104 protein-coding genes and 1 pseudogene (2 of these 105 cut by a window edge) are annotated in these 115,343 nt (G+C 51.9%); 87 read left to right on the top strand and 18 right to left on the bottom strand.

Annotated elements, in window-relative coordinates; translation table 11 throughout:
- The 19 genes from I2H39_RS09215 to I2H39_RS09125 all read left to right on the top strand — a co-directional run.
- On the top strand, window positions 1-1,048 hold the 3' portion of the coding sequence (locus I2H39_RS09215) for a Xaa-Pro peptidase family protein (protein WP_138306659.1). Its footprint begins 29 nt before the window's first position; 1,048 of the gene's 1,077 nt are visible here — the last part of the coding sequence; its start codon lies off the left edge, out of view; the stop codon is at window positions 1,046-1,048.
- Between the two features lie 99 nt (window positions 1,049-1,147).
- Entirely contained in the window at window positions 1,148-1,732 is a 585-nt protein-coding gene (locus I2H39_RS09210; RefSeq protein ID WP_195626298.1) for a peptidylprolyl isomerase, read from the top strand.
- 253 nt (window positions 1,733-1,985) lie between these two features.
- On the top strand, window positions 1,986-2,192 hold the full coding sequence (gene rpmE / locus I2H39_RS09205) for a 50S ribosomal protein L31 (RefSeq protein ID WP_002568352.1): 207 nt from the start codon (window positions 1,986-1,988) through the stop codon (window positions 2,190-2,192).
- Window positions 2,193-2,300: 108 nt separating this feature from the next.
- The gene (locus I2H39_RS09200) at window positions 2,301-3,347 is read left to right on the top strand and encodes a DUF1385 domain-containing protein (protein ID WP_330640720.1); all 1,047 of its coding nucleotides are present in this window, start codon (window positions 2,301-2,303) and stop codon (window positions 3,345-3,347) included.
- Window positions 3,301-4,164, top strand: a complete 864-nt coding sequence (prmC, locus tag I2H39_RS09195) for a peptide chain release factor N(5)-glutamine methyltransferase (RefSeq protein WP_138306662.1) — start codon at window positions 3,301-3,303, stop codon at window positions 4,162-4,164. The genes I2H39_RS09200 and prmC overlap by 47 nt, the downstream gene beginning before the upstream one ends.
- Before the next feature lie 136 nt (window positions 4,165-4,300).
- A complete protein-coding gene (gene prfA / locus I2H39_RS09190) occupies window positions 4,301-5,377 on the top strand; it encodes a peptide chain release factor 1 (protein ID WP_138306663.1) in 1,077 nt (358 codons plus the stop codon).
- Window positions 5,378-5,669: 292 nt separating this feature from the next.
- On the top strand, window positions 5,670-6,149 hold the full coding sequence (locus I2H39_RS09185) for a sigma-70 family RNA polymerase sigma factor (RefSeq protein ID WP_138306664.1): 480 nt from the start codon (window positions 5,670-5,672) through the stop codon (window positions 6,147-6,149).
- Window positions 6,146-7,141 carry a DUF4825 domain-containing protein gene (locus I2H39_RS09180; protein WP_195626297.1) on the top strand — a complete coding sequence of 332 codons (996 nt, stop codon included), beginning with the start codon at window positions 6,146-6,148 and terminating at the stop codon, window positions 7,139-7,141. The genes I2H39_RS09185 and I2H39_RS09180 overlap by 4 nt, the downstream gene beginning before the upstream one ends.
- 178 nt (window positions 7,142-7,319) lie before the next feature.
- The gene (locus I2H39_RS09175) at window positions 7,320-8,177 is read left to right on the top strand and encodes an AraC family transcriptional regulator (RefSeq protein ID WP_240305272.1); all 858 of its coding nucleotides are present in this window, start codon (window positions 7,320-7,322) and stop codon (window positions 8,175-8,177) included.
- Window positions 8,178-8,295: 118 nt separating this feature from the next.
- Entirely contained in the window at window positions 8,296-8,853 is a 558-nt protein-coding gene (locus I2H39_RS09170; protein ID WP_195626296.1) for a DUF3841 domain-containing protein, read from the top strand.
- Window positions 8,829-9,419, top strand: coding sequence for a DUF3841 domain-containing protein (locus I2H39_RS09165; protein WP_195626295.1), 591 nt, complete (start codon window positions 8,829-8,831; stop codon window positions 9,417-9,419). Before I2H39_RS09170 ends, I2H39_RS09165 begins: the two co-directional genes overlap by 25 nt.
- A gap of 360 nt (window positions 9,420-9,779) precedes the next feature.
- On the top strand, window positions 9,780-11,177 hold the full coding sequence (locus I2H39_RS09160) for a sugar ABC transporter substrate-binding protein (RefSeq protein ID WP_195626294.1): 1,398 nt from the start codon (window positions 9,780-9,782) through the stop codon (window positions 11,175-11,177).
- Window positions 11,178-11,252: 75 nt separating this feature from the next.
- Complete coding sequence (locus I2H39_RS09155) at window positions 11,253-12,134, top strand: sugar ABC transporter permease (protein ID WP_138306670.1); 882 nt, start codon at window positions 11,253-11,255, stop codon at window positions 12,132-12,134.
- The gene (locus tag I2H39_RS09150; RefSeq protein ID WP_138306671.1) at window positions 12,131-12,961 is read left to right on the top strand and encodes a carbohydrate ABC transporter permease; all 831 of its coding nucleotides are present in this window, start codon (window positions 12,131-12,133) and stop codon (window positions 12,959-12,961) included. Before I2H39_RS09155 ends, I2H39_RS09150 begins: the two co-directional genes overlap by 4 nt.
- 35 nt (window positions 12,962-12,996) lie before the next feature.
- Window positions 12,997-14,118 carry a Gfo/Idh/MocA family oxidoreductase gene (locus tag I2H39_RS09145; RefSeq protein WP_195626293.1) on the top strand — a complete coding sequence of 374 codons (1,122 nt, stop codon included), beginning with the start codon at window positions 12,997-12,999 and terminating at the stop codon, window positions 14,116-14,118.
- A gap of 28 nt (window positions 14,119-14,146) precedes the next feature.
- Window positions 14,147-15,262: a Gfo/Idh/MocA family oxidoreductase gene (locus I2H39_RS09140; protein ID WP_138306673.1), complete on the top strand. Its 1,116-nt coding sequence runs from the start codon at window positions 14,147-14,149 to the stop codon at window positions 15,260-15,262.
- Window positions 15,263-15,264: 2 nt separating this feature from the next.
- Window positions 15,265-16,188 carry a dihydrodipicolinate synthase family protein gene (locus I2H39_RS09135; RefSeq protein WP_138306674.1) on the top strand — a complete coding sequence of 308 codons (924 nt, stop codon included), beginning with the start codon at window positions 15,265-15,267 and terminating at the stop codon, window positions 16,186-16,188.
- 1 nt (window position 16,189) lies between these two features.
- Entirely contained in the window at window positions 16,190-16,654 is a 465-nt protein-coding gene (locus I2H39_RS09130; RefSeq protein WP_138306675.1) for a YhcH/YjgK/YiaL family protein, read from the top strand.
- Window positions 16,655-16,681: 27 nt separating this feature from the next.
- Window positions 16,682-17,386: an N-acetylmannosamine-6-phosphate 2-epimerase gene (locus I2H39_RS09125; protein ID WP_138306676.1), complete on the top strand. Its 705-nt coding sequence runs from the start codon at window positions 16,682-16,684 to the stop codon at window positions 17,384-17,386.
- A gap of 118 nt (window positions 17,387-17,504) precedes the next feature.
- Here the strand turns inward: I2H39_RS09125 and I2H39_RS09120 are convergent, their stop codons facing one another.
- Window positions 17,505-18,092 (bottom strand): HDIG domain-containing metalloprotein, encoded by a 588-nt coding sequence (locus I2H39_RS09120; RefSeq protein WP_138306677.1) that lies wholly within the window; start codon window positions 18,090-18,092, stop codon window positions 17,505-17,507.
- A gap of 166 nt (window positions 18,093-18,258) precedes the next feature.
- Here I2H39_RS09120 and I2H39_RS09115 point away from each other — a divergent pair, with 166 nt between their 5' ends.
- From I2H39_RS09115 to I2H39_RS09060, 12 genes are all read left to right on the top strand, one after another.
- Entirely contained in the window at window positions 18,259-18,810 is a 552-nt protein-coding gene (locus tag I2H39_RS09115; RefSeq protein ID WP_138306678.1) for an XRE family transcriptional regulator, read from the top strand.
- A gap of 189 nt (window positions 18,811-18,999) precedes the next feature.
- Window positions 19,000-20,970, top strand: coding sequence for a leucine-rich repeat domain-containing protein (locus tag I2H39_RS09110; protein WP_195626292.1), 1,971 nt, complete (start codon window positions 19,000-19,002; stop codon window positions 20,968-20,970).
- Between the two features lie 152 nt (window positions 20,971-21,122).
- Window positions 21,123-22,022: a glucose-1-phosphate thymidylyltransferase RfbA gene (rfbA, locus tag I2H39_RS09105; protein ID WP_195626291.1), complete on the top strand. Its 900-nt coding sequence runs from the start codon at window positions 21,123-21,125 to the stop codon at window positions 22,020-22,022.
- Between the two features lie 15 nt (window positions 22,023-22,037).
- Window positions 22,038-23,060 (top strand): dTDP-glucose 4,6-dehydratase, encoded by a 1,023-nt coding sequence (gene rfbB / locus I2H39_RS09100; RefSeq protein ID WP_195626290.1) that lies wholly within the window; start codon window positions 22,038-22,040, stop codon window positions 23,058-23,060.
- A 114-nt stretch (window positions 23,061-23,174) separates the two neighbouring features.
- Window positions 23,175-24,035: a dTDP-4-dehydrorhamnose reductase gene (gene rfbD, locus I2H39_RS09095; RefSeq protein WP_138306680.1), complete on the top strand. Its 861-nt coding sequence runs from the start codon at window positions 23,175-23,177 to the stop codon at window positions 24,033-24,035.
- A gap of 63 nt (window positions 24,036-24,098) precedes the next feature.
- A complete protein-coding gene (gene glmM, locus I2H39_RS09090) occupies window positions 24,099-25,451 on the top strand; it encodes a phosphoglucosamine mutase (protein ID WP_138306940.1) in 1,353 nt (450 codons plus the stop codon).
- A 494-nt stretch (window positions 25,452-25,945) separates the two neighbouring features.
- On the top strand, window positions 25,946-27,613 hold the full coding sequence (gene leuA, locus I2H39_RS09085; protein WP_138306681.1) for a 2-isopropylmalate synthase: 1,668 nt from the start codon (window positions 25,946-25,948) through the stop codon (window positions 27,611-27,613).
- A gap of 414 nt (window positions 27,614-28,027) precedes the next feature.
- Window positions 28,028-29,173 carry a Xaa-Pro peptidase family protein gene (locus I2H39_RS09080; RefSeq protein ID WP_138306682.1) on the top strand — a complete coding sequence of 382 codons (1,146 nt, stop codon included), beginning with the start codon at window positions 28,028-28,030 and terminating at the stop codon, window positions 29,171-29,173.
- A gap of 17 nt (window positions 29,174-29,190) precedes the next feature.
- Window positions 29,191-30,309 (top strand): TRAP transporter substrate-binding protein, encoded by a 1,119-nt coding sequence (locus tag I2H39_RS09075; RefSeq protein ID WP_138306683.1) that lies wholly within the window; start codon window positions 29,191-29,193, stop codon window positions 30,307-30,309.
- Between the two features lie 16 nt (window positions 30,310-30,325).
- Entirely contained in the window at window positions 30,326-30,799 is a 474-nt protein-coding gene (locus I2H39_RS09070) for a TRAP transporter small permease (protein WP_138306684.1), read from the top strand.
- Between the two features lie 28 nt (window positions 30,800-30,827).
- A complete protein-coding gene (locus I2H39_RS09065; RefSeq protein ID WP_138306685.1) occupies window positions 30,828-32,102 on the top strand; it encodes a TRAP transporter large permease in 1,275 nt (424 codons plus the stop codon).
- Between the two features lie 28 nt (window positions 32,103-32,130).
- Entirely contained in the window at window positions 32,131-32,817 is a 687-nt protein-coding gene (locus I2H39_RS09060) for a helix-turn-helix domain-containing protein (RefSeq protein WP_138306686.1), read from the top strand.
- Window positions 32,818-32,929: 112 nt separating this feature from the next.
- On the opposite strand, the gene I2H39_RS09055 is transcribed toward I2H39_RS09060, so the two are convergent.
- The gene (locus tag I2H39_RS09055; RefSeq protein WP_138306687.1) at window positions 32,930-34,594 is read right to left on the bottom strand and encodes a hypothetical protein; all 1,665 of its coding nucleotides are present in this window, start codon (window positions 34,592-34,594) and stop codon (window positions 32,930-32,932) included.
- Window positions 34,595-34,777: 183 nt separating this feature from the next.
- Here I2H39_RS09055 and I2H39_RS09050 point away from each other — a divergent pair, with 183 nt between their 5' ends.
- The 11 genes from I2H39_RS09050 to I2H39_RS09000 all read left to right on the top strand — a co-directional run bounded on the left by I2H39_RS09050 (window position 34,778) and on the right by I2H39_RS09000 (window position 50,273).
- Window positions 34,778-35,566, top strand: a complete 789-nt coding sequence (locus I2H39_RS09050; protein ID WP_195626289.1) for a TraX family protein — start codon at window positions 34,778-34,780, stop codon at window positions 35,564-35,566.
- A 60-nt stretch (window positions 35,567-35,626) separates the two neighbouring features.
- Window positions 35,627-36,352, top strand: coding sequence for a trehalose operon repressor (gene treR / locus I2H39_RS09045; RefSeq protein ID WP_138306689.1), 726 nt, complete (start codon window positions 35,627-35,629; stop codon window positions 36,350-36,352).
- Window positions 36,353-36,572: 220 nt separating this feature from the next.
- Window positions 36,573-38,537, top strand: coding sequence for a PTS system trehalose-specific EIIBC component (gene treP, locus I2H39_RS09040; protein WP_195626288.1), 1,965 nt, complete (start codon window positions 36,573-36,575; stop codon window positions 38,535-38,537).
- A 28-nt stretch (window positions 38,538-38,565) separates the two neighbouring features.
- Window positions 38,566-40,212 carry an alpha,alpha-phosphotrehalase gene (treC, locus tag I2H39_RS09035; protein ID WP_195626287.1) on the top strand — a complete coding sequence of 549 codons (1,647 nt, stop codon included), beginning with the start codon at window positions 38,566-38,568 and terminating at the stop codon, window positions 40,210-40,212.
- A gap of 129 nt (window positions 40,213-40,341) precedes the next feature.
- The gene (locus I2H39_RS09030; protein ID WP_195626286.1) at window positions 40,342-43,122 is read left to right on the top strand and encodes an ATP-binding protein; all 2,781 of its coding nucleotides are present in this window, start codon (window positions 40,342-40,344) and stop codon (window positions 43,120-43,122) included.
- A gap of 255 nt (window positions 43,123-43,377) precedes the next feature.
- Window positions 43,378-44,478: a UDP-galactopyranose mutase gene (gene glf / locus I2H39_RS09025; RefSeq protein ID WP_138306693.1), complete on the top strand. Its 1,101-nt coding sequence runs from the start codon at window positions 43,378-43,380 to the stop codon at window positions 44,476-44,478.
- Window positions 44,479-44,511: 33 nt separating this feature from the next.
- Window positions 44,512-45,609, top strand: coding sequence for an acyltransferase (locus I2H39_RS09020; protein WP_138306694.1), 1,098 nt, complete (start codon window positions 44,512-44,514; stop codon window positions 45,607-45,609).
- Window positions 45,576-46,670 carry a glycosyltransferase family 2 protein gene (locus I2H39_RS09015; RefSeq protein WP_330640724.1) on the top strand — a complete coding sequence of 365 codons (1,095 nt, stop codon included), beginning with the start codon at window positions 45,576-45,578 and terminating at the stop codon, window positions 46,668-46,670. The genes I2H39_RS09020 and I2H39_RS09015 overlap by 34 nt, the downstream gene beginning before the upstream one ends.
- A gap of 76 nt (window positions 46,671-46,746) precedes the next feature.
- Entirely contained in the window at window positions 46,747-48,198 is a 1,452-nt protein-coding gene (locus tag I2H39_RS09010) for a lipopolysaccharide biosynthesis protein (RefSeq protein ID WP_195626284.1), read from the top strand.
- A gap of 100 nt (window positions 48,199-48,298) precedes the next feature.
- Window positions 48,299-49,267, top strand: coding sequence for an ATP-grasp domain-containing protein (locus tag I2H39_RS09005; protein ID WP_138306697.1), 969 nt, complete (start codon window positions 48,299-48,301; stop codon window positions 49,265-49,267).
- 16 nt (window positions 49,268-49,283) lie between these two features.
- Window positions 49,284-50,273, top strand: coding sequence for a glycosyltransferase (locus I2H39_RS09000; protein ID WP_195626283.1), 990 nt, complete (start codon window positions 49,284-49,286; stop codon window positions 50,271-50,273).
- Window positions 50,274-50,328: 55 nt separating this feature from the next.
- Here I2H39_RS09000 and I2H39_RS08995 read toward each other — a convergent pair whose 3' ends face one another.
- A complete protein-coding gene (locus tag I2H39_RS08995; RefSeq protein WP_138306699.1) occupies window positions 50,329-51,882 on the bottom strand; it encodes a L,D-transpeptidase in 1,554 nt (517 codons plus the stop codon).
- Window positions 51,883-52,048: 166 nt separating this feature from the next.
- Here I2H39_RS08995 and I2H39_RS08990 point away from each other — a divergent pair, with 166 nt between their 5' ends.
- The 11 genes from I2H39_RS08990 (at window position 52,049) to I2H39_RS08940 (ending at window position 62,591) form a co-directional block, all read left to right on the top strand.
- Entirely contained in the window at window positions 52,049-53,068 is a 1,020-nt protein-coding gene (locus I2H39_RS08990; RefSeq protein ID WP_195626282.1) for a glycosyltransferase family 8 protein, read from the top strand.
- Between the two features lie 2 nt (window positions 53,069-53,070).
- The gene (locus I2H39_RS08985; protein WP_138306942.1) at window positions 53,071-53,967 is read left to right on the top strand and encodes a glycosyltransferase family 2 protein; all 897 of its coding nucleotides are present in this window, start codon (window positions 53,071-53,073) and stop codon (window positions 53,965-53,967) included.
- Between the two features lie 74 nt (window positions 53,968-54,041).
- The gene (locus I2H39_RS08980) at window positions 54,042-55,157 is read left to right on the top strand and encodes a DegT/DnrJ/EryC1/StrS family aminotransferase (RefSeq protein ID WP_138306944.1); all 1,116 of its coding nucleotides are present in this window, start codon (window positions 54,042-54,044) and stop codon (window positions 55,155-55,157) included.
- A 9-nt stretch (window positions 55,158-55,166) separates the two neighbouring features.
- Complete coding sequence (locus tag I2H39_RS08975) at window positions 55,167-55,853, top strand: glycosyltransferase family 2 protein (protein ID WP_138306701.1); 687 nt, start codon at window positions 55,167-55,169, stop codon at window positions 55,851-55,853.
- Between the two features lie 40 nt (window positions 55,854-55,893).
- Window positions 55,894-57,216, top strand: coding sequence for a lipopolysaccharide biosynthesis protein (locus tag I2H39_RS08970; protein ID WP_138306702.1), 1,323 nt, complete (start codon window positions 55,894-55,896; stop codon window positions 57,214-57,216).
- Window positions 57,197-58,180 (top strand): glycosyltransferase family 2 protein, encoded by a 984-nt coding sequence (locus I2H39_RS08965; protein ID WP_138306703.1) that lies wholly within the window; start codon window positions 57,197-57,199, stop codon window positions 58,178-58,180. Before I2H39_RS08970 ends, I2H39_RS08965 begins: the two co-directional genes overlap by 20 nt.
- A gap of 58 nt (window positions 58,181-58,238) precedes the next feature.
- On the top strand, window positions 58,239-58,718 hold the full coding sequence (locus I2H39_RS08960) for a DUF2304 domain-containing protein (RefSeq protein WP_138306704.1): 480 nt from the start codon (window positions 58,239-58,241) through the stop codon (window positions 58,716-58,718).
- Window positions 58,708-60,348, top strand: coding sequence for a DUF2142 domain-containing protein (locus I2H39_RS08955; RefSeq protein ID WP_138306705.1), 1,641 nt, complete (start codon window positions 58,708-58,710; stop codon window positions 60,346-60,348). The genes I2H39_RS08960 and I2H39_RS08955 overlap by 11 nt, the downstream gene beginning before the upstream one ends.
- A gap of 217 nt (window positions 60,349-60,565) precedes the next feature.
- Window positions 60,566-61,120: a dTDP-4-dehydrorhamnose 3,5-epimerase gene (rfbC, locus tag I2H39_RS08950; protein ID WP_138306706.1), complete on the top strand. Its 555-nt coding sequence runs from the start codon at window positions 60,566-60,568 to the stop codon at window positions 61,118-61,120.
- Window positions 61,121-61,139: 19 nt separating this feature from the next.
- On the top strand, window positions 61,140-61,952 hold the full coding sequence (locus tag I2H39_RS08945) for an ABC transporter permease (RefSeq protein ID WP_195626281.1): 813 nt from the start codon (window positions 61,140-61,142) through the stop codon (window positions 61,950-61,952).
- A 39-nt stretch (window positions 61,953-61,991) separates the two neighbouring features.
- Window positions 61,992-62,591, top strand: a complete 600-nt coding sequence (locus I2H39_RS08940; RefSeq protein WP_195626280.1) for a SprT family zinc-dependent metalloprotease — start codon at window positions 61,992-61,994, stop codon at window positions 62,589-62,591.
- A gap of 39 nt (window positions 62,592-62,630) precedes the next feature.
- On the opposite strand, the gene I2H39_RS08935 is transcribed toward I2H39_RS08940, so the two are convergent.
- Window positions 62,631-63,080: a GNAT family N-acetyltransferase gene (locus tag I2H39_RS08935; RefSeq protein ID WP_195626279.1), complete on the bottom strand. Its 450-nt coding sequence runs from the start codon at window positions 63,078-63,080 to the stop codon at window positions 62,631-62,633.
- Between the two features lie 187 nt (window positions 63,081-63,267).
- On the opposite strand from I2H39_RS08935, the gene I2H39_RS08930 reads away from it, so the two are divergent.
- A complete protein-coding gene (locus I2H39_RS08930; protein WP_138306710.1) occupies window positions 63,268-63,654 on the top strand; it encodes a cupin domain-containing protein in 387 nt (128 codons plus the stop codon).
- 49 nt (window positions 63,655-63,703) lie between these two features.
- Here the strand turns inward: I2H39_RS08930 and I2H39_RS08925 are convergent, their stop codons facing one another.
- The 3 genes from I2H39_RS08925 to I2H39_RS08915 form a co-directional block, all read right to left on the bottom strand.
- The gene (locus tag I2H39_RS08925) at window positions 63,704-65,038 is read right to left on the bottom strand and encodes a Na+/H+ antiporter NhaC family protein (protein ID WP_195626278.1); all 1,335 of its coding nucleotides are present in this window, start codon (window positions 65,036-65,038) and stop codon (window positions 63,704-63,706) included.
- A gap of 72 nt (window positions 65,039-65,110) precedes the next feature.
- A complete protein-coding gene (locus I2H39_RS08920; protein WP_138306712.1) occupies window positions 65,111-65,689 on the bottom strand; it encodes a chromate transporter in 579 nt (192 codons plus the stop codon).
- On the bottom strand, window positions 65,686-66,324 hold the full coding sequence (locus tag I2H39_RS08915) for a chromate transporter (protein ID WP_138306713.1): 639 nt from the start codon (window positions 66,322-66,324) through the stop codon (window positions 65,686-65,688). The genes I2H39_RS08920 and I2H39_RS08915 overlap by 4 nt, the downstream gene beginning before the upstream one ends.
- Before the next feature lie 185 nt (window positions 66,325-66,509).
- Here I2H39_RS08915 and I2H39_RS08910 point away from each other — a divergent pair, with 185 nt between their 5' ends.
- Window positions 66,510-67,391, top strand: coding sequence for a LysR family transcriptional regulator (locus I2H39_RS08910; RefSeq protein WP_138306714.1), 882 nt, complete (start codon window positions 66,510-66,512; stop codon window positions 67,389-67,391).
- A 25-nt stretch (window positions 67,392-67,416) separates the two neighbouring features.
- On the opposite strand, the gene I2H39_RS08905 is transcribed toward I2H39_RS08910, so the two are convergent.
- The 5 genes and pseudogenes from I2H39_RS08905 to I2H39_RS08885 all read right to left on the bottom strand — a co-directional run bounded on the left by I2H39_RS08905 (window position 67,417) and on the right by I2H39_RS08885 (window position 70,356).
- Window positions 67,417-68,100, bottom strand: coding sequence for a Crp/Fnr family transcriptional regulator (locus I2H39_RS08905; protein WP_138306715.1), 684 nt, complete (start codon window positions 68,098-68,100; stop codon window positions 67,417-67,419).
- A gap of 134 nt (window positions 68,101-68,234) precedes the next feature.
- The gene (locus tag I2H39_RS08900; protein WP_347708580.1) at window positions 68,235-68,906 is read right to left on the bottom strand and encodes a 4Fe-4S binding protein; all 672 of its coding nucleotides are present in this window, start codon (window positions 68,904-68,906) and stop codon (window positions 68,235-68,237) included.
- Between the two features lie 13 nt (window positions 68,907-68,919).
- Window positions 68,920-69,168 (bottom strand): 4Fe-4S binding protein, encoded by a 249-nt coding sequence (locus I2H39_RS08895; RefSeq protein WP_138306717.1) that lies wholly within the window; start codon window positions 69,166-69,168, stop codon window positions 68,920-68,922.
- A 211-nt stretch (window positions 69,169-69,379) separates the two neighbouring features.
- Window positions 69,380-69,718 (bottom strand): annotated as a pseudogene (trxA, locus tag I2H39_RS08890) (thioredoxin); the annotation flags it as partial.
- A gap of 131 nt (window positions 69,719-69,849) precedes the next feature.
- Window positions 69,850-70,356, bottom strand: a complete 507-nt coding sequence (locus I2H39_RS08885; RefSeq protein ID WP_195626276.1) for a rhodanese-like domain-containing protein — start codon at window positions 70,354-70,356, stop codon at window positions 69,850-69,852.
- A gap of 185 nt (window positions 70,357-70,541) precedes the next feature.
- On the opposite strand from I2H39_RS08885, the gene I2H39_RS08880 reads away from it, so the two are divergent.
- From I2H39_RS08880 to I2H39_RS08790, 19 genes are all read left to right on the top strand, one after another.
- On the top strand, window positions 70,542-72,047 hold the full coding sequence (locus I2H39_RS08880) for an ABC transporter ATP-binding protein (RefSeq protein WP_195626275.1): 1,506 nt from the start codon (window positions 70,542-70,544) through the stop codon (window positions 72,045-72,047).
- Window positions 72,048-72,075: 28 nt separating this feature from the next.
- Window positions 72,076-76,113, top strand: a complete 4,038-nt coding sequence (locus tag I2H39_RS08875; RefSeq protein ID WP_330640726.1) for a glycosyltransferase — start codon at window positions 72,076-72,078, stop codon at window positions 76,111-76,113.
- Window positions 76,114-76,244: 131 nt separating this feature from the next.
- On the top strand, window positions 76,245-76,952 hold the full coding sequence (locus I2H39_RS08870; protein ID WP_178332155.1) for a nucleotidyltransferase family protein: 708 nt from the start codon (window positions 76,245-76,247) through the stop codon (window positions 76,950-76,952).
- Between the two features lie 78 nt (window positions 76,953-77,030).
- Entirely contained in the window at window positions 77,031-78,101 is a 1,071-nt protein-coding gene (locus tag I2H39_RS08865; RefSeq protein WP_138306723.1) for a GHMP kinase, read from the top strand.
- A gap of 50 nt (window positions 78,102-78,151) precedes the next feature.
- Window positions 78,152-78,733, top strand: coding sequence for an HAD family hydrolase (locus tag I2H39_RS08860; RefSeq protein ID WP_138306724.1), 582 nt, complete (start codon window positions 78,152-78,154; stop codon window positions 78,731-78,733).
- 2 nt (window positions 78,734-78,735) lie between these two features.
- Complete coding sequence (locus tag I2H39_RS08855; RefSeq protein WP_138306725.1) at window positions 78,736-79,377, top strand: SIS domain-containing protein; 642 nt, start codon at window positions 78,736-78,738, stop codon at window positions 79,375-79,377.
- Entirely contained in the window at window positions 79,367-80,152 is a 786-nt protein-coding gene (locus tag I2H39_RS08850) for a glycosyltransferase (protein WP_138306726.1), read from the top strand. The genes I2H39_RS08855 and I2H39_RS08850 overlap by 11 nt, the downstream gene beginning before the upstream one ends.
- Window positions 80,153-80,178: 26 nt before the next feature.
- Window positions 80,179-82,596, top strand: coding sequence for a hypothetical protein (locus tag I2H39_RS08845; RefSeq protein WP_195626274.1), 2,418 nt, complete (start codon window positions 80,179-80,181; stop codon window positions 82,594-82,596).
- On the top strand, window positions 82,589-84,481 hold the full coding sequence (locus I2H39_RS08840) for a hypothetical protein (protein ID WP_347708576.1): 1,893 nt from the start codon (window positions 82,589-82,591) through the stop codon (window positions 84,479-84,481). The genes I2H39_RS08845 and I2H39_RS08840 overlap by 8 nt, the downstream gene beginning before the upstream one ends.
- Window positions 84,482-84,530: 49 nt before the next feature.
- Window positions 84,531-85,955 carry a hypothetical protein gene (locus I2H39_RS08835; RefSeq protein WP_195626272.1) on the top strand — a complete coding sequence of 475 codons (1,425 nt, stop codon included), beginning with the start codon at window positions 84,531-84,533 and terminating at the stop codon, window positions 85,953-85,955.
- A 78-nt stretch (window positions 85,956-86,033) separates the two neighbouring features.
- Window positions 86,034-86,804, top strand: a complete 771-nt coding sequence (gene rfbF / locus I2H39_RS08830) for a glucose-1-phosphate cytidylyltransferase (RefSeq protein ID WP_138306730.1) — start codon at window positions 86,034-86,036, stop codon at window positions 86,802-86,804.
- A gap of 14 nt (window positions 86,805-86,818) precedes the next feature.
- Window positions 86,819-87,874, top strand: coding sequence for a CDP-glucose 4,6-dehydratase (gene rfbG / locus I2H39_RS08825; protein ID WP_138306731.1), 1,056 nt, complete (start codon window positions 86,819-86,821; stop codon window positions 87,872-87,874).
- A gap of 82 nt (window positions 87,875-87,956) precedes the next feature.
- Window positions 87,957-89,315, top strand: a complete 1,359-nt coding sequence (gene rfbH / locus I2H39_RS08820) for a lipopolysaccharide biosynthesis protein RfbH (RefSeq protein ID WP_195626271.1) — start codon at window positions 87,957-87,959, stop codon at window positions 89,313-89,315.
- A 43-nt stretch (window positions 89,316-89,358) separates the two neighbouring features.
- On the top strand, window positions 89,359-90,201 hold the full coding sequence (locus I2H39_RS08815) for a LicD family protein (RefSeq protein WP_195626270.1): 843 nt from the start codon (window positions 89,359-89,361) through the stop codon (window positions 90,199-90,201).
- 53 nt (window positions 90,202-90,254) lie between these two features.
- Window positions 90,255-91,190 carry a glycosyltransferase family 2 protein gene (locus I2H39_RS08810; RefSeq protein ID WP_195626269.1) on the top strand — a complete coding sequence of 312 codons (936 nt, stop codon included), beginning with the start codon at window positions 90,255-90,257 and terminating at the stop codon, window positions 91,188-91,190.
- Between the two features lie 232 nt (window positions 91,191-91,422).
- The gene (locus I2H39_RS08805; RefSeq protein ID WP_138306749.1) at window positions 91,423-92,055 is read left to right on the top strand and encodes a TetR/AcrR family transcriptional regulator; all 633 of its coding nucleotides are present in this window, start codon (window positions 91,423-91,425) and stop codon (window positions 92,053-92,055) included.
- A 35-nt stretch (window positions 92,056-92,090) separates the two neighbouring features.
- Entirely contained in the window at window positions 92,091-93,326 is a 1,236-nt protein-coding gene (locus tag I2H39_RS08800; RefSeq protein WP_138306750.1) for a TolC family protein, read from the top strand.
- Between the two features lie 32 nt (window positions 93,327-93,358).
- On the top strand, window positions 93,359-94,558 hold the full coding sequence (locus I2H39_RS08795; RefSeq protein WP_138306751.1) for a TolC family protein: 1,200 nt from the start codon (window positions 93,359-93,361) through the stop codon (window positions 94,556-94,558).
- Window positions 94,559-94,859: 301 nt separating this feature from the next.
- Complete coding sequence (locus tag I2H39_RS08790; RefSeq protein ID WP_243129868.1) at window positions 94,860-95,054, top strand: HPr family phosphocarrier protein; 195 nt, start codon at window positions 94,860-94,862, stop codon at window positions 95,052-95,054.
- Between the two features lie 85 nt (window positions 95,055-95,139).
- On the opposite strand, the gene I2H39_RS08785 is transcribed toward I2H39_RS08790, so the two are convergent.
- On the bottom strand, window positions 95,140-96,705 hold the full coding sequence (locus I2H39_RS08785) for a BCCT family transporter (RefSeq protein ID WP_138306753.1): 1,566 nt from the start codon (window positions 96,703-96,705) through the stop codon (window positions 95,140-95,142).
- 187 nt (window positions 96,706-96,892) lie between these two features.
- On the opposite strand from I2H39_RS08785, the gene I2H39_RS08780 reads away from it, so the two are divergent.
- Complete coding sequence (locus tag I2H39_RS08780; RefSeq protein WP_138306754.1) at window positions 96,893-97,441, top strand: hypothetical protein; 549 nt, start codon at window positions 96,893-96,895, stop codon at window positions 97,439-97,441.
- A gap of 23 nt (window positions 97,442-97,464) precedes the next feature.
- Entirely contained in the window at window positions 97,465-98,565 is a 1,101-nt protein-coding gene (locus tag I2H39_RS08775) for an MBL fold metallo-hydrolase (protein ID WP_138306755.1), read from the top strand.
- Between the two features lie 89 nt (window positions 98,566-98,654).
- On the opposite strand, the gene I2H39_RS08770 is transcribed toward I2H39_RS08775, so the two are convergent.
- A complete protein-coding gene (locus I2H39_RS08770; protein ID WP_330640727.1) occupies window positions 98,655-99,611 on the bottom strand; it encodes a zinc dependent phospholipase C family protein in 957 nt (318 codons plus the stop codon).
- A 197-nt stretch (window positions 99,612-99,808) separates the two neighbouring features.
- Between I2H39_RS08770 and I2H39_RS08765 the strand changes: the two genes are divergently transcribed.
- Window positions 99,809-101,209 carry an amino acid carrier protein gene (locus I2H39_RS08765; protein WP_138306757.1) on the top strand — a complete coding sequence of 467 codons (1,401 nt, stop codon included), beginning with the start codon at window positions 99,809-99,811 and terminating at the stop codon, window positions 101,207-101,209.
- Window positions 101,210-101,505: 296 nt separating this feature from the next.
- Here I2H39_RS08765 and I2H39_RS08760 read toward each other — a convergent pair whose 3' ends face one another.
- Window positions 101,506-103,809, bottom strand: a complete 2,304-nt coding sequence (locus tag I2H39_RS08760; RefSeq protein WP_195626268.1) for a GGDEF domain-containing protein — start codon at window positions 103,807-103,809, stop codon at window positions 101,506-101,508.
- Window positions 103,810-104,005: 196 nt separating this feature from the next.
- Between I2H39_RS08760 and I2H39_RS08755 the strand changes: the two genes are divergently transcribed.
- From I2H39_RS08755 to I2H39_RS08745, 3 genes are all read left to right on the top strand, one after another.
- Window positions 104,006-105,508 carry a winged helix-turn-helix domain-containing protein gene (locus tag I2H39_RS08755; RefSeq protein ID WP_195626267.1) on the top strand — a complete coding sequence of 501 codons (1,503 nt, stop codon included), beginning with the start codon at window positions 104,006-104,008 and terminating at the stop codon, window positions 105,506-105,508.
- 92 nt (window positions 105,509-105,600) lie between these two features.
- Window positions 105,601-106,119 (top strand): peptidylprolyl isomerase, encoded by a 519-nt coding sequence (locus I2H39_RS08750; protein WP_138306760.1) that lies wholly within the window; start codon window positions 105,601-105,603, stop codon window positions 106,117-106,119.
- 87 nt (window positions 106,120-106,206) lie between these two features.
- Window positions 106,207-106,956 carry a GNAT family N-acetyltransferase gene (locus I2H39_RS08745; RefSeq protein ID WP_138306761.1) on the top strand — a complete coding sequence of 250 codons (750 nt, stop codon included), beginning with the start codon at window positions 106,207-106,209 and terminating at the stop codon, window positions 106,954-106,956.
- Here the strand turns inward: I2H39_RS08745 and I2H39_RS08740 are convergent.
- The gene (locus I2H39_RS08740) at window positions 106,895-107,566 is read right to left on the bottom strand and encodes a hypothetical protein (RefSeq protein WP_138306762.1); all 672 of its coding nucleotides are present in this window, start codon (window positions 107,564-107,566) and stop codon (window positions 106,895-106,897) included. The genes I2H39_RS08745 and I2H39_RS08740 overlap by 62 nt on opposite strands.
- A gap of 184 nt (window positions 107,567-107,750) precedes the next feature.
- On the opposite strand from I2H39_RS08740, the gene I2H39_RS08735 reads away from it, so the two are divergent.
- The 4 genes from I2H39_RS08735 to I2H39_RS08720 all read left to right on the top strand — a co-directional run bounded on the left by I2H39_RS08735 (window position 107,751) and on the right by I2H39_RS08720 (window position 110,473).
- Window positions 107,751-108,482, top strand: coding sequence for a YesL family protein (locus I2H39_RS08735; RefSeq protein ID WP_138306763.1), 732 nt, complete (start codon window positions 107,751-107,753; stop codon window positions 108,480-108,482).
- Window positions 108,483-108,630: 148 nt separating this feature from the next.
- Window positions 108,631-109,527, top strand: a complete 897-nt coding sequence (ispE, locus tag I2H39_RS08730) for a 4-(cytidine 5'-diphospho)-2-C-methyl-D-erythritol kinase (RefSeq protein ID WP_138306764.1) — start codon at window positions 108,631-108,633, stop codon at window positions 109,525-109,527.
- A gap of 35 nt (window positions 109,528-109,562) precedes the next feature.
- Window positions 109,563-110,270, top strand: a complete 708-nt coding sequence (locus I2H39_RS08725) for a GntR family transcriptional regulator (RefSeq protein WP_138306765.1) — start codon at window positions 109,563-109,565, stop codon at window positions 110,268-110,270.
- Window positions 110,270-110,473: a hypothetical protein gene (locus I2H39_RS08720; RefSeq protein WP_138306766.1), complete on the top strand. Its 204-nt coding sequence runs from the start codon at window positions 110,270-110,272 to the stop codon at window positions 110,471-110,473. Before I2H39_RS08725 ends, I2H39_RS08720 begins: the two co-directional genes overlap by 1 nt.
- Window positions 110,474-110,496: 23 nt before the next feature.
- On the opposite strand, the gene spoIIR is transcribed toward I2H39_RS08720, so the two are convergent.
- A complete protein-coding gene (gene spoIIR, locus I2H39_RS08715; RefSeq protein ID WP_138306767.1) occupies window positions 110,497-111,141 on the bottom strand; it encodes a stage II sporulation protein R in 645 nt (214 codons plus the stop codon).
- 120 nt (window positions 111,142-111,261) lie between these two features.
- On the opposite strand from spoIIR, the gene I2H39_RS08710 reads away from it, so the two are divergent.
- Window positions 111,262-112,323 (top strand): D-alanine--D-alanine ligase family protein, encoded by a 1,062-nt coding sequence (locus tag I2H39_RS08710; protein WP_138306768.1) that lies wholly within the window; start codon window positions 111,262-111,264, stop codon window positions 112,321-112,323.
- 17 nt (window positions 112,324-112,340) lie between these two features.
- Window positions 112,341-112,766 carry a DUF1934 domain-containing protein gene (locus I2H39_RS08705; protein ID WP_138306769.1) on the top strand — a complete coding sequence of 142 codons (426 nt, stop codon included), beginning with the start codon at window positions 112,341-112,343 and terminating at the stop codon, window positions 112,764-112,766.
- 83 nt (window positions 112,767-112,849) lie between these two features.
- On the opposite strand, the gene I2H39_RS08700 is transcribed toward I2H39_RS08705, so the two are convergent.
- Complete coding sequence (locus I2H39_RS08700) at window positions 112,850-113,311, bottom strand: hypothetical protein (protein WP_138306770.1); 462 nt, start codon at window positions 113,309-113,311, stop codon at window positions 112,850-112,852.
- A 325-nt stretch (window positions 113,312-113,636) separates the two neighbouring features.
- Between I2H39_RS08700 and I2H39_RS08695 the strand changes: the two genes are divergently transcribed.
- On the top strand, window positions 113,637-115,343 hold the 5' portion of the coding sequence (locus I2H39_RS08695) for a DNA-directed RNA polymerase subunit beta (protein ID WP_138306771.1). It continues 2,178 nt past the right edge of the window; 1,707 of the gene's 3,885 nt are visible here — the first part of the coding sequence; its start codon is at window positions 113,637-113,639; the stop codon falls past the right edge of the window.

Genomic DNA, 115,343 nt, shown 5'->3' with positions numbered 1-115,343 from the left:
GGAAGCCCTGAAGGAGATGGGGCTGACGCAGATGCTGATTGTGGACCCCATGTCCATTTACTATCTCACAGGCGTGTATGTGGAGCCCTTTGAACGGTTTTACGCCCTTTATCTGAGGGAAGACGGAAAGCATGTGTATTTCCTGAACAACCTGTTTACTGTGCCTGAGGATGTGGGCGTGGAGAAGGTGTGGTATTCAGATACGGACCCGGCGGCGGAAATCGTGGCCGGTTATCTGGATAAAGAAAGTCCCCTGGGAGTTGATAAGGATTTAAAGGCCAGGTTCCTGCTTCCTCTCATGGAGATGGGAGCTGCTGCGGGCTTTGTCAATTCCTCCATTGCCGTGGACAGGACAAGGGGCGTGAAGGACCAGGAGGAGCAGGAAAGGATGCGTACTGCCTCCGATATCAATGATAAGGCCATGGCACGGTTCAGGCAGCTGATTCACGAAGGGGTCACGGAGCGTCAGGTTGCGGACCAGATGCTTAAGATATATACGGACCTGGGGGCGGACGGATTTTCCTTTGAGCCGCTGGTGGCCTTTGGCGCCAATGCGGCTGACCCCCATCATGGACCGGACAACACGGTCATAAAGCCGGGGGACGCAGTACTCTTTGATGTGGGCTGCATCAAGGACGGGTACTGTTCCGACATGACCCGCACCTTCTACTTTCAGCGGGCCAGTGAGGAACACCGCCGTATCTATGATATTGTCCGCAGCGCCAATGAGACAGCCATCTCCAAAATACGTCCGGGCATCCCTCTGTGCGAGCTGGACAAAACGGCCAGGGACCTGATTACGGAGCAGGGATACGGACCCTTCTTTACCCACAGGCTGGGACATTTCATCGGGCTGGGAGAGCATGAGTTCGGAGACGTGTCCTCTGTGAATACCCAGAAGGCAGAGCCGGGAATGATATTTTCCATTGAACCGGGCATCTATCTGGCCGGGGATACAGGGGTCCGTGTGGAGGACCTGGTGCTGGTGACAGAGGATGGATGCGAGGTGCTCAACCACGATTCCAAAGAATTTGAGATAATCGGTTAATCTGTGGTGTACCGGGAGGAGATATGAATATAATTGCGGCTATGGGATGGGAGGCAGTGCCATGAATCCGGTGGCTGCTGTGAGATGGGAGGCGGTATTATGAATCCGATTGCAACATTACATATGGCCAACGGCAGAAAGATTGTCATAGAGCTTTTGCCGGAGTCAGCGCCAAACACAGTGAACAGCTTTATCTATACAGCTTTAAGGGGTTACCTGGACCACCATGCCATTGAGCGGATAGTGCCGGGAAACTGGGTGGATGTCAGCTACACGGCTTTTGGGAAAAAGGAATGCCGGTATCTGATTCCCAATGAATTTGAACTGAACCCGGATGTGGTTCCGCTGGATTCCCATCCGGGAGCCGTGTGCATGGGCGGTTACGGCGAGGCAGGACTGGCAGGCTGTGAGTTTTTCTTTCCTCTAAGGGACTGTCCGGAGCACAAGGGCGTTTATCCTGTGTTCGGCCGTGTTCTGGAGGGCATGGACGAGATATACCGTCTGGAAAAGGTGGAGACTGTCCCTGTGGATGATTTCCCCATAGAGGGCGTGGAGGTCAACCGTCCGGTGAGACCGGAAATCATTGAACGGGTGGAGCTGGAGCTTTACGGAAGGGTTTATCCGGAACCGGTAAGGGTCAGGGAGCCGGAGCTGCCGGAATGCTGGATTTCCGCTCAAAAATAACCAGGAATTGGCCATAAAAAATATTGCAAATCCTGTTTTTTTATGATATACTATGTAAGCTGTCTAATTTGACGGCAGTTTTAGCGTCTGCGTGAGTCAGAACCTTACGGTGAGGGCGTGTTTAACTTAGTTATTGCTGATATCTGTGCGTTCTGGTGACGGTATGGGACCGGCTGCCTGTAATGTACAGAGACAGATTGGCATACACAGGCCGCGGTCGGAAACCGCAAATAATATCAGAGAGGTGAAAATCATGAAAGAAGGAATCCATCCAAGTTATTACCAGGCAAAGGTTGTCTGCAACTGTGGTAATGAGTTCGTAACAGGTTCAACAAAGCAGGACATCCACGTTGAGGTTTGTTCTAAGTGCCATTCATTCTACACCGGACAGCAGAAGGCTGCCCAGGCTCGTGGACGTATTGATAAGTTCAATCGTAAATATGGCATGAATGCTAACTAATAAGCAAAGAGATGAGGGTTGAGCTTGGGAGCAGGCTCAGCCCTTTCTGAATTCATGGGAAATCATGGAAAGAGGGTTTCTTTTTCGTACAACAGAAAGGTTAATGGGATGAAATATTCAGGAATTGGTGGTCAGGCCGTAATCGAGGGTATTATGATGCAGAACGGCAATGACTACGCCATTGCAGTCCGCAAGCCGGACGGGGATATTGAGGTGAAAAAGGATACCTATTTGAGTATGACCAAGAAGCATAAAATCTTAGGTCTTCCCTTTGTCAGAGGTATTTTCAGTTTTATAGATTCCATGGTAGTGGGCATGAGGGCCCTGACCTGGTCCTGCAGTTTTTTTGAGGACGATGAGGAGGCAAAGCCCGGTAAATTTGAGGCGTGGCTGGATAAGGTATTTGGCGAAAAGCTGGAGAGCGCCCTCATGACATTGGTAATGATAATTTCCTTTGTTATGGCAATCGGTATTTTTATGGTGCTGCCCCTGTTTATTGCCAATATATGCAGGGGGTTCATCCGCTCCGATACAGTGATGGCCGTACTGGAGGGCGTTATCAGGATTGTGATTTTTATCGCTTATATCAAGCTGGTATCCCGCATGGAGGATATCAAGAGGACCTTTATGTACCACGGCTCAGAGCATAAGTGCATCAACTGCATTGAGCACGGGCTGGAGCTTACGGTTGACAATGTAAGGGCAAGCTCCAAGGAACATAAACGGTGCGGCACCAGCTTTATCATGATTGTCATGGTTATCAGCATCCTGTTCTTTATGGTCATCCGGGTGGATACGGTCTGGCTGCGCGTTGTGAGCCGGATTGTGCTGATTCCTGTGATAGCAGGGGTGTCCTATGAGTTCCTGCGTTTTGCGGGACGCCATGATTCCAGGCTGGTCAATGTGCTCAGCCGTCCCGGCATGTGGATGCAGGGACTGACTACCACGGAGCCGGATGACAGTATGATAGAGGTGGCCATTGCGGCAGTGGAGACCGTGTTTGACTGGCGGGCTTACCTGGATGAGAATTTTCCGGGCTGGCAGGAAGGCGGGCACCATGGCGGCAATCACAAAGACAAAGGCAATGACAGTGAAGGAGCAGTAAAACATGACCATGCAGCAGCTGCTGTGGCAGGGTGTTCAGGAACTGAATAAGGCCCAGGTGCCGGATCCGGAGCTGGATGCCAGGTACCTGCTTCTGGAGGTGTTCCATCTGAGCCTGGCATCGTTCCTGGCCATGAAGGGCAGGGAAATGCCGCCGGATGAGGGAACCGTGGAACGCTGCCGGGAGTTTATGAAGCTCATAGAAATAAGGGCCGGACGGACACCGCTCCAGCACCTGACCGGGACCCAGGAGTTTATGGGATTTGAGTTCCTTGTAAACCAGCATGTGCTGATTCCAAGGCAGGACACGGAGACACTGGTGGAGCTGGTCCTGGAAGAACAAACGGACAGGGAAAAAAGCATACTGGATATGTGTACCGGTTCCGGGTGCATTGCCCTCAGCCTGGCTCTTATGGGCGGATACCGTCATGTGGCTGCCCTGGACGTGTCGGCAAAGGCCCTTAAGGTGGCAGAGCAGAACCGTGACAGGCTGCTGGGCGGTTACCAGGGCGTGTTTGAACTAATCAGGAGCGATATGTTCTGTGCTCTGGAGCCGGACAGGACCTTTGATATCATTGTATCCAATCCGCCTTATATCCCCAGCCGGGTTATTGAGGACCTGGAGCCGGAGGTAAGGGACCATGAGCCCAGGATTGCCCTGGACGGAAGTGCGGACGGGCTGACATTTTACCGCATACTGGCAGAAGAAGGGCAAAACCATCTGACCAAGGGCGGAAGCATCTACATGGAGATTGGGTATGACCAGTCGGAGGCAGTGGAAGGGTTGTTTGTGTCCCGGGGATACAGGGACGTCAGAACCTTTAAGGATTTGGCCGGACAGGACCGTGTGGTACGGGCCGTCCGGTGAGAGCAGGCTGGTGAGAGCGTCCGGCAGGAGCCGCCCGGCGAGGACCGGATGGTAAGGGGCGGATTGGGAGATAACACAGGGTAACAGGTTAATGTAGTGGTTGTAATTGGAATAATCGCAGGAGCAGGAGATAGATATGTTTGATAAGCTGGATGATATGTTGATTCACTATGAAGAATTGATGCTTATGCTGGGTGACCCGGATGTGACCCAGGACACAAAGCGTTTTACCAGACTCATGAAGGAGCAGGCTGACCTGGCTCCTATTGTGGAAGCCTATAAGCAGTACAAGCAGGCAAAGCAGGATGTGGAGGACAGCCTGGCCCTGTTGGAGGAAGAGAACGACGAGGAGATGCGTGAGATGGCCAAGGAAGAGCTGTCCGACGCCAGGAAACGGATTGATGAACTGGAGCATGAGCTTAAGATTCTTCTGCTTCCAAAGGACCCTAACGATGACAAGAATATCATCCTGGAAATCCGGGCAGGCGCAGGCGGCGATGAGGCAGCCCTGTTTGCAGCTGAACTTTACCGCATGTATACCAACTATGCGGACAGCCAGCGATGGAAGGTGGAGATTGTCAGTCTCAATGAAAACGGCATCGGCGGTTTCAAGGAAGTGGTTGCCATGGTTACCGGAAAGGGCGCATATTCCAAGCTTAAATATGAGAGCGGGGTGCACCGTGTCCAGCGTGTGCCTGAGACGGAATCCGGCGGCCGCATCCATACATCCACTGCAACGGTGGCCGTTATGCCTGAGGCCGAGGAAGTGGATGTCCAGATTGACATGAACGACTGCCGTATCGACGTCATGCGTGCATCAGGCAACGGCGGGCAGTGCGTTAACACAACGGACTCCGCAGTGCGTCTGACCCATATTCCTACGGGAATCGTTATTTACAGCCAGACAGAGAAATCCCAGCTTCAAAACAAGGAAAAGGCATTCCGTCTGCTGCGTTCCAAGCTCTATGACATTGAGCTGGAAAAGCGCCAGAGTTCAGAGGCAGAGGAGCGCCGCAGCCAGATTGGCACCGGCGACCGCTCTGAGAAGATACGTACCTACAACTTCCCCCAGGGCCGTGTGACAGACCACAGAATCAAGCTGACGCTGTATAAGATTGATTCCATTATGAACGGTGACATTCAGGAACTGCTGGACAACCTGATTGCGGCCGACCAGGCGGCAAAGCTGGCAAAGATGAACGAGGCGATTTAATGTGTGACGGGGACAGGCTGGAGATTCCAAATGCCTGAGAGGAAAAACCTCACAGAAGATGTATAACATGAAATCGACACAATAGGACCCGGCCGGGTAACTGAGACATGCTCAGGTATTGGCCGGGTCTGTTTTGTTGCCGGTTACGGCCGGATGTGCGCCTGAAATAAAACAGCCGTATATTGTATCCGGCCATGGTTTTAGTATAATGATATCAACGTAACTTTTTATATATTTTTTGTAACGATTCCGGGCCACGGGACACTAATTAACAGAAGGAGGAAATACGTATATGGATTCCATGGAAGAGATTTATAAAAAGCACGGAAAAATGATATATGGTTTTCTCTTGACCAGAACCCAGGACCCCGGCCTGGCGGAGGAGCTGACCCAGGAAACCTTTTACCAGGCAGTGAAACATATAGGCAGGTATAAGGGAGAGAGCAGCATATCCACCTGGCTCTGCGGAATCGCAAAAAATCTGTGGCGGGATTATCTGCGCAGGCAGAAACACCATGTTCCCCTGGAAGAGGCAGACCAGGTACCTGTGGAATCCGCAGAGTCCCAGGCCATATCCCTGTGGGATAATGTGCAGATACTGAGGCTGATTCATGGTCTGGAGGACCCTATGCGGGAGGTTATGTACCTCAGGCTGGTGGGAAACCTGACCTTTGGCCAGATTGGCGAAATCATGGGGCGCAGCGAGAATTGGGCAAGAGTAACCTATTACCGCGGGAAAGAGAGAATCGTGAAGGAGGCAGGAGAACAATGAAACACAGGATACCATGTGAAATCATTCAGGATTTAATGCCCATGTATGTGGACGGCCTGACGTCCCAGAAAACGGACCGCGAAATCAGGGTCCATCTGGAGGAATGCGGCAGCTGCAGGGAAATGTATGAGCGGATGAAAACCGAGATGGAAGGAAATGCATCCCGGACATCAGATAAAACACCGGAAATTGATTATCTGAAAAAGGTGAGAAGGAGAAATGTAAGAAATGTGGTTCTGGGCGCTGCCGGGGTGTTCCTGATTATGGCGGCTGCATTTTTTATGAAGCTGTTTGTGATAGGCTATCCCACGGAGTCATATGTGGTCACCTATACGGATGTCAATGGGGGACAGGTGGATGTGGGAGGAATCATGATTGATTCAGCCTCTGTTTACAGGGGATATAAGCTGGTGCAGCAGGATGACGGAACGCAGAAGCTGGTCATTTACTCCTGCCTGCCCTCATTCTGGAACAGGAACGGTGTATTTAACCTGGAACTTAAGCTTCCGGGCGGGGGACAGGATTTGGATATAAAGGGCGCTACCGTCAAGAGCAATGGAACCGTGGTCAGCAGTCTTGCAAATGAGCTGTACAGGGCCAGGAATCCATATATAGGAGATGCCTCGGCAGACGGAACGCTTTCAGGCACCCTGGGGATTTCCAGAGAGCTGGGAAGCTTTAAGAATGAGCTCCAGACCTCCGGCCAACCCTATGGGTGGACCCTTAACTTTGAGGAGAGTACGTCCAACTCAGCCGTGTTTGAGGAACGCATGAAGGCATATGCCTGTGTGCTGATAGCCCTGACTGACAACCTGGGCCAGGTCAGCTGGAATTATACCGTGGAGCTGGAACAGGGTCCGGCAGGGCGGCATGGCACCATTACGGAGGAGGAGTGCGGGGAAATGGCCGGCGCTCCTGTGAAGTCATTTGCAGACAGCCCGGAGGGAATTCAGAGGCTGATTGAGCGCCTGGGTATTGCGGATAAAATGTAACAGTTCAGGCGGATAAAATTTCCGGCTCCGGGGCTGGATATTGGAAGCATGATTTGGTACAATCAGAATAGGAAACGGACAGGGGGACAAATCCCCGGACGCAGGGCACCGTTGTGCCGGAAGTGATAAAAGATATGGCAAAAAGGGGGTGTACAGCATGCAGTCGCTTTCCTCATTCATGAATACCATCCGCTTTAATTTTCTATATATAGATAAATACTCGTTCGGAAGGACCTGGACCTATCCTGAGAGCGCCATACCGTACAATATGCTGCGCTATATCATTGACGGAAGCGCTGAGTTTGTGGTGGATGGGGAGACGGTTATTGTAAAGAAGGGACAGGTGTCTTATATACCGGAGGGCTGCTGGCTGTCGTGCAGGGCGCTGGAGGATACATTTGCATTTTACAGCATCCGCTTCACCACATCTGTGTTTTATGAGGGCGCTAATTTCCTCAGGGAGTACTATAACTTCCCTCTGGTGATGGATGTGGGGGAGGGAATCGGGTCTTATTTCAGCGATATCTACAAGTGGGTGCGAACGGACAAGAAGTCGAAGGCGTTTCACGTAAGAGGCGCCCTTGATACGCTGATTGCCAGCCTGATTGATATTTTGAATTCCGATGAGCCCGATGATGTGAAGGCGGAAATCAACGGACTGGAGTACAACCTGGAGCAGATACGCAAGCGGGTGAAGAAATCCACGGTCCAGACCGACCCCAGAATACAGACCGTTATTGACTATATCATGCTGAATCCGACAGAGGAGTATACCTCAGATAAATTAAGCGGTATGGCAGAGGTGGCAGAGACAACCTTCCGGCGCCTGTTTAAGGAGGCCACAGGGAAAACCGCCACGGAGTTCATACGCCAGGTGCGCCTGACCACGGCGGCCAGACTGCTGCTGGTGTCCAATAATCCTGTGAACTGCATTGCCCACGATGTGGGGTTTGAGGACGCCAATCATTTTACACGGGTATTTAAGCAGGCGTTTGGAATGACGCCGGGCCGGTATAGGAAGATGTCTCAGGAGTAGGGGAAGGAACACAACGGAACCAGGCCGGGACAGCGGTACCAGGCCAGCGGGGCCGGATAAGGACAGCGGGGCCGGACAAGGACAGCGGTACCAAAAAAGAGAGAGGAAGGGTGGCTGGATGGAACAAATCAAGGTATGGACAAAGCAGCATGAAAATGTGCTGAAGGAGCTCAATGAAACCGGCAGATACATTGCCAGGCGGGAGTATATCCGCAGCGACCTGCAGGAACATGCAGGACTGGTGCTGGAGGCATATGACTGGCTGGTGAGGCACAGTCCGGATGCAGCCCGAAGGCCGGAGGATGTGCAGTATCCGGTATGGGTTTCTTTTACCAGCGAAGCGGTTATGCTTCCCAGCCCGGGAACCGTCATACTGGAGCTGACCCTGGATCCGGCCTGCATTACCTCTGTCAATATAGAAAAATGGGGAAGCATACTCAATTATTCCTATATTCCAAAGGATGAGGCGGATGCCAGGCGTCATCAGGATAGGATGGAGCAGTATGGCGTAAGCGATGCCAAGGCTTACATGTCCCAGTTTTATCCCCACCTTAAGCGGGAAATCATTGCCAGCTGGGACCGGCTTTTTGATGACAGCGTGATTCTGGGGAACGATTCGAAATATGGAAATATATGGGAGATAAGAAAAGAATGGGTGACACAGGTGATAGAGTAATTTTATACGCGGCACAGGCGGAGGCGGTATTAAAGGCCATAGAGAGAGACGGCCGCTGTTTCTCGCGTGAGGAATACGTGCGCAGAAAGTATGGGGAAAGCGGTCCCATTTTCCTGACTGCCTACAAATGGTTTGTAAAGGAGGCAGTTAAGCTGGTTCCAATGCCCCAGGGGGCTGAGTTCCCCTATTGGTCCTTCATGAACCTGTACAGTCTGGACCAGTCTGCGGGAACCAGTACACTGACGCTTTCCGTTCCCAGGGATGAGGCTGTGTTTTTTGATATGTATGACTGGAATAAGATTCTGTGCCTTAAATATCTGGGAGAAGATGAGGCGGATGAAAAGGCGTTCCAGGCATATTTAAAGCAGTGCGGGGTCAGGGAGATGGATGCAGTGCTCACTGGTTTTTACCCGGATTTGAAACAGAAAATCATGGGCAGCTGGCCCAGGCTGTTCCGTCATCATGAGAAGATACGGGCAGGAGAGGAATCCGGGGCAAAAAGCGTCCAGGCAGCCCTGTGGCAGATTAAGAAAGAATGGATTGTGCCGGAGGGGCAGAGACAGTAGGACAGGATGCAGGGATAAGAAGCAGGATATGAAACAAGGTTAAAAATAAGATAAGAAACAGGACAAGAAACAGGAGGACAGGTATCCGGAATTAGCTTCCGGCCCTGTCTTTTTTATGTTTTAATATGGGATATGGCCAGCCCCAGGCTATTCCCCGGCCAGCTCCCGGCCTTCCCCCGGCTAATTTCCGGCTGTACCCCAACCCATCTGATTCAAAACAAGACAAAAAAATAATTTAATAGTCGTCTTGTGCTATTTTAAGTTGTCCAGAATGTTGAAATGCATAAAGAAAACCAATATAATACCAATAGAAACAGCAAAATGACGAACGGAAATAATTCAGAAAAAAGGAGAAATGATATGAAAAAGAGTCATGTAAGTTTAATTCTAGCAGCAGCACTTGCAGCAGCCCTGCTGGCCGGATGCAGCGGTTCCGGGTCATCCTCGGATGGTTCTGCTTCCAAAGAAGCAGCAGGCCAGACCCAGGCGCAGGCGGCGGCCCAGGATGGAAATGACAGCGGGACAGAGGGCCCCCTTTCCGGAGAGATTACCTTCTGGCATTCATTTACCCAGGGACCAAGACTGGAAACCATACAGAAAGCAGCTGACAAGTTCATGGAAGAGAACCCGGACGTGAAAATCAATATTGAGACATTTTCCTGGAATGACTTTTACACCAAGTGGACCACCGGACTTGCATCCGGCAATGTACCTGATATGAGTACAGCCCTTCCGGCCCAGGTGGCGGAGATGATTAACGCAGACGCCCTGACGCCCATCAATGACCTGATTGACAACATTGGCCGTGACAAATTTGCAGAAGCAGCCATTTCCGAGGGCACGGTGGACGGCAATAATTACTCGGTACCCCTTTACAGACACGCACATGTGATGTGGATTCGCAAGGACCTGCTGGAGAAGAACGGGCTGGAGGTTCCAAAGACCTGGGATGAGCTTTACGACACAGCCAAGGCCCTCACAAAGGACGGCGTCTACGGATTGTCCTTCCCATGCGGCACCAATGACTTCCAGGCAACCTTTTTCCTGGATTTCTATGTGAGAAGCGGGGGCGGCAGCCTTCTGACCGATGACCTGAAGGCTAACCTGACCAGCGACCTGGCCATTGACGGCATCAACTACTGGCTGAAGGTGTACAATGACTGCTCGCCTAAGGATTCCATTAACTTTGATGTACTGGATCAGGCAACCCTGTATTACCAGGGCAAGACCGCATTTGACTTTAACTCCGGCTTCCAGATTTCAGGCGTTGCGGCCAACTCGCCGGACCTGCTCCAGTATGTGGACTGCTACCCGGTTCCAAAGATTCATGAGGATGACCCGGATGAGGGAATCATGACCACCAACACACCTATGGTGGTATGGAAGGCTTCCAAGCATCCGGAAATCTGCAAGGCATTTATGAAAACCCTTTATGACGAGGATACATACGTGGAATTCCTGCACGCGACACCGGTGGGCATGCTTCCTGCCATCAAGGGGATTGCCGACACAGATGCATACAGGGATGACGACACCATCAGGCAGTTCACCCATGCTGAGGAAGTACTGACTGCGGCAGCTGATATCGGCACTGCATTCGGCTATGAGCACGGCCCCAATGTCCAGGCCGGAATCATGCAGAACAATCATGTGATAGAGGATATGTTCCAGGATATCATTACCAACGGAACGGATGTAAGGACTGCTGCGAAAACAGCAGAAGATAAACTGAACGCACTGTTTGAGACAGCTGAATAAGCCGTCCGGGAGCGTGTCTGAAAAGGCGGATGCATTTTTGAGACACGCTCTAATACTGAGAAGGAGGAGGAAATCTTGGGGAAGAAAAGTTATACAAGATGGTTGTTCGTACTTCCTGCAATCGTCATTGTAATCGCATTATTCATATATCCCATCTGTTCCAGCATCGTATACAGCTTTACAAACAAGAACCTGATTAAACCCGCCTATAAATTCATCGGCCTTAAGAATTATGCCGAGGTGCTGAAGGACAGCGGCTTCTGGCTTTCATTTTTCAATTCCCTGAAATGGACGGTCCTGTCCCTGGTGGGACAGATAGGAGTGGGGTTTACCGCTGCCCTGGCCCTGAAGCGGATTAAGGTGTGCAAGGGCGTTTACAAGACCCTTCTCATCATCCCCTGGGCCTTTCCCTCCATTGTCATTGCATTTTCCTGGAAATGGATTCTCAACGGAGTGTACGGCTTTCTGCCCAATATCCTGGTGAAGCTGGGTATCTGCCAGGTGGCGCCCCAGTTTCTGACCAGCGGCACACTGGCCTTTGTCAGCCTGGTGCTGATAAATATATGGTTCGGAGCGCCCATGATAATGGTCAACGTGCTCTCGGCCCTGGAAACAGTCCCAAAGGACCAGTATGAGGCTGCCCAGATTGACGGGGCCAGGCCCTGGCAGTCCTTCTACTATGTCACGGTGCCCCATATCAAGATGGTGGTGGGACTGCTGGTGGTCTTAAGGACTGTGTGGATTTTCAATAACTTTGACCTGATTTATCTGATTACAGGCGGCGGGCCCGCGGGCACCACCCAGACCATACCGCTCTATGCCTACAATATGGGATGGAGCACCAAACTCATCGGACGCTCATCGGCAGTGACCGTGCTGCTGTTTATATTCCTGATGATTATATGCGGCATTTACTTTGCGGTCATAAACAAGTGGGAAAAGGAGGACAGTAAATGAAAAAGTGTAAAGCAGGAAACGTTATCAGCCATATATACCTGATTATTCTGACCCTTATCTCCATATTCCCGCTGGTATGGATTATCATTTCCTCCCTGAAGGGCAAAGGAGAGCTGACGGGAAATCCCACGGCTTTCTGGCCTAAGACATGGACGTTTGATTATTATACCCATGTTATCAATGACCTTAAGTTCTTTGTGAACATCAAGAACAGTATCATCATTTCCCTGGTAACCACCCTGATTGCCATTACAGTGGCGGCGCTGGCAGCTTACGGAATCGTCCGGTTCTTTAAGCGTCTGGGGTCAGCCATGTCCAAGGTGCTGGTGACAACCTACATATTTCCTCCCATCCTGCTGGCCATTCCCTACTCCGTGGTCATGGGAAAGCTGGGGCTGATTAACACAAGGATTGGCCTTGTTATTGTGTATCTGTCCTTCTCCGTGCCTTATGCGGTGTGGCTCCTGACCGGATTTTTCAGGACAGTGCCTCTGGAAATTGAGGAAGCGGCCAGAATCGACGGAGCCAATAAAATGCAGACCTTTGTCCAGGTGGTGCTTCCGCTGGTGGCGCCCGGTGTGGTGGCCACAGCCATTTACACCTTTATCAATACCTGGAACGAGTTCCTGTACGCGCTGATTTTAATGAACAATACCAGCAAGATGACGGTTGCGGTTGCCCTGCGCTCCCTGGACGGAGCCGAGATACTGGACTGGGGCGACATGATGGCTGCCTCTGCCCTGGTGGTGCTTCCCTCTGTCATATTCTTCTGCCTCATACAGAATAAGATTGCAGGGGGCATGTCGGAGGGCGCTGTAAAGTCCTGATGATTTTAACAGAAAGGTAAAAGGTGCTATACTTTATGGAAACTATAACAGGAACCATTGGATACGGCGTGGTGGGCTCCGGCTACTTTGGGGCGGAGCTGGCACGCATCATGAATACAAAACAGGGAGCGCAGATACGGGCTGTCTATGACCCTGAAAACGGGGAGATTGTGGCGGCTGAGCTGGGATGCGAAGCTGAGGGCAGCCTGGAGTCCCTGGTATCCAGAACGGATATACAGGCCGTGATTGTGGCCACTCCCAACTATCTGCACAAGGAACCGGTGCTGGCCGCTGCCAGGCATGGACTTCATGTGTTCTGTGAAAAACCGATTGCATTAAGCTATGAGGACTGCCTGGAAATGGTGGATGCCTGCCAGGACAACCATGTGGTGTTCATGGCCGGCCATGTGATGAATTTCTTCTGCGGTGTGAGAAAGGCCAAGGAGCTTATCGGACAGGGCGTTATCGGGGACATCCTCTACTGCCACGGGGCCCGCAATGCATGGGAGGGTACCGGGGCCTCAGAAACCTGGAAAAAGACCCGTTCCAAATCAGGAGGCCACCTGTACCATCATATCCATGAGCTGGACTGTGTCCAGTTCCTTATGGGAGGCTGTCCTGAGACAGTAACCATGGCAGGAGGCAATGCAGCCCACAGGGACAGCCGGTTCGGGGATGAGGACGACATGCTGTTCATCACCATGGAATATCCGGGCAGGCGCTACGTAGTCCTGGAGTATGGCTCCGCCTTCCGCTGGCAGGAACATTACCTGCTGATACAGGGAACCAGGGGAGCCATTAAAATTGACATGTGCAATTGCGGCATGACTCTTAAAACCGGGGACAAGGAGGAACATTTCCTGGTTCACCGCACAAAAGAGGAGGACGATGACAGAACCCGGATTTACAGGGAAACAGAACGGGACAACGGCAACCAGTTCGGAAGGCCGGGGAGAAAGCCCTTCCTGTGGCTTCAGGGCATCATGGACGAGGAGATGGAGTTTTTAAACAATGTGCTTCACGGCGCCCGGGTGACAGACGAGTTCCTGCCCCTTCTTACCGGAGAGGCTGCCAGGAACTCCATAGCCACGGCAGACGCCTGCACCCTGTCCCTTAAGGAGGACAGGAAGGTAAGACTCAGCGAAATCATGAAGTGAAAAATAGGATTGGTAAAGGAGAACAGTCATGAAGACAATCGGATATGCAGTGGTTGGTACGGGATATTTTGGGGCGGAGCTGGCCCGCATCATGAAGGAACAGGAGGGGGCCAGGGTAGTGGCTGTCTATGACCCGGAGAATGCAGGAACAGTGGCTGCTGAGCTGGGATGCGGCGTGGAGACGGACCTGGACCGGTTATACAGCCGTGAGGATGTGGATGCCGTAATCGTGGCAGCGCCCAATTATCTTCACAAGGAACCGGTCATCAAGGCCGCGGAGCACGGGGTACATGTATTCTGTGAAAAGCCCATTGCCCTGTCCTATCAGGACTGTGTGGAGATGGTGGAGACATGCGTTGCCCACAATGTTACTTTTATGGCAGGCCATGTAATGAATTTCTTCAAAGGTGTCCGCACAGCGAAAAAGATGATTAATGACGGAGTCATCGGCCGGGTGCTGTACTGCCATTCCGCCAGGAACGGCTGGGAGGATATACAGCCCTCTGTCAGCTGGAAGAAAATCAGGGCCAAATCAGGAGGCCATCTCTACCACCATATCCATGAGCTGGACTGCATCCAGTTCCTTATGGGCGGCTGCCCCGAGGAAGTGACCATGGCAGGGGGCAATGTGGCCCACTGCGGGGAACAGTTCGGGGATGAGGATGATATGCTGTTCATCACCATGGAATACGGGGATAACCGGTATGCTGTGCTGGAGTATGGCTCCGCTTTCCACTGGCCGGAGCATTATGTGCTGATTCAGGGAACCGAGGGAGCTATCCGGCTGGATATGTTTAACTGCGGAGGAACCCTTAAGAAGGGGGACAAGGAAGAGCATTTCCTTATGCACAAGACCCAGGAGGAGGACGATGACCGGACCAGAATCTATCACGGCACGGAGATGGACGGCGCCATCATGTACGGCAAACCGGGCAAGAAGCCGCCTATGTGGCTTCACAGCATTATGTATGATGAGATGGAGTACTTTAACAACATCATGCATGGGGAACAGCCGGACGAGGAATTTAAGGCCCTGCTTACGGGGGAGGCTGCCAGGAACGCCATTGCAACGGCGGACGCCTGCACCAGGTCGCGGTTTGAAAACAGGAAGGTAAAGCTGTCTGAGATAACGGGGGTGAAATAGGTATGATACTGGATAAATACAGGGGAATCATCCCGGCCTTCTATGCCTGCTATGACAGGACGGGGGAGGTAAGCGCTGACGCGGTCCGGGCGCTGACCCGGTACTTTGTGGAACAGGGAGTGAAGGGCGTCTATGTGGGCGGGTCTTCCGGGGAATGCATCTACCAGTCCGTGGAGGACAGGAAGAAGACTCTGGAGGCCGTGATGGATGAGGCTGCAGGCCGTCTCACGGTGATTGCCCATGTTGCCTGCAACAACACAAGGGACAGCCGGATTCTGGCGTCCCATGCCCAGGACCTGGGCGTGGACGGGATAGCCGCCATACCGCCCATTTATTTTAAGCTGCCGGAGTATTCGGTTGCCGGGTACTGGAATGACATATCGGAGGCAGCGCCCCACACGGATTTCATTATCTATAACATACCCCAGCTGGCCGGTACAGCCCTGACCATGAGCCTTTTAAAGACCATGCTCTTAAACGGGCAGGTGGCAGGCGTGAAAAATTCATCCATGCCGGTCCAGGACATCCAGATGTTTAAGGCAGAGGCCATGAAGACGCGGGAGGACTTTATTGTGTTCAACGGCCCGGATGAACAGCTGGTATCCGGTCTGGCCATGGGTGCGGACGCCGGTATCGGCGGTACCTACGGTGCCATGCCGGAGCTGTTTTTAAAGATATATGAGCTGACTGCACAGAACAGGATGGCAGAGGCCAGGGCTATCCAGTATGAAGCAGATGAAATCATATATAAGCTGTGTTCAGGAACATGCAATATGTACGCCATGATTAAGGAAGTGCTGCGTATCAGCAGGGGAATCGATATAGGCGGGGTCAGGAAGCCGCTGACAGACCTAAGCGGGGACGACCGGGCCATTGCCCGGGAAGCAGCCGCCATGATAGAAGCAGCAAAGGAGAAATATTGCTGATATGATATATGACTTGCTGGTTAATATAGGAAATTACAGGGGCATGAACAGGAACCTGGACAAGGCCATTGACTATCTGATGACTGCGGATATCACAGCGCTTCCCATGGGAAGGACGGAGATTGACGGGGACAGGGTGTTCCTGCAGGTGATGGAGGCGCGGACCCGCGAGCTGAGGGATGACAGCTATGAACTGCACAGGGACTATATGGATATCCAGATAGACATTGAGGGATGCGAGGTCATAGAAACAGCCCTGGACGGGGTGACACCCATTGGGGAATACCAGCCGGATTTTCAGAAAGCCGCTGTTTGGGGCGGGGCAGGAGGACGCTGCGTCATGGGGCCGGGCAGGTTCATCCTGTGCATGGCCGGTGAGGCCCATGGGCCGGGCGGATGCCTGGAAGCGCCTGAATGTATCAGAAAATGTGTGGTAAAGGTGGCTGCGGCTGATGACAGGCCGTGAAAGCCGGAGTGAAAGGATTGGAACGAGATGGACAAGACAGAACTTTTTAACCGTATCAAAGGAAAGCTTATCATTTCCTGCCAGGCCCTGCCCGGGGAACCGCTCTATGACCCGGAGCGTTCCCTGATGCCTTTTATGGCCAGGGCGGCCAAGGAGGCCGGAAGTCCCATGATACGCGCCAACACGGTGCGGGATGTGCTGGGTATCAAGAAGGAGACAGGACTTCCTGTCATTGGACTGATAAAGCAGGTGTACGATGGATTTGACGGGTATATCACACCCACCATGGAGGAGGTGGATGCTTTGGCAGAGGCAGGGGCCGATATCATTGCCATTGACTGCACGGACAGGAGGCGGGGAGACGGGCTGAGCCCATGGGAATACATCCGCAGCATCAAAGCAAAATATCCGGACCAGATTCTGATGGCCGATATCTCCGATTACCAGGAAGGCATTCAGGCGTGGAAAAGCGGTATTGACCTGGTGAGCACCACCATGAGCGGATATACGGACTATACGCCAAAGCTGGAAGGGCCGGATTTTGAACTGGTCAGGCGGCTGTCAGCGGAACTTCCCATCCCGGTCATCGGGGAAGGCCGTGTCCATACGCCGGAGGAAGCTGTGAAAATGCTGGATATGGGAGCATGGGCAGTCATTGTGGGCGGAGCCATCACCCGGCCGCTGGAGATTGCGGAGCGGTTCATGAAAGCGGTTCATGGCAGACAGGAATAGAAGTCAGGAAAAAGTAAGAGAGAAAGCAAATAAAAGGGACATCACCCGATGCATAAGCTGTAATGCAGGGGATGTCTCTTTCCTTTGCCCTCACTCTTATTGTATTTTCCCCACTCAACTAGTTGTCTGATGTTATGCTGCCTTTTAATCCGATTTCTTCTGCCTTTTTCCTCATGCCCTGGATGGTTTCACGGATGACATCATCCAGGCTCATGCCTAACATTTCGCAGCCGGCCCGGATGGTGTCCCTGTTCACTCCGGCAGCAAAGGACTTATCCTTGAATTTCTTTTTCACGGATTTGACTTCCAGGTCCAGTACGCTTTTGGACGGTCTCATAAGACACAGGGCATTGATGAGTCCGGTCAGTTCATCAATGGTGAACAGGACCTTTTCCATTTGGGTTTCCGGCGCTGCATCAGTGCAGATTCCATAGGCATGGCAATTCATGGCCCTGATATAGATTGGGTCAATGCCCTGTTCACGCATAATCTCCTCTGCCTTTTTGCAGTGTTCCTCCGGGAATTTCTCGTAGTCCAGGTCGTGAAGAAGACCAGCCGCCCCCCAGACCTCCTCATCCCCGCCGTTCAGTCCGGCAAAATGCCTCATGGCAGCCTCCACGGCCAGGGCATGTCTGCGAAGGGCCGGTGTCTTTGTGTATTGGGTCAGCAGGCTCCATGCATCTTCTCTTGACAACTTTTTTTCCATCTTGAAATCCTCCTTTGGTTTTTTGTCTGGTTCTTGCTTTTTCGGCATAATGCTCTTATACTATTCTATATCGTACCAGACAATCGTTTATTAAATCGAACGAACTGTATGATATATCTTACAACTGTTCGATTTATATGTCAAGCAATTAAAAGAGGACTTATATATGGATTTAGGAAAAATCATTGCAGTAAATCTCAGGAGACTGCGGACAGAGCGCAACCTGACCCTGGGGCAATTATCAAAGATTTCCGGCATCAGCAAGGCCATGCTCTCGGACATTGAAAAGGGGAGCAGCAATCCTACCATCAATACTATCTGGAAAATCGCCAATGGGCTGAATGTGCCCTATACAAAACTGATGGAGGGTATTGAGAATAAGGCAACTGTTGTGCGCAGGGATGAGCCTGCCGTGCAGACAGGGGAGACAGAGCATTACCGGGTGTACTGCTATTTTCCAAGCACGCCTGTGAGAAATTTTGAGCTTTTTTATGCGGAACTGGACCCGGGGGCTTCCAACATCTCCATTGGACATTCGGAAAAAGCCCAGGAGTACATCTTCGTCATGAAGGGCCAGCTGGCCCTTCGCACCGAAGCAGGTGACTACACACTGGAGGCGGGGGATTCCCTGGTGTTTGACAGTTCCATCGGACATACTTATATCAACCGTCAGGATATATTGCTTTCATTTCTGGTAATTAACTATTATCCAAACTAAGAGGGAGGATGCGCCAGGTGCATTTCATAGAGGTCCCTGGGGATGCGTATGGCTTCCCGGATGATTGATTTGCTTTTTAAGTATTATACTATGGTTGGGGCAAGACTGCGAACCTGCTTGCCATACCTGCCTGCAATGAACTATAATGGTGTCATATAAGACCCAGCAAAGGCAAAGAGGAAACATATTATGAAGATGGTAGAGATAAAATGCCCTTCCTGCGGGGGCAAGCTTAAGGTGGAGGATTCCCAGACAAAGCTTATAACATGCGAATTCTGCAAAAGCCAGTTCCTGCTGGACGACGAAAAGGTCCAGAACATTACGAATTACAATATATATCAGACAGCCCCTTCCGGCAAAGGCCAAGGAAACGGGGCTAAAACAGCCCTTGCTGCAGGTGTGGCCTGCGTGGGCGCGCTGCTTGCCATTTTCATTCTGTCCTCAGGCTCCGGTTCCTCCTCAGGCTCCGGGACAGCGCCGCTTCCGGTTCCCGCCTACAGCGGCGCGGCAGGATACGCCGGGACAGAAGGAGAAGAGACAGAAGCGGAGGAAAGGGTTCCCGAGGCGGATTCACCTTTGTTCCATGCCATGGCAGCAAAGATGTTCAACGGGGACCAGGCTGCGTTCAGCCAGGAGGACCTGGCCAGGGTCAGGTATCTGAAGGTGGAGACATCCCGGGAAACAAACCGGATATGGTACAGCTTTGAGGACCCTTACAGCGGGGAAGAGCCCCTGGTGCAGACTGCCGTCTTCGGGGCCATGGACTGGGAGCCCCAGGATGCAGCGGCCTTTACCGGACTGGTAAAATTGGATTTGGGGTCAGGGCTTTCCAGGGTCCATAGTTTAAAAGGGCTTAAGGACCTTAAGGGAATCACGGCCGGAAACGTGGAAATCTCAGACCTTAAGGATATGCTGGATGACCCGTCGGGAATCACGGAGCTGCAGCTTCGGGGAATCACATCCATGGACGGAATCGCCTCCTTTGGGAATCTGGAGCGTCTGACTGTCCGGGATTATCCTGACGCCAACCTGAAACAGCTGGTGCCCTTAAAGAGCCTAAAATATCTGTCGCTGGAAGACACAGGGGACTCGGATTCCATTATCAGCACGGGCAAGGATAAGGTAAGGGTGACGGATTACTCTGCCATCTCGGTTATGAGCGGTCTGGAGTCCCTGTACCTTAATTCGGATATCATCAGGGACATAGGCTTTATCAAGGGACTTCCGGCATTGGAGGACCTTACCCTGGAGGATACTGCCATCATCAGCCTGGCTCCCCTGTCGGAGATGCCGGCCCTTCGCTCCCTGACCCTTTTGGGAAATAACAAGGTCCAGGATTTCGGACCGGTGGGAACAGCGGCAGGACTGACGTCCTTACACATTGACAAGATGACATCCCAGACAGACCCGGACCTGTCCTCCCTCTCCAGCCTGGAAAGGCTGGAAATAAAGGGCTTTATGTCCATTTCCTCCCTCCGGGGGCTAAGCAGCCTGAAGGAGCTTTCCATACACAACTGCAATGTGGACGGGGCGGAGGCCCTCTCGTCCCTGACCGGGGTGGAACGGCTTACCTTTTACTCCGTGTGGAATTCCCGGGGAAACCTGAGAAACCTGGACTTTCTCAAAGGCATGACAGGGCTTAAATATGCTGACTTTACCGGCAACCTGGACGGAACGGGCTGGAGCGGCTATAACTACCTGGTGGAGGTGTACGGGGATGTGAGTTCCATTTTTAACCATGAGGGACTGGAGGAACTGTACCTGGACAACGGCAAATTTGAGATTAATTTTGACCGGATAAAGGAAAACCCCAGCCTGCGGGTGCTGAGCCTGAAAAATATGGAGCTTCACAAGAATTATTACGTGGAGTCCTACGGCGGAATGACCAGCGTGTGGTATGATGATGTGAAGCTGGGGGAACATATGGATATCCTGTCCCGTTTTCCCAATCTGGAGGAGCTGTACCTGGACAGCAACGAGCTGACGGATGTGAATTTTGCCGCGGGTCTTAAGAACCTTAAGAGACTGGGGGTTAAGGACAATTATATAACGGACCTGGCGCCCCTGAAGCAGGCGGAATTTCTGGAGTATCTGAACATCGCCGACAACCCTGTGGGAGAGGTGGGGGATGTAGGTAATGGTGTTGAAATCATTCAGTAATCATGGATATTATAATCTTCTTAATAATAACGAAATATTTAACAGATTATTTGAAAAAATAGAGATAGTATGATATATTGGACAAAGAAAAAATCAGGCAAAGACGTCCGCTAAGCGGTCTTTTCGCGCTCACAGCGAACCAAGGAGGAAATATGAAAGGGATTATACTGGCCGGAGGAAGCGGGACGCGGCTCTACCCGCTGACCAAGGTTACTTCCAAACAGCTGCTTCCAATTTACGATAAACCGATGATTTATTATCCGTTGTCTGTCCTTATGAATGCGGGAATCAGGGATATCCTGATTATCTCTACTCCGGAGGACACGCCCAGATTCGAAGCCCTGCTGGGCGACGGCCACCAGTTCGGCATTGAGCTGAGCTATGCGGTACAGCCAAGCCCGGACGGACTGGCCCAGGCATTTATCATCGGCGAGGAGTTCATTGGGGGAGATTCCGTGGCAATGGTCCTGGGGGACAATATTTTCCACGGACAGGGTCTGGCCAAGCGCCTGCGCGCGGCAGCGTCCAAGGAAAAGGGAGCAACGGTGTTTGGCTATTATGTGGACGACCCGGAGCGTTTCGGCATTGTGGAGTTTGACGGGGACGGCAAGGCTATTTCCATTGAGGAGAAGCCGGAAAAGCCAAAGTCCAATTACTGTGTCACCGGACTTTATTTTTACGATAACCGGGTGGTGGAGTATGCGAAAAACTTAAAGCCCTCAGCCAGAGGAGAGCTGGAAATCACGGACTTAAACCGCATTTACCTGGAGAACGGGGAGCTGGATGTGATTCTTCTGGGACAGGGCTTTACATGGCTGGATACGGGAACCCATGAGTCTCTGGTGGAGGCCACGAACTTTGTGAAGACCGTGGAGACGCACCAGCACCGCAAGATTGCCTGCCTGGAGGAGATTGCCTATCTCAGGGGCTGGATTAACAGGGAACAGGTCATGGAGACTTATGAGATTCTGAAAAAGAACCAGTACGGCAAGTACTTAAAGGACGTTCTGGACGGTAAATATGTGGATAAGATACATCCACAGGATTTTTAACGGAGGAAACTATATATGAAAATCATCGTCACCGGCGGAGCCGGTTTTATCGGAAGCAACTTTGTGCACCATATGGTAAACACATACCCGGATTATGAAATCATCAACCTGGACCTGCTGACCTATGCAGGCAACCTGGAAAACTTAAAACCGGTTGAGGACAAGCCCAATTACAAATTTGTAAAGGGCGACATTGCCGACAGGAAGTTTATATTTGAACTGTTTGAGAAGGAGAAGCCGGATGTGGTGGTGAACTTTGCTGCGGAGAGCCATGTGGACCGTTCCATTACAGACCCGGAAGCCTTTGTCAGGACCAATGTCATGGGAACCACCACCCTTCTTGACGCCTGCCGTACTTACGGCATCAAGCGCTACCATCAGGTTTCCACGGATGAGGTGTACGGCGACCTGCCTCTTGACAGACCGGACCTTTTCTTCACCGAGGAAACGCCCCTGCATACATCCAGCCCCTATTCTTCATCCAAGGCCAGCGCTGATTTGTTCGTGCTGGCGTATCACAGGACATACGGCCTGCCCGTGACCGTATCCAGATGTTCCAACAACTACGGCCCTTATCATTTCCCGGAGAAGCTGATTCCGCTTATTATCAGCCGCGCCCTGGCAGATGAGGAGCTTCCTGTATACGGCACAGGAGAGAACGTGCGTGACTGGCTTCATGTGGCGGACCACTGTCAGGCCATTGACCTGGTTATCCATAAGGGACGCGAGGGAGAGGTGTACAACATCGGCGGACATAATGAGCGCACCAACCTGGAAGTGGTAAAGACGATTCTGAAGGCTCTTGATAAGCCTGAAAGCCTGATTAAATTTGTGACAGACCGTCCCGGCCATGACATGCGCTATGCCATTGACCCAACCAAGATAGAGACAGAGCTGGGATGGAAGCCAACGTATAATTTTGATACGGGAATTGAGCAGACCATCCGGTGGTACCTGGACAACCAGGACTGGTGGAAAAATATTCTCAGCGGCGAGTACAGTAATTATTTCGATAAGATGTACGGCAGCCGCCTGTAGGTAAACATGTGGCTGACGGAGGAGGGAATGCCCCGGAGCGCGTTTGAGAGACGTGTCCGTTTCGGGGATTCCTGTTCTCTGCCAGCCATTATTAAGAACGGAGGTAAATGGATTATGAAAGTTCTGGTAACAGGTGTAAAAGGCCAGCTGGGCCATGATGTGATGAATGAACTGGCCCTTCGCGGGATTGAGGGAACCGGAGTGGATGTGGAGGAAATGGATATCACGGACCGCGCTGCGTGCGAAACTGTGATTTCACAGGAAAAACCAGACGCAGTCATTCACTGTGCAGCATATACTGCAGTAGATGCTGCTGAAGATAACCTGGAACTGTGCCGCAAAATCAATGCTGAGGGGACACGCAATATCGCCAGGGTCTGCAAGGCCATGGATATCAAGATGATGTATATCAGCACGGACTATGTGTTTAATGGCTGCGGCGAGCGCCCATGGGAGCCGGATGACCACAGGGAACCCCTTAATGTGTACGGCCTGACCAAGTATGAGGGCGAGATTGCGGTAGAGCAGAATGTGAAGAAATATTTCATTGTGCGCATTGCCTGGGTGTTCGGCATCAACGGCAAGAACTTCATTAAGACCATGCTCCGCCTGGGGAAGGAAAAGGGGGCCGTGTCAGTGGTCAACGACCAGATTGGTTCCCCCACATATACCTACGACCTGGCCCGCCTGCTGGTGGATATGATTCAGACAGACAGGTACGGCCGTTACCATGCCACCAATGAGGGGCTGTGCAGCTGGTATGAGTTTGCGTGTGAGATATTCCGCCAGGCCGGCATGGATGAGGTTAAGGTGACTCCGGTGGATTCGGCCGGTTTCCCGGCCAAGGCAAAGCGCCCCTCCAACAGCCGCATGAGCAAGGAGAAACTGACTGAAAACGGCTTTGAGCGTATGCCCTCATGGCAGGATGCCCTGGGGCGTTACCTGAAGGCTCTTAAGGAAAACGGGATGGCATAAGACAGGGGCGGCAGATGCATGTAACGGGGGCTTTAATAACAAGACAGGGAGGAATTAATGACAATGGGAAAATATTTTGGAACAGACGGCTTCCGCGGCGAGGCCAACGTGGACCTGACAGTGGAGCACGCCTATAAGGTGGGCCGTTTCCTGGGCTGGTACTATGGACAGAAGACGCCGGATGAGCGCTGCAGGGTGGTTATCGGAAAGGATACCAGGCGCAGCAGCTACATGTTTGAATATTCCCTGGTGGCTGGGCTTACAGCCTCGGGCGCGGATGTATATCTGCTCCATGTCACCACCACCCCCAGCGTGTCCTATGTGGTGCGCACCGAGGGATTTAACTGCGGAATCATGATATCTGCCAGCCACAACCCATTTTACGACAACGGAATCAAGGTCATCAACGAGAGAGGCGAGAAGCTGGAAGAGTCCGTTATCCTGGAGATTGAAACATACCTGGATGGGGAGACGCAAGAGATTCCGCTGGCAAAGAGGGAATATATCGGCAGGACCGTGGACTTTGCAGCAGGCAGGAACCGCTATATCGGATACCTCATATCCATTGCCACCCGTTCCTTCAAGAATATGAAGGTGGCCCTGGACTGTTCCAACGGAAGCGCATCCGCCATTGCCAAGAACGTATTTGACGCCCTGGGCGCAGAAACCCATGTGATGAACAACGAACCCAACGGATTAAACATCAATACGGACTGCGGCTCCACCCACATCGAGCATCTGCAGGATTTTGTGGTGCATGAGAAATGCGACATCGGATTTGCCTATGACGGCGATGCGGACCGGTGCATTGCGGTGGATAGGACCGGCCGTGTGGTGGACGGGGACAGCATCATGTACATCTGCGGCAAATACATGAAGGAGCAGGGCAGCCTGTTCAATAATACGGTGGTCACCACCATCATGTCCAACTTTGGATTATATAAGGCATTTGACCGGGAGGGCATTGCCTATGTGAAGACGGCTGTGGGCGATAAATATGTGTACGAGAATATGGCGGCCACGGGCCACTGCCTGGGCGGCGAGCAGTCCGGCCATATTATATTCAGCAAGCATGCCACCACGGGGGACGGCATCCTTACCTCCTTAAAGGTGATGGAGGTGGTGCTGGAGAAAAAGCAGCCCCTTGATAAGCTGGCTTCAGAGGTGGAGATTTATCCTCAGGTACTTAAGAATGTACGCGTTAAGGATAAAACGGCAGCCCAGGACGACCAGGCCGTGCAGGCAGAGGTTGCCAGGGTGACAGAGAGCCTGGGCAGCGACGGAAGGATTCTGCTGCGCCAGTCAGGAACAGAGCCGGTGGTCCGTGTCATGGTGGAGGCTCCTGATATCGAGACCTGTGAAGCCTATGTGGACCAGGTAATCCGGGTTATGAAGGAGCAGGGACACTGTATATAGGAACGCACCATACCGGTACCCGGCAGATTTTTCAGGGAATGGAGGTATGGGCTCCGGTGCGCATTTTATGAAACAGAGGAATAAAAGCCATAACTATTGAGAATAGTTAACCGGCGACTCCTTATTGTCAGTTATTTTGAAATGTGCTATAATTAGATAACGTTGCGAAGAGGACAAAATAAATCCCGGAGCGCCGTGCTCCGGGATTTGTGCATTCATCATGCGGGCCCGGACAGGGGATTGTCCTTACAGCCAGCGATTTTCAGAGTAAAGGAATGATGTGAAATGGGGCTGAACCAGTAAGAGTCGTGCTGTTCATCATCCGTCATTACGGTGTCATTGAGCGACTGCCCGGAATGGGCTGAAGACAGAAGCAAAGATGAAGAACGCAGTTATCAAAAAGCAGGACATCGTATGAAGTGAGAATGGAATATGGACGGAACCAGGCGTTTCCAGGCGCCTGAAATCAGATGAACAGAATGGAGGAAAGAATTATGTTAAACTATCAAAGATATAAAAGGGTCCCGGTGGTGGATTTTCCGGAGCGTACATGGCCGAATAAGGAAATCATGAAGGCCCCTATATGGTGCAGTGTGGACTTAAGGGACGGCAACCAGGCCCTGGTGGAGCCCATGGTGGTGGAGGAGAAGGTGGAGATGTTCAACCTTCTTGTGAAGCTGGGCTTTAAGGAGATTGAGGTTGGATTTCCGGCTGCATCCCAGATTGAGTATGATTTCTTACGTACCCTGGTGGAGCGCAAGCTTATCCCGGATGATGTGGAGGTCCAGGTGCTGGTGCAGTGCCGCGAGCATCTGATTAAGAGGACCTTTGAAGCCCTTGAGGGCGTTAAGAAGGCCATTGTACATATCTATAATTCCACATCCACCTTACAGAGGGATGTGGTGTTCCATAAGGACAGGGAAGATATAAAGGATATAGCTGTCATAGGAACCAAGATGGTCCAGCGGTATATGGCTGAATGCGACACCCAGATTCGTCTGGAGTATTCACCTGAGAGCTTTACCGGCACAGAGCTGGATTTTGCACTTGATATCTGTACAGCCGTGCAGGAGACATGGGGCGCCACCAAGGAGAATCCCATTATCATCAATCTTCCTTCCACGGTGGAGATGACCACCCCCAATGTGTATGCGGACCAGATAGAATGGATGAATACACATTTTAAGGACAGGGAAAGCATCATATTAAGCATCCACCCCCACAATGACAGGGGCGAGGGTGTGGCATCCACGGAACTGGCTCTTCTTGCAGGAGCCGACAGGGTGGAGGGAACCCTTTTCGGCAACGGGGAGCGCACCGGTAATGTAGATATACTGACAGTTGCCTACAACATGTTCTCACAGGGAATTAACCCTGAACTTAATATTGAGAATATCCGTGAGATTGCAGATGTCTGTGAGCGCTGCACCAAGATGGATATTCCGCCCAGACATCCCTATGCGGGCAAGCTGGTGTTTACCGCATTTTCCGGTTCCCATCAGGATGCCATCAACAAGGGTATGCAGGCTCTTCACGAGAGAAACGGACAGTACTGGGAGGTGCCTTACCTTCCTATCGACCCCAGCGATATCGGCAGGGAGTACGAGCCTATTGTGCGTATCAACAGCCAGTCCGGCAAGGGCGGCGTAGCGTTTGTCATGGATACCTTCTATGGCTTCAAGCTGCCGAAGGGGATGCACAAGGAATTTGCAGATGTTATCCAGAAGATTTCCGAGCAGCAGGGTGAGGTTGCGCCTGAGCAGATTATGGAGGAATTCAAGAAGAATTACCTGGAGCGCAAGGAGCCCATGCATTTCAGAAAGTGCCGCATAACCGATACGGAGACAGGAGACGGCGAGTTTGCAACCCTGGCTAAGGTTACCTACTCAGACCACGGTATTGAGAAGACATTTGAGGGCGTTGGAAACGGACCTATTGATGCTGTCCAGAGAGGTATGGAGGATGCGCTTGGTATCCAGATTAAGGTTTTGGACTACAGCGAACATGCACTGGCGTCAGGTTCCGGCGCAGAGGCTGCTTCCTATATCCATCTGGTAGACCAGGTAACAGGAAAAGCCACCTACGGCGTGGGTATCAGCTCCAATATCACGAGGGCGTCTATCCGCGGTATATTCAGCGCGGTGAACAGGCTGTTCTATTAACCGGAAGCTGAGATTGGGTGCGTTATAGTTGATGTGATGGTATGAAAACGATTGAAGGATTGCAGGACCGGCCTTTTGGGGCCGGTCTTTTTTGCTCCGATTGCAGTGAAGATAGTAATTTGAATCGTTAATCTGCCGCAGGCCATAAAAATGATGGCGGAAGGTATGAAATCCGGCAGGGGGATGGGAAGCATGCAGGTTCTTCGGAATCTGCTTTTTAATTGCTTTTATTTTAGGAGGAAGGGGGAGAATTCCTTGTAAAATAAGGGGTTAATAGAATAGAGAAGCCTAAGAAAACGTATATACGAACGTTTGAGGCCTCAAATAAATTGAATTCACCGGATGGCAATGCTATAATATAAGTACAAAATTTAGAACGTCGTTCGTAAATACAAATATTATAGGAGGTGTTGTATGGGAGGGTATACAGGTATACCTGTGCCTATTTTTGAAAAACGAATTCAGGTAATTGCACAGTATGTTTGCAGTAATCATCTGGATGGGGCATTTATTTTTTCGGATGAGTACAGGGCGGGATTTACAACTTATTTTTCTGACTATAAACCAATCAATGTGATTGAGGAATCTCCTCAGGGAGTATTTGTGACTCCGGAGGGGAAGGTGACATTATTTCTGGGGGCCATCAATTCCCAGTCAGCCAGGAGGGTGTCCTGGATTAAGGATATCCGGAATATTGAGACATTGTCTGATTATTTTAAAGAACTTAGGGATGAAAAGGGAGGTCCCCTGGTCATTGGACTGAGCGGACAGGACCTGCTTCCCGTAAAGTATTTTAAGCGCCTTAAGGGCTGGCTTGTAGGAAATGACTATGTTGACATGGATGACAAGCTCACTGAGATGAGGGCAGTGAAGGAGCCGGAGGAGATAGAGCTGGCCAGATACGCGGCGCACATAGGAGACATGTCTCTGAAAGCCTGCGTAGAGAAGATGAGAGAGTCAGAGGTGACGGAGATTGACCTGTGCGCTGCGGCTGAATATGTGATGAAATCCAATGGCTGCGATTTAAGCTGCGCCACGGTACTGTCCTCAGGCATGAATACGGAGGTGCCTACATGGAGGCCCACTCATAAGAGGATAGAGGACGGGGAGGCGGTAATCATTGATGTGGCGCCTGCATACAAGGGCTATGCCACAGATGTAGCGGTGACGGTAATCAATGGAAATGCCACGGACAGCCAGAAATCTGTTTTAAAGGCATCCAGGGATGCAGTAATCCGGTCGATTGAATGTTTAAGGCCAGGGGAACCGGCTTCCCGGATTTATGAGATGTTTCTGCACTATGCCAGAAAAAACCATGTGGAGGAGTATTTCGAACCATATGCGAAGGGCCTTAGAGCAGTGGGGCACAGCATAGGACTGGACTGTGTGGAAAGGCCCAACCTGGACGATAACGCTTCATTCATCATGGTTCCGGGTATGACGCTTGCCACCAAGTTTGACCTTCACGGAATGGAGTGGGGCGGACTTAGGATTGAGACCGTTATGTTGGTTGAGGAAAATGCGTGTGTTTCATTGAACCGTTATCTGTACGATTTATAACGAGGGAGGAAGGAAATATGACGAGAAGGTTCTTATGGGGATTATTGGCAGTTGCTATGGCATTTGGGACAGCGGGCTGCGGGGCAAAAGAAACGCCTGCACCAACGGCCGTATCCGGGCAGGCGGCCGGAGCGGAAACGGTGGAGGGAGAGGAGAAAACGGAAGAAGAAGCCGTGGCAGAGACGCCTGCGCCTAAGAGTGCGGAGAATGACGGCAAGACATATACCATCAGAATTGCCATTGTATCCAGCGACAGCCATCTGCATAATACTGTGTTGAATCAGTGGGCTCAAGAGGCAAAAGAAAAGACCAATGGTCGGCTGATTCTCAAAGTAATGGGAAGCAGCCAGCTGGGAGGTGAGAGGGACTATGTGGAGGGAATGCAGCTTGGCAATATAGAGATGGCTCAGGTCTCAAGCGCAGCTGTCAACGGTTTCCTCAATGATTTCTCGGTGCTGTCATTTCCGTATTTTTTCAAAGATTATGCGGAGATGGAAAAAGTATTTAACGGGCCAATGGGAGACGAGCTGTTTGCTGAACTCCAAGGAATCGGAATAAAAGGCCTTACATGGTTTTCTAACGGCTTTAGAAATGTGTATACGAAGAATACTCCGGTGACCACTCCGGCAGATATGAAGGGATTGAAGATACGCGTCATGGAGAGCGACGTAATGATTGCAACCCTTAACGCAATGGGGGCTTCAGGAACACCTATGGCGTACAGTGAACTGTATTCAGCTATTCAGCAGGGCGTTATGGATGGTGCGGAAAATGCCCTGGGTAATATTTATTCAGACGGATACTATGAGATATGCAAAAATGTGTCTTTAACGGAGCATTTCGCGCCTCCAGGAGTAGTGGCTATCAGCCAGAAGGCATATGATTCCCTTCCTGACGATTTGAAAGAATACCTGACTGAATCAGCTATTCGCTTTGGCAGGATGGAACGCGAGATGGACGAGAAGCTTCAGGAGGAGATGAAGGATAAGCTGGAGGAAAAAGGCGTTCAGATTAACGAGGTGGATAAGCAGAGTTTTATCGACGCAACGGCTTCTGTCTATACGGAATATGCGGGAGGAATCAGCGATACTGTAAAAGCGCTGGCGGAACAGGAGCTGGGAAAATCATTCAATTAACATGAGGGGGAGGAAAATGAAAATTCTTATAAAGGCAGCGGATTTTGTCGTTGCATTTCTTCTCACAATCGCCGCTTCCTCTATGATTATATCCATGTTCTTGCAGGTGGTATTCCGGTTTGTATTCAATTCGCCTCTGTATTGGACGGAAGAGCTGTCCCGTTATTCCTTTATCTATATTGTATTCATAGGCGCGGCGTGGGCCGGGAAACAGGGAATGCACCTGGGTGTTGACTATTTTACTTCCAAATTGCCGGAAACGGCGGTGAGGCGGCTGTCGGTAATTATAGATTTGCTTGTTTTGGTATTTTCTGCTGTAATTGTGATTGTGGGGGCACAGGTGATACCGATTAATTTCAGACAGTTTTCACCCGCACTTAATGTTCCTATGGGAGCGGTATACGCGGCAATACCGCTGGGATTTTTTCTGTTGTTTTTATACTATCTGGACCATCTGATGGATGACTTAGGAATTCGGAGACAGCTGTAAGGCTGTCTCCGGGAGGAGGAGGGTAAACGTGCTCGTTATACTTGCGTCTATATTTATCATACTGCTGGTTTTTGGAATGCCTATTGCATTTACCATGGGCATTGCCTGCCTGGGGACGGTTGTATACGCCCAAATGCCCCTCAATATGCTTATAACCAGGATGTTCAGCGCCACGGATTCGTTTTCGCTGATGGCGGTTCCATTTTTTATCCTTGCAGGGGAGCTTATGAATGAGGCGGATTTGACGGATAGGATATTGAATCTGGCCCGTGCGCTGGTAGGGTTTTTAAGGGGAGGACTGGCTATTGTCAATATCCTGGCCAGCGTCTTGTTTGCGGGTTTGTCCGGCTCCGCCACGGCCGATACGGCAGCCCTGGGCTCGCTGGAGATTCCCATGATGGTAAAGGACGGCTATTCAAAGGAATTCAGCGTGGCGGTTACAGTGGCTTCCTCTACCATTGGACCCATTATACCGCCCAGTGTTATGCTGGTGATGTATGCGGTGATTGCCAGCGTGAATATTACAAAGATATTGATTGCCGGAATCATACCAGGGATTCTCATGGCATTGGCTATGAGTATTGCCGTTTACTTTATCAGCCTCAAACGCGGATATGGTACAGCAGGTACATTTTCTCTTAGAAATATAGGTAAAGCCGCAAAGCAGGCGGTTATCCCTATGCTGATGCCTATTATTATTATGGGCGGGATTCTGTCAGGAATCTTCACGGCCACGGAGGCCGGCGTGGTAGCGGTGGTTTATGCGTTTATTATCGGTATATTTGTATATAAAACCATTAAGCTGAGGGACATCCCCCGGATACTGGTAAAGGGGGCGGCTACAACTGCCGTGTCCCTGTTTATAATCGCTATGGCATCCATATTCAGCTGGTTCCTGGCATGGGAGAGTTTCCCGGAAACCGTGGTGAGTGTGATGCAGGCCCTGACCTCTAACGGGACAGCGGCCCTGTGCATGGTGATTCTGTTTCTGTTCGTGCTGGGGCTTTTTGTGGAGGGAATCCCTGTGTTGATTGTGTTTGCGCCCATTCTGGTGCCAGCCATGGAAGCCTATGGGATTGATACGCTGTATTTCGGTATTGTCCTGGTTCTCACAGTTTTAGTGGGCTCTATCACCCCGCCTGTGGGCAGTTTATTATATCTGGGGTCCTCTATCGCCAAAACCACGGTTTCAAAGGCAGGTAAAGAGGTATGGATATTTGTGGCAATGATTATGTCGGTAATTGGGCTTCTTGTGATTTTTCCACAGATTGTTTTGTTTTTGCCTAATTTATTGTATAATTAAGTCAATATACAAAGGATAAGGGTGAAACATGAACAGGACTGTGTTAAGAACGGTGGAGATATTGGAGATAATTTCCAAGCACGGCGAAATATCGCTGGCAGATTTAGTGAAGATAACCGGATATCCTAAGACCAGCGTGTATGATATCCTGCACGCCCTGGAAGAGCGCGCCATGATATACAGGTGCACAGATAAGGTCTGTTACGGTATCGGGTTCCGTGCATATGCCATCGGGCGTTCCTACTCGAAGAATTCGGATTTGCTGAGCAATTCCCACCAGTGTATGAAGGCCTTGGCGGAGGATATCGGAAAGTCGGTGCTGTTAGGGAAAATAGACGGTGAAAAGATTCTCTATATTGCAAAATGCGAACCAAAGCATCCGGTTGTCATGACGCCGTCCATCGGAGACGAGGAACCAATCAAGAATACGGCGTTTGCCAAAATAGCCGAGGTGCTTACACACCATGAGAAGAAAATATGCCAGCTGACCAAGGAGGAGAAGAACCGTATCAGGACGGAGAAACTTGCTTCCTGCGGGTTAGACGGCCCCGGCCCCTTTTACAACATTGCCAGCCCGATTTATAATTTCGAGACAAGGCTGTCAGGGGTGATTGGTGTGTTTGGCGTGAAGGAGGTAGGAATGGACTACTCAGAGGAGCAGAAGAAGGTTCGGGAGTGCGCCGGGAAAATCTCTGAGCGGTTAGGATTTATTTAATTTATCCATAAAATACCTGCCGCAAAAAACAGGCGGGAATTCCGGTTACAAAAAGACGGTCTGAACAGGAGCGCATTTGGATTGCGCTCATGGTCAGTACCGTCTTTTTGCATTACTTAATGTGTTCAGACCGTGATTGGTCAAATTCCAGATTGTCAAAGGACGACACAGAGCAGATACCGGACGGGTCATCCATATATTTCAGGGCCACCTTGTCTCCAGGCTGTGTCAGGGCCAGCTCATTGCTCAGGTCGTAGGACACAGTGAAGATATAGTCCTGCTTTTCTTCCAATATCAGCTTATAGGTTACGGTATTGTCAATGGTCTCGCTGGCGATACGCAGGACAGTGCCTTCCTCACTGGAAATGGTCTGGCCTGTGGTAATGTTCACTCCCGCGGTTCCCCGCACCTGGCGGAAGTTGCGCAGGGCGCTGTCAATGGTCTCGCCTGTTCCCACATTGGTATAATTGGAGACAGATACAAAGGCATACTGCTTAATCAGGCCCGCATTATCCTTTAAGGTCATAAAGTAGGTGGGCTGTCCGTCCATATTGATAATCATTGGGAAGGACGCCCTGTAGCCAAACTGCTGGACCTTTCCTTCTGCGGAGCTTTGGGCCGCCATCTCGGTTGCGCCGCTCATCTGGTAGATATTGGATTCCTTGGTTACCATGTCCACCAATATGAAACCAATGGCGGATTCATCGGAGCCGACGCTGGTAAGACCTGTGAACAGGTAACAGCGGGAGCCGTTATAGATGATGATATCACCCTGGCTGGGGCGGAACTTGTCCTGGTTGGAGAAGTTGAATATGCCGTGCACATAGACACCCTGGTTCTGTATCTGCTGCATAACAAAATTCTCGGGCTGTACACGGTCCACCCACTCCGGCAGGGTAGCTATGGTATAATGGGTGGTTTCGCCTGTGGTGGCATTGACGGTCAGCACCCCGTCGGCCTCCGGCAGGTTAAAGAGCCAGCGGTTCTGGTAGGAGGTAATGACCCAGTAGGGTACGCCGTCATCGTCCAGCTCAAAGGAGTAATCCGTAAGACCTTTGAAGAGGCCGCCCCCAAAGAAACGCACATGGCGGTTTAGGTCGTCCAACAGGTAGGCATTGGCCTGGTATTTAATTTTATGGTCCGTTACCAGGGTTACATCGCTGACATCGCTGGCAGACACCACTATATAACCTGCAGAGCCGTCCATGTTTTTCAGCCATTTGAAGAAGCCGGAATGCTCCAGGGGGACCACCCATACCAGCTTGCCGTTTACCTTCTGTATGACAGGGGTACCCAGGATGACCTGGCTTCCCAGGCCGGGATTTTCTCCCACCTTTTTATCTGCCAGCTCTCTTGCCAGACTTTTGTCCACAATGGGGAGCTGGTCCAGGGCCAGGGGCTGTACGGTATCCGTGAATTCCGATACGGCCGGGACGCCTAACTGGTCCCTGTAGGCCTTGTAATTGAAAAGAGGCATGGACAGGATGGATACTCCGAAATACAGGGCCCAAAGGATGGCCAGAAGGATAAATCCTCTTTTATAGCCTTTGACACTTTTGTCAATGCTGATTTGGGGCCGGCCGTATTCATTGGCTCCCACCCGTACACTGCCCAGGGCCACGAAAAAGTTCAGCACCAGGTAGCAGCTGATGATGAAGCACCAGGAAAATGCTCCGTCCGGATACAGGGGATTCAAATTGGGCCCCTGGAATAAAATCAATATGAGAAAGATGGCAGTAAGTGCCAGGTTCAGTAAAAATTGTGTCTTTTTTTTCATAGTTCCTCCAGTCCTTAACGCTTTTTTAACAGAAGCTTTATAGAGCATTATATATCATGTGGAAATAAATACAAGGGGAAAAAGCTGGGGAATCCATAAAGAATGTATTAAGAAAATACTTTGCAAACCAATGGCCTGGTGATAAGATAAAGAGAAAGAATCCATGTATGAAAGGAATGAAGTATGCCGTCCAGCAGGAAAAGACCGGAAACAGGGGGAGGATTAAGCGGTAGTGCCCTGAAGTATATTGCCATGGCTTCCATGCTTGCAGACCATATAGGGGCCGTGCTGCTGGAGCAGATTATATATTACCGGGGCAGCCTGGAATGGATTCCCATGGTCATGACCTCGCAATGGGGGGACGCTGTATTCCTGTTGTACCGGGTGCTCCGGTGCGTGGGGCGGATTGCATTTCCCATATACTGTTTCCTGCTGGTGGAGGGTTTTCTCCATACCAGGGACTGGCGCAAATACTGGCTGAGGATGGCTGTGTTTGCACTTGTTTCAGAAATCCCCTTCCGTCTGGCTGTGTGGAATACATGGTCAGGGAGGAGCAGCAGCGTGTACGTTGAGCTGGCAATCGGTCTCATGGTGCTCCGGGGACTGAAACAGAGCGAGGGCTATGGGGGGCTGCGCCGTGCTGCCGGGATAACGGCTGTTATCGGAAGCGGCTGTCTGGCGGCCGTGTTATTAAGGGCAGATTATGACATAGACGGAATTCTCATCATTTCACTGTTTTATTTCCTGCGGCAAAAGCGTGCCGTACAGGTGCTGTCCGGCGCCTTCCTGACCTTTCTTGAGTCCCTGTACATGTGTTACGGGGCCGGGATTCTGTCCGCGGTGCCCCTCCTTTTTTATAACGGCAGAAAAGGACAGGCCCGGTGGAAATATGGGTTTTATTGGTTTTATCCGCTGCATTTAATTGTGCTGTTCTTTATCCGGCTTTATGTTATGGGGATTCCCCTTGGATGATACGGGTTTAAGCGGGGCTGCACTGCAGGAATATTAGAAAAAGAGATATACGAGGTTTATATGGCTAAGACAAAATATAATCAGATTTATATGGCGCTCAGGGAAAAGATGGAGGATGGAACCTACGGGTTTCAGGAACTGCTGCCCTCAGAAAACACGCTGGTAAAGGAGTTTGACTGTTCCCGCAATACCATCCGCAGGGCGATTGGACAGCTGGCATCGGAGGGATATGTGCAGAGCATCCACGGCAAGGGCGTGAGAATCATCTACCAGCCGGGACAGCAGCAGTCCGAGTTCATACTGGGAGGCATAGAGAGCTTAAAGGAGGCAGTGGCCAGGAACAGGAAGAACTATACCACCAGGGTGGTCTGTTTTGCGGAACTGACCGTGGACGAGACCATACGCAGGCGGACCACTTTTCCTGTGGGCGCCCAGATTTATTATATACAGCGTGTGCGATACATTGAGGGGGAGGCATTAATCATTGACCACAACTATTTTCTCAGGGATATTGTGCGGGATTTGACACCGGAGATTGCAGAACACTCCATCTATGAATACATGGAAAAGAACCTGGGGGAAAGCATTGTCACCACCAAGAGGAAGATGACCGTGGAGCGGGTTAACCAGATTGATGAGACGTATCTGGATTTAAAGGATTATAACTGCATGGCGGTGGTGAGCAGTATGACCTATAACAAGGATGGCGTTATGTTTGAATTCACCCAGTCCAGGCACAGACCGGACCGGTTCGTATTTTACGACCTGGCCCATCGGGCAAAATAAGATAATCAGGGCACCGGAGAACAGGGAACTGCAGGCGGAACAGGAGACTGCAGCCAGATGTTTGTCCGGTGCTTTTTAAATGCTGTAAAAATACAAATCCATATTGACAAACTTGTTTAAACAAGATATAATCCTATTATAAGATACTTGTTTAAACAAGATTCAGGTAAAATGGAAACATGGAAGGGTATTGCAGTCAGATTCATAGGAGGTATTGAAGGTGGGAAAGTTTACTGGGGATTCAAAGAAACTGTTGGAGTATGTGGGCGGCAGGGAGAACATTGCAGCCGTATCCCACTGTGTAACCAGGATGCGTTTTGTGTTAAATAATCCGTCCAAGGCAGATACAAAGGCAATTGAAAGCCTTCCTTCGGCCAAGGGCACATTCACCCAGGCCGGACAGTTCCAGGTCATTATAGGCAATGAGGTCAGCACCTTTTACAATGATTTTGCGGAAGTGGCCGGCATAGAGGGCGTTTCCAAGGATGCGGTAAAGAAGGCCGCCATGCAGAACCAGACCCTGCTTCAGAGAATCATGAGCAGCCTGGCAGAGATATTTGCCCCATTGATTCCTGCCATTATTGTAGGCGGTCTGATTCTGGGATTCCGCAACATCATCGGGGAAATCGCCCTGTTTGACGGCGGGACGAAGACACTGACCCAGATATCCGTATTCTGGGCAGGGATTAACAGCTTCCTGTGGCTCATTGGCGAGGCTGTGTTCCATTTCCTGCCTGTGTGCATTGTATGGTCCATTACCAAGAAGATGGGAACCACCCAGGCATTGGGAATCGTTCTGGGAATCACCCTGGTATCGCCCCAGCTGCTGAATGCATACAGTGTTGCCACCACGGCGGCGGCAGAGATTCCAAAGTGGAATTTCGGACTCTTCCAGGTGGATATGATTGGATATCAGGCCCAGGTGCTTCCGGCTGTGCTGGCCGGCTTTACCCTGGTGTATCTGGAACGGTTTTTCCGAAAGATATGTCCGGCCGTGATTTCCATGATTGTGGTTCCCTTCTTCTCCCTGCTGATATCAGTGGCAGTGGCCCATGGTATTCTGGGACCCATTGGATGGAAGATTGGCGCTGTGATTTCAGACTGTGTGAACGCAGGTCTGACCTCCCCCTTTAAGGGCGTGTTTGCAGGTGTGTTTGGATTTTTCTATGCGCCCCTTGTAATAACAGGACTTCATCATATGAGCAATGCCATTGACTTACAGTTAATAGCTGACTTTGGAGGCACCACCCTGTGGCCCATGATTGCCCTGTCCAACATTGCCCAGGGCTCTGCTGTACTGGCCATGATTCTTCTCCAGAAAAATGATGCCAAGGCAAAGGAGGTATCCGTGCCTGCCTGCATCTCCTGCTACCTGGGCGTGACAGAGCCCGCCATGTTCGGCGTGAACCTGAAATACGGATTTCCATTTATCTGCGGTATGGCCGGCTCCGCGGTGGGAGCAGTGCTGTCTGTTGTCAGCGGAATCAAGGCCAATGCCATTGGCGTGGGCGGTATTCCGGGTATCCTGTCCATCCAGCCCCGGTACATGGGAATATTCGCAGTTGCTATGGGACTGGTAATCCTGATTCCCTTCTGCCTGACTTATGCAATCGGAAGGAAGAAAGGAGTCGGCAGCAGCCGGGAGGAAAGGACAGAGGACAGGGCTGAGAACGTACCGGAGGACAGGGCTGAGAAGCGTGAAGACGCCCGGAACCAGCCGGTCAGGGAATTAAAGGCTTATGTATCCGGGGAAGTCATCCCCATGGAGCAGGTCCCGGACCAGGTATTTGCCTCCGGTGCACTGGGAGGCGGAGTGGCCATTAAACCGGAGGACGGCATTTTAAGGGCGCCGGCCGATGGGCTGGTGGCTGTTGTCATGGAGGAAAGCCTTCATGCCTGCGGTCTGGTCCTGGACAACGGCATGGAACTGCTGCTGCACATAGGGCTGGATACCGTGGAGATGAAGGGAGATGGCTTCAGGGCATTTGTGAAACCGGGAGACAGGGTAAAGGCCGGAGATGAACTAATCGCATTTGACAGGGATAAGATTGGCCGGGCAGGCCACAGCGACATGGTTATTATGGTCCTTACAAACCCCGGAAGGGCAGGGGATATAAGCTGGCAGACCGGCCGCAGGGTCAGGGCTTTCGCAGACGCGGTGGCCGTGATAAATGGAGCCGTATAACGGTGCAGAGATGAAGGAGGAATCACGCATGGGACATTTTAAGGACAGCACGGTTTACCAGATTTACACCAAGTCCTTTCAGGATACAACAGGAAACGGATTGGGAGATATCCGCGGGGTCATAAGCAGGCTGGACTATCTGAAGGAGCTGGGAATTGATTATATCTGGCTGACGCCGTTTTTCTGCTCCCCTCTCAATGATAACGGGTACGATGTGGCTGACTACAGGGCCGTTGACCCGGTATTCGGCACCATGGAGGATGTGGAGGAATTGATTCGGGAAGCGGACATAAGGGGTATGGGCTGCATGTTTGACATGGTATTCAACCATACATCCACGGAACACCGCTGGTTTAAGAAGGCCCTTGAGGGCAGTCCGGAGTATATGGATTACTATATTTTCAGGGAAGGGAGCCCGGATGCGCCGCCCACCAACTGGCAGTCCAAATTCGGGGGGAATGCCTGGGAGTATGTCCCCCATTTAAAAAAGTGGTATCTCCACCTGTTCGATGTAAGCCAGGCCGATTTAAACTGGGATAATCCCAGGGTGCGGGAGGAGCTTAAGGAGGTAATCCGTTTCTGGAAGGCAAAGGGGGTGAAGGGGTTCCGGTTCGATGTGGTGAACCTGATATCCAAGCCCGATGTATTTGCAGATGACGACAAAGGGGACGGACGCCGCTTCTATACCGATGGGCCCAGGGTCCACCGGTATCTCCAGGAACTGGTGCGGGATACAGGCATAGAGGACATGGTGACTGTGGGCGAAATGTCCTCCACCTCCCTGGATAACTGTATCCGCTACAGCAGGCCGGAGGACCGGGAACTGTCCATGTGCTTTAACTTCCACCACCTGAAGGTGGACTACAGGGACGGGGATAAATGGAAGCTGATGGAGCCTGACCTGGTCCGGCTTAAGCAGCTGTTTATGGAATGGCAGGAAGGCATGGCCCAGGAACACGGATGGAACGCCCTGTTCTGGTGCAACCATGACCAGCCCAGAGCCATATCACGGTTTGGGGATGATGGAAAATACTGGAAAGAATCCGCCAAGATGCTGGCAACCGTAATTCATATGTTCCGCGGCACGCCCTATGTGTACCAGGGAGAGGAGCTGGGCATGACCAACCCCCATTATGAGGATATTTCCCAGTACCGGGATGTTGAAAGCATTAATTATTACCGTATCCTGACAGAGCAGGGGAGCACCGGGGAGGAAGCCCTGAAGGTGCTGGCTGCCCGTTCCAGGGACAACGGCCGGACGCCCATGCAGTGGGATGGCAGCCGGTATGCCGGATTTTCACAGGGGGAGCCGTGGATTGGCATTCCGCAGAACCATTCCTATATCAATGCGGAAACGGAGGCTGCGGATTCTGATTCTATTTTAAACTATTATAAGAGGCTGATTGCCCTGAGGAAGGAACACAAAGTCATATCAGAAGGGGAGATTGAATTTATATACAGGGAACATCCTCAGGTGCTGGCGTACAGGCGAACATACCAGGGCCAGGAACTTGTGGTGCTGGCCAATATGACGGGTAGGGAGGCGGTTTTAGGAGACAGTCCGGAGCTGGGAGGGCTCAGGCAGCTGATTGGCAGCTACAAAGAGGAAGCGTGCCGGCAGCCGCTAAAACAGCTGAGACCCTATGAATGCAGGGTATATATGGGGACAATGTGATATAAATTCATTGTTAGGGTTTTGTTATTTACTTGTCATGGAAGGGAGGTTTTGTGTATAATAGAGGCATACCAGCGCAATGCAGCGCACAGAGGGCGGAAAAATCCGCCCGGGAAAGGAATAGCCTCTATGCAGGATTACTTTACGGATAAAGGGAAGACAGACATTCTGCGCAGCACCCGTACGGGGCTGTGGGAAATCGTGCTCCGCCAGGGCAGGGAACCGGCCATGTACGCGGACAGTGTCATGCTGGAGCTTCTGGGGCTGGAGACAGCGCCCTCACCTGAGGATTGCTACCGGACATGGCATGACAGTATCCAGGAGGAATACAGGGGAGCTGTGCAGGAGACCGTGGACAAGTCCATTGCCAGTACCCGGGCAGAGGTCCAGGAAGTCCAGTATAAATGGATGCATCCCCTGTGGGGGCCTATTTCCGTGCGGTGCGGCGGCATGAAGGACCAGGAATGGGAGGATGGAATCCGCCTGCGGGGATACCACCAGAACATCACGGATACCGTCATGTTCCAGCAGGAATATGACGCGGTCATCCGGACCTTAAGCGGACGGTATCGGGGAATCCTGCTGTGTGATTTGAGGGACGGTACCTATAAGATAATCAAGGCGGAAGAGGATTTCAGTGAAAACCTGGCGGGATATACGGATTTTAGGGAATTTCTCCGCGGGTATGCACAGGCCTGCGTGATGCCGGAATTCAGGAACCGGATAGAGCGGTTTGCAGACAAAGGATATATACGGGAGCGGTTCCGGTCAGGGGAAAAGCGGATGGAGGCCTTATACCGTATCTGCAGCGGAAGCTGGCAGCGGGTCATGGCCATCCCCTTTGCGCCTGAATCTGATTTAAAGGCCAGGGCCATCCTGGCATTTGACGTACAGGACGGAGAGGTGGAGAAACGTATGGATGAGGTGACAGCCAGGGTGGCTGTCTCCACCATATACACCCTGGTCCTGAGCCTGGACCCGGTGAGCCAGGAGTACAGCTGCCTCCACTACATGGGGGACCAGCTGAAGCTGGCGCCCAAGGGAAAGATGAGCGAATTCCGCCGTCAGGTCATGCCTTTGCTGCCCCGGGAGGACAGGGCAAGGCTCGAACAGGTTTGTTCCCTGGACAGCTACCGGGATGAGGAATCCCTGGAGGGTATCCTGAGGCTTCGGGGCGGGGAACAGCAGCTCCACTACTACCGTTACTATGCGGTTCCCATCCATATGGAACTGGGGGACCGGATACTGATAACCGGGCGTAATATTGATGCCAGACAGGAGGTAGAGATACGGGAAAGCGTTCTGACCAACCTGTGCCAGTGTTATTACTCCATCTATCTGTTCGATTTGGAAAACGATGTGGAGGAGGCAATCTGGCAGGAGGAATTCATACGCAGGCGGCAGGAATTCCCTAAGGGTTCCATGGCTGTGTATTATGAGAAATTTGTCCGCAACCATGTCTATGAGGAGGACCAGGAAAAGATGCGCCGTGCGGGAAGTCCGGAGTTTCTAAGGACAAACCTTACACCGGAACATCCGGTGTACGACGTGGATTTCCGCCGGGTCTATCCGGAGGGCCTAAAGTGGGTCAGGTCCAGGTTCAGTATTGCCGAAATGACGGACGGCATTGTCACCAAGGTGGTTTTTGCCAACATGGGCATTGACGAGCAGAAGCGCAAGGAACTGGAGGAGGAGACTGAGAACAAGAAAAGCCTGTTTGCGGCCTATGAATCCGCAACCATGGCCAATGAGGCCAAGAGCAATTTCCTGGCCCAAATGTCCCATGACATCCGCACGCCCATGAACGCAATCATAGGGATGACTGCCCTGGCGGCATCCCATGCAGACCAGCCGGAGCGTGTGAAGGACTGTCTTGAGAAAATCAGCGTATCCAGCAGCCATTTGCTGTCCCTGATTAACGAGATACTGGATATGTCCAGAATTGAGAAGGGAAAGCTGGAGCTGCTGGAGGAGCCCTTTTATCTGGGAACCATGCTGGATAACATATATTCCATAATCAAGCCCTCTGTCATGGAGAAAAACCATGAGATAACCTTCAGACAGAAGGATGTGCAGCATGAAGCGCTGATTGGGGACGCCAATCGGGTAAAGCAGGTGCTTTTAAACCTGATTTCCAATGCAGTGAAATATACGCCGGACAACGGAACCATTCTTGTGACAACCCAGGAAGTATCTATGGGTAAGGCTGGCTGGGCCTGCTACCGGTTTATGGTGGAAGACAACGGCATCGGAATGTCAAAGGAATATATGGAACAGGTCTTTGAACCCTTTTTCCGGGCAGGAGTGCCCATGGTCCTGGAGCAGCAGGGTACCGGCCTGGGCATGTCCATTGCCCAGGGCATTGTGTCCACCATGCAGGGGGACATACAGGTTGAGAGCCAGGAGGGAAGGGGGAGCTGTTTCACGGTCACTCTGAATTTCAGAATCCAGGGTGAGGAACAGGAGGCGGTGCAGGGCACAGACGCCTGCATCCGGGAAGAGGCAGCGGATTACAGTGTCCTGGCGGGAAAGCGGATTCTTCTGGTGGAGGACAATGCCCTTAACATGGAAATCGCCAGGGCCATACTCTGTGAACATGGCCTGAATGTGGATGAGGCGGAAAACGGACAGTCAGCATATGACTGCTTTGCGTCTTCGGAACCAGGTACATATGAGGCAGTGCTCATGGACCTGCAGATGCCGGTGATGGACGGCTGCACGGCTGCCCGCATGATTCGGGCCAGCAGTCATCCCCAGGCGCGCACCATTCCCATCATTGCCCTGACTGCCAATGCCTTTGCAGAGGATGTGGCCAGGGCGCTGACCAGCGGCATGAATTACCATATTGCAAAGCCCATTGATTTCCATCAGCTTTTGCATGCGCTGAAACAATTTATTGTCTCCGGTTAGCCGGGACAGGAAACAAGAACAGGAAGCAGGGACAGGGGTATCCAACCTCCGCAGGGGGAAGGATGGACCTGTCCTTATTCCGTATTTTCATATGCCGTCCTGTTTCCTTATGTTTCCACGGCTTAGAGGGGATGGCAGGGGACATAATCCATTTACAATTCCGGTAAAACATAGTACAATTGTGAAAGCAAAGAGAACGGGAAGCAGAGGGAACAAAAAACTGAGAGCGCAGTGAGCAAAGGAGTATATCCGGATATGAAAAAATATGATTATATATTGGTGGGAAGCGGTCTGTATGCAGGTGTGTTTGCCTGGTATGCCAGGAAGAACGGAAAGAGCTGTCTGGTGGTGGAGAAGCGGAACCACATAGGCGGCAACGTGTACTGTGAGGACGTGGAGGGCATCCATGTCCACAAATACGGGGCACATATCTTCCATACCGGCAGCCGGAAGGTGTGGGAGTTTGTGAATTCCCTGGCGGAGTTCAACCGCTATACCAACAGCCCGGTGGCTAATTACAAGGGCCAGATGTACAACATGCCCTTTAATATGAATACCTTCAGCCGTATGTGGGGCATATCCACGCCGGACGAGGCAAAGGCCATCATTGAGAAACAGAGGGCTGAAATCACAGGGGAGCCAAGGAACCTGGAGGAACAGGCCATCCGTCTGGTGGGCAGGGAGCTGTACGAGAAATTAATCAAGGGATATACGGAAAAACAGTGGGGCAGGGACTGCAGGGAGCTTCCGGCCTTTATCATCAAACGCATTCCTGTGCGGTATATTTATGACAACAATTATTTCAATGACCCCTATCAGGGAATTCCCATAGGAGGTTATAACGTCATAGTGGAGAAGCTGTTTGAGGGCTGCGACATTGAGACAGGAGTGGATTACCTGGAACACAGGGAACATTATGACAGCCTGGGAGAGACTGTGGTATACACGGGCACCATTGATGCGTTCTACGGCTACAGGTTCGGCAAGCTGGAATACCGCAGCCTGCGTTTTGAGTCACAGGTGCTGGACCAGGAAAACCACCAGGGAGTGGCGGTGGTCAATTACACGGACCGGGAAACGCCGTATACCAGGGTAATTGAGCACAAGCATTTTGAGTTCGGCACACAGCCCAGGACAGTAATTACCAGGGAGTATCCGGTGAGCTGGCAGGAGGGCATGGAGCCCTATTATCCGGTGAATGACCAGAGGAACCAGGAGCTGTACCAGAAGTATGGGGAACTGGCCAGGGCAGAGTCCCATGTATTGTTTGGCGGCCGTCTGGGAGAATATAAGTACTACGACATGGACAAGGTAATTGAGTCCGCCATGAACAGGGCAGAGGAAATATTTGGATAGGACAGGATAAAGGACAGGAAGGATATACGGCAGATGACTAAGACACAGGACCGCCAGGTCTATCTGGACGTGGCAAAGGGCATGGGAATGCTGGGGGTGGTGGCCAGCCATTGTCTGGCTGAGACCAGCCTTGGCATACTCTCTGACTGGTATGGTTTCTTCATGCTGGCTATTTTTTATGTCTATACAGGATGGCGCTACGGGCTCCGTTACGGAAAGGACAGGACAGGCATATCCACACGGGAGATGGCAGGCAGAAGGCTTATATCCCTGGGAATTCCGTACGTGTGCTACAGTGTGCTGTTTATTCTCTCGCGGATATTCCTGGTGTGGCCCCAGCAGTATACCTTCCTGGTACTCATGTCCGACATCTATTATACCGGCACCTTGGTGGGGCTGGAGACACTTTGGTTTCTGCCCAGCATTTTCATAGCAGAGCTGCTGTTAAACATGATATACGGCAGCCGCAGGAACATGGGGATTGCGGCATGTGCGGCGGGAGCAGCCAGCGTGTTCCTCATTCTCTGTATCAACAGCTCCAGGCAGGATACCACCCTGTGGCGTGTCGTTCATCTGCCCATCATGGTGTATATCAAGGGGCTGGTGGGCTTCCTGCTTGCTCTGGGAGGCGTATTTGCCTGCGATGCGTGGCAGAGGGCATGCAGGTCCTTAAAGGGCCTGTCCGGCCTGGCGGCGGCATTCCTGCTTATGTGTTTTGGTATTGCCCTCACGGTCCTGATTCCGGGGTGTGATTTTAATTTTCTGACCATGAAGAACCCGGTGTCCTGGATTCTGACCGCCTGGTTTTCCTCCGTCACCATACTGATGTTTGGGGAAAGGGTATCGGGCTTAAATGGGCGCTGGAAGGAACTGCGGATTTTCAGCAGGGTCCTTGTGCCCTTCTTTACATATTACGGGACCCATTCCCTCACTGTCATGTGTACCCATTTGGTTCCTGTCATTGCATGTTTCAGGGTGGCAGCCGGCAGGATGGCCTATCCGGGGGTGCTAAGCGCCGCACCGTGGGATATCCTGCTTTTTGCCTTGGTGCTGGCAGTGGAGCCGGGGGTGGTATGGCTGATTGAGACACGGCTGCCATGGATGAATGGAAGGAAGAGACGTACGAAATGATTACAGTTCTGGTGGCTGCCTATAATGGAAGCAGATATATAAAACAGCAGCTGGATTCTATTCTGGCACAGGATGCCGGGGATATCCATATTCTGGTATCGGATGACGGTTCCACGGACGGCACCAGGGAACTGCTGAGAGAATACGAGGAGAGCTGCCGGGACAGGGTTCTGGTGCTTTTCCGGAAGGAGCCTTCCGGGGGCGCGGCCGCCCATTTCCTGAAAATCCTTAAGCTGATGGCGGATTGCAGGACAATGGCATGGGACGCTGCAGCGGATGAGAGAGGGCTGTGCGTGTGTGAAGGCCTGCTGTCGGAGTATGAGCCGGGGGGGAGCCTGTCTGTCTGTGAGCGCCTGCTGCGCCTGGCCGGGGCGGAGTATTTTATGCTGAGCGACCAGGATGATGTCTGGATGCCTCAGAAGGCGCGGATGCTGTCACTGAAGCTGCAGGACATGGAAAGGGCAGCGGGCAGGGGCGGTCTGCCCTATCTGGTGCATTCAGACCTGACTGTGACGGATGAGGATTTGCGGCCTCTGGCAGACAGTTTTTTCCGGTATCAGAAAATCTCCCCGGAGCGCACCCGCCTGCCCCAGCTTCTGGTACAGAACAATGTGACCGGCGGCGCCGTAATGTTCAGCCGGGGAATGCTGCCCTTCCTGGGAGAGCTTCCCGGGGTATGTCTGATGCACGATGCCTGGCTGGCCCTGATTGCCTCCTGTTTCGGACAGATAGGGTGGGTGGACTGTCCCCTGTACTATTACAGGCAGCATGGCGGCAATGCCCTGGGAGCCGAGAAGGGGGACAGCCTGGATTCTGTCAGGGACCGTGTAAAGGACGGAAGCAGCGCCAGGGAGAATTACAGGAAAATGTTCGGACAGGCGGACTGTTTTTACCGTATGTTCGGCAGCCGTTTAAGCCGGGAGCAGCGGGAAACGCTGGAGGCTTTCATAAGGCTGCCCCGGTGCAGCCGCCCGGGGAAGATGGGGCTTATCATGAAGTACGGCTTTACTAAGAACACCTTTTTGCGGACACTGGGGCAGATGCTGTTTATCGGGGACTGACCCAGAGCCTGTTCAGGAGACGTTTGGGGAATCAGGCTGTTATGCGGTTCCGGAAAGAAAGGAAGGAAAACAGGGATTGAGTGAAAAACAGACAACGACAAAGGTCCTAAACGGCCTGTTCTGGAAGTTGATGGAAAACGGAGGCGCCCAGGGCGTCCAGTTTCTGGTTTCCATCATACTGGCGCGCCTGCTCTCGCCGGAAGAGTACGGTGTGGTAGGCGTGATACTCATATTTGTCACCATTGCCAATGTGCTGGTGCAGAATGGCTTCAGCACTGCGCTGATTCAGAAGCGGAAGGTGGATGACACGGATTTTTCTTCGGTATTCTTCTTTAACATGGCTGTATCCGCTGTCATTTACCTGGTGCTGTTTCTGGCAGCGCCAGGCATTGCTTACTTTTATCACAACCAGGAGATGACGGCCCTGGTGCGGGTACTGGCCGTGGTCCTGTTTCCGGGAGGGGTAATCTCCATACAGAATGCCTATGTGTCCAGAAACATGGAATTCAAGGGACTGTTCATTTCTTCCTTTGCGGCATCCATGATTTCCGGGGCCATCAGCATATTCATGGCCTTCAGGGGCCTGGGGGTATGGGCTCTGGTATGGCAGCAGATTGGGTATTACTTTTTTTACATGCTGATTTTATTTATGAGCATCAGCTGGAAGCCCCGCCTTATGTTCAGCTTTCTGCGGATTAAGACCATGTTCGCCTTTGGATGGAAACTGCTGTGCGCCTCCCTGCTGGACACGGTGTACAACAATATATACGGGCTTGTGATTGGCAGGATTTATAACGAGTCAATGCTGGGCAATTATAACAGGGGAGAACAGTTCCCCAAGCTGATTGTCAGCAACCTGGGAGCCGCCATCCAGTCCGTAATGCTGCCAGTACTGTCAGCCAGCCAGGACGAGCCGGAGCAGGTAAAGTCCATGCTGCGCAGGGCCATCACGGTCAGCTCCTATCTGGTGCTGCCCATGATGGCCGGACTCATAGCGGTGGCCCGCCCCATGGTTCTGCTGCTGCTGGGAGAAAAGTGGCTGCCCTGTGTTCCGTTCCTGCAAATCATGTGCATAGCCTATTCCTTCTGGCCCATACACATTGCCAATCTCCAGGCGCTGAACGCCATGGGCCGCAGTGACATATTCCTTAAACTGGAGATTTTGAAAAAGATGGTGGGACTGGCAGTGCTGGTGGTGGGCATACGCTATAATCCCCTGGTGCTGGTAGCTCTTAAGGCTGCGGCGGATTTCCTGTGCACCTTTATCAATGCTTGGCCCAATAAGCGGCTGCTTAACTACAGCATTTTGGAACAGTGGAGGGATATCATTCCCTCGGTGGCTGTTTCAATCCTTATGGCCGCAGCGGTTATGGCGGCGGGAAGGCATGTTCCCGCGGGATGGCTGGGACTGGGAATGCAGATTTTCTTTGGGGCGGCGGTGTACACGCTGGCGTCCTGGGTCCTGGGACTGGAGGTGTTCCGTTATATCAGGGGTCTGGCAATGGACAGGCTGCCCGGAAGGAAGTAAGCGGGAAGAGAGAGGCCGGTATGGCAGCGGTTGGGAGGAAAGCAATCAAAAAGAGGGATTAAGAAAAGGGATTAAAAAGAGCAATCAGGAGGAATGCAAAATGAGGACAGTGGTTGTGACAGCTATAGGGTCTTTTTCGGCTGATATCGTCATCAGGAAATGCAGGGAAAATGGAATCCGGGTCATAGGCTGCGATGTATATCCCAGGGAATGGATTGCAGATGCCGGGAATGTGGATGTGTTTTATCAGGTTCCCTATGCAACGGATACAGAGCGGTTTATGGAAGCGATGATGACCATATGCCGGAAGGAAGGGGCAGAGGCCGTCATTCCCCTGACAGATGCGGAGATTGATGTGTTCAACCTCCACCGTGCGGAATTCGGTGAGATGGATGTTATCTTATGCATGTCGGACAGGGCATGCATCGGCCTGTGCCGCGACAAGATGGAGCTGTACCAATACCTGGAGGCGCATATGGAGGGGATTGCCATACCTACCAGGCGCCTGGAGGATGCCTGCCTGGACGAAATCCGGTATCCGGCCGTGTGCAAGCCCTATAACGGGAGAAGCAGCCAGGGACTTAAGTTTGTGGGTTCCCGCCGCGAGATGGAAGGGTTCCTGCAGGAAACAGACCCCTCTGGCTATATCGTCCAGCCCATGATAAAGGGAACGGTGGTAACGGTGGATGTAGTGCGCAGTCCGGAGCAGGAGGCGTGCGCGGCCGTCTGCCGCAGGGAGCTTCTTCGGACCCCCAACGGCGCGGGAACCTCTGTCCTGGTATTCAGAAACCCGCAGCTGGAAGAACAGTGCCGGGCCATTGCAGGATTACTGGGAGTCAGGGGATGCGTGAACATGGAATTTATAGAGGACCAGGACGGCGTCTGCCACATGCTGGAGTGCAACCCCAGGTTTTCCGGCGGTGTGGAGTTTTCCTGTCTGGCGGGATATGATTGTGTGACAAACCATCTGCGCTGCTTTGAGGGACAGGAAATAGAACTGGCTGAGTGTGTCAAGGGCATGTATATTGCCAGGAAATACGAGGAATATATTACCAGGGTGGAACCATAGGAAGGCGGTACAGGACATGGGAGACGGGATGGAAACCGGAAATACAAACATAATGGCCAGCATCAACTGTGTCACATTCAATCATGGGAATTATATCAGGACGGCCCTGGACAGCTTTCTGATGCAGAAGACGGATTTTGCATTTGAGATACTGGTCCATGACGATGCGTCTACGGATGGAACCAGCGATATCATCCGGGAATACGCGGCCAGGTATCCGGACCAGGTAAAGCCGCTGATTCAGACTGAAAACCAGTATTCACAGGGTATCGACAATATCAGCGGGGCCTTTAATTTTCCCAGGGCCAGGGGAAAGTATATTTTTATGTGCGATGGGGACGACTATTTCCTGTCCCCGGACAAACTGCAGAAGCAGGTGGATTATATGGAGTCCCATCCTGACTGTACTCTGTGTATCCACAGCGCCAGGATAGATTTGGTGGGAAAGGCGCTGACAGAGGGGCAGATGAGGCCGTACAGGGAGAGCCGTATCCTGCCGCCGGAGGAAATCATCGACAAGCCTTCGGGCTACGCCATGTCGTCCATGGCCTTTCCGGCCCGGCTGGTAAAAGAGCTGCCTGATTACTATGTGGACTGTCCCGTGGGAGACACGCCCATCCAGCTGATTGCGGCTGCAAATGGGTATGGTTATTATTTCGATGAGCCCATGAGCGCTTACCGGGTAGGCGTGGCCGGTTCCTGGACAGTGGAGGGAAAGAACGGGGACTACGAGGGAAAGCAGAGGGCCTACTGTGAGCGCATGAAGCGTACTTATGAGCAGTTTGACAGGGCCACGGGAGGCAGGTTTAAGGAAGCGGCAGAGAGCGCTTCCCGCAGGACTTATTACCAGACAATGGTGAACACCAAGCGGTTTGAGGAAATATTCAATCCCGGATACAGAAGGTATTATAAAGAGCTTACGCCCAGGATGCGGTTCTTTCTGAGATTTGAGCACACCATGCCGGCAGTATATGAAATGGCGAGGAAGGCGTTCATTGGAAAGTGATTCCAATGAACGGTTCCCCGCCATTTTGGCTGTATGTTTGATTACTTGTTTACAATTACTGCTGGGCAAAGAGAGGGTCTGTGGGGTCCCAATGCTGGTCGCCCGGAATCACCCACTCGATGGCCGGCCGGTCATAAGGACCTGCCTTAGGCGAGTTGTAAATGGTCACCGTGGTGCCCAGGGCACAGTTGTCATATACCCACTTGGCATCTCCGGAAAGGAGGCGTACACAGCCTGCTGACTCTGCGATTCCCAGATAGTTATAGGTCAGCGGGTCCAGAGTCATGGGGTCCGGACGGCTGTACAGGATGGAGTGAATCAGGAAACCCTTGTAGATACGCGTTGCGTACTGGGTGAAAATTCCGTGGTTCATATCACGCCACCGGTACTTGGCCGGAGTCTGGAAGGTTCCAATGGGCGTATCAGGTCCCGTAGAGGTAAGATAGGTCTTTACCGGGATGATGAAGCCGTTGGCGCCGTCCTGTGCAAAGATGGTCATACAGTTCATCTGCTTGTTGATGCTGATGAGGAATGGGCCGCTGTTGCCCACAATCGGTTCCAAATCAGTCAGCAGCTTGCCGGTCTCGTCAAAGTAATACTTGAAACCGTCTATGTACTGCCAGCCTGTTACAGGCGCATTGTTCACAAAGTAGTAGCGGTCCCTGTCATTCCAGGCCCATCCGGTAAAGGGAACGCCGGTGCCGCTGCTGTATGCCACTGCGCCGTCCACAACCTGGATTCCGTCCGGGAATGCTGCCTCCAATGGTTTCTCCATGTTGTAGGCGGCGCCTTCCACGCCCTTGCCCCAGAGGGAGACCCTGAAGCCCTTCAGCACCTTTCCTGTACCCATGGTTCCTGCGGTTGCGCTGTTGCGCGCCCAGTTTAACTCGGTCCCATCGTTCAGGGTCGTGCAGTAGTAAATATCAAATGTGTTGCCCACAAAGCCCATAAAACGCATCTGGATGGCTTCTACCAGGGCGCCGTCATCCCATACCGTTGTGTGGCCGCCGTTCATGGCCCAGTCACTCCAGCCATGTGCGCTTGTATATGTCCTGTAAAGGATGTCGCCCACGATGTTGTTCAGATAGACGGACATGGAACGGAAACCCTGTTCTGACTCCACCGGGGTGTCGCCCACCACGGGGTCAGTCCATGTGGTATCCGGACGGAGTACCTGAATCTGGACATAGGGTGTGTTGGCTGCTGCCTGTCTGGCTGCCTCCTCTGCCGCAAACTGTGCTGCTGCGGCTGCCTCTGCGTCGGCCTGTGCCGAGTCATCGGCTGCCTGTGCCGCATTCTGGTCCGTGGCGGCTGAGGACACGCCGTCCGTGCCGGCTGCTGCCTCGGCGGTGCTGCCGTCTGCTGCAGCGCCGCCCCCATCGGACTGTTCTGCCGGGGCTGCGTTGGCAGGGGCCACTGCCTGCGGGCCGGAACCCTGCCCGTCCCCACTCTGGCCGTCTGAAGAACCAGGGGAGGTCTGTTCGACTTTTGTGGAAAAAGCCGGACCATAATTAGAATCATCCTGCGCGGCCAGTGCGGGTCCGGCCTGACCTAAGACCAGAAGTCCGGACAGAAGGGCTGCGACAGCACGCTTCGTTAACTTATTCATTCGTAACATCCTCCTGAATTTTTATATAGATTACCATACATGTCTTAATCTATCATATTTGGCAGGAAAATTCCAGATGTGATTTACTTTTTACCTGCTATAATGTAAAATTGTAAACAAAATGACCTTAGAAAGACTAGAGAATGTAAGAAATAGGTGCCATAATATGGATTGGAATACAGAAACTGTTAATATCATATATGCGTCCAACGACGGGTATGCCGGACATCTGGCAGCCTCCCTTTATTCCCTTCTGGACCACAACAGGAACATCCCCCGGATGGACATATATATCCTGTCCGTGGGAATGAGCAAAGGGTGTCTGGAACGTCTGGCCTCGGTTGCCGGGGAGTTTTGCCGCAGCCTTCATGTGGCGGAGCTGGGCAACCTGAGGGAACGGTTTGATTACGAGGTGGATACCAGGGGATTTGACATAAGCGCCATGGGCCGCCTCTTTGCCCCTGCGGTGCTGCCGGAATACGTGAGGAAGGCATTGTATCTGGACTGTGATACCATTGTCAACGGAAGCATCCGCCCCCTGTATGGGACAGAGCTTGGAAACCATCTGCTAGGCATGGTGATGGAGCCAACGGTTTACAGGGAGATGAAGGAATCCATCGGCATGGGGAAGGATGAGCCTTATTACAATTCCGGTGTTCTGCTCATGGACCTGGAGGCGTGGAGGGACCAGGATGTGCTGGGGCAGCTGCTGGAATTTTACAAAAGCCATCAGGGCAGCCTGTTTGCCTGTGACCAGGATACCATTAACGGCGCTCTGAGAGGCAGAATCATGACGCTGCCGGTCCGATATAATTATTTTACCAATTACCGGTATTTCAGGTACAGGACACTGGTGTCCATGTGCAGGGCCTACCGGGAGGTGGGAGAGGATGGGTACAGGCAGGCGGGAATGTCTCCTGTCATCATCCATTATCTGGGGGATGAGAGGCCCTGGATAGCCGGAAACCACAACCATTTCAGAAAACTCTACGAGTATTATCTGGATAAGACTCCCTGGAAGGGAACCCCAAAACAGGAGGGAAAGAGGCTGTACATGCACATGTGGTGGGTATTTAACCATGTGAGCCTTATGTGCCCTGCTTTCAGGCTGTGGATAAGCCGCAGGCTGGGCATGAGGCTGGTGGACAGCCGCAGGAAGCAGAAGGCCTCCGGAAGCGGAAAATGACGATGGATAAGATAAGCATGATTATATTGAACTATAATGACTGGGCCACCACCCTGTCCCTGGTGGAGGAGGTTAAGGACTATGAGTGTCTGGACTCCGTGGTGGTGGTGGACAACCATTCATCCGATGATTCATGGGAGCGCCTTCAAGCCCTGAACGGCAGCGGAAAGGTACATGCGCTGCGCATGGAACAAAACGGCGGCTACGGTATGGGCAACCAGGAGGGAATCAATTACGCCGCAGGCTATCTGGAGGCGGACTATGTCATCATTGCCAATCCGGACATCCATGTGACGCCCCGGTGCATTGGGCGGGTAAAGGAGGCTCTGGACAGGACCCGGGACGCAGTGGCTGCCTCGGCCAGGGTGAAGGACCCCCAGGGAAGGGAGCTGTTTTCTTACTGGACCCTTCTGCCTCTGTGGAAGGACCTGCTGGATACGGGGCTGGTCACCAGACGTCTGTTTAAGGGCATGCTGAATACGCCTGCCTACAGGCTTCCAAATGCCGGGGATGAGGACTGCCGCCTGGTGGATGCGGTTCCCGGGTCCTTTTTTATGCTGAAAACAGGCCTTCTCACGCCGGGAGAAATAAAAGAAGTATTTGACAAACGCATCTTTTTGTATTATGAAGAGAAGGTGCTGGGACAGAAGTTCAGGAAAATGGGGCTTAAGACCGTGCTGGCAACAGACCAGTCCTATGTCCACGCCCATTCTGTCAGCATTGATAAAAGCTTTAAACGAATCGTGGATAAGCAGAGACTGCTCCACCGGAGCAAGCTGTACTATTATAAGGAGTATCTGGGAACCGGACCCGCCGGTATGGCTGCGGCCAGGATTATTTTGGGATTTATCCTGGCAGAGGTGTGGTTCCTGACCGTGGTGTGCAGGATGCGGTGGTAGGGCGCCGGGGATGGAACGGCGCGGCAGCCGGCTACGGAATGCGGGACGGCATACAGGAAAGGACGAAACGACCTATGAACGGACAGGAAGATAAAGAGAAGGAGATACTGGTTACCCGGTCCTCCCTTCCTTCTTACGAAGAATATATAGAGATGATAAAACCCATATGGGACAGCGCCTGGCTGACCAATATGGGAGATTTTCACAAACAGCTGGAACAGGAGCTCAAGGAGTACATGGGCATCCGGAACATGGTGCTGTTTGTAAACGGGCACATGGCCCTGGAGATGGCCATTCAGGCCCTTGAACTTACCGGGGAGGTGATTACCACCCCCTTCAGCTTTGCATCCACCACCCACGCCATTGTGCGCAACAACCTGACTCCGGTGTTCTGCGACATCAATCCCACGGATTACACCATGGATGCGGAAAAAATTGAATCCCTGATTACGGATAAGACCTCGGCCATCATACCGGTCCATGTGTACGGAAATCTGTGCGATGTGGAGCGGATTGAGGCCATAGCCAGGAAACACGGGCTGAAGGTGATATACGATGCAGCCCATACCTTTGGGGAACGGTATAAAGGGAAAAGCGTGGCTGAGTTTGGGGATGCCAGTATCTTCAGTTTTCATGCCACCAAGGTGTTCAACTCCATTGAGGGAGGCGCAGTGACCTTTCAGGAGGACTGGATGGAGCACCGCCTGAACTGTCTTAAGAACTTCGGGATTGTGGACCAGGAACATGTGGTCTGGGTGGGCGGAAACGCCAAGATGAACGAATTCCAGGCAGCCATGGGGCTCTGCAACCTGCATCACCTGAATCAGGAGATAGAAAAGCGCAGGCTGGTGGTGGAGCGCTATTTATCCGGCCTTTCAGGCGTACCGGGCATCAGGCTGCCCTCGTTCAAAGAAGGGCTTACGCCCAATTACGCCTATTTCCCTGTGCTGTTCGAAGGATTTAAGGCCGGCCGGGACCAGGTATACGACTGCCTGGCCGGGCACAGAATATACCCCAGGAAATATTTTTATCCCCTGATTAATGATTTCCAGTGCTATGAGGGCAGGTTTTCCTCCAAGGACACGCCGGTGGCAGCCTATGTGGCGGACCGGGTGCTGACGCTGCCGTGCTACGCTGACCTGGCTCCGGAGGATGTGGACCGTATCTGCGGCATCATCAGGGGAATGTAGGAGACGAACATGGATAAGGTACTGCTGGTGATACCGGCTTATAACGAGGAAAAGAACATACAGCGGGTGGTGGAGGACCTGGTCCGGGGCTTTCCCCAGCTGGATTATGTGGTGGTGAACGACGGTTCCAGGGACAGCACAGCCGGAATCTGCAGGGAAAGGGGATATAACCTTCTGGACCTGCCTGTGAATCTGGGACTGGCAGGCTGCTTTCAGGCAGGAATGAAATACGCCTACAGGAAGGGGTACCGCTACGCCATCCAGTTTGACGGGGACGGACAGCACAGGCCGGAGTATATTGAGGCCATGAGACAGAAGATGGAGGAGGGGTATGACATTGTCATCGGCTCCCGGTTTGTGTCGGAGAAAAAGGGATGGTCGGCCAGGATGATTGGAAGCAGAATCATAGGCGGCGCCATCCGGCTCACCACAGGCACCAGGGTGACGGACCCCACTTCGGGTATGCGCATGTTCAACCGTAAAATGATAGAGGAATTTGCCCTTAACCTGAATTACGGGCCGGAGCCGGACACGGTTTCTTTTCTGATTAAACAGGGAGCCAGGGTGGCGGAACTGCAGGTGACCATTGACGAAAGGCTGGAGGGAGAGAGCTACTTAAAGCCGCTGACAGCCGTTCACTATATGGCCAGGATGCTGATTTCCATCCTTATGATTCAGAATTTCAGGAAACGCTAGGGCCTGTTTGAAAATTCATCCCCGGAGCTTGGAGAACATCATGAAAAATCTGACAAAACATTTACTATATAAAGGAACGGATATCGGACGGCAGAACGTGGTCTGGAATATTGCAGGGAGTTTTGTCTATGCATTGGCCAGCATGGTTCTGTCTTTTCTGGTCATACGGGTGGTGGGAGATGACCAGGGAGGCATATTTTCCTTTGGATTTTCCACTCTGGGACAGCAGATGTTCATAGTGGCCTATTTTGGCATCCGCCCCTTCCAGATTACGGACGGGACAGGCGAGTATTCCTTCGGGGATTACCTGGAGCACAGGAATATCACCTGTGTCATGGCCCTGGCAGCAGGGGCCCTATTCCTCACCTTCATGCACGGCATGGGGCGCTACACAGCGGACAAATGCATGATTCTCATTTTGCTTGTCATATACAAGGTAATAGATGGGTATGCTGATGTATATGAGTCGGAGTTCCAGCGGCAGGGAAGCCTGTATCTGACGGGAAAATCCAATTTTTTCCGTACCCTTTTCTCGGTCAGCGTATTTCTGGTGACGCTGGCTGCATTTGAGCATCTTTTGTTATCCTGTCTGGCTGCGGTGGCTGCCCAGGCCGTGGGAATCGCGCTGTTCAATCTGGATGTCATCCACGCCCTGCCTGCAGTGGACTGGGACAAGGGGGAGAGAAAGACTGGAAGGCTGTTTAGGAGCACCTTATTCCTGTTCATATCAGCGTTTCTGGACTTTTATGTGTTCTCCGCGGCCAAATATGCCATTGACGCCAGGATGAACAACGCTGCGTCGGGATATTTTAACTTGATTTTTATGCCTACCTCTGTTATTTATATGGTAGCCAACTTTGTAATCCGGCCCTTTCTGACCAGGCTTACGGATTTGTGGACCGGAAAGGACTATGACTGCTTTAAAAAGGAGCTTATGCACATCGGCGCCATTATTCTGGGACTTACGGTATTGGCAGTGGGAGCCACTGCTGTTCTGGGAAGATGGGTGCTGTCCGTAATGGAGATGATTCTTGGAAGCGGTTATGAGGGAAGGCTGGTCAGCTATTTCGGGGCTTTCATCATCATCGTGCTGGGAGGCGGCTTCTATGCCCTGGCCAACCTGATGTACTATGCCCTTGTAATCATGCGCAGGCAGAAAGCGATATTCACCGTATATCTGGCGGCTGCGGCTGCGGCTGCGGTATTATCCGGCTTTCTGGTATCAAAATTTGGGATTAATGGGGCGGCAGGCTGCTATCTGCTGCTTATGATGGGATTAGTGATGGGTTTCGGCCTGCATACGGCGGGCGCCTATCAGAGTGAGAAAAAGGAGAATGCCGGTAATGGAGGAAGTAACACGTAATACTGAGGCGACGGATGTCCGGGAGAGAAGGCATGGGCTGCGGGTGGATGTAATCATACCCACCTACAAGCCGGGAAAGAAGTTCTCCAGGCTTTTGAAGATGCTTTCCATGCAGACTTATCCCATAGGTAAGATTATTGTTATGAATACAGAGCAGTCCTACTGGAATGATAAGGGCTTTGAGGGAATCGCCAATCTGGAAGTGCATCATCTGTCCAAGGAGGAGTTTGACCACGGCGCCACCAGAAACAGGGGAGCCCGCTACAGCAGGGCGGATATTATGGTGTTCATGACAGATGATGCGGTTCCGGCGGATGAAAGGCTGATTGAGAACCTGACCGCTGCCTTTAAAAAGAGAGGGCCCGGCGGGGAATCGGTTATCATGGCCTATGCCAGACAGCTGCCGGATAAGGACTGCGCCATGGCGGAGCGCTATACCCGGTCCTTTAATTATCCGGAGGAGAGCTGCATCAAGACCAAGGAGGACCTGGGGCGGCTGGGCATCAAGACTTTTTTTGCCTCCAACGTATGCTGCGCCTATGACAGGGAAAAGTTCTGGTTCCAGGGCGGTTTTATCAGTAAGACTATATTTAATGAAGATATGATATTTGCAGGGAAGGCAGTGCTGCAGGATGATTACGCTGTGGCATATGTGGCGGAGGCCAGGGTTATCCATTCCCACAATTATGGGTGTACAGCCCAGTTCCACCGTAATTTCGACCTGGCTGTGTCCCAGGCAGACCATCCGGAGGTCTTTGGGGGCATCCGCTCAGAGGGCGAGGGAATCCGTCTGGTCAGGCAGACAGCCCGTTATCTTGTGTCCCACCGCCGTCCATGGCTGGTGCCCGGTCTGATTGTAAAAAGCGGATTCAAATATGCGGGCTACCGTCTGGGCAGGTGCTACCGTTTCCTGCCTGTGAAGCTGGCCGCGGCCTGCAGCATGAACAAGGAGTACTGGAAGTAGCCGTATGCCGGAGAATGCAGTATCTGGGAAATAACAAAAGAAGGCAGGGATTCATCCTATGATGACAATGATTTTCAGAGTGATTCTGGTTATAGTCTCTATATTGACTATGGCTTTTATGATGCGGAAGATTCGGCAGGCTAAGGTACAGATTGAGGCAGCGCTGTTCTGGGTTATCATGGCCCTGATACTGGTGGTGTTCTCACTGTTTCCGGCTGTGGCGGATGCCTGCGCCCATTTGCTGGGAATTTATTCCACGCCCAATTTCCTGTTCCTGTTCATGATTTTTCTGCTGATTGTAAAGGTATTTGGCATGACCCTTCAGATGTCCCAGATGGAAAGCAGGCAGAAGGAGCTGGTGCAGCGCATTGCACTGGACCAGAAGGACAGGGAGGAACTGGAGCGCAGGATACAGAGATTCCTGGAACAGGAGGAACTGGCTGGCAGGGACTGCAAGGGAGATATGTGCAGGGGGGAAACCGGAGGAAGAAACGTGAGTACAGGGAAAACAGGCGGGGAGGAAGCAGATGGCAGGTAAGAAGGCGGGGAGTAAATCAGGAATGCTGCGCGGCCATACCCTTGCTGTCTGGCTGGGAGGCTCCTGCGGGGTTCTTGCCCTGGGACTGTGGCATTTTACAGATGTCAGGGCCGGCGTCCTGGAGACAGGGGACCGCTTCCTCTACGGCTGGTACGCGGGGCTGATGGTTTTCGCCCTTCTGGTGCTGGCTGCAGTGGGATACCTGTTTCTGGTGCGGCGGGAGTATGGACTGGCCCGGATATTTCCGGCGGCAGCTATGGGAATCGGCCTCATGTATATGGTGGTGCTCCCTCCCCTGTCGGCTCCGGATGAGGTGAGCCATTATATCAGTTCTTACCAGCTCTCCAGCTATCTGATGGGCAGGACAGCCCGGGCAGAGGATGAGCGGGTATTTATCCGGTCCCAGGATGTCTTTATTGAGGACCTGACAGGGGTTATGGACTATGAATCCATGGCTGACAGCAAGACCGCGGCTGTGGTTTTGGGGCAGAAGCTGGATGAGGGAACATACCGGACCATGAAGGAACGGGGGCTGGGAAGCACCGGTGAGGACGGGACCGTCCTGTCATACCAGATGCCGGTGCGCACCACGCCCCTGGCCTATGTGCCCCAGGCCCTGGGGATTGCCCTGGGAAGGGTACTGGGCCTGGGCGGGCTGGGCCTGCTGTTTCTGGGACGCCTGTTCAACCTGGTGTTCTTCACCGCCATGGGGTGCCTGACCATACGCAGGATGCCCTTTGGAAAGGAAGTGGCGGCTGGTGCAGCCCTGCTTCCCATGACGCTTCATCTGGCAGCCTCCTTTTCCTACGATGTAATGATTATAGCGCTCAGCGGGTACTTTGCTGCGGTCTGCCTTGATTTGGCTTATAAGGCGGAGCGGGTACGGGTGGGGGATGTGGCTGCCCTGGCCCTGGTGATGGCAGTGATGGGACCATGTAAGATGGTATATGGCGTTATAGCGGGTTACTGTCTCCTGATTCCTGTGAGGAAGTTCGGGGGATGGGGAAAATGGAGTCTGTCCGCTGCCTCGGTGCTGGGAGCATTTGCAGCAGCCATGGCAGTGGTGAACCACAGGACTGTGTCCCTTTACACCCAGGCTGACCAGGGATATGTAGCCTGGGCAGAGGAAACAGGGTATACCTTCGGGCAGCTGCTTCACAGTCCTGTGCTGGTCCTTAAGATGTGTTACAATACCCTGGCCTGGCAGGGAGAACAGCTCTATTCCGGCATGATTGGAGGGGCGCTGGGAAACATGGATGCAGTGCTCAACACTCCCTATGCGGTTATACTGGGGCTGACAGCCATATTGGTGATGCTGGCGCTGCGAAAACCGGGAGAGAGCATTTTTATCCGGTGGAAGGGCCGTCTGTGGATTTGGTTTCTCTGCCTGGTGTGCCTGGGGGCGCTGATGTTCTCCATGCTGCTGGCATGGACGCCGGTGAGTTCCAATGTCATAAAGGGAGTCCAGGGCAGGTATCTGCTTCCGCTGCTCCCCATTTTCCTTATTACCCTGAAAAATGACAAGGTGGTGCGGACGGACTGGGATGACAGGGGTCTGCTGTTTGCCATGGCGGCCATGGATATCTACGTGGTGCTGCGTCTGTTCAGCCTGGTATGCCTGCGGGTGTGAAGAGGCTGTCAGGAGTACCGTCATGGCCCGTATTTCCTGCGGTCCATACAGCGGCTATGCGGGATTGGGCATTGGACTTTGGCAGTCCGCAGGTGCATAAGGACTTGCCAGTCAGTGGATAAAGTGATAGAATTGCCAGATGGATGTGGATAACGCCTGATAAATGCCAATGAACCGGTCAGGCGTGTTTGATAATAAAAAAGGAGCGAATGGAGTTATGGGAAAGATTATGGTAACCCCCTGCGACATCAAGGGGCTGTATGTGATTGAACCAACGGTTTTTAAGGATGAGAGAGGATATTTTGTGGAGACCTACAACCAGAATGATTTCAGGGAAGCAGGTCTTGACATGGTGTTTGTACAGGACAACCAGTCTATGTCCGTTAAGGGCGTTCTGAGAGGGCTGCATTTCCAGAAGCAGTATCCCCAGGGCAAGCTGGTAAGAGTGGTGCGGGGCACTGTCTACGATGTGGCAGTGGATTTGCGTTCTGATTCCGAAACCTACGGAAAATGGTTCGGCGTCATCCTTTCCGCTGAGAATAAGAAACAGTTTTATATACCGGAAGGCTTTGCCCACGGATTCCTGGTACTGTCCGACGAAGCGGAATTTGCCTACAAATGTACGGACTTCTATCATCCGGGTGATGAGGGCGGCCTGCTGTGGAGCGACCCTGAGATTGGGGTGGACTGGCCCATCCAACCGGATATGCAGCTGATTATATCGGATAAGGACAGAAAGTGGAGCGGTCTTAAGGATACCTTCAAGTTCTGATGAAAAGGAATTTACTTATATGAATTATGTGCTTTCTCTGATGAAAGAGATTATAGGAAAACGGAAGCTTATATGGGATTTGGGCAAGGCTGATTTCAGGAAACGTTTTGTGGGCTCTTACTTTGGGGTGGTGTGGATGTTCATACAGCCCATTGTGACGGTCAGCATCTACGCAGTTGTATTCGGAATGGGATTTAAATCCCCGCCTCCCATTGAGGGGTTCACATACGTGGAGTGGCTGGTGCCCGGCATTGTGCCCTGGTTCTTTTTCAGCGAATCCGTCAACAGCATAACCAACTGTCTCCAGGAGTACAACTATCTGGTGAAAAAGGTGGTGTTCAAGGTGGAAATACTGCCAATCATCAAGCTCATATCCTGTCTGCTGGTCCACGCCTTTTTCGTGGTCATCATGTTTGGTATGTATCTGATAATAGGCAGGATGCCTTCCCTCATATGGTTTCAGCTGGTTTATTATTCCCTGGCGGCCTCCCTGCTGGCTTTGGGATTTGGGTTCTTTACCAGCGCGGTCAATGTGTTTTTTAAGGATATGGCGCAGATTGTGAGCATCTGTCTCCAGTTCGGTATCTGGATGACTCCCATCATGTACCATGAATCCATGTTTACCGGAGCGGGAAAATGGGTGGAGGTGCTGTTTAAGCTGAATCCTTTTTATTACGTGGTGGCCGGGTACAGGGATACCATGCTTACAGGAAACTGGTTCTGGGAACGGCCCACCCTGACCCTTTATTACTGGGGATTTACCGCGGCAGTGCTTTTGCTGGGCCTTAAGATGTTCAAGCGTCTCCGGCCTCATTTTTCCGATGTCCTGTAGGAACGGCAGTTTGTGCTCCGGGATGGTGAGGAGCGTTTTATGATACAGAAAGTGGAGATTAGCTGGCGCCATGGGGACCAGGAGGGAATCATTCCCGTGGAGGTGGTCTACTCCAAACGGCGCACCATTGGATTGGAAATCAAGGCGGACGGCCATGTGTACGCCAGGGTGCCTGCGCGTATTCCCAACCAGTATGTGACGGACTTCATAAAGGAGCGCCAGGACTGGATTGTGCAGAAATGGTTTATGATTATGGAGAGGCGCAGGCAGGAGGAAGCCAGACCGGTCCGGGACTATGAGAAGGACCCTGAGCTGGAAAAGCTTTACCGCAGGAAGGCGGGGAAGCTGCTGGAGAACCGTTGCGCCTATTTTGCAGAGCGCATGGGAGTGGATTACAGCCGTATAGCTGTGCGGGCAGCCAAGACCCGCTGGGGCAGCTGCAGCGCCCAGGGAAATCTGAGTTTTCACTGGAAGCTGGTGCTCATGCCTCCGGAGATACTGGATTATGTGGTGGTGCACGAGCTGGCCCACCGAAAAGAGATGAACCATTCACAGCGGTTCTGGGCTGAGGTGGAACGAATCCTGCCGGATTATAAGGCCCGGAGAAAGTGGCTGAAGGAATTTGGAAGCCAGGTTTAGAGGCTTAAATAACAATTATAACAATTCCGGTTTATGCAGTCAGTCCCGGACGCGTTCCCGTTTCAGATAGACCATGTCCACCAGCTGGATGCCGTCCTCAATGATGGGATGGTCGTAGTTGTCGGTAAAGAAGCGTTCCACCCGGTGGGAATCTTTAAAACCGCAGGCATGATAAAAGTCCAGGGAGAGAGGGCTGTCCCCGGTTCCCACATAGAGGGTCTGCAAATCCGGATAATGGTTAAAAAGATATTCAATCAGGCGGCGGCCGTATCCCTGTCTCTGGAACAGGGGGGCTGTCGCTATATTTTTAAGCTCATATGTGCCCGGACCTTCGTTTGTCACCACACATTCTGCCCGGACAGAACCGTCTGACAGCACAAACATATCGCCCCGCTCCAGGTAGCGGTCAACCATATCCTCCTGTTCATCTGCCAGCAGGAGCAGGTCCAGGTATTTCTTTTTGTTTTCTTTTACTTGAATAATTTCCATGGCGGATTCCCCTGTTCTGATTGTTTTTTGTGTGTTAAGGCATGTTTATTATAGCATGATTGGGAGGATGAGTACAGGGCGATTGTCCGGGGACAGGCGGAAAGCAGGGAAAGGATTGACGCGTGTGCCCGAAGGCGGTAAACTGGAGATAACCGTTGAGACGGAGGGAAAAGGAGGATGCCAGCCTATGGGGCCAATCAGTTTTTCAGGCATGGAAGATGCCATAACCGTAGATAAGCCAAATGGAACCCATGTTAGTTACCATATTTTTGAGGAATCCGAGATTCACCTGAACCGAATCACACCGGCAAGCACACAGGAATGGCATTATCATACCCTGATTGATGAGTGCCTTCTCATAACCAGGGGAGTGCTGACCTGCCGGTGGCTGGAGGATGGGGAGGAGAGGACAAGAAGGGTCCATGAGCAGGAGATAGTACGGGTGGGGAACTCAGTCCACACCTTTGCCAACGAGACCGATGAGGATGTGGAATTTGTGGTGTTCCGGTTTGTCCCTGAGGGCAGGGACAAAAGGGAAATGATAAAGAGTGACAAGGCGGTTGTGAGCAGGTAGGCTATGGGAATTTGAGCCTCTATCCCCTTGAGACGCCGGAATATGTATGTTAGGAGGAAGATATGGACGCAGTCCTCTCGGTACGCGTCCGGTCATGGTAAAGGGCGGACAGCAGGTTCCATACAGGAACCAGATACAGGTAACAAGCAAAAAACATACATTCCATGGGAGCGCCGATGGCGGCCACAGGCACAGTGCCGGCAATGCCCCAGGGAATCAGGGCTGCAATGAGAATGGCTGTGTCCTCCAGAGCGAGGGCCAGCTTTTCTTTTTGGGGATAAAGTCCGCCGCACATCTGACAGGTAAGTATGGCGGCCAGGCTTTGGTTGCAGCTGACCGCACAGGAGAGAACCGAGGTCAGAAGAACCGTGCCGAAGGGAGTGAAACGCCGGGCAGACCGTAAAAGCGCATGCTTTATACCGGACAGCAGGCAGGTATGTGAAAAGATTCCGGAGTAGGAGGCTGATATGAGCACGATGACGCCCACCTTTACCATGGAGCGTATGCCGCCGCCGTTTAACAGCTGGGCCAGACGTGTCCCGGCCTCTGCTTCATATCCGTTTAAGAGGCAGCGGAGCAGGACCAGCGGGGAGGTTCCCTGGATAATCAGGGATACTGCGGCGCCGGCTGTTATGCTGGCTGCCATGGCATATTTTACGTCCACATGGAGCAGAGCCAGAACCAGAATCAGGACAGCCGGAAGCATGGAAGACCAGTGGAGGGAAAAATTCGCCCTGAACAAGTCCGTGAGCCCCTTATCCACCGGAGCACCGGAACCCGAGGCCAGAACCACGTACAGGAGACAGGTCAGGGCTAAGGGAACAGCACTGCTGCGGCACATCAGCTTCATGTTCAGATAAATGTCTGTCCTGGTCAGGCTGCATATCAGCTGGGCGCTGGATGACATGGGGGAACAGCGGTCCCCGAAAAAGCTGCCGGAGAGAATGGCGCCCCCTGTAAGAAGGGGACTGAGGCCGGCTGCATTAGAAATGAGCATACAGATGACTCCCATGGTACTGGCCGTGCCAAAGGAGGTACCTGTGAGGAAGGACATGGCAGAACACAGGAGAAAGGTGCAGAGCACGAAATATTTAGGGTTTATCAGACCGACCGCATGGTAGAGAATATAGGGTATGGTGCCGCAGATTCGCCAGACAGCGGTCAGGCACCCAATAAAAGCAAAAATAATAAGGATATTCTGCACCTGGGAAATGCCTTCCCACAACATGGCGCAGGTTTCCCTTACCGAATATCCCTTCCACAGACAGTAGACAGAAAAACAGAACAGGCCGAACAACAGGGCATACAGAATCTGTATGCCCGTAAAAATGCAGAGTCCAAGACCTGCCAGAAATAATCCAAGTGTAATACATTCCGCCAACATGGAATCCTCCCGGAATTTTGTCTGATTTACTGACTCGATTCTATATCGGAATCCCCTTAAAGTCAATGGGGACTAATATTGCATTGCCCGCATTGCCAGCTGACAGGCTGTTTCAGCCAGTCCTGACAGCACCATCACCAGGATGGGATTCATTTTAAAACGTATGAGCAGTATCATGGCTCCCAGGAAGATACAGACGGAACGCAGGTTCAGGGCGCCTAGTTCAGGGGAAAATCCGTTCAGTCCCCAGAAGGCAGTGACCAGTATGCTGACGCCGGCTGCCCCAATCATGGCTACCACGGCAGGGCGCAGGGATTTGAGGACGCCCTGAATCAGGCTTAAATCCCTGTATTTGAGGTAAATTTTTGCAAGAAGCGTGACCAGGATACAGGATGGAAGGACACAGCCGACAGTGGCTGCCAGGGCTCCGGGCGTTCCGGCGATGCGGGTGCCCACGAAGGTGGCTGCATTGATGGCAATGGGACCGGGAGTCATCTGGGAAATAGTGACCAGGTCTGTAAATTCAGCCAGGTTCAGCCAGCCATGGAGAGTTACCACCTGATTCTGAATCAGAGGCATGGCAGCATATCCGCCTCCGAAGCTGAATGCTCCAATCTGGAGAAAGCTTAAAAACAATTGAAGGTAAATCATTGGGCACCTCCTTCTGTTCCTTTTTTCCCGCGCTCAGAAGAAAGAGTCCGAACCACGCCTATGGCGGCGCACAAAAGGATAATCAGGACAACATTGACATTATACACATAATTGGCCATAAAGGCCGCAGCCATAATCAGGACGGATATCCACTGCCTGTCTTTTACAATGCCGCTGCCCATCTCCCAGACCACCTGGGCAATGACAGCGCCCACTCCGGCCTGCATTCCGTTTAACATCCATCCCACAAAAAGATTGGAACGGAAAGCCGCGTAGCAGAAGGAAATCAGGGTAAGTATGGTAAAGGGAGGGATGACGGTGGCAATGACCGTGGTCAGTACGCCTGTCATTCCGGCCAGCTTATAGCCCACCACAATGGCGCCGTTGACTGCAATGGCGCCGGGGGAGGACTGGGCAATGGCCACCAGGTCCAGCATCTCCTGTTCATCAATCCAATGGTATTCATCCACAAATTTTTTCTTCATTAACGTGACAATGACGTAACCGCCTCCAAAGGTAAAGGCGCTCAGGTACAAGGTTGAAAGAAATAGTTTGACCAGAAGGGAACTGCGGCTGCCCCCGTGTCCCGGTACCCCGGATGAGGCATGGTTTCCTGATTTTATGTTAACTACCATGACGGTATCCTCCTAACGATACAAATGTATTTGTTTTTTCCTCTATATACTATACAGCTTGAAAATACATATGTAAAATACTATAATTAAATAATAAGTATTATAAATTTATTATAGATGAACCATATGGCTAATTTTAAGGCTGCATCCGCTGCCGGCCGTATGGGGTTCAGGAAAAGAGGACCATGACACTTCGCCATCTGAAAATATTTGTCACCGTATGTGAGACAGGCAGTATGACGGCTGCGGCATCCCAGCTTTTCATTGCCCAGCCGTCCATCAGCCTGGCCATCTCGGAGATGGAGGAATACTACGGGGTAAAGCTGTTTGACCGTATTTCCCGCAAGCTGTACCTGACGGATAATGGCCGCAGGGCCCTGCAGTATGCCAGGCATATCATAGACCTTTTGGATGAGATGGAGCAGGGAGTACGGGACGGGGACGCCATAGGACGGCTTAAGGTGGGAACCAGCATCACCATAGGGACCTATCTGCTGTCCGGATACATCAAGAGACTGAAACAGCAGTATCCTGCCCTGGAGGTAGAGGCATTTATTGCCAATTCAGGAACCATTGAACAGCAGATTCTGGACAATGAGATTGATGTGGGAATTATAGAAGGGGCGGCTCACAGCCCCTTTATACTGAGCGAAAGCTTTGAGGGGGACCGGCTGGCCTTTATATGTCCGGCCGGCCATGAATTTGCGGGAAAGACCCTGGAGGAGCTGGCAGAGGTAAGAAACCAGGATTTCATTTTACGGGAAAAGGGGAGTGCTGGAAGGGAGATATTTGACGGTATTCTGGCAGCGCAGGAATTGAATGTCCGGCCCATATGGCAGAGCGCCAGCAACCAGGTAATCCTCCAGGGGGTGAAGGCAGGGCTGGGAATCTCCATCCTGCCTTATTTCCTGGTGCGCCAGGCCATACAGGACGGGGAGCTGGCTGAGTTTAGGATACAGGGACTTGCCCTGAACCGGAAGTTTTCGGTGATTTACCACAAGAATAAATTCCTGCCCCAAAGCGCCAGGACACTGATGGAGCTGTGCAAGGAGGGGGATATGGAATAGACGGTGCACAAGGGCTGCAGGTATTTCAGGACAGCAGTTTTTTCAGGCCGGATATATTTTTTATGGTAATGGTTCCCCGGCCAAGGGCGACCAGGCCCTCTTTTTCAAAATATTTGAGCATACGGGACACCACTTCCCTGGCAGTGCCCAGGTTCTTGGCTATCTGTTCATGGGTGGTGGAAATCACATCAGAGCCCAGTTTTATCTGTTCATCCGCCAGATAAGCGGCCAGCCGTTTGTCGAAGCTGGAAAAGAGAAGCTGGCCCATGGACCACATGACGTCGGAGAAACGTTCGGCGGTCTGGCGGTAGATGTAGTTCTCCGCATATATATTTGCCTCCATGAGACGGCGGATACCGGAGGCGCTGGTGATGAGAAGGGCGGAACTGCCAATGGACTCAATGAAGATATCAAAGGTGATTTCCTGCATCATGCAGGCGGCGGACAGGGTGCATACCTCGCCTGGCCCCAGACGGAACAGGGTGACTTCCCGGCCTTCCTCGGATTGTATATAGGTGCGCAGTTGCCCGGACAATACTATCAGAATGCCCAGGCATTCCTCCGAACGGCTGTGTACAAAGCTTCCGGGCCCATAATCCCGGATAAAAGAACTGGTTTTAAGCTGCTCCCTCTGGGAATCGGTAAGTTTTTCCCAGAAGGGGTAGCTTGTTCTCAGGGTTTCTGTGATGCTGCGGTCTGTACGGTTCATGGCGGACAGGGCCTCCTTACGGTTTGGGTTAAATACAGGGTGTAATTATATATATTCTTATAGTGTAGACAATTTCCTGTATTTTGTCAAAGGCTGAAACGGTAAGGTGGACCTGCCGGCAGTGGGGGAACGGGTTACGCAAAGTGGTCATTTGACGGAATGGAGCTGCACCCGGAGGTCCCGCATTCGGCGGAGCTGCACCCGGAAAAGCCGCCTTGGGAAGCTGCAGCGGAACAGCCGCCTGCCTTTGCCCTGCATATCATCTGGGTCATGGTCCCCATGGGACAATAGACACACCAGGAGCGGGGACGGAACAGCGCCATGGTGGCCATGCCCAGGATAGTGGAGGTCAGCATGACGCTGTAAAACCCAAAGGCAAACTGGGCGGTCCACAGGGGCAGTCCTGTGCTGCGGTAGGCGTGCTGCCAGGGCAGACGGAAGGTCCAGAGCAATGTGACGGCCTGTTTTAAGCCGGATGTTCCCCTGAACACCAGGTAGGTATTAAAGAGCATCTGGCAGAACATAACCAGGAAGAATACAAGGAAACCATAGCGGAAGGCTTTGGACTTCATCCATCTGGGCATCTCCCGGTTGGAAGACAGGTGGAGTTTACGGCCAAGAATGGAAAACAGCTGTCCCCTGCCGCAGTAGCGGTTGCAGTAAAGCTTGGAGCCGGTGGCAATGGAGATGCCCAGCGGTACCAGGAAACAAATCAGGCCCAGCCATGCAAACATGATGTTGAAGAAGCCCAGGAACAGATAAAGCAGGGATGCAATCCAAAGGTAATCATACCAGTGTTTTTTGATTTTTAAGGCTGACTTATTCATGGCAGTTTCCTCCTGTATGGACTGATTCGTAATCCTGCGGACTGCGGGGCAGGATGGATATTACACTGGCCGGACATTCCTTTGCGCAGAGTCCGCATCCCACGCAGGCGTCCTGGTTTACCACGGCGAAGGAACCCTTAAACACGGAAATAGCCTGGCGGGGACATACCTTAAGGCAGCAGCCGCAGGCCACGCAGGCCCCGGCATCTACACAGGCAAGATTTTTGGATAAATGCTTCATAATAAAACACCTCATAATTGATTGATGTATTAAGGATATCATAAAGCGGAAATGGTTTCGGTGACCCGGGTCACACAGGAGCCATGGATACGTGAACGGATTTATGCCAAGCTTAATGGAAAGTTAAAAGAACAGGGATAAAACACAGGCCGGGTCCATGTAAGGAACCGGCCTGCCAAAAAGGGGATGCAAAAAAGTGTGTGATGGCTTATTATTTTAACTTGCTGATTTCATTATCAATATCTGACGGTGAAACCAGACCAACTGATTTGGATAATACCTCGCCCCGCTTGAAATAGATAAGGGTGGGAACGCTCATAACCTGGAAACGGGCCGCCAGGTCCATTTCCTCGTCAATATCCACTTTATAAAAATGTACGTCTGAAAATTTGTCTGCTGCCCGCTCTACCACCGGACCCAGCATCTTACAGGGGCCGCACCAGGTTGCAAAGAAATCCACAACCACCAGCTCATCACCGGCATTGACAGCCTGCTCAAATTCATCCTTATTTAAATGTTTCAATTCCATTGTTATTTCCTCCTGGTTTTCTCTTTTTTGTGTTTTGCTCTATTAGTTATAGGATACCACATTTTGTACTTGAGTTATGTGATAAAAGTCACCGAACATTCATTCTTTAATCTTATATATAAACCATCAGTATTAAGCTTTTCTAATATAAGTCAGTTTTCTTTCACTGTCTCATAGGGCCAGTCCACAATTCCGCCAAAATCATAGACATGCTTATATCCCAATTCCACCAGCTGGTCCGAAGCCCGCTTGCTGCGGATGCCTGTGCGGCAGTGTACTAAAAGGACTGCCTCTGTGTCGGGAAGTGCCTCCGGTTTCGTATCTCCTATGGACTCCACAGGAACCAGAATGGAGCCGGGTATGTGTCCGTCCGCGTATTCTTCCGCTGTGCGTACATCCACTACCGTAACATTTCCCTGGTCCATCATCTGCTTTGCTTCCCCGGCAGTAATTTTATGGTATGCATTCTCATCGGAATCAGGGGAAGCAGACTCAGCAGATGACTGCCTTTGTTCCGCCATGCCGGAAGCAGCCTGTTCTTCTGCGGCGGCCTGAGACGGGCTTTGTGTAGAAGCCATGGCTTCCCTGGGGGCAGCGGGGCTGCAGGCTGCCAGTATGGCGCTGCATATAAGGACAGCCGTAAAAATCGTACCTTTCATGTGTTTCCTCCTATTCTGTAATTAAATCGTATACAGTTCATACTGTAACTATAATATATACAGTTATATATGTCAAGGGGATTCTTAACTTTTTTTGAAAAATATGGTTTGAGGTATAAAAATCCTGCATTGTATGCTATACTTATGCCTAAAGTGGAGAAGTATGCATAGAGATGGAGAATGTTATGTCAGTGAAAGAACAGGACAATAAATATGCCATAGACGTTGCAGATGTGACCAAGGTATATAGATTATATGAGAAGCCCATTGACCGTCTGAAGGAATCCATGAGTATTTCCCATAAGAATTACCACCGGGATTTTTACGCGCTGAACCAGCTTTCCTTCCGGGTAAGGAAGGGGGAAACCGTGGGAATCATCGGCACCAATGGTTCCGGCAAGTCCACCATTTTAAAAATCATTACCGGGGTTCTCACCCCTACCACCGGGGAGGTAAAGGTGGACGGCAAGATATCTGCTCTTTTGGAGCTGGGAGCCGGATTCAACATGGATTATACAGGCATTGAAAATATATATATGAACGGCACCATGATGGGTTACACGAAAAAGGAGATGGACGCCAAGCTTCAGGATATCCTGGAATTTGCGGAAATCGGGGATTTTGTGTACCAGCCGGTGAAGACTTATTCCAGCGGTATGTTTGTACGGCTGGCTTTTGCGTTGGCCATCAATGTAGACCCGGAAATCCTCATTGTGGATGAGGCCCTTTCGGTGGGCGACGTGTTCTTCCAGTCAAAATGTTACCGCAGAATGGAAGAAATCCGCCAGAAGGGGACCACTATTCTTATGGTGACCCACGATATGGGAAGCATCATCAAATACTGTGACCGGGTTGTGCTGCTGAACAAGGGGGAATTTATCGCAGAAGGTCCTGCGGGCCGCGTAGTGGATATGTATAAGAAGATTCTGGCCGGACAGCTGGATGCCTTAAAGGCGGAATTGGAACGGGAGAGACAGCGGAGAGAGGGGCTGCCTGGCGGAAATGGACTGGATGATAACGGAGACGGTCCGGACCATAACGCAGAAGGAAGGGAAGAACAGAAAAACGGCCGAAACCATGGCGGGACAGAGTCAGGCTGCCCTAAGACAGCCGGACAGGAATCAGGCGTATCCGGCAGCAGAGATGTGGAGATGTCTGATTTTTCCGGCGGTATGGGATTAGAGGAAAGCCGTTTCATGAAGGACCAGCTGACTATTAATTATGACCGCACAGAATACGGGGACGGCCGGGCCGAGATTGTGGACCTGGGTCTTTTTGACGAGAGGGGAAATATTACCAATCTTTTGTTAAAAGGGGAGATGTTTACCATAAAAGAACGGATTCATTTTAATACGGAGATACAGTCCCCTATTTTCACCTACACCATAAAGGATAAAAAGGGTACGGAGCTTACCGGCACCAACACCATGTTTGAAGGGGCTGACATTAAGCCTGTGAAGCGCGGGGATGAGTATGTGGTGGAATTCACACAGAAAATGACACTCCAGGGCGGGGAATATCTGCTGAGCATGAGCTGCACCGGATTTGAGCAGGGTGAGCATGTGGTGTATCACCGCCTCTACAATGTGACCAATATTACGGTTATTTCCAATAAGAACACAGTTGGGGTGTATGACATGGAGTCCCAGGTGACGGCTGAGAAGGTGGAGGCCGAAATGGCGGAGGCCTAGATGACGGAGCTTAAATGGCGGGGCCGAAATGATGGAGGCCGAAATGACGGAGGCCGGTAAAGGGCACGCAACTGTGAACGGAGGATTACAACTTTCCATGAAGGATATCAGTTATGAAATATTAGATTTATTGAAACAATACGGAAGCAGTCCTGAGGGCATCAGGAGGGCCCTGGACAATGAGTCCAGGCCGGAGGTGCTCCATGCGCTGTCTGATATAAGGGAAAATCTTTTGGAATGGCTGGATTTTACGGGCAGCCGGGAAGTGCTTCAGATTGGCTCGGGCTATGGTGTTCTGACAGGGCTGCTGGCGTCCAGGTGCGCCCATGTGACGGTTATGGACCAGGCGGATGAAAACCTTGCCGTAAACCGGGAGCGCAACAAGGATTACAGCAACATTACCTACGGTTTTAGGGCGGATGCAGAGGAAAGCCGGCCAGGACCGTCCTATGACCTTGTGGTCATTGCAGGACTCAGGGAAGGCCAGGAAATCCGGGATGCGGCTGCTTTTGGCGCTTCCTTTCTGGGACAGGAGGGACGCCTGGTTATTGCCTGTGAAAATGCGCTGGGACTCAGGTACCTGGCAGGGGGGAACCATGAGGAAGGTTTCTGTACCAGAAGGCAGGCAGAGGAAGCCTGCCGGAGTGCAGGTCTTACCCAGGCGGATTTTTATTATCCCGTACCTGACCACAGAATGCCCATATCAGTCTACTCAGACCGGTACCTGCCGGGAAAGGGGGAAATCACCAGCTCCTCTGTCTCCTATGACAGCCCCCGGTATGCCTGCCTCAATGAGGAGGAAGTGTTTGACCGGCTGATTGAGGAAGAGGATTTCGGCCGGTTTTCCAATTCCTTCCTGATTATAGCCTCCCGGGACGGCGGACAGGAGAATACTATTTTCGCAAAATATAACCGTACCAGGAGGGAAGAGTTCCGGATTCGCACCAGCATACGGGAACTGGAAGGGGAACGCCGGGTGGAAAAGGCTGCTCTTGGCAGGGCAGGGAGCATCCATATCCTTTCCCTGAGAAAAAAATACCAGCAGTTAAGCCGGCTCAATCCCAGAGTCAGAATCCTGGAGCCGGAGATATCCGTGGACGGCAGTAAGGTGGAGTTCCGGTATCTGAAAGGCATAACCCTGGCAGAGCGTCTGGGGCAGGGCATCAGGGACGGCAAGGCGCCGGTGGAGGACATTAAGGCAGGGCTTGCGTTCCTCTATGATGTGCCGGAGGACCAGATAGTTCCGTTTGCTGTGACGCCGGAGTTTACAGATATATTTGGAACGGTTCCTGATTTAGAGGATTTTTCCTATAAAGTAAGCAATATTGACGGGCTTTTTGAGAACCTGATGATAACAGAAATGGACGGGCGTGAGCAGTTATACTGTCTGGATTACGAATGGGTTTTTGATTTTCCGGTTCCGGCCCGCTTTGTACAATACCGCAATCTGGCTTATTTCTATTATAAGTACCAGGGCCTGATGTCATATTCTTCCCTGGAAGAATTTTTACAGGAGTTCGGCATAGGAAGCGGGCTTGCGTCCGTGTACGCATCCATGGAAGCCTCCTTCCAGTCCTATGTCCATGGCGACCCTGACCAGGGATACCTGGTAAATTACCAGCAGAAGGTTACGACCCTGGATGAGCTTAAGGAGACGGACCAGGCTCTCTCACAGGCAAGGGAGCGTATCAACCAGCTTCAGGCGGAGGTTGAGGAAAAAAATCTTCAGATTCGCAAGGAACAGGAGGTTCAGCGCCTTACCAATAACCATGTGGCGAATCTGGAAGTGATGATTAAGGACCTGCGCCATGAAGTCAATGAGCTGGGCAAGCTGGCCACCTATCTCAACGGACATGAGGCCCTTGTGTTCAAGGCCCGCCGTAAGCTGGGAGCCCAGGTCAACCGGGCGTTTCCAAGGGGCACCCGTAAACGCAAGATACTCAACTACTGTTATAACACAGTGAAGCATCCGGTGCGCTACGGCAGGCTGTACGCCACCAAAGAGGGGCGCAACCAGATAGACGGTGATTTTAGGATTGGAGGGGAATATCTTAAATACGGCAGGCTGGTATTTCCGCAGGTGCCTGGCAGGGGAGAATATATAACTTCAGGGCAAGGCGCCGGAACATGGGACGGACCCATGGTTTCCATTGTGATTCCCTGTTATAATCAGGTGCACTATACCTATGCATGCCTCCAGTCCATCCTGGAGTTTACAAAGGATGTAAGCTATGAGGTCATTATCGCCGATGACGTATCAACCGATGCCACGGCAGAACTGGGGCGGTACGTGGATGGGCTTGTAATCTGCCGGAACGAAACCAACCAGGGGTTCCTGCGCAACTGCAACCAGGCTGCAAAGGCTGCCAGGGGAAAATATATCATGTTCCTCAACAATGACACCAAGGTGACAGAGGGCTGGCTGTCTTCCCTGGTGGACCTGATTGAGTCCGATTCCACCATTGGCATGGCCGGCTCCAAGCTGGTGTACCCGGACGGGCGTCTCCAGGAAGCCGGAGGCATTATCTGGAGCGACGGTTCAGGCTGGAATTATGGCCGCCTGGATGACCCGGACAAGGCAGAATACAATTATGTAAAAGATGTAGACTATATATCAGGAGCAGCCATCCTTCTCAGCACGGCGCTGTGGAAACAGATTGGCGGCTTTGACCAGCGGTTTGCCCCGGCCTACTGCGAGGATTCGGACCTGGCCTTTGAGGTGAGAAAGGCCGGATACAGGGTTGTTTACCAGCCTCTGTCCAAGGTCATCCACTTTGAGGGTGTTTCCAATGGTACGGATGTAAACGGAACCGGCCTGAAACGCTACCAGGTGGAAAACAGTGAAAAATTAAAAGAGAAATGGGCGGAGGAATTTAAAAAGCAGTGTGTCAACACCGGAAATCCCAACCCGTTCAGGGCCAGGGAGCGCAGCCAGGGGAAGCAAATCATCCTGGTGGTGGACCACTATGTGCCTACCTTTGACAGGGATGCGGGGTCCAAGACAACCTACCAGTACCTGAAGATGTTCCTGAAAAAGGGCTATGTGGTGAAGTTCCTGGGTGACAATTTCCTTCATGAGGAGCCCTATACCACCACCCTTCAGCAGATGGGAATTGAGGTGCTCTACGGAGATTCCTATGCAGCAGGCATCTGGGACTGGCTGAAGGCCAATGGCGGCGAAATATCATTTGCATACCTGAACAGACCCCATATTGCCTCCAAATATGTGGACTTTATAAAAGATTACACCAAGATGAAGGTGATTTACTATGGTCATGACCTGCATTTTCTTCGTCTGGGAAGGGAGTATGAGCTGACTGGTGATATCAGCATCAAGAGGGAGGCGGATTACTGGAAATCCGTGGAGCTGACCATGATGCACAAGGCAGCCATTTCCTATTATCCCTCCTATGTGGAGATTAACGCCATACATGCCATTGATGGAAGTATTCCTGCAAAGGCCATCACGGCCTATGTCTATGACACATTCCTGGATAACATACAGGACGACTTTGCAAAGAGGGAAGGGCTGCTGTTTGTAGGCGGTTTCGCCCATCCGCCCAATGCGGACGCAGTGCTGTGGTTTGCCAGGGAAATATTCCCGCTTATACGCAGGAAACTGCCGGACGTAAAGTTCTATGTGGTGGGCTCCAAGGTGACAGATGAAATCAAGGCCCTGGAGGAACCTGGTAATGGAATAATCATCAAGGGATTTGTGAGCGAGGAGGAGCTGTCCCGGCTCTACGGCCAGTGCAGGGTTGTGGTGGTGCCGTTAAGATACGGGGCAGGCGTGAAGGGCAAGGTAGTGGAAGCCATATACAACGGAGCGCCCATTGTGACCACATCCACAGGAGCAGAGGGTATTCCCTTTGCAGATACAGTGCTGGAGATAGAGGACCAGGCAGAGCTGTTTGCCGGGAAGACCGTGGAATTATATCAGGATAATGAACGTTTAAGCCGGCTCTGCCGTAAAACCCAGGCGTATATAAAGAAGCATTACAGTCTGGACGGCGCCTGGAAGGTGGTGGAGGGAGACTTTCGTGAAGGCAGTGAGCGGCGCGGTTAAGTGAAGCCGGACATCCGGCGGCCGTGTGGTGCGCCCCACAGCCAGCGGCCTGGCGTACCGGCATGATTCGGGAATAACCATGTCAGGCCGGGGAATGTTGTTCCCGGTAATCGTATAGGAGGAATTTTAGAATGCAGGCTATTTTGTTGGCCGGAGGTTTGGGGACCAGGCTTCGCAGTGTGGTGAGCGACAGGCCCAAGCCAATGGCGCTGATTGAGGGAAAGCCTTTTATGGAATATGTAACCCGTGAGCTGGTACGTCACGGGATTACGGATATTGTCTTTGCTGTGGGCTATAAGGGGTCTATGGTGGAGGAGCATTTTGGAGATGGGGCTGCTTTTGGGTTCCATGGGTCCTATGCTTATGAGGAGACGCTGCTGGGCACGGCTGGCGCCATAAAGAATGCCGGCAGGTTCATTACGGAGGATTGCTTTTATGTGCTGAATGCGGATACATTTTACCAGATTGATTATACGCGGCTTTTGAGACAGCAGGACAGCCAGAATCTGGATATGGCCCTGGTTCTGCGTAAGGTGCCGGATGTTTCGCGGTACGGCCAGGCAGTTCTGGACCGGGACGGTTTTCTGACCGGGTTTAACGAAAAAACAGAGGAGACCAGGGAGGGAACCATCAACGGAGGCATTTACCTGATGAAACGCCAGTTGTTGGACCAAATACCGGAGGGTAAGGTGTCCCTGGAGAATGATATGATTCCCAGATGGCTGTCAGAGGGAAAACGGCTGGGAGGCTTTGTCAATGACGGGTATTTTATTGACATAGGAATTCCGGAGGCGTATTTCCAGTTTCAGGATGATGTGAGGAATAAAGTCGTTGTCTGATAATGGATTTATTCCGGGAGATATCGTTTAAACGATTCACTTCAGAAGATAAATGCAGGACAGAGAGAGGAGACATATATGGTAATCAGAGGAAGGGCGCCTTTGAGGGTCAGCTTCGGAGGCGGAGGTACGGATGTGGCACCGTTCTGCGAGGAGCAGGGAGGGGCCATCATTGGCAGCACCATCAATAAATATGCCTACTGTTCCATTGTGCCCAGGGAGGACGACCAGATTGTGGTTCATTCCCTGGACTTTGATATGACAGTGAAATATAACACCAGTGAAAATTATGTGTATGACGGAAGACTGGATTTGGTAACCGCGGCTCTTAATGCCATGGGAATTGACCAGGGCTGCGAAGTGTACCTTCAGTGCGACGCGCCTCCCGGCTCAGGCCTTGGAACCTCGTCCACTGTCATGGTGGCCATGCTTACTGCCATGGCCCGCTGGAAGGGTGTGATGATGGATGCCTATGCCCTGGCGGACAAGGCTTACCAGGTGGAGCGCCTGGACCTGAAGATTGACGGAGGGTACCAGGACCAGTATGCGGCTACCTTTGGAGGATTCAATTTCATTGAATTCCACGGACGCAACAATGTGGTGGTAAATCCCCTGCGCATTAAAAAGGATATCATACATGAGCTTCAGTATAACCTCCTTCTCTGTTATACGGGAAAAATCCATGTCTCTGCCAATATCATTAAGGACCAGGTGCAGAACTATGAGAAAAAGGATGCCTTTGAGGCCATGTGCGAGGTAAAGGCCCTGGCCTATGCCCTGAAGGATGAACTGTTAAAGGGGAATCTCCACAGTTTTGGCAAGCTTCTGGACTATGGCTGGCAGAGCAAGAAGCGTATGAGCAGCAAGATAACAAATCCTCAGATTGATGAACTGTATGACGAGGCCCTTAAGGCCGGCGCGCTGGGAGGCAAGCTTCTGGGAGCCGGAGGAGGAGGCTACCTTCTCATGTACTGCCCCTACAATGTGCGCCATAAGGTGGCTGCCCGTATGGAGCAGGTGGGCGGACAGCTGGCGGATTGGAATTTTGAACTGCGGGGCGCCCAGAGCTGGGTGGCGGATGAGTCCAGATGGCAGTATGACCAGGTGAAGGTCCATATGCCTAATGGAGAGTACAGGTTCAACATTTAAGAAAGACAGAAGCAGCAAAGCGGAATGAACATACAGGATGGACGGATATTATGGAGCGAGTTGTATTTTTGGACCGGGACGGCACATTAAATGAGGAAGTCCACTACCTTCACCGTACTTCGGACCTTAAGCTCCTTCCGGGAGTGCCGGAGGCACTGCGGATGCTTAAGGAGGCAGGGTATTGTCTGGTGGTTGTCACCAATCAGGCAGGAGTGGCCAGGGGATACTATGGTGAGGAGGACGTAAAAAACCTTCATGTCTATATGAACCGTATCCTGGAGGCACAGGGGGCATCCATTGACGCATTTTATTATTGCCCCCATCACCCGGAGCACGGAACCGGCCCATATAAGAAGGAGTGCAGCTGCCGCAAGCCGGGAACCGGTATGTTTGAGATGGCGGGCCAGCGGTTTGCGGTGGATAAATCCCGCTCCTTTATGATAGGGGATAAGCTGCTGGATGTGGAGGCAGGACATAATTACGGCCTCACCGCCATATTGGTGGGAACCGGTTATGGAAGCGGGATACACAGCCGGGAAGAAAAGGAAGGCATACCTCCGGTTTATGATTATTATGCGGAGGACCTTGTGAAGGCAGCCCGGTGGATTATTGAGAAAGGACAGGCAGACTAAGGATGAGAGAGATGGAGTATCTGGAAGAGTTAACCAGCCGGTATCCGGTTTTGGAGGCAGTGAAGGGCCAGGTGCTGGCTGCCTATGAAATCCTGCGTGATTGTTACGCGGGCGGCGGCAAGGTACTGATAGCAGGAAATGGCGGGAGCTGTGCGGACAGCGAGCACATAGTGGGCGAACTGATGAAGGGTTTTGTCAAACGCCGCCCTGTGTCCGGCGAATTTGCGGCTGCGCTAAGGGAAGCAGATGCAAATCGCGGGGAGGAGCTGGCATCCTGCCTCCAGGGAGGACTTCCGGCAATTGCCCTCACGGGTCATGCGGGACTGTCAACCGCATTTCTTAATGATGTGAACGGGAAAATGATTTATGCACAGCAGTTATACGGCTATGGAAAAAAGGGGGATGTATTTATCGGCATTTCCACCTCGGGCAATGCTGAGAATGTGATGTATGCTGTGGCTGTGGCAAAAGCATCCGGCATCAGGACCATTGGCCTTACGGGTAAGAACGGCGGGAAGATGGCGGAAGCCTGCGACTGCGCCATTGTGGTGCCTGCTGATGAGACATTCAAAATACAGGAGCTGCACCTCCCCATTTACCATGCCCTGTGTCTGATGCTGGAGGAACATTTTTATGAAGTATAAGCACGTATTTTCCATATGCGCCTATCAGGACTCGCCTTATTTGGAGCAGTGCATCCGTTCCCTTAAGGCCCAGACCGTGCCTGCTCATATTATCATCTGCACCTCCACTCCCAGCGCCTACATTGACCGGATGGCCTGGAAATACGGTCTGCAGGTATATGTGCGGCAGGGGGAGAGCAATATAAAGGATGACTGGAATTTTGCCTATTCCATGGCAGAGGGCGAACTGGTGACCATTGCCCACCAGGACGATATGTATCACCGGGAATACAGCGCAAGGCTTCTGGCAGCCCATAAGAGATATCAGGATATGACGGTTTTCACCACGGATTATGTGATTGTCAAGCAGGGAAGGCTCATAACAGGAGATGCAATGCTGTGGATTAAGCGGATTCTGAGAATGCCTCTGCGGTTTCCGGATTTCAACGACAGGGCCTGGGTAAAGAAGCTGGCCTTTGTCCTGGGAAATCCCGTATGCTGTCCTGCCACCACCTATCACAAGGCGGTGCTGGGTGAACCCTTTGTGCGTTCGGAGTACAGGTTTGCCCTGGACTGGGACAACCTTGTGAGGCTGGCAGAGACGCCCGGGCGTTTTATCTGTGACGAGCGGCCCCTTCTCTATTACCGGGTCCATGAGGATGCCACCACAAAGGCATGTATAAGGGACAACCGCCGGTTTGAGGAGGAACGGGAAATGTTCTGCCGTTTCTGGCCGGAGCCCGTGGCGGACATCATTATGGGCTTTTATAAAAAGGCCTATGGCGAATATGACTGAAAGATACAGGGATAAGGATTGGCTGCATGGAAACTGGTAAAAGAGATAAAATACCCGCAATCATCATAGGGGCGGCAGGGCTGGCGGTCCTGGCCGTGACCGTGCACAGTGTGCTTCTGCGGGGCCCGTTGGTGCCGGTGCTCCGTAATCCCCGGACCCTTTTTATGATGGCGGAGGTGGTCCTTGTGTTTTTGTGGAACCTGCTCTGTCTGGCCGGGGGCAGAAGGGGAAAGCCAGGGCCGTGCCCCGGAATGGGTGCCAGGACGCTGGGACTGGCAGCAGGAGTTATCCTGTTTACATGGTGCCACCGTATTTTCCTGCCCATGTTGGTGTCCGGCATATATATGGGGGTACTGATACTGGCAGGGAGGCAGCTTCTCAGGCTGTTGCTGGAGAGAGGACATACACCTGTCCATATACCTTTTCCGCAGAAGACGGCTATGTGCCTTGTGCTGGGAAGCGCCCTGTGGATGGTTCTGGTGTGCCTTGTATCCCTTACAGGACACGGCGGGCTGATGCTGTGGAGGGGATTGGCGGCAGCTATGGCTATTGGGGCTGTTGTAATGGAAGTCCTGCAGGTGCGAAAAAATAAGCGCGCGTTTTCCCTGTCATGGCAGGATGCTGTGAGGAAAAACAGACCTGGGGATAAGAGGCGGAGCATTGGCAGTGCTGCCTTACTTGCCTTTATCATCACCATGGTTCTGATTCAGGCAGGCCGCATGAATATTGAACTGGACTATGATTCCCTTCACTATGGCCTGCGTTCCGCCTATGTCCTGGATAACGGAAAGGGAATTTATGAAAATCTGGGCATGATTAACCTGGTTTATACCTACAGCAAAGGCCTGGAAGTCCTGGTGCTCCCTCTGAGCGGGACACCCACCTACGGATTTGTCCTGGCCTTTTCCCTTTGGTGTACCGTGGGAATCCTGCTTTTGTCAGCCGGCATAGCGGGACGGTACTGCGGACGGGAAAAAGGAATATGGGCAGCAGCTGTTCTGGCAGCCATTCCGGGAATCATGAATATGGCTGCCACTGCAAAAAGCGACAACATAACGCTGCTGCACCAGCTCATTATATATGATTTTATCTGCTTTGGGCTTTGCAGCGGGAGACAGGGCAGGAAATCCGGCCCGTCCGCAAGTACGCCCTGGCTTCTCATGGCTGTGAGCACCTATCTGCTGACGCTGGTGTACAAGCCCACGGCGTTGGTGTTTTCCACGGCTCTGGGCGGGACGGCCCTTTTATGCCTGATTCTTACCCGCCGCTTCACCTTCGGCTGCAGAAGAGGCTGGCTGCTCCTTCTGGTTCCGGGGGCAGCAGCAGCCGGATTGTGGTACCGCACATGGCTTTTCACCGGTGTGCCGGTGACATCCATATTTGCGGGGTTTTTTGAAAAGGCCGGATGCCGGGTAAAATACCCCTATACCTTCACGCATGTGATTGGGGACCCGTCTGCCCTGACCGCAGGAGAAAAATCAGCGCGTCTGTGGGCACGGGTGCAGGGAATTCTGTTTGCCCCGGTATCAGAGGACATGGCTCATGTAATCATTGCATGGGGAACCGGAATTGTGACGGTTTTTCTGGCCATATGGCTCGGCGCTGCATGGAAGGCCGTCAAGGAACGGCATGCTGCCGGAGCGCGGGGAGGGAAGGCGCAGCCAGACGGTTTGAACCAGCCGGACGGACTGAACCAGCCAGGCGGCTCCCAGGGTTTTCTGAACTTCTTTGACTGTATTCTTATTCCGGTTCTGGCCCTTGGTTCACTGGCAAGTATTTATACGCTGTACCAGGTTGACGGAAATTATTTTATTCTGTTTTACGCTTTACTGGCCGTCAGCGCGCTGCGGATGGGAAGCGGGCAGAACTGGGGAGGCGCGGTCAGACGGTCCGTGTCCCTGGTGCTGGTTTTATTTTTTGCGGTGAATACAGCGGTGACCTGTACCACGGGCTGGGCGGGAGAGCCGGGTTTCACGCCTGTGAGCCTGCGTCACATGGGCTATTACGACCACCGGAAGGAAATGCTTGACCGGAGAGCCAGGGAGGGGAACCTTACCCTGTCCTGCATGTTTACGCCCAGGAGCCGCGTCCTGGCCTTTGGCAGGCATCCCAGGGTCCTGGATTTGCCCTGCAGCGTCCAGAGCTATTATGATGTGACAGGCAGCGGGGGGAATGTGTACCTGGTAAAGCGGCTGGCATACTTTGAGGAGTTCCTTAAATACGCCGGTACAGAGTATTTTTTTGTGGAAGCCGGATACCTGGCAGGACAGGACAGGGCTTTGCAGATAATTGAGGATATGATTGCGGAGGGAAGCCTTTCCGATATACGCTATGAGTGGGGCAATATGACGGCCAGAGTTACCCTTGACGCCGGACCTCCGGATGATTCGGAGCAGGCCCTGAAGGAATTCAGGGAGAACTACAGCATGACGGAACTTGATTGACAGCCAGAAGGAGGCGCATACATTGGAGGCAAAAGAGAGTACGAGGACCAGGATTGGGTTCTCCAGGATGGAAAAGAAATATGAGTGGAAGGACCATGTGATATTCATGGGACTGCTGCTAGCCATGGCAGTGTGGGTCAACAGGGGAATTGAAATAAAGGGCTTATACATGGATGACCTGTATTTCTGGTCCTGCTACGGGGAGCAGAGCTTCCTCCAATATGTGTTTCCGGTAGGCAGCACCCGATTCAGATTCCTGTATTATCTGGCTGCCTGGCTGGAGATGGCAGTGGTCAGAAACCATGTGGGATGGTTTGTTCCCTTTAATATTCTGCTGAACGCAGCAGTGGCCTGGAGCATATATTTCATTGGCAGAAGGCTGTCCCGGGCAAAGGGTATCGGCTTTCTCTGCGCCTCCATGTTTCTTATCAGCCGCATGGCCTATTACCAGATAGGCCAGGTGCTGGGGCTTATGGAGACCATGGCCCTGTGGATGGCCATTTTGGTTCTCTGGTATCTGTTCCGGTATCTCAATGAAAAGGACAGTCCGGTATGCTTCTATATTTCCTGCCTGCTTTATTTCGGGGTATGCTTTGTACATGAGCGCTACATGGCCCTGTTTCCCCTGCTTCTCCTGGTCCTTCTGTTTAAGAAGAGCAGGAAACTGTGGGAATGGGGAGCGGGTCTGGCCTCCTTCCTCTTGGTTCAAATCATACGGGCCTTTACCATTGGAAGTATACTTCCCGCGGGCACAGGGGGCACCCAGGTGGCGGATACCTTCAGCCTGTCGGATACCTTTAAATACGCATTGAGCCAGATTGCTTATGTGTTCGGCATCAATGCGGGACCGGAACATCTCAACGGCTGTCCATGGGGGCAGAGCCCTCTGGCGGTCAAGGGTCTGGTGCTTCTGGCAGATGCAGCCATTGCAGTCATTGTCCTGGCATTTGCTGCGAAGCTGGTGAGGGAGAAACGGAAGGAATACAGGGTCAGGATGCTGAAGAACAGCGCCCTGTTCATTCTGTTTACCGGACTCTGCATTGCATCCTCCAGCGTGACCATACGGGTGGAGATGCGGTGGGTGTATGTATCGCTGGTATCCGCGCTTTTGTTTCTGGCGTATATGTATGGGGAACTGACAGAGGGCGTGAAGCCGGAGCTGTACCTGAAACGGCTCTGGCCCTGGGGCGCTGCTTTTGCCTGCTATGTGGTATTCATGCTTCCGGCGGAGCTTTATTACCGGGCAGACTATCCCAAGCTGTATCTCTGGCCCAATCAGCTGCGGTATAATTCCCTGGCTGAGGAAACCTATGGAAGATACGGGGATGATATATTCGGCAGGACCATCTACATCATAGGGGACAGCTATGAGATGAGTGATTTCACGGCCAGGACCTTTTTCAAGGTATTTGACAGGAACCGGGCAGCGGAAGGCACCAGAGTGGAGTTCATAGAGAGCATCCGGGACATCGGACTGGTGGACGACCGGATGCTGGTGCTGCGGGAGGACCCGGAGCATGATGGGTTCCAGGATATTACAGAGATTGTAAGGGAAATGAAGCTCCAGGTGGATTACGGTTACTACGGCGATGACTGGATGGATGAACGCGCCAGCCTGACTGTCATGGCCGGTGAGACAGGCATGATTGACCTGGAGGTGGTGTATCCGGGCATCATGAGCGGCGGAGAGGCTGTGAAGATTACAAAGGATAAGGATGAACCCCGCTACCTGCCGGTACGGTCTAACGTTGTAAATACAACAATCCAGGCCGAGCCATGGCAGATGGTGCACCTTACCTTTGAGTATAATTTCTATATGCAGAATGCCCAGGAACAGAGGGGTGAGGACAGGCTGGCGGCCATTGTGCATATGACGGTCAGATAAGAACATAGTCCGGTAAGGACGGAGAAAACGGGAAAGGGGCAGGATAACCATGAATGCAGAACGAAACAGGAAAATCATATATTGGCTTCTTCCTCTTGCAGGCATCCTGTTCTGCCTCTGGTACGTAAAGAACGCCACCTGCGACGTGGTGTACTCAGACTACATCCGGCTGGTGAACAGCTACCTGCCTGATGTGTGGAATCCGGAGAAATTTTTTGTGCCGGATGTGCTGACACGCATCCCGGTCAATTATCTCTGCCGTATTGTCAATGTGGAGTTCTTTGGTTTCACCATAACCCTGGAACGGGTGCTGGGAGTGGTGAGCTTAGGGCTGGCAGGCTGGGTATTTGCAGCCTATTGCAGTGGCAGGAAGGTGGGATGCCTCTGGTTTGCACTGCTGATGGCAGTCATGTTCAGCCTGAATAAATGGGAGATGATTACCAATGGAAGCGGCTGGTCCCATTTCTTTGCCTTTGCCTGCTTCTACTACCATGAGCTGGTCCTGGACCGGGTATGGGCAGGGGAGGAAAAGAAAGGTGACCGCGTAAAGCTGCTTGTGCTGCCGTGGCTCATTATACTGGGAACGGCCGGACCTTACTGTGCGGTTTATGCTGCCACACTGCTGCTTTCCTACGGATTCTGCATGGTCATGGACCGGTTGGGAAAGAATGAAGGCCGGACATACGGTTCCTGGGATATGCGGTATCTGGCCTGCATGGCCTGCACCCTGGTTCCCCTGCTTCTGTATATGCTGAGCAATTCCATGGCAGTGGAGGAACATGCCGGAGCCACGGGACGTTCCCTGGGTACGATTCTGGCGGAAAATCCCACATTTCCCATCCGTTTTCTGCTGAAGTCCTTTGCAGGGGTTCTGGTGGGAGGGGAGGAACTTCAGCGTTTCATGGAAAGCGGCCTGCTCAGCAACCGGATGTGTTATGTCCTGGGCTTGTTTGTGGTCTGCGGCTATCTGCTGGCGTTGTGGCTTAATTTCCGGTTCCGCCTGTATGAGAGGACCATCATGCCCCTGATGCTTCTGGCAGGAGGCGGTATGAACCATGTAATCATCTTTATTTCCAGGTATATATTTGAGAAGGAAAGCTATGCCTTAAGTTCCCGCTATGCCCTGCAGTTCCAGGTGGGAATACTGGGTATCGTACTTACCTTTGCACTTGTATGGAAGATGAAGGAGAGGACAAGCCGGGGATACCGGTGGGTCATGGCACTATTCTGCCTTGCAATCCTTATGGGAAATGGTTATACTACTTATCGTGAGATTCAGAAAGCGCCCAGCAGGGAGGAAAGCTTTGAGAGAAAGGCACATCTGGCCCTGGAGGTCCCCGGAATGAGCCGGGAAGAGCTGCAGGACAGGGGCGGGGAGCTGGAAAGAGAGTTTGAATACTACAAAGGACTGGATAAGATACAGAACGCGTTCCGGATACTGGAAGAGAACAGACTGAATGTGTTCCGGGAATAGGACGCGCCAGGAATGGAATATGGCAGAAATGGAATGCGGCAGAAATAAAATGTGTCGGAAATACAATGGAGGACAGAGATGAAGGTAGTAATTTTAGCAGGAGGTTTTGGTACCAGAATCAGCGAGGAGAGCCATCTGAAGCCAAAGCCAATGATAGAAATCGGGGGAAAGCCCATATTGTGGCATATCATGAAGTATTATTCGGAATACGGATTCCACGACTTCATCATCTGTCTGGGCTATAAGCAGTATGTGGTGAAGGAATTTTTTGCGGACTATTTCCTTCACACCTCAGACGTGACATTTGATTTGGCCAATAATAAGATGGAGGTCCACAATAACTACTCCGAGCCGTGGAAGGTGACTCTGGTGGATACCGGACTCAACACCATGACAGGCGGGCGGGTAAAGCGCATCCAGCCTTTTGTGGGAAATGAACCCTTCATGCTGACCTATGGGGACGGGGTGTCCACTGTGGATTTGAATGAACTGGTGCGTTTCCATGAATCCCATGGCAGGACAGCCACCATCACAACGGTCAACATTGGCCAGATGAAGGGGGTCCTGGATATTGATGAACATGATACGGTCCTTTCCTTCCGGGAAAAGGAAGATAATGACGGCGCTTTGATTAACGGCGGGTTCATGGTAATGAATCCTGAGGTATTTGATTATCTGGAAGGGGATTCCACTGTATTTGAGCAGGGCCCCATGCAGCGTCTGGCGGCAGAGGGACAGCTTAAATCCTTTTATCACAGCGGATTCTGGCAGTGCATGGATACCCAGCGGGAGATGAATAAGCTGGAGGGGCTGTGGCAGTCCGGTAAGGCGCCCTGGAAGATTTGGTAGGAGATGAATATTTTATGACGATGAAAGAATTGACGGACTTTTATAAGGGAAAGAAGGTACTGGTGACAGGGCATACCGGGTTTAAGGGGGCCTGGCTCTGCCGGATATTGACCCTGGCCGGGGCCCGGGTGACGGGGTATTCCCTTGAGCCGCCCACAGACCCAAGCCTGTTTGAAATTGCCGGGCTGGAGGATGTGATGGACAGCGTGATTGGCGATATCAGGAATCTTAAGGGACTTCAGGACGTGTTTGAACGGGTGAGGCCGGAGGTGGTGTTTCATCTGGCAGCCCAGCCCATTGTGCGGGATTCTTATAAGGACCCGGTGTATACCTATGAGACAAATGTTATGGGAACCGTGAACGTGCTGGAGTGTGTCAGGCTGACGGACAGTGTGCGCTCCTTCCTCAATGTGACCACGGACAAGGTTTATGAGAACCGGGAGTGGGAGTATGGCTACAGGGAATGCGACCCCCTGGACGGATATGACCCCTATTCCAACAGCAAGTCCTGTTCCGAGCTGGTAACCCACAGCTATCAGAAGTCCTTTCTCAGCGGCGGACGCTGTGCTGTTTCCACTTCAAGGGCCGGAAATGTCATTGGAGGAGGCGATTTTGCCAATGACAGAATTATACCTGACTGTATCAGGGCGGCTGCTGCAGGGAAAGATATTATTGTAAGGAATCCCCATTCCACCAGGCCCTATCAGCTGGTGCTGGAGCCTCTTTTGGTATATCTTACCATTGCCATGAAGCAGTATGAGGACGGCCGGTACCAGGGGTATTATAATGTGGGACCGGATGATAAGGACTGTGTGACCACGGGCCGTCTGGTGGACATGTTCTGCCGGGCCTGGGGCGAGGGCGTAACGTGGGTAAACCAGTATGACGGAGGCCCCCATGAGGCCAATTTCCTGAAGCTGGATTGTTCCAGGATAAAGTCGGTGTTTGGCTGGCGCCCCAGATACGGGGTGGAGGAAGCTGTACAGAAGACCGTGGAGTGGTCCAAGGCCTATCTGGACGGTGAGGACATGCTGGAGGTCATGGACCGGCAGATAACAGAATTTCTGTAACGGTCCGGACAGCAGGGAAACGGATGCGGGGGCATGGGCGTCTGAACTGTTACGAATTTTTTTGCAGAGAGGAGATATAAACATGGCTTTTGAACATAAAACAGAGACAGAAGCAAGACAGCAGATTCTGGACATGGTGGCCGAATACTGCGATACCTATCACAATAAAAAGGAACCCTTTCAGGAGGGCGACCGCATCCCTTATGCTTCCAGGGTCTATGACCATAAGGAGATGGTAAACCTGGTGGACAGTTCACTGGAATTCTGGCTGACCTCCGGCAGGTACACCGATGAATTTGAGAAGAAGCTGGCAGCTTATCTGGGCGTGCGTTTCTGCTCCCTGGTAAACTCCGGTTCCTCCGCCAATCTGCTGGCCTTCATGACGCTGACCTCCCCCTTGCTGGGGGAGCGCAGGGTGAAGAGAGGGGATGAAATTATCACAGTTGCCTGCGGGTTTCCAACCACGGTGGCGCCTGCCATCCAGTTTGGGGCAGTGCCGGTGTTTGTGGATGTGACCATCCCCCAGTATAACATTGATGTGACAAAGCTGGAGGAGGCGCTGTCTGAAAAGACAAAGGCAGTGATGATAGCCCATACCCTTGGAAATCCCTTTGATTTAAGGACAGTAAAGGCATTCTGCCAAAGGCATGGCCTGTGGCTGGTGGAGGATAACTGCGATGCCCTGGGCACACAGTACACCATGGAAGAGGATGGGAAGGAAGTAACCCGGTTTACAGGTACCATCGGGGACATTGGTACTTCCAGCTTTTATCCGCCCCATCACATGACCATGGGCGAGGGCGGCGCCGTGTATACGGACAATCCCCTTCTCAATAAAATCATACGTTCCTTCCGGGACTGGGGCCGGGACTGCGTATGCCCCTCTGGCCGTGACAACATGTGCGGACACCGGTTTGACCGGCAGTTCGGGGAGCTTCCCCTGGGCTATGACCACAAATACGTATATTCCCATCTTGGGTATAATCTGAAGGCCACGGACATGCAGGCATCCATTGGCTGTGCCCAGCTGGATAAATTCCCCTCCTTTGTGGAGCGCCGCCGTCACAATTTCGACCGGCTGAAGGCAGGACTGGAGGGGACGGAAAATCAGCTGATTCTTCCGGAAGCCTGCCCGCATTCCAGGCCAAGCTGGTTTGGTTTTCTGATTACATGCAGGGAAGGCGTGGACCGCAATAAGGTGGTACGGTATGCAGAGGAAAAGGGCGTGCAGACCAGAATGCTGTTTGCCGGCAACCTGACAAAGCATCCCTGCTTTGATGAGATGCGTACAGAAGGCAGAGGATACCGCATTGCGGGCAGCCTGGACAATACGGACCGCATTATGGCCGACACCTTCTGGGTAGGTGTGTATCCGGGAATGACAGACGCCATGATTGACTATATGGCCCAGACAATTAAGGAAGCAGCGGAGTGTGTATAGGAACCGCGCGGTACCATAAGTATAAAGGGCAGGAGTACTGATTATGATGGAAACCTATGATATGAGCCGGGTTCATGAGGCTAACCTGACTATATTAAAAGAGATAGACCGGATTTGCCGCAAGTACAATATCCGTTACATGCTGGACGCAGGCACCCTCATAGGCGCTGTACGCCACAAGGGATTCATTCCCTGGGACGATGATGCGGATGTGGCATTTACCAGAAACCAGTATGAGGCGTTTATGAAGGTGGCTCCAAGGGAGCTGCCCGACACCATGGAACTGCTGGAACCGGACAGCTTCCGGGGAGGAAAGGCGTTTTATGATTTTACGCCCAGGATTATTTACAAGAAAAGCAAGTGCCATGAGGACAGCCCCGAGATGCAGTACTATGAGGGAAAGCTGAACCATATATGGGTGGATTTGTTTATTCTGGATAAGCTTCCCGCCTCTGTGACAGGGGCGGAATTCACCCGCTTCCTGCACAAGGCAGTGTATGGAATGGCCATGGGGCACAGGTATAAGCTGGATTTCAGCAAATACAGCCTGATGCACAAGATATTTGTGGGAGGACTGGCAGCCGTTGGCCGCCTGGTGCCAATGAAGCTTATCTTTGCCATGCAGAGAGCGGCAGCCCTGAAGGACAGGAAAAGCAGGGGGAACCAGTGCTATTACAGCAACTATCAGCCTGATTACCTGTATGTGACTGTGGACAGGTCCTGCTGTGACCAGGTGGAGGATTGGGATTTTGAGGATACCCGTCTGATGATACCCAGGGGATGGCACCAGATACTGACAGAGGTGTATGGGAACTACATGGAAATGCCCCCGGAGGACAAACGGGTGCCCACCCACTCCAGCCAGCAAATCCAGATTTTTGATTAATGCAGTTTTCGGACACGCGTCAGGCTCACGGGAAAGGATTACAGACAAAAGACATGGACAGGTTGTTATCGGTTGTGGTATCAGTCTACAACGAAGAAAAGGCATTGGAAGAATTTTACAGGGAGACCATAAAGGTATTGGGGCAAATCAGCTGGGACTATGAGCTGATTTTTGTCAATGACGGCAGCAGGGACGGAAGCCAGGACATACTGGACCGGCTGGCGGCAGCCGATAAAAGGGTCAGGGTGGTATGCTTTTCCAGGAATTTCGGGCATGAGGCAGCCATGATAGCGGGGCTGGATTACAGCCGCGGGGACGGCATCATCTGTATGGACGCAGACCTGCAGCACCCCCCGGAGTGCATCCCGGAAATACTGGAGAAGTTTGGGGAGGGTTATCAGGTTATCAACATGGTCCGGACCAGGAACAAAACAGCAGGACTGGTGAAGAACATCACCTCATCCGGCTTTTACTGGCTTATCAACCGGATTTCAGATGTACATTTTGAGGCAAATGCCTCTGACTTTTTTGCGGTTTCGCGCCATGTGGCCCAGGTGCTGAAGGACAGCTACCGGGAAAAGGTGCGCTTCCTAAGGGGCTATGTGCAGAATGTGGGCTTTCAGAAAACCACCATTGAGTATGAGGCAAGGGCCAGGGTGGCGGGGGAGAGCAAGTACAGCATCAAGAAGCTGTTTGTGTTTTCCATCAATACAATCCTGTGCTTTTCCAATATGCCCCTGAAGCTGGGAATCTACGCAGGCATATTCTCGGCCCTGCTGGGTTTCCTGGTTATGATATACACCCTCTGCACCAGAAGAGGGGCTCCCAGCGGCTATGCCACTATTGTGGTGTTGATTTGCTTTATGTTTGCCATGATGTTTGTGATTATCGGTATCATCGGCGAGTATATTGCCATTCTGTTCACGGAGCTGAAGGACAGGCCGATTTATATTGTGGACCGGACGGAGAATATGGACGGCCGGGAATAGCAGCTCTGATACCTGTACATCAACTGGAACATATTTTAATAGAATACCATAAGCAGAACAGGGACCAGACAATCGGTCCCTGTTCTGTTTATGGAAATTTAATTCTTCCTTTCTTGACAATCCATGGCATATGTGTTTATAATTGGGTTCGTGACATATTGTCACAAATGACATTGTGTCACCAAACGGAATATGATTGTATCATACAAAAGAGGGCTAGGAGGCGGGATTCATGCCTACACAACGATTTTTGAAACTAAAGGAAGAGAAGAAGCAGGCGATACTGGAGGCAGCGGTCCACGAATTCTCAAGGGTTCCCTATTCATCTGCATCCATCAACCAGATTATCAAGGAGGCGGACATATCCAGAGGAAGCTTCTATACATATTTTGAAGATAAGGACGACCTGATGCGGTATATGCTCAGAGGCTTCAGGGATAACTGCCAGGAGCGGATTTTCAGGACATTGAAGGAGCAGGAGGGAAATCCCTTCGGGACGGCTCTTAAGCTTCTGGAGGCAGTGGTGGATGAGGACCAGGGCGGCCTGGGCTATAAGATGTACAGGAACATGCTGTCGGATTTAAGCGTGGTGAACCAGAACCATTTGTTTGGAATCAAAGGCTTTTTATTTCAGGATGAGTGCTACCGTGAATTCATTCAGAAGCTTTATGAAGGGATTGACAGGGAACGCTATCCCATTGATGAAGAGACCCTGGCATATCTGGTGGACATGGCCATGCTTATCATTATCAAGGCCGTGACGCTGTATTATAAGAATGTGGTGGACCGGGATAAGCTTTTGGAAGTGACAAGAAAGGAAATGCTTATATTGGAATACGGTGTCTGTCGGAACATCGGAAACTGACGCAATAAGGAAACGCTGAAAAGAGGAGAGAAGAGATGAAGAATTTAAGGAACAGGAAATATGGATACAGGGCTGCTGCTGTTCTGGCAGCCATTACCATGGCGGGGTCAATGTCCATGACCTCATTGGCAGCCGGCGGGAAAAAGCCCAATGTGAGCAAACCGGATGATGCCCATACCATTGCAGAGCCGCCCGCTCCGGACATCAACAAGGATTTAAGCCCTGAATTTGCATACAGCGAGGACAAATGGGCATCCCTCAGGGATAATGTGCTGGAATTTGATGAGCTGAAGGATTTAATACATGAGTACAACCCAACGGTCCGCAGCAACCGTTCCACCTATAAGGACCAGAAGGGCAAGGACCTGAATGCGGCCTACGATGACTATATGGATGACATTGACGCTATCTGGAATAATGCGGACAGCGACGATGATGTGGCATGGGCAACTGCCCGGTTCCAGGTAGGCGTGCTCCAGCAGCAGGCTGACAACAATTATCAGGACGCCGACATGGAAAAGATTCAGTATGACCAGACAGAGGCGGGACTGGTGTATCAGGCCCAGCAGCTCATGGTGACCTATGAGCAGTCCCGGTATAATATGGAGAATCTCCAGAGCGCCAGGAATCTGCTGCAGACCCAGTACGAGGCAACCGTGGCCCGGCAGGCTGCCGGCATGGCAACCCAGGCAGATGTACTCAGCGCTTTAAAGAGCGTCCAGGACCAGGATACAGCCATCCTGTCCGCGCAGAAATCAGCGGACAATGTACACAGAAGCCTTTGCCTGATGCTGGGATGGGCGGTGGACGGCCAGCCTGAAATCAGGGATGTGCCTGAGCCGGATTTAAACCGGATAGGGTCCATGAATCCGGATGCCGATCTGGAGACTGCCATTGCAAACAATTACGATGTGAAATATTATGAGAAAAAGGCCGGAAACCTGACCAGCCAGTACCTGATTGAGTCCAACCAGGCCCAGCTTAAGGATGCAAAGGATAAGGCGGCCAAATCCCTCAGGACCCAGTACAATGCAGTGCTTACCAACCGGGATGCCCTGAACGCAGCCGTGATGGCCCTGGATGTTGCCTCCGTTAACCTGAATACGGCCACGGCCAAGAGGGCGGTAGGTGAAATTACAGAGCTGGAATACCAGAACGCGCTGAACAGCTATGTGTCTGCCAGGAACAGTGTGGAGACGGATAAGCTTCAGCTTCTGCTGGCCATGGAAGCATATGACTGGAATGTAAAAGGTCTTACAACCTCCAATTAGGCCGGTTGAAGAAAGGTAAGGAGGTTGAACAGATGAATATAAACAGACGAAGAAGCTTCATGGCACTGTCGCTGGCAGCTGTGATGGCAGTGGGCGCTACGGGCGCTGCTCTGGCCGATGAACCCGGTGTTGTACCGGGAGATGCATACACCGGGGCCATGGCCCGGCTCCAGGACAGCCACATGGAGTACGACGAATTGACAGACCTGATTAAGAATTACTACGCCCCCATAAAAAGCGCATACGCCATGATTGACACCATGGAGGAGGACCAGGGAAGCATTGCAGCTGCCATGCGGGTGGTGGCGGATGATTATATGTCCCAGGCAGACCAGCTGAAAGACGTCCTGGGCAGCGGAAATCCCGCGGTTATGCAGGTAGTGGGAGGCGCCAGGATGCTGCGCTCCAGCGCGGGCTCCATGGACCGCTCCATTGGGCGCAGCAAGTCCAGCCGGAGCGTGGACCGCCAGGTGAACATGATTGTGTCCGGCGCGGAGACTCTGATGAACCAGTATGAGTATTACCAGTCCCAGAGGACCGTGGTGGCCAAGGCGCTGGAGATAGCCCAGACAGCCCAGGCCATACAGCAGACCATGCAGGCCCAGGGCCTTGCGGTGGATGCCGACGTGCTTTCGGCGGCAGCCCAGCTGTCCTCGGCCAAATCCCAGCTGGAGAGCATAGATGCGGGCATTGATCAGATATATAAGACCCTGTGCTACTATACCGGGTGGGATAAGGGGGCGGAGACTGTCATTGGCCCGGTTCCGGCAGCCGACCCATCGGTCATCCCAACTCTGGACCTGGCATCTGACAAGGAAACCGCTGTGAACAATAATTACAGCTTAATCAGCATGCGGAGCGGGTCCGGGGCAGGTATGAGCGATTTCCAGGTCCGCACCACCAAGGAAATGACCCAGAAAGCCAACAAGATGCGTACCGTGGACTATTCAGAGGACCAGCTCCGTTCCGATATGCAGACATTGTACGACACCATATTGGAGAAAAAGGCTGCCTATGATTCTGCCTCAACCGCTTACCAGAGCGCCCAGCTCACATGGAATGCGGCGCAGATTCAGAGGCAGAACGGCACGCTGAGCCAGATTCAGTTCATGCAGCAGGAGCTGGCCTATCTCCAGGCCCAGTCCGGGTTTAAATGTGCAGACCTGAATCTGCAGCAGGCGCTGCGCAATTACCAGTGGGCTGTAACCGGAGTCAGTGTGAACGCAGGATAAATGTAAATTACAGAAGAACCCTATTTTTACCAGTTTTGTTACATTTGCAACAAAATAGTGGTGAAAATAGGGTTTTTCTCTGTCTTTTAGTTTAAAATTAACAAAAACTATATAAAATTTATCCGTCTATCTCTTGAATTTACAGGAAAAAAATGTTATTCTTAATACATAGGGGCATGTATAATTATTCAGAGGAGGGTGGTAACCAGTAGTCGGTTTTGTTTTGAATTGAGGTGATTCTATGTTAACGAAACAAGTTGACAGCAGGGAGAGGGTCTTCCGGCCAATCCCCATTTCTTATTTGATTCAGACGGCAAATCAATTTGACTGCGATATTTTTGTCACCAGCGATAAGTATACAGCAAATGTCAAGCAATACGACGAAGTAAAGAATCTTAGAATGACAGGCTTTCTGACTTTTTACTTTAAGGGAAGTGACGAGCTGGAGGCCGAGGACAGGATTCAGAAGATTCTGTGGGAGGATATTGAAGGATAAGGAGAGTACATAATTATGTGTGTACAAAATTAAACGAGGGCAGGGAGACCGGCCCTCGTTTATTATTGTGATTCAATGTTCAATATCATGACTCCATATCCCGTGTTCCGGAATTCGGTTCTTTGTCCAGGTAATGTCTGGCGTCTTTGAAGAAGCTCCATACAATCAATACAATGATGAAACCAATGGGAAAGGCCGCTATGATGGATACGGTCTGCAGGTTGGCCATGGAATTTTCTGCAAAAATCAGGGCTATGGGCAGCAGCATCAGCAGTATGGCCCAGAACAGCTTTACCTGTTTGTGGGGTTCCTCCTCAGCGCCCAGGGATTTATAGGAATATGAGCTGGCCACCATGGTCAGGGCGTCAAAGGATGTTGCATAAAAGGCAATCATGGTAATGGCCAGAAGTACCAGCCCGGCCTTTGCCAGGGGCATTGTTTCAAATATGGAGATGATGGCCTGGTACAGGTCCCCGGTCTGTGCATAGACGCCCATCAGGTCCAGTTTCCCGTGCATCTGCAGCCCCAGCCCGTAATTCCCAAGGATAATGAAGGAGGTAAAGGTGCCTGAGAGGCCGAAGAAATAGCCTCCCAGCACAGTCTGGCGGATGGTCCTGCCCTTGCTGATGGTGCCGATGAAGAATGGGGTGGCCACGCACCATACCATCCAGTAAGCCCAGTAAAAGATGGTCCAGTTCTGGGGAAAGGAGGAGGTGCGCATGGCATCGGTCCAGGTGGCCATGCCGATGAAGTTCTGCACCATGTTCCCCACTGCTGTGATGCCTGTCTCGATGATATAACGTGTCTCGCCTCCGCACAGAAGGAAATAGGCCAGCAGTCCGAAGAACAAATATACGCAGGAGGCGGCCAGCTTGGCAATGCCCTGCATGCCGAAGTATACGGCCATGGTATACACCACGCAGATGATAACCAGGATGCCGATGGTCAGAACGTTGTTTTCAGGTATGCCCAGCACACGGCTTAAGGCCATGGACAAAAGGGGCGTTGCCAGGGAAAAGGTGGTGGCTGTGCCGGCCAGAAGGGCAAATACAGCTGTCAGGTCAATGAGCTTGCCCAGGATACCGTCCACCCGTCTGCCCAGGAGGGGACGGCATGCCTCGGAATACTTTTGCTTGCTCCGCCTGCGCACATGGAGCATGAAACCAAAGGACACGGCCAGAATGATGTAAAAGCTCCAGGGAATAGGACCCCAGTGGAACAGCGGATAGGCGGACGCCCAGTCCTGCATGGCTCCCATGTCCGTAATGTGCGGCTCGCCGGCGTAGAGCATCCACTCGCACAGGGAGTAAAACAGTATGTCCGCTGCCAGTCCCGCCGTAAACATCATGGAACCCCACTGGAAGGAGGAGTACTGGGGCTTCTCCAGATTTCCCAGTTTTATGTTTCCATACCGGGAAAACGCCATGTACAGGGAACAGATTAAGGCGCCCAGTCCAAGGAGCAGATAATAGCTTCCAAACTGGTCTCCCAGGAAAAAACGCACGGACCCAAGTACCTGGGAGGAGGCATCCGGGAATAGCATGAACAGGGAACACAGGGCCAGTATGGTTACAAAGGGAATGATGGTGGTGACCCAGTCCAGCCTTTTCTTTAACGGGGTATCTGTGCTGATGTTTTCATTTTGTTTCATGGCTGTATCCTCCTGGATGTTCAAAAAATAGTTAAAATAAAGTATATTGAACATATTATCATCAGTTACTGGAAAAATCAAGAGGAACTTGTAAAAACATCAATAATTTTGTAAGAAAAAAGGACTGTTAAATTATTGTAATGTTAGCTATAATAGTAGCGTTGACAAAAAGGAGGATTATTATATCATGCGGAATTTAAAGAAGTTATCATTGATATTATTAGCTTCAGCGGCCCTGCTTTGCGGTTGTACCCAGAGTAACATTGTTTCTCCCAGTAACGGTGTGGTTCAGGGGGACGGACAGCCGGACCTGGAGGTTGATAAAAATATTAACATCGACTGGCAGGAGGTAAGGGAAGACCTCAGGGACCAGTTCCTGGACCCTTACGGCGAGTTTGCTGATTATGTGCTGGACCTGGACGCCAAGTATGACGCAGGCAGCAGCCGGGTGGTGGTCCTGCTTCCTGTGACCCACAAGACCACAGGGGACATTGCTGTGATTTATGCGCAGGATGTGCTGAAGGCAGTGGGCACCTATGTTGCGGAGCAAAACTTCTATTATGAAGCGCCTGACCCGCAGGATATTGACGGCACCTACTACGGCAGCTATTTTGACGAGCACGATGTGCTGGTACAGGTGTTCCCTTATGACAAAGAAGGGGATGAAAGCGCATATCTTGTGAATGACGTGGTGAAGGCGGGGGAGCAGAGAGCCCTGACAGCTCAGCTTCAGTAAAAAAGGATTAAGGAGATATTGGGATGAGGATTGACAGATACTGGAAACAGGCGGCCGCCGGGCTGCTGGCCATCATGACACTGACAATGACCGGAGGGAACCTGGACAGCTTAGCCATGACCAACTCCCAACCGTTAAAGGCCCAGGGGCAGATGCTGTCCTCACCGGACAAGATTATCATCAGGGACGAAGGGGAGAATGCACAGTCATCCCAGGCAGCGGCAGCCAGCCAGCCGGTGATTCAGGCCAAGGCCCAGATTGCCGCATTTGGTGAGGTTACCACGCCCAAGACAGATTCCACCTCCCTGTTTGGGGCTGGCCGTCTCACCATGCTGGCCAACCATGACACGTCAGCCCAGCTTCTGTCGGTTATCATTGAAACCGGGGAAGGCGGACTCATTGTAGTGGACGGAGGCTGGACCAATAATGCGGATTATCTTCTGAACCAGATTAAGCAGAAGGGCGGTCATGTTCAGGCATGGCTCCTGACCCATCCGGATTCCGACCATGCGGGAGCGCTGGCAGACATCCTGTACAAGCATAACGGGGAGATTACCATTGACGGTATCTATTACTCCTTTGCTGAGGACAGCTGGTATGCTGAGAAGGACCCTGAGGTTGCCAAGATGGTGGCCTATATCAAGGGAGCCTTCGGCCTGGTTCCCCAGAATATCCTTCACGGGGATATTGTATCGGGACAGGTCATCCAGGCAGGACCTGCCAGGATTCAGGTGCTGAACCAGGCATATAAGATGAACAATGACTTTGTCAACAACAGCAGCGTAGCCTACATGGTATCCCTGAACGGGACAAACACAGTGTTCCTTGGGGATTTGGCCAAGTCGGGCGGCGAGCAGCTGATGGCTGACCATGACCTGAGCGCCCTTAAGTGTGATATTGTACAGGTTGCCCACCATGGTCAGAACGGCGTGGGCTACGAGGTATACAAGGCGTTAAGGCCCAGCGTTGCACTGTGGCCCACTCCCCAGTGGCTGTGGGACAATGACAACGGCGGCGGAGCCGGTAGCGGTATATGGGTGACGCAGGAGACAAAGAACTGGATGGTCCGCCTTGGGGTGAATGCAAATTACTGCATCAAGGACGGAGACCAGGTGATTGAATAAAGGGTATCATGAATACGGCGTGAAATAAAAAAAGAACAGCGGCCCCTTTTCCGGAGGATTCAGGAATAGGGGCCGCTGCTTTTTTGTGTTCAGTCATCTGCGCAGGGAAGTCCGCTGTGGTAGGAATAGTTGCCCAGCTCGGACAGCAGGTTTTCAAGGGCGTTCAGCTTCAAGGGCTGTCCTGTTTCCAGCATGGAGTTAATCATGTAAAAGATGGTGCTCAGCTTCCCCAGGGACTGTCTGAACAGGTCGGGGAAGGAGGATTTGGAGGCAATGCTCTTGTCCCATGGGTTGCACCATGTCTCATGGTGCAGGTTCAGGCTCCAGGCCGGGTTCTCCACCGTGTCCGTAACCAGCTTGCTGGAAGCCACGGGATTCTTAAGGAACAGGGATTCAAAAAATGCAATCCTGTCCTTTTTCCTGCTGTTGGGGTCCGACAGGGTCCTGCATCCAAAACGGAGGGCCAGGATGGAACGGTGTATCATGGGCGCCGTGACCTGGTAGCGGTTTTTGTAGCTCAATGGATAGAATGCCTCGTTGATGCAGTCTGACAGGAACTGGGAAATAAATTGGGTTTCCATCCCATTCAGACAGATGGTTGCTGCCTGGTTAAACTGGGACGGCTTCTTCCTCTTATACTTCTGGAGGAGAAGGGCGTCGATGTCGTTCTCCAGCTTGGCATGGAGCCCGTGGTAATAGGAACCCGGGTTATTGACATCGTATTCAATACGTCCGTATACATAGGGGTGGCATATGGAGTCACCGATATAATGGCAGATAAAGCCGCACATGTAGGCCAGGCCTTCCTCGCGCTGCTGCCTGGAACCGATTCGGGTAAGCTGCATGAAACAGCAACGGAAAAAGTCATTGACATGGTGTTCATGCATATAGGAACCTACATTGCGGTGGTCTCGATGGCGCAGGATGGGCAGATTATAAAAAAACATGTCCGGTCCCTGGAGACCCAGCTGATAGAGCCACCGATACTTGGCAATGATAAACTTCAGATTATTCTGAGGCATATCATTGTATGCTTTCATGCCCAAGACGTAGTGTGTTGTGAAACCTGGCATCGGCATACCTCTTTTCTATTGGATTCTTGCAGTTGTTCCTATCTCATATTCTATCATAAACAACTGTGAATTGCGAGCCGGAAACAAAGAAAATTCCTTCCAGCGGTCATAGTCAGGGGAACTTTGGAATAAGACATTTATAAGAAGCAAGCAGGGCAGGTTTAACTGGGATGATGAATGTATTAGAGCAGGTCCACCAGATGGTGTGGGGACCGTGGACCCTTGTCATATTCCTTGGGGTGGGGATATTCTTTACCCTGAAATGTCATTTTTTCCAAATCAAAGGTTTTTTATTCTGGTGGAGCCACACGGCAGGACGGCTCATATCAGGGGAAGCATCCAAAAAAGAAGGCGGGGACGGGACCGGAAAAGGAAAGGGAATCAGCCAGTTCCAGTCGGTCTGCACCGCCCTGGCGGCAACAGTGGGCACAGGCAATATAGCAGGCGTGGCAACCGCGCTAACGGCAGGAGGGCCCGGAGCCCTGTTCTGGATGTGGGTGTCGGCCCTGATTGGCATGATAACCGCCTATGCGGAAACCATGCTGGGTATACGGTACCGTTACAAGGATAAGGAGGGACACTACGTATGCGGTCCCTTTGTGTACATGGAACGGGGGCTGGGGCTCAGAGGGATGGGAGTGCTCTACAGCTTCCTGTGTCTGATGAGCTCCCTTGGAATGGGAAGCATGGTCCAGGCCAACTCAGCCATCAGCACCATGGAATACACCTGGCATGTGCCGGCCCTGACAGGAGGACTAGTATTTACCGGGCTTCTGGTGCTGGTCACCTGGGGCGGAATCCGAAGAATCGGAAATGTGGCTGAAAAGCTGGTGCCGGCCGCCTCCGGAATCTACATTGTATTTTCCATGATTGTGATTTTGTCCTGTTTGGACCAGATACCCGGAGCCCTGGCCTCCATGGTGTCCTCAGCCTTCCGGCCGGAGGCAGCGGCAGGAGGGACCGCCGGATATGTAATCAGCCGCAGTGTGCGTTACGGCATCTCCCGGGGCGTGTTCTCCAATGAGGCAGGTCTTGGAACACTGGCAGTGCTCCACGGGCCTGCCGAGGGCACCACGCCTCATGAACAGGGAATGTGGGCCATGTTTGAAGTGTTTTTTGACACGGTGGTCCTGTGTACCCTGACGGCCCTGGTAATCCTGTGTATGACCGGTTCCAATCCCGAGAGCATACCCTATGAGGGGGCGGCTCTTGCCGCCTGGTGTTTCAGCGGCCGTCTGGGAATCGTGGGGGAATATCTGGTCAGCGGCTCCATGGTGGTATTTGCCTTTGCCACCATTATGGCCTGGTTTTATCTGGGAAGGCAGGCTGCCGCCTATTTTATTAAGGGCTGCGGCATGGGAGAGGGCGCCCAGCGCCTGTTTGCATCCAAGGTATATCCTCTGCTGTTTATTGCAGCTGTATTTTTAGGAAGCGAGGCCAGGCTGGCCCTGGTATGGCTGCTGTCGGATATATGGAACGGTCTTATGGCATTTCCCAATCTTACGGCCCTGCTGTTTTTGTCAAAGGAGGTCACGGTGCCGGAGGGATACGGGAAATCAGGAGGAAGATAGCAGCTTCTTTCCGGCATTCACACTTCGTTCATAATTCATTCAAAAACCTTTTACACAATCAACATTATTTCTTCATGTTTGGCTTATATACTGTAAACATAGCAAGTTAGTAATAACTGCAAAGCCAAATAATGCTTACAAGATTTTTTTCATAATACTCGAGCTGATAAGTATTTATCAGCTCTCCTCCCTTTTAATAATACTTTTTTCCAAAAAACGTACCATCCGCCGGATGATACGTTTTTTATTTGGCCTTAATATTTAACACGCGGGCGCATGTTCAGTTTTGACTTGGTCTATGAACGGGCGGGCGCCGTATCTGAGCCCTGACGGTACAGATAACGCGTTTCAAATTCAGCCATGGGCAGCGGCGCGGAAAAGACATAGCCCTGGACCATGTCGCAGCCCATGGACCGGAGAAGGTCCACCTGGTCCATGGACTCGATGCCCTCGGCCACGGTCTTTACCTTCAAATGCCTGGCCAAATCAATCAGGCATGCTATAACATCCTTTGCCTTCCGGCCCGACATGTTCAGGAAGAAGGAGCGGTCCAGCTTCAGGGAATCCACATCAAATTCCTTCAGCAGCCCCAGAGAAGAAAAGCCGGAACCAAAGTCATCCAGGGAACACAGAAAACCCATGCTGTGCATTTCCTGGATGGCCTGTCTGACGGTTCTGATTTGCTGGTTGTCAAAGAAAATGGACTCCGTCAGCTCAAATTCCAGGACATTGTCAGGTATACTGAAGCGGGAGGCGATTCCGGCAAAGGTATCCAAAAAGCCGGCGTCCCGGAAATGCTGGCGGGACAGGTTGACAGAAACCGGCACAAGCGGCAGACCGGCCTGTTTCCATCGCTCCATGGCAGCGCATACCTCTTCAAACACATAGAGGTCCAGCCTGCATATTTTTCCATTGCTCTCAAAAAGGGGTATGAATTCAGATGGGAAGATGATTCCCCTTTGAGGATGGTTCCAGCGCACCAGGGCTTCGGCTCCTTCCAGCAGGTTGCTCTTAAGGCCGATTTTCGGCTGCAGATAAACCTGGAAATGCCGGTTTTCAATGGAATCCTCAAACAGTGCGTTTAACTCCTGCTCCAATTTCAGGTGCCTGGTCAGGCTTTCATTATAGAAGGAACACTCATGGCGTATATCGGTCCCGGAGTTTTGCAGCGCCAGCCGGGCGTGGTCCTGGAGCAGGGTAATCTCCTGGTCCGGGTCATTTACAAGACAGGCCCCCTGCTTAAAGGACAGGGCCAGAAAGGGAAGGTCCGTGTCTTGGAAGGTATTGATATCATGAATCATTTCATTCAGACGGCACTGCAGGGCTGCCTGGGTGTACTCCTTCAGGCAGAGAAAGAAATGGTCTGATTCGCCTCTGGCAACGAATTCGTCCTGGGCCTGCCGCACATGCTGCTTCAGCACCCTGTATATATAGGAGAGGGTCTGATTGCCGGTCGGGATGCCAAACTGTTCATTGACCAGCTTAAATCCGCGGACATTCAGCAGCACAATGGAATAGGAGCAGGGCTCCATGGTCTTTGAGAGCTCCCTGTATCTAGCCTGGAAGGCGGCGTTGTTGAGCCCGCCTGTGAGCGGGTCGCTGTAAGCAATCAGCTCCAGCTGCCTTTTGTGGGCATTATAGAACCGGAATACTGCAAATAAAAAGAGGGAAAATATAAGTATGGTAGCCCCTATGATAACAAAGGACTGCAGGATGTACCGGCTCAGACCGCCGGATATGATATCCGCCGGAATAATGGTCAGCAGGAACCAGTCGTTCAGGTTCAGGGCATTATAGGAGAGGACCAGTTCCTCCTTTGTGACGGCAGTGAATCTCAGTATGCCGTCCCGGTTTTCCGCCATATCCTTCTGCATCTGCCGGATATCTGCAATCACCTGTTTGTTTTTTTCGTTTTTAAAAATATCGTCCAGCTGTAAAAACGGCTTTAAGTCCGTAGGAGCTATGACCACCTGCCCCCGGCTGTCCACGATGCAGCTCAGCATCTGGCCGCTGAAGCTTTTGGAGGAAATCAGGGACTGCATGTTTTCTTTGCTGCGCATTCCCACCAGCACCCCGCCTACCTGGCCGCCGCGGTACACGGGCACGGAATAAAAAATGCTTTTGCCTCCCATGTAGCTGGCCTGTATATTGCCCTGGAAGGAGGACTGGATACTGGGAAGGCTGAGAAAGTCCTCGGGATGGGCCGGGACTTTGCCTGACTCTGTTTCAGAGGCTACAAACCGCTGCTCTTTGTCAAACAGAATCAGAGGGTCAAATTCCAGTATCTGCGCTTTGCGGGTCAGAAAGCCGGATACCGCGCCCATATCCTGGGTTTCCGTGAACTGTGACAGACTGTCTGCCGTCATGACCAGGTTGATTATTTTGTGGTTAATGGCGTCCCGGATGTCCCGGGAGAGCTGGGATGTCACATCCGTCAAATATTCCTGGGTCGTGCTGTCCAGCGCCACTTGCAGCTTTGCGGCATTCCAGATAGAGAGCGCAAAAACTGAAATCAGTACCAGGGACAGGAATCCTATGCTCCATCCCCTGCTGAATATTGGTTTGTGATAATCGGATATAAAATCATCTGCTTTTTTCATTTCCAGGTATACTCCGTAATTCTATGAATGTGTAATAGAAAGAAGGCTTGATGGTTTCATTTTAAGTGACTGTACCTGATAAATCAACGCAATATTTGTGTACATATGCATATAGTATCGGAATAAATTTGTGGTATAATACAGTCAAACGGCACAGGCGGACATATGGGCAAAATAAGGCCGGGGAGGGCGGTATATGGAAGGGAAAAAGACGCTGCATGATTATTTATATGAGAATCTGAAGGAACAGATTCTGACCGGGTATTATAAATACGGCGGAACCCTGCCATCCATGAACCAGCTGTGCGAGACCTACCATGTGGGTATCCGGACAGTGAGGGACGTACTCGGGGAACTGAGGGACCAGGGAATGATACGGACAGAGGAACGAAAGCCTTCGGTGATAGTGTACCGTAAACCGGAGAAAGGGGATGCCGGGTCCGATGTACTGTCAGTGCTTCAGCGGAAGACCTCGGTTCTGGCGGTATATGAGACAATGGAGCATGTGATGCCCAGGCTGTTTGCGTGTTCCGTCCAGGCCTGCGGCACGCAGACAGCCATGGAGCTTTTCAGGCATCTGAAAAGGAGCAGGAGGAAGGAGGTATATACCAGATGGAAGTCCTCCTCCAATGTACTCTACAACCTGCTGGATGCATCCCGCAACCTGCTGTTCAGGGATATATTTACCAGCCTTGAGATTGGGGCCAGAATTCCCTTTTTCCTAGAGCCGGAGTACAGGCCTCCCTTTCCATCCTGCTGCAGTGAATACGATGACCCCATGTGGATGGCCCAGGCAGTGGCCACAGGCGACATCCAGGTGATTCAGGAACGGTTCGCGCGCATGTACCGGTCCCTTAGGCATGACATAAAGCTGTATCTGGAATGGATTGAGTCCGGGATTGGAACAGGGAATATAGAGCAGAAGAGCAGCTATTCCTGGAATGCGGAACGGGGAAGGGACCACTACTATATGCAGATTACCCGCGACCTGATTGACCGCATTGGCCTGGGCATTTATCCGGACGGCTCCTTTCTTCCGCCGGAAGCTGCGCTGGCCCGGGAATACGGAGTATCGCTGGCCACCATACGCAGGTCCATGTCCATGCTGAACCGGCTGGGCTTCTGCCGTACGTACAATGTAAAAGGAACCCAGGTGACCCTGTTTAATGACCAGGCCACCCTCCTGTCCATGAAGAATAAGGTCCATAAAAAGGATACCCTTTTGTACCTGAGCGGCCTGCAGTTCATGGCGCTGGCCTCCGGTCCGGCTGCATTGATGGCCGTGCCTTTAATCGGGAAGGGGGAGATAGGGTGTATGGAACAGGAGCTTGCCGGTCCCTATGCGGTTCCCATCAGCATCCTGATGCGCCATATCATTGCCGCCCTGCCCCTGGAGCCATACAGGATTATACTGCAGCAGGTGGGCAGCATACTTCATTGGGGGTATTATTATTCCTTTTATGAGGAGGGAATCAAGGCAGGCAATGAGCTGAATCAAATCAGCCATGAGGCGTTTCTGTGCCTGAAGGCCGGAAAAGCAGAAGAATTTGCCCGCCTGGTGCCGCAGTGCTACTGCCATGCACTGGAGCTTGTGCGCGATTCCATGGCGGTCTGGGGGATTTCGGAGGCAGGGCTGCTTGTGACCCCGGATGAGAGCCTGAGACTGGCAGGAGGACCGGGGGAAGGACAGCAGGTGTGAGATAAAGGCGGACAGAGATAAGCCGTGCTGGACAAAGCCGCCGGAATTTGCTATAGTGGATAAAGATTCTAATTGAAAAAGGAGAAAGAAAAATGGCAAATCCTATAGTTACCATAACCATGGAAAATGGAGATGTAATGAAAGCAGAGTTATACCCGGATATAGCTCCCAATACAGTAAACAATTTTATCAGCCTTGTTAAGAAGGGATACTATGACGGACTGATTTTCCACAGGGTCATCAATGGCTTTATGATTCAGGGAGGCTGTCCTGAGGGTACCGGAATGGGAGGCCCGGGCTACTCCATCAAGGGAGAGTTCGCCCAGAACGGCGTAAAGAACGACCTGGCGCATACAGAGGGCGTACTTTCCATGGCAAGGGCCATGCACCCCAATTCAGGCGGTTCCCAGTTCTTCATCATGCACAAGGTATCACCCCATCTGGATGGTGCCTATGCAGCCTTTGGAAAGGTTACAGAGGGTATGGATGTGGTGAATAAAATCGCGGATGTCCAGACGGATTACAGCGACCGCCCCCTGCAGGAGCAGAAGATTAAGTCCATGACAGTGGAAACCTTTGGGGTGGACTATCCGGAGCCTGAGAAGTGCTGACAGAGAGATGACCCTTGCCGTGCATGCTATTACACGGTATCGGGCCGGCAATATGCGGGAACAGCAATGTGACAAAGAGGCGGTAATATGGTAACAGAGCGGAGCATCCGTTTAAACGGGACTACCTGTACAGCAGTCATATCAGACCAACCAGAGGCCCTTCTGGCAGCGAAAGCTGCCGGAAGGGCCGTTGTGGGCGTTGAGAGCGGGAACTCAGAAATCTGGGCCATGAAGGGCATACCCTATGTGATTCCGGACATAGAGGATGCCACGGATGAGCTGCTGGAGCTGGTGATACGCCGCCACCTGGGACTTCCGTGGAATATCTGCCGCACTTCCAGGCTGCTCATACGGGAGCTGACAGCAGAGGATGCAGACTGTATTCCTGAGGAGGAGTACGGACCCCAGGAAGCCATATTCCGTTCAAGGGAGGCATTGGAGATGTACTGTAAAAACCAGTATGGCTTCTATGAGTACGGCACATGGGCCCTGGTGCGCAGGGAAGACGGGATTCTGGTGGGGCTGGCAGGCGTATCCAATCCCAGGCTCATGAGGGAGATGGAGAAATGTCTGGACTCCTTGGGCCAATCTGTTCCCTGGCTGGAACTGGGGTACCATATTTTCCTGCCTTACCGGCATCAGGGGTACTGCGGGGAGGCCCTCAGGGCCATTGCCGGCTACAGCCATGAGGTGCTGGGAGCGCGTCTCTGCGCCCTGATTTACAGAGAAAACCAGGCCTCCCGCAAAGCGGCGGAGGGCCTGGGAATGATGTGTCTTATGGAAACAGGTACTCAATCATCCGGAGGGCAGCTTCTTTATGGGGAGAGCCCTGTATGACGGCCAGATAAGGCGGGTCCATGATGATGCCTGTCTTTTCGCCGAAGGCAGTATCCTTCAGGGAGAGAGCTGCCGGAGTAAGGTTTCCTGCACCGTCCTCTGCCCGGTAAATATGTTCCTTTACACGCTCATAAAGGGCCGGGGGCAGCAATTCCTCCAGGTTCTGGTAGGCGGATATGGTTTCGTAATGGTCAATGGCGGACTGGTCCCCGATAACCACATCCAGGCTTTTACTGGCCACCAGGGCGGAAATTTTGGCCAGGGTGGCATATCCGTACTGGGAGGTGGATTCCTCATCAAAATCCACCATCAGGCCCTCGTTGAATTCAATCAGGTCCTTTTTGCCGCATCCCAGGTATTGCCTCAGCTCTGATTCCAGCAATTCGCTGGAGCCGGCACCGCCGGAGCGGTCATTGATAATGGCCACGGACAGGCGGGTGGTAAAGGTCTGGCGGTATATCATGGTGCCGATGGTGCTTAATACGCCGATGGCAAGAATCACGGCCAGCAGGTGGAACTTATAATACTCCCACACATACCAGGCACGGTCCTTCCAGGTCATGTTTTTCAGTTTCTGCCGTTCTTGTTCTGCTTCTTCTCTGATGGACATAATTTATGTATTCCTTCCGTTTCTCTCTGCTGTTTTTGCACGGACAGGCCGTTTCCTGTTAGTATACCACATCCGGACCGGAGGAGAATATAAAAATTTCATGAAATCCCGGCAGCTCTTTGCATTTTCCGCTTAATATGATAAAATATCACCAGGCGCAGTTACAGAAAGAAGAGGAAGACTTATGTTACAAGGTATATTTAATTATGATAATCCGGTGTGGCGGTTCATAGGAAAGCTGGGAGACTTAATCATACTGAACATCCTGTGGATTGTCTGCTCCATTCCCGTGTTTACAGCGGGCGCATCCACCACAGCCGTCTATTACGTGACGTTAAAGCTGGTGCGGGATGAGGAGGATTCCACCATACGGTCCTTTTTCCGGTCTTTTAAGAGTAATTTCAGGCAGGCCACAGGCATCTGGCTTATTATGCTGGCTGCCGGCATAGTGCTGGGCTTTGATTTCTGGTTTTTTGTATCAGGACAGATGCCCATCAACGGAGCGTTGAGAACCGTCCTGACAGCTGCCTCCGGCGGTCTGCTGCTGATTTACCTGTTTATACTCACCTATGTGTTCGCGCTCCAGTCCCGGTTTTATAATCCGGTGAAGCGGACCCTGTTCAATGCATTTTTTATGTCTGTGCGCCATCTGTTCCAGACCATCGGAATATTGGCCACGGATTTGGGAATCGTGGCGGCAACCTATTTCGGGCTGTTTTATTTTCCGCAGTTTGCCATGCTGCTGTTCCTGTTCGGCATGCCCCTCATTGCTTTTGTGAACTCATACTTTTTCACAGCTATTTTCAGGAAGTACATGCCCAAGGAAGAAGGGCAGGGGCACACGGATGCCACCCCGATGCTGGGAGAAGAGGATGAAGAGATGAAGGAAGCGATTCGGAATCTGAGGGGGAAATAATCCAATTATTACCAATATCAAAACCGGCCGGAACATTTCTGCCGGTTTTCTGCAATTTCCTCTTGCAAATAGAGTGAAAGTAATGTATACAATATAATGTATTATAAAAACAGAAATACAAACAATGTACATAGAGGGGAGTCCGCGGATGATAAAACACTTACGCTTAAAAGCATATGGAAAGATTAACCTGGCCCTGGATGTGCTGGGGCGGAGGGAGGACGGCTACCATGAGGTGCGGATGATTATGCAGACCGTGGGGCTTCACGACCGGATTGACCTCTACGCCACCCAGGAGCCGGGCATCAAAATAGAAACCAATCTGTTTTATCTGCCGGACAATGAGCAGAATCTGGCCCATAAGGCGGCCAGGCTGCTGATGGAGGAGTTCGGTATACGCCAGGGGCTGTCCATCCATCTGCGCAAGTTTATACCCGTGTCGGCAGGTATGGCCGGCGGCAGTACGGATGCAGCCTCCGTACTCTTTGGAGTCAACAAGATGTTCGGCCTGGGCCTGTCCACCGAGGAACTGATGGAACGGGGCGTGACCCTGGGAGCGGACATACCTTACTGTCTCATGCGGGGAACCGCCCTGTCAGAGGGTATCGGCGAGAAGCTGTCGCCGCTGCCTCCCATGCCCCAGTGCCAGGTGCTTATAGCCAAGCCCGGCATCAGCGTGTCCACCAAGGCGGTGTATGAGAGCCTGGACGCCATGACGCTTGCGGCCTCAGACCATCCCGACATAGACGGCATGATAGAAGCCATCCGCAGCCAGAATCTGCTGGAAGTGGCCGGCCGGTTCGGGAACGTGCTGGAGCTGGTTACGGGAGAAAAGTATCCGGCCATTGCCAGGATTGAACAGGTCATGCGTGACTATGGGGCATTGGGGGCAATGATGAGCGGAAGCGGTCCGACGGTTTTCGGGCTTTTCGCCAATCCAAGGGCAGCCCAGGCAGCCTATGAGGACCTGCGGTTCGGCAAGGCGTCGGAGCTGGCAAAACAGGTGTATCTGACCAATTTCTTTAATGTGAGAAGGAATGGATAAGGAAGAGTATAATGCAGGAAAGGGGTCATTTTTATATGGAAAATAATTTCAAGGTTAATATGAACGAGTATCTTCCCCTCCGGGACGTGGTGTTCAACACCCTGCGCCAGGCCATACTGAAAGGGGAGCTGGCTCCGGGGGAGAGGCTGATGGAAATACAGCTGGCTGAAAAATTGGGCGTCAGCAGGACTCCTATCAGGGAAGCCATCCGCAAGCTGGAGCTGGAGGGCCTGGTACTTATGATTCCCAGGAAGGGCGCCGAGGTGGCCAAGATATCTGAAAAGAGCCTGCGGGATGTGCTGGAGGTACGCCGTTCCCTGGAGGAGCTGGCCATTGAGCTGGCCTGCCAGCGGATGTCGGATGACGACATGGCTGAGCTGGAACGGGTCCAGGGCAACTTCAGAAGCGCCATTGACAGAGGGGAGGCCATGAGCATTGCCCAGTCAGATGAGCAGTACCACGATGTCATTTACCAGGGGACTGGCAACGACAAACTGGTGCAGATGCTTAACAATCTGCGGGAGCAGATGTACCGCTACCGTCTGGAATATATAAAGGACGAGGACAAGAGACAGGTGCTTCTGGTGGAACACGAACACATACTGAGCGCTCTTAAGAGCCGCAACATAGCAGAGGCAAAGAAGGCTGCCAGGGAACACATCGACAACCAGGAAATCACGGTATCGCGCAACATTAAGGAGCAGGAGCAGGAGCCGGCCTTACCGGCCCGGGGGAGGAAATAATGGAGGAAGGAACCTTTAAGGAACGGTATCTGGCAGGGGAGATTCCCTTTGAAGAGATTGACCGGTATGTAAGCCGCTGGAATAACAGCGACGACCCCCGCACCCTGGCCCGGTATCTGGGTCTGAATGCGGAGGAAGAGGATGTGTGGATTGACGTCAGCGACCAGGCCCTTCAGGAGATGCTGGACAGCCAGAAAAAATAGTGTCCCAGAGGACCGCATCCATTTTAATGAAATAAATCCATGAGCCGGAACCGCACGCGGACCTCCGGCTTTTGCTGCGGCTGCTTTAACCTGTCCCGGGGGGACAGCAGGGCATCGTAGTCGTCTTCCGGCAAAAGGGATGCCAGGGTCTTTCTGGAGGAATCCGGCACAACTGCGTGGATGGCGTCGGTATAGCAGAGGGAGGGATAGAGGACGCACCACCAGTTATGGCCTTTTCCGCTGCCAATGGTGATGCGGACCGCGTCATAGGTGCCGCAGGGAAATACCATGTCCCCGTAAGCCTTGGTGGGGAAATAATCCCTTGTCAGCTCCAGCTTTACGGGATAGGAGGCCCCCTGGTCTGCCAGCCAGTCCTGGGCCATGGTTTCAATGCTGGTCTTATTTCCCTCTATCCACTGCTCAAGCTGTGCCTTGTCTGTGTCTTCGGGAACCTGGCTGTGAATATAGTCCAGAACCAGGCCCTTTACCCCCAGCTTCAGGTTCTGGTCCCTGGTGCTGTCGCTTTCCGCCAGCACGTGGAACCGGAGAATTTCCGGCGCAATGCGTGATGCCAGGGCTTCCTCGCCGGTGGTGCGGGACGCCATGAGAATGAGGAATGCAGTAAAGAAACAAAGTGCGGATATGCACAGGCTTATTTTATATTTCATATGATGTAAGACCTCCTTGGCCGTTGATGCTGTTTTAATTTCTGTTTGTAATTATTGCCACATATGTTATACTATAAACGTAGAACAATCACTAAAATAAGTGAGTTTAAGGAGACTAGCATGGGTAAACTTCAGGCTGCAGTCATATTTGGCGGCCAGTCATCAGAACATATTGTGTCCTGCATGTCGGCCGTCAATGTCATTGAGCATATAGACAGGACGCGATACGATGTATTACTTGTCGGAATTACAGAAGATGGACACTGGATTAAGGCGGAATCACTGGAAGATGTAAAAAACGGTACGTGGAGGGACGGGACAGTATCAGCCGTCCTGCTGCCGGATGCAACAAAGAAGTGCATCCTTCTCATGGACGGCAGTTCGGTCCGCGAGGTCAGGGTGGATGTGGTGTTCCCGGTCCTTCATGGGCTTTACGGGGAGGACGGGACCATCCAGGGGCTTTTGGAACTGGCTAAGATTCCCTATGTGGGCTGCGGGGTCCTTTCTTCCGCAGTGGCCATGGATAAACTGTACACCAAGATTATTGTGGATGACCTGGGCGTGCGCCAGGCAGCCTACGAGGCAGTGTACAGGGAGCAGCTGGCTCATATGGAAGAGGTGGCAGAACGGGTGGAAAAGCATTTTGCCTATCCCGTATTTATCAAGCCGTCCAATGCAGGCTCCTCCAGGGGCGTTACCAAGGCGGAGGACCGCAGGGCCCTGGAAGCAGGACTTTTAGAGGCAGCACGGCACGACCGTAAGATATTAGTAGAGGAAACCATCGTAGGCAGGGAGATTGAGTGCGCGGTATTCGGAGGCGGACTTAAGGAGGTGGTGGCATCCGGCGTAGGAGAGATACTGGCCGCAGCAGAGTTCTATGACTTTGAGGCCAAGTATTACAACGAAGAATCCAGGACCGTGACGGACCCGGAACTGCCGGCAGGGGCGGCGGAAAAGGTACGTCAGGCAGCCATGGCCATATTCCGTGCAGTGGACGGCTATGGACTGGCGAGAGTGGATTTCTTTGTGAAGGATGACGGAGAAGTGGTATTCAACGAGATTAATACCATGCCAGGTTTTACGGCCATCAGCATGTATCCCATGCTGTGGGAAGCCAGAGGGATTACAAAGGACCAGCTGGTGGATATGCTGATGGAACATGGGATGGAACGATACACTTAAGGGAAAGAGGAAGGAATATGACAAAAGACGTGCTGATTACAATCAGTGGCATCCAGATGATAGACGAAGAGGACTCCGATGTGGAAATGATAGTAAGGGGAGATTATTATCAGAAGAATGGAAAGCATTACATCCTCTACGAAGAGATGATGGAAGGCTTTACAGGCAAAGTCAAGAACGTAATCAAGATATCCCCTTCCGGAATGGACATAATTAAAAAGGGAATCGCCAACACCCATATGCAGTTTGAGAAGAACAAGAAGAATCTTTCATGCTACACCACTCCCCTGGGCGATATGGTGGTGGGCATTCAGGCTAACCGGATTAAGATTAATGAAGAACCGGACAGTCTGATGGTAAATGTGGATTATTCCCTGGATATCAATTATGAGCATTTGTCCGATTGCAGTATCCGTCTGGATGTCCAGTCCTGCCCGCAGTGACAAGGTACGGAATACACCGTGCAGCGACGTGGAATGAGATACAATCGGGAATAAAAAAGAAGCGGCGTGACTGCCGCTTCTTTTTATTTCTTATCTTTCTTATTTTTTTTAAATCTTGCGAAGAATCCCTTCTTCTTTGGCGGAGCCGGAATCGCGCCGCCTCTCACGCTTTTAATCTCAGTGATGTAGATACCGCTGATGACTACCTTGGCCTCGGTCTTCACTGGCAGGGAGTCAAAAACACGTCCGTCTGCAATGAGGGTCATGACCTTGGGGCCAATCTTGGCTTTGACCACAGGGACCTTTGCCCAGCGCATGTACTTGGGCGTCTGGTCAGTCACTACCTTGGGAAGCCCGGCCTGTGTGATTTTCATCTTCTTCTTGTCAATGACAAGTATGGATGCGGTCTGTGCGGCTGCATCTAACAGCTGCTGCTGTTCCACCTGGCGCTTCTGGAGCTTGTTTCCCAGAAAGTAGAGAACAGCCAGGGCAACCAGGGCAATGATAAGAATGACAATCAGTACACTTAAAATTGTCTGAGCCATGGGGTTTACCTCCAACCTATGTAATTATAGTACCATTCCCCTCGTTAAACTATCTACAACCCCAGGGGACATTCTATAATAGTATATCATTTTCAACAACAAATTGCAAGCAAAAATCCTTGACACCTTGACAGGTCTGTGTTATTATGGAGTGTGCACTATTGTGGCGACGTGGGCTTTTTGCGCCCTCTCGTACGGTTTTAGGCTGTATGGCGCCCAATTACAGAGAACGACAGTGATATTTTGCTGCATCCGGCGTCCGGTTCGGCGTTGGATTGAGATGGAAATATTGCGAACCAAATTAGAAAACAGGGGTGAAACGTCAATGGAGAAAAGCAGAATACGTCCGGTACCGGCCGGGAAAAGCGTAAGAATGAGCTATTCAAGACAGAAAGAAGTTCTTGAAATGCCTAACTTGATTGAGATTCAAAAAGACTCCTACCAGTGGTTCTTAAAAGAAGGACTGAAGGAGGCATTTGATGATATCTCTCCCATAGCGGACTTTGCAGGCCATCTGAGTCTGGAATTCGTTGACTTTACATTGTGCAGGGATGATATAAAGTATACCATCGAAGAGTGTAAAGAACGGGACGCAACTTACGCCGCACCACTTAAGGTAAAGGTAAGACTGTACAATAAAGATAAAGATGAAATGAATGAACACGAGATTTTCATGGGCGACCTGCCCCTGATGACAGATACCGGTTCCTTTGTGATTAACGGTGCTGAGCGTGTTATTGTCAGCCAGCTGGTACGTTCCCCTGGTATCTACTACGGTATTGGCCATGATAAAGTGGGTAAGGAACTGTATACCTGTACTGTCATCCCCAACCGTGGCGCATGGCTGGAGTATGAGACAGATTCCAATGACGTATTTTATGTACGTGTAGACAGGACCCGTAAGGTGCCTGTGACTGTGTTAATCCGTGCCCTGGGATTCGGAACCAATGCGGAAATCCTGGAACTCTTCGGCGAGGAGCCAAAGCTCTTAGCCAGCTTCGGAAAGGACACCTCGGATAATTACCAGGATGGCCTTCTGGAATTATATAAGAAGATTCGTCCCGGTGAGCCGTTATCTGTTGACAGTGCCGAAAGTCTCCTTAACAGCATGTTCTTTGACCCCAGAAGATATGACCTTGCAAAAGTCGGCAGATATAAATTCAATAAGAAGCTGTCCTTTAAGTACCGCCTGAACGGACAGGTACTGGCAGAGGATGTGGTGGATACCGCCACAGGCGAAATCCTGGCAGAGGCAGGCACCAAGCTGAACAAGGAATCCGCCATGCAGATTCAGAACGCGGCAGTTCCCTATGTATGGGTGGATGGTCCTGACAGAAAGCAGAAGGTCCTCTCCAACATGATGGTGGAGCTTTCCGCCCATGTGTCCTTTGACCCGGAGGAAGCAGGCGTTACGGAGTTAGTATATTACCCCGCCCTGGCTTCTATCCTGGAAGAAGCTGGCACCGATGAGGAGGCCCTTAAGGAGGCTGTCCGCAGGAATATCCACGACCTGATTCCAAAGCACATTACAAAGGAAGATATCCTTGCTTCCATTAACTATAATATGCATCTGGAGGAGCAGGTGGGCAATGCAGATGACATCGACCATCTGGGCAACCGCCGTATCCGCGCCGTAGGCGAACTTCTTCAGAACCAGTACCGCATCGGTCTGTCCCGTATGGAGCGTGTGGTGAGAGAGCGTATGACCACCCAGGATATGGATGGCATCACGCCCCAGTCCTTAATCAACATCAAGCCCGTGACCGCGGCTGTAAAGGAGTTCTTCGGAAGCTCCCAGCTGTCCCAGTTCATGGACCAGAACAACCCCCTGGCTGAGCTGACCCATAAGCGCCGTCTCTCCGCCCTGGGCCCCGGCGGTCTGTCCAGGGACCGTGCCGGATTCGAGGTTCGAGATGTACACTACACCCACTATGGACGTATGTGCCCCATTGAGACGCCTGAAGGTCCTAACATCGGTCTGATTAACTCTCTGGCAACCTATGCCAGAGTGAACCAGTACGGCTTTATTGAG

It is taken from the genome of Clostridium sp. 1001283B150225_161107_B6 (assembly GCF_015556325.1).
Taxonomy (GTDB): Bacteria; Bacillota; Clostridia; order Lachnospirales; family Lachnospiraceae; genus Enterocloster.
Note: the sequence above shows the minus strand (reverse complement) of the source record. Positions and strands in the feature narration are given on the sequence as shown.

Excerpts from the sequence above, each read along its gene's own strand:
- I2H39_RS09210 (WP_195626298.1), top strand. The coding sequence starts at position 1,148 with ATGAATCCGATTGCAACATTACATATGGCCAACGGCAGAAAGATTGTC.
- rpmE (WP_002568352.1), top strand. The coding sequence starts at position 1,986 with ATGAAAGAAGGAATCCATCCAAGTTATTACCAGGCAAAGGTTGTCTGC.
- I2H39_RS09200 (WP_330640720.1), top strand. The coding sequence starts at position 2,301 with ATGAAATATTCAGGAATTGGTGGTCAGGCCGTAATCGAGGGTATTATG.
- prmC (WP_138306662.1), top strand. The coding sequence starts at position 3,301 with ATGACCATGCAGCAGCTGCTGTGGCAGGGTGTTCAGGAACTGAATAAG.
- prfA (WP_138306663.1), top strand. The coding sequence starts at position 4,301 with ATGTTTGATAAGCTGGATGATATGTTGATTCACTATGAAGAATTGATG.
- I2H39_RS09185 (WP_138306664.1), top strand. The coding sequence starts at position 5,670 with ATGGATTCCATGGAAGAGATTTATAAAAAGCACGGAAAAATGATATAT.
- I2H39_RS09180 (WP_195626297.1), top strand. The coding sequence starts at position 6,146 with ATGAAACACAGGATACCATGTGAAATCATTCAGGATTTAATGCCCATG.
- I2H39_RS09175 (WP_240305272.1), top strand. The coding sequence starts at position 7,320 with ATGAATACCATCCGCTTTAATTTTCTATATATAGATAAATACTCGTTC.
- I2H39_RS09170 (WP_195626296.1), top strand. The coding sequence starts at position 8,296 with ATGGAACAAATCAAGGTATGGACAAAGCAGCATGAAAATGTGCTGAAG.
- I2H39_RS09165 (WP_195626295.1), top strand. The coding sequence starts at position 8,829 with ATGGGTGACACAGGTGATAGAGTAATTTTATACGCGGCACAGGCGGAG.
- I2H39_RS09160 (WP_195626294.1), top strand. The coding sequence starts at position 9,780 with ATGAAAAAGAGTCATGTAAGTTTAATTCTAGCAGCAGCACTTGCAGCA.
- I2H39_RS09150 (WP_138306671.1), top strand. The coding sequence starts at position 12,131 with ATGAAAAAGTGTAAAGCAGGAAACGTTATCAGCCATATATACCTGATT.
- I2H39_RS09145 (WP_195626293.1), top strand. The coding sequence starts at position 12,997 with ATGGAAACTATAACAGGAACCATTGGATACGGCGTGGTGGGCTCCGGC.
- I2H39_RS09140 (WP_138306673.1), top strand. The coding sequence starts at position 14,147 with ATGAAGACAATCGGATATGCAGTGGTTGGTACGGGATATTTTGGGGCG.
- I2H39_RS09135 (WP_138306674.1), top strand. The coding sequence starts at position 15,265 with ATGATACTGGATAAATACAGGGGAATCATCCCGGCCTTCTATGCCTGC.
- I2H39_RS09130 (WP_138306675.1), top strand. The coding sequence starts at position 16,190 with ATGATATATGACTTGCTGGTTAATATAGGAAATTACAGGGGCATGAAC.
- I2H39_RS09125 (WP_138306676.1), top strand. The coding sequence starts at position 16,682 with ATGGACAAGACAGAACTTTTTAACCGTATCAAAGGAAAGCTTATCATT.
- I2H39_RS09120 (WP_138306677.1), bottom strand. The coding sequence starts at position 18,092 with ATGGAAAAAAAGTTGTCAAGAGAAGATGCATGGAGCCTGCTGACCCAA.
- I2H39_RS09115 (WP_138306678.1), top strand. The coding sequence starts at position 18,259 with ATGGATTTAGGAAAAATCATTGCAGTAAATCTCAGGAGACTGCGGACA.
- I2H39_RS09110 (WP_195626292.1), top strand. The coding sequence starts at position 19,000 with ATGAAGATGGTAGAGATAAAATGCCCTTCCTGCGGGGGCAAGCTTAAG.
- rfbA (WP_195626291.1), top strand. The coding sequence starts at position 21,123 with ATGAAAGGGATTATACTGGCCGGAGGAAGCGGGACGCGGCTCTACCCG.
- rfbB (WP_195626290.1), top strand. The coding sequence starts at position 22,038 with ATGAAAATCATCGTCACCGGCGGAGCCGGTTTTATCGGAAGCAACTTT.
- rfbD (WP_138306680.1), top strand. The coding sequence starts at position 23,175 with ATGAAAGTTCTGGTAACAGGTGTAAAAGGCCAGCTGGGCCATGATGTG.
- glmM (WP_138306940.1), top strand. The coding sequence starts at position 24,099 with ATGGGAAAATATTTTGGAACAGACGGCTTCCGCGGCGAGGCCAACGTG.
- leuA (WP_138306681.1), top strand. The coding sequence starts at position 25,946 with ATGTTAAACTATCAAAGATATAAAAGGGTCCCGGTGGTGGATTTTCCG.
- I2H39_RS09080 (WP_138306682.1), top strand. The coding sequence starts at position 28,028 with ATGGGAGGGTATACAGGTATACCTGTGCCTATTTTTGAAAAACGAATT.
- I2H39_RS09075 (WP_138306683.1), top strand. The coding sequence starts at position 29,191 with ATGACGAGAAGGTTCTTATGGGGATTATTGGCAGTTGCTATGGCATTT.
- I2H39_RS09070 (WP_138306684.1), top strand. The coding sequence starts at position 30,326 with ATGAAAATTCTTATAAAGGCAGCGGATTTTGTCGTTGCATTTCTTCTC.
- I2H39_RS09060 (WP_138306686.1), top strand. The coding sequence starts at position 32,131 with ATGAACAGGACTGTGTTAAGAACGGTGGAGATATTGGAGATAATTTCC.
- I2H39_RS09055 (WP_138306687.1), bottom strand. The coding sequence starts at position 34,594 with ATGAAAAAAAAGACACAATTTTTACTGAACCTGGCACTTACTGCCATC.
- I2H39_RS09050 (WP_195626289.1), top strand. The coding sequence starts at position 34,778 with ATGCCGTCCAGCAGGAAAAGACCGGAAACAGGGGGAGGATTAAGCGGT.
- treR (WP_138306689.1), top strand. The coding sequence starts at position 35,627 with ATGGCTAAGACAAAATATAATCAGATTTATATGGCGCTCAGGGAAAAG.
- treC (WP_195626287.1), top strand. The coding sequence starts at position 38,566 with ATGGGACATTTTAAGGACAGCACGGTTTACCAGATTTACACCAAGTCC.
- I2H39_RS09030 (WP_195626286.1), top strand. The coding sequence starts at position 40,342 with ATGCAGGATTACTTTACGGATAAAGGGAAGACAGACATTCTGCGCAGC.
- glf (WP_138306693.1), top strand. The coding sequence starts at position 43,378 with ATGAAAAAATATGATTATATATTGGTGGGAAGCGGTCTGTATGCAGGT.
- I2H39_RS09020 (WP_138306694.1), top strand. The coding sequence starts at position 44,512 with ATGACTAAGACACAGGACCGCCAGGTCTATCTGGACGTGGCAAAGGGC.
- I2H39_RS09015 (WP_330640724.1), top strand. The coding sequence starts at position 45,576 with ATGGATGAATGGAAGGAAGAGACGTACGAAATGATTACAGTTCTGGTG.
- I2H39_RS09005 (WP_138306697.1), top strand. The coding sequence starts at position 48,299 with ATGAGGACAGTGGTTGTGACAGCTATAGGGTCTTTTTCGGCTGATATC.
- I2H39_RS09000 (WP_195626283.1), top strand. The coding sequence starts at position 49,284 with ATGGGAGACGGGATGGAAACCGGAAATACAAACATAATGGCCAGCATC.
- I2H39_RS08995 (WP_138306699.1), bottom strand. The coding sequence starts at position 51,882 with ATGAATAAGTTAACGAAGCGTGCTGTCGCAGCCCTTCTGTCCGGACTT.
- I2H39_RS08990 (WP_195626282.1), top strand. The coding sequence starts at position 52,049 with ATGGATTGGAATACAGAAACTGTTAATATCATATATGCGTCCAACGAC.
- I2H39_RS08985 (WP_138306942.1), top strand. The coding sequence starts at position 53,071 with ATGGATAAGATAAGCATGATTATATTGAACTATAATGACTGGGCCACC.
- I2H39_RS08980 (WP_138306944.1), top strand. The coding sequence starts at position 54,042 with ATGAACGGACAGGAAGATAAAGAGAAGGAGATACTGGTTACCCGGTCC.
- I2H39_RS08975 (WP_138306701.1), top strand. The coding sequence starts at position 55,167 with ATGGATAAGGTACTGCTGGTGATACCGGCTTATAACGAGGAAAAGAAC.
- I2H39_RS08970 (WP_138306702.1), top strand. The coding sequence starts at position 55,894 with ATGAAAAATCTGACAAAACATTTACTATATAAAGGAACGGATATCGGA.
- I2H39_RS08965 (WP_138306703.1), top strand. The coding sequence starts at position 57,197 with ATGGAGGAAGTAACACGTAATACTGAGGCGACGGATGTCCGGGAGAGA.
- I2H39_RS08960 (WP_138306704.1), top strand. The coding sequence starts at position 58,239 with ATGATGACAATGATTTTCAGAGTGATTCTGGTTATAGTCTCTATATTG.
- I2H39_RS08955 (WP_138306705.1), top strand. The coding sequence starts at position 58,708 with ATGGCAGGTAAGAAGGCGGGGAGTAAATCAGGAATGCTGCGCGGCCAT.
- rfbC (WP_138306706.1), top strand. The coding sequence starts at position 60,566 with ATGGGAAAGATTATGGTAACCCCCTGCGACATCAAGGGGCTGTATGTG.
- I2H39_RS08945 (WP_195626281.1), top strand. The coding sequence starts at position 61,140 with ATGAATTATGTGCTTTCTCTGATGAAAGAGATTATAGGAAAACGGAAG.
- I2H39_RS08940 (WP_195626280.1), top strand. The coding sequence starts at position 61,992 with ATGATACAGAAAGTGGAGATTAGCTGGCGCCATGGGGACCAGGAGGGA.
- I2H39_RS08935 (WP_195626279.1), bottom strand. The coding sequence starts at position 63,080 with ATGGAAATTATTCAAGTAAAAGAAAACAAAAAGAAATACCTGGACCTG.
- I2H39_RS08930 (WP_138306710.1), top strand. The coding sequence starts at position 63,268 with ATGGGGCCAATCAGTTTTTCAGGCATGGAAGATGCCATAACCGTAGAT.
- I2H39_RS08925 (WP_195626278.1), bottom strand. The coding sequence starts at position 65,038 with ATGTTGGCGGAATGTATTACACTTGGATTATTTCTGGCAGGTCTTGGA.
- I2H39_RS08920 (WP_138306712.1), bottom strand. The coding sequence starts at position 65,689 with ATGATTTACCTTCAATTGTTTTTAAGCTTTCTCCAGATTGGAGCATTC.
- I2H39_RS08915 (WP_138306713.1), bottom strand. The coding sequence starts at position 66,324 with ATGGTAGTTAACATAAAATCAGGAAACCATGCCTCATCCGGGGTACCG.
- I2H39_RS08910 (WP_138306714.1), top strand. The coding sequence starts at position 66,510 with ATGACACTTCGCCATCTGAAAATATTTGTCACCGTATGTGAGACAGGC.
- I2H39_RS08905 (WP_138306715.1), bottom strand. The coding sequence starts at position 68,100 with ATGAACCGTACAGACCGCAGCATCACAGAAACCCTGAGAACAAGCTAC.
- I2H39_RS08895 (WP_138306717.1), bottom strand. The coding sequence starts at position 69,168 with ATGAAGCATTTATCCAAAAATCTTGCCTGTGTAGATGCCGGGGCCTGC.
- I2H39_RS08885 (WP_195626276.1), bottom strand. The coding sequence starts at position 70,356 with ATGAAAGGTACGATTTTTACGGCTGTCCTTATATGCAGCGCCATACTG.
- I2H39_RS08880 (WP_195626275.1), top strand. The coding sequence starts at position 70,542 with ATGTCAGTGAAAGAACAGGACAATAAATATGCCATAGACGTTGCAGAT.
- I2H39_RS08875 (WP_330640726.1), top strand. The coding sequence starts at position 72,076 with ATGATGGAGGCCGAAATGACGGAGGCCGGTAAAGGGCACGCAACTGTG.
- I2H39_RS08870 (WP_178332155.1), top strand. The coding sequence starts at position 76,245 with ATGCAGGCTATTTTGTTGGCCGGAGGTTTGGGGACCAGGCTTCGCAGT.
- I2H39_RS08865 (WP_138306723.1), top strand. The coding sequence starts at position 77,031 with ATGGTAATCAGAGGAAGGGCGCCTTTGAGGGTCAGCTTCGGAGGCGGA.
- I2H39_RS08860 (WP_138306724.1), top strand. The coding sequence starts at position 78,152 with ATGGAGCGAGTTGTATTTTTGGACCGGGACGGCACATTAAATGAGGAA.
- I2H39_RS08855 (WP_138306725.1), top strand. The coding sequence starts at position 78,736 with ATGAGAGAGATGGAGTATCTGGAAGAGTTAACCAGCCGGTATCCGGTT.
- I2H39_RS08850 (WP_138306726.1), top strand. The coding sequence starts at position 79,367 with ATGAAGTATAAGCACGTATTTTCCATATGCGCCTATCAGGACTCGCCT.
- I2H39_RS08845 (WP_195626274.1), top strand. The coding sequence starts at position 80,179 with ATGGAAACTGGTAAAAGAGATAAAATACCCGCAATCATCATAGGGGCG.
- I2H39_RS08835 (WP_195626272.1), top strand. The coding sequence starts at position 84,531 with ATGAATGCAGAACGAAACAGGAAAATCATATATTGGCTTCTTCCTCTT.
- rfbF (WP_138306730.1), top strand. The coding sequence starts at position 86,034 with ATGAAGGTAGTAATTTTAGCAGGAGGTTTTGGTACCAGAATCAGCGAG.
- rfbG (WP_138306731.1), top strand. The coding sequence starts at position 86,819 with ATGACGATGAAAGAATTGACGGACTTTTATAAGGGAAAGAAGGTACTG.
- rfbH (WP_195626271.1), top strand. The coding sequence starts at position 87,957 with ATGGCTTTTGAACATAAAACAGAGACAGAAGCAAGACAGCAGATTCTG.
- I2H39_RS08815 (WP_195626270.1), top strand. The coding sequence starts at position 89,359 with ATGATGGAAACCTATGATATGAGCCGGGTTCATGAGGCTAACCTGACT.
- I2H39_RS08810 (WP_195626269.1), top strand. The coding sequence starts at position 90,255 with ATGGACAGGTTGTTATCGGTTGTGGTATCAGTCTACAACGAAGAAAAG.
- I2H39_RS08805 (WP_138306749.1), top strand. The coding sequence starts at position 91,423 with ATGCCTACACAACGATTTTTGAAACTAAAGGAAGAGAAGAAGCAGGCG.
- I2H39_RS08800 (WP_138306750.1), top strand. The coding sequence starts at position 92,091 with ATGAAGAATTTAAGGAACAGGAAATATGGATACAGGGCTGCTGCTGTT.
- I2H39_RS08795 (WP_138306751.1), top strand. The coding sequence starts at position 93,359 with ATGAATATAAACAGACGAAGAAGCTTCATGGCACTGTCGCTGGCAGCT.
- I2H39_RS08785 (WP_138306753.1), bottom strand. The coding sequence starts at position 96,705 with ATGAAACAAAATGAAAACATCAGCACAGATACCCCGTTAAAGAAAAGG.
- I2H39_RS08780 (WP_138306754.1), top strand. The coding sequence starts at position 96,893 with ATGCGGAATTTAAAGAAGTTATCATTGATATTATTAGCTTCAGCGGCC.
- I2H39_RS08775 (WP_138306755.1), top strand. The coding sequence starts at position 97,465 with ATGAGGATTGACAGATACTGGAAACAGGCGGCCGCCGGGCTGCTGGCC.
- I2H39_RS08765 (WP_138306757.1), top strand. The coding sequence starts at position 99,809 with ATGATGAATGTATTAGAGCAGGTCCACCAGATGGTGTGGGGACCGTGG.
- I2H39_RS08760 (WP_195626268.1), bottom strand. The coding sequence starts at position 103,809 with ATGAAAAAAGCAGATGATTTTATATCCGATTATCACAAACCAATATTC.
- I2H39_RS08755 (WP_195626267.1), top strand. The coding sequence starts at position 104,006 with ATGGAAGGGAAAAAGACGCTGCATGATTATTTATATGAGAATCTGAAG.
- I2H39_RS08750 (WP_138306760.1), top strand. The coding sequence starts at position 105,601 with ATGGCAAATCCTATAGTTACCATAACCATGGAAAATGGAGATGTAATG.
- I2H39_RS08745 (WP_138306761.1), top strand. The coding sequence starts at position 106,207 with ATGGTAACAGAGCGGAGCATCCGTTTAAACGGGACTACCTGTACAGCA.
- I2H39_RS08740 (WP_138306762.1), bottom strand. The coding sequence starts at position 107,566 with ATGTCCATCAGAGAAGAAGCAGAACAAGAACGGCAGAAACTGAAAAAC.
- I2H39_RS08735 (WP_138306763.1), top strand. The coding sequence starts at position 107,751 with ATGTTACAAGGTATATTTAATTATGATAATCCGGTGTGGCGGTTCATA.
- ispE (WP_138306764.1), top strand. The coding sequence starts at position 108,631 with ATGATAAAACACTTACGCTTAAAAGCATATGGAAAGATTAACCTGGCC.
- I2H39_RS08725 (WP_138306765.1), top strand. The coding sequence starts at position 109,563 with ATGGAAAATAATTTCAAGGTTAATATGAACGAGTATCTTCCCCTCCGG.
- I2H39_RS08720 (WP_138306766.1), top strand. The coding sequence starts at position 110,270 with ATGGAGGAAGGAACCTTTAAGGAACGGTATCTGGCAGGGGAGATTCCC.
- spoIIR (WP_138306767.1), bottom strand. The coding sequence starts at position 111,141 with ATGAAATATAAAATAAGCCTGTGCATATCCGCACTTTGTTTCTTTACT.
- I2H39_RS08710 (WP_138306768.1), top strand. The coding sequence starts at position 111,262 with ATGGGTAAACTTCAGGCTGCAGTCATATTTGGCGGCCAGTCATCAGAA.
- I2H39_RS08705 (WP_138306769.1), top strand. The coding sequence starts at position 112,341 with ATGACAAAAGACGTGCTGATTACAATCAGTGGCATCCAGATGATAGAC.
- I2H39_RS08700 (WP_138306770.1), bottom strand. The coding sequence starts at position 113,311 with ATGGCTCAGACAATTTTAAGTGTACTGATTGTCATTCTTATCATTGCC.